Below are 93,499 nucleotides of genomic sequence, written 5' to 3'. Positions count from 1 at the left end.
GCGCCGCCCCGGGGCGGCGCAAGTCTTAAGCTTGAGTGCGTCAGTTCCGTGGCCCAAAGGGACTTGGCCGCCCGCCAGACAATTCTGCTGGCGGTTCGCTGCCCGCGCTGTTATCCGCAGGCTTGGCGCTGGCATCAGCGGGTTTGGCACTGCTGCTGGCAGGCTTGGCACTGCTGTCAGCAGGCTTGTCGGCGTCTTCACCGTCCTTGGGACCGAAGGGGCTGGGGCGGCCACCGGGCAAGGTAGCGGCATCCTCATCAGGCGCTATGCCAAGGCCGGTAGGCGGCGTTTCCTTCTTTGCCTTGGCAGGACGCGGCGTACGGTCAACAGAAGCATTTTCACCTTCCAGCTGACGTTCCTGCACCTTGCGGCGTTCGGCCTTCTTTTGGCGCAGCAGCATACTGTCGTGGCTGCCGGGCTGAATGTCCGCGCCACCAGCAGGCTTGCCGGAGGCCTGAGCGGGTGCGCCAGCGGCCTGTTCGGGCGTTACGTCCACATTCTGGCTTTCTTCAAAGCGGTTCTTGTTCTTGCGCTCAACATGCGGCGGAGGAGTGAGTTTGGGGCGTTCCTTGGGGAAGAAGGACAGGCCCTGATCAACGCTGCCATTGCCCTGCGGGAAGTTGCCCGACTCTGCCACGGCAAAGATAAGAGGCACATTACCGAGGTAGCGCACGTTAAAGTAAAACTTGCCATTTACGTTAGAGCAGGACCCCGAGGAGGTCTTGGTGACAACTTCGTCCCAGTTCACACCAGCAAGAGGTGTGGAGGCAAAGTCGTACTTGCCGGGCCAGAGCAGAGCCTGAGGCGAAAGAATGACCACATCCTGCGGGGTGTGCGAATACTGCATGAGCGAACGCATATCAAAGTTGGCCACAACCACACCCAGGAAGTCCACGCCGTCATAGAGCGGCGAGGCAAGCAGCACTTCGGGCCCGTAGGGCGAATTCTGCACATCAGCACGCAGGGCGCGGGTGCTCTGCTTTTTGTCTTCATAAAGCAGGGGGATGAAGTCAAGCGGCTTCACAGGATTGGCGGGTTCCTGCCCAAGGATGGTGCCGTCGTATTTCACACCGGCAAAACCACTGATCCAGGGGAAGGATGTAAGGAACGAATTCAGCCATTCACGCGTCGGCGGCTTGTCGGCATTAAGCATAACCCGCTCCAGGCGCGTGAGCTCAACGTCAATGCCCATCATGCTGTGCGTGAGGGAAAGCGCCTGGGGCGAAAGGTTGCCTTTTTCATCAAAATCCACGCTAGCCGGAGGACTCACGTAGGTGTTCCAAAACGACTTTGTGGATTTCCAGACGTTCTTGGTAGGCTGATATGAACTGCAACCCGTTACAAGCGAGGCAGCAAACATCAGCAAAAAGATGTAACGCACATATGATTTCAACACAGTGATCTCCCTCATTAACTGTGCGCCCTGGCTTCAACTCGTTCAGCCAAGGCTTCAAGCATGCTTATGAGCTTGTCCTTACCGCTGGCTGGTTCTGCCGAAGCTGCGGGCTGGACGGTATCCAACGTCTGGACATTGCCCAGGCGGGCGGTCAACGTAGCAATGCGCTGGCGCAGGTCGGCGCTTTCTTCAGGGTGCACCGCCGCGGCTGCAAGTTCATGATAAATATCAAGCGCGCCCTTGATATCGCCCTGTTCGGCCAACACTTCGGCCATGGAACGCGTGCGCAGTGAAAAACGCTCTTCGGCTTCGTCCGCATCTTCCACAACCACAGCCTCGGTTTGCGTAACCGGAGCGGCATAGGCAGCATAGGCATCTGCCCCATGGGCCACCATGGGGGAAACACCTTCTTCGACCTCGGACGGCAGCGCGTCGTCTTCGGCCATGGCGAGATCAGGATCAAAATCAATGGAATCGTGGGAAAGCTCTTGGTCAACAGAACCCTGGTTACCGCCTGCACTGTACGCAGCATCGGATTCCCTGGTGATATCATCTGCAACCGGTTCGGCCACAGGTGCGGCGGCATGGCTGGCAGCCATCTGCCCCGCGAGGGCTGCGGCTGCAGCCACAGAAGCCGCAGGCGCAGTTTCTGCAAAGCCGGGTACTACATCATGTGATGCCTGAACGGCACGAACGGCTAGTTCCGCGGGCTGGGCAACGCCAGCAGGTTGCGTGTATGCCTGCCCGGCAGTTTCTGCCCCGCCGCCAGCCATGGAGGCAAGCCCCTGATTGATCACATCATGCAGCGAAACTGGCCCCTTCGAAAAATTGAGGGCCAGAAAACGCAGCACAGCCGCAGTATCCGGGGCATTGCCAGCGGCATTGATGCACGCGGCCCACGCCTGCCAGAACCCGGCATAGGTAGAAAACATCTTGGTCAGCCGACCCACCTGCTTTTCGCAGGCTTCCAGCTTGTTGGCAGAGTGCAGCAGCTCTATGAGGTAGAGACGGGCTTCCAGAAATTCTTCGTGCCGGGCAAGGCCCTGCTCCAGAATTTCAACTGCCTCGTCAATACGATTGGCCTCGGCCAGCAGACGGGCCAAAGGAAAAAAGACCTTGGAATTGGGCTCAAGCTCCAGGACTTCTTTATACCATTCAATTTTTTCCGTCATGGTTTCTGCTCCCGCCCCGGTTTCGCCACGTCGCCGAAAAGATAGAGCACCTCGTTGTCGCGAACATAATGGAGGCGCTGACGAATGACTTTTTCCATATACTGGCTGTCTGACTGCAAAAGGCGAATTTCACGGCTCAGAGAGAGGTTTTCCGCATCAAGGCTTGCAATCTGCTTTTCAAGCTCGGCATACTGGTGCTTGAGTTCGCGGTACTCGATAAGCCCTGTGGGGCCCCACACCATGCGTGCAAAGAGCACCACGTTAACAAGGCCCAGAACAACCAGAATGAACGTACGCCAGAACATTACTGCAGCAGCCGTTGTGGTTGTGAACCGTTGCCAGTCGAAAGCCGCAGCTCGGCCAAAAACGTGGCCGTAGCTTTTTCCAGCCGCGTAACATCTTCCTCCGCAAGGTTCATCTGATCGACCTGATGCAGATAATCCTTGAGAGTACTCAGCTCCTCATCAAAGTGACGGCCCCAGACCCCGGCACGCATGTCGGGCTCCAGTTCCAGAATGGTCTGGATGCAGTTTTTCAGGCGGATCTGCAACGTACTCATGCGTTGTACCCGTTAACCTGCCTGTTTACGCGTATTGCGGTAAAAATCATAGCAATAGTTCGAGCCTGAAACAATGGCCAGCACCAGAGCCGTATAAAGCAGCCCCAGACCGAGGGGCTGCAAATCCATGCCCCACAGAGGGTAATGCAGGGTAAGCGGCACAATGGCAAAAATCTGAAGCACAGTTTTTGCCTTACCGAACTTGTCGGCAGCCAGAACAATACCCTCGTCAATGGCAATGGCGCGCAGGCCTGTAACCACAAGCTCGCGGCATACTATAATAATGACCACCCAGGCAGGGGCCCAGCCAAGCTTCACAAACATGATCAGCACCGAACAGATCAGCACCTTGTCGGCCAGCGGGTCAAGAAACTTGCCCATGCTGGTAACCATGTTGGAGCGGCGGGCGATATATCCGTCTGCCCAGTCGGTGAGAGAGGCAAAAATAAAGGCCAGTGTAGCCAAAATACAGGCGACAGGCCCTTCAAAATAGAGCAGCAAAACAACCAGAGGGGTCATTAAAATGCGTAACAGTGTAATTTTATTAGCAAGATTAAGCATTCTTCCTCTCAGGCGCTCCGTGCGAATTTTTCAATGCGTTACCATAAAAGAATACGGGAGAAAAGGAGAAAAAAAGCTCCCCCGGCGACCGGTCCCGACCGCCAGGGAAGCCTGCATTTCTACCGAGCCACGCTCGCGATGCCTTTAGCGGTGGGAGCTGGCAAGGGCTTCCAGGCTGCCGTCGGCAGCGTTGGCAATGGAATCTGCCAGGTTAAGGAAGGCCTCCTTGGCCGCGCTCTCCGCTTCAAGGTACACCACAGGAATACCTTTGTCAGCCGCAACCACAGTGGTGGGATCGAGCGGCACAGCACCAAGAAACTTGAGGCCGTAGCGCTTGGCAAGCTCTTCGCCGCCGCCCTTCTTGAACAGGTCGATTTCCTGGTGGCAGTGGGGGCACACAAGACCGCTCATGTTTTCCACCACGCCAAGCACGTTGGAGTTGGTGTACTGCAAGAAGTTGATGGCCTTGCGCACGTCTGCCAGAGAAATTTCCTGAGGGGTGGTCACAACCACGCACAGGGCATCAGGAATGGACTGCATGACAGTCATGTGTTCGTCGCCGGTTCCTGGAGGGGAGTCGATGAGCAGAAAATCCAGTTCGCCCCACTTCACGTCTGCAATAAACTGGCGAATGGCCGAGGTTTTTTTGGGCCCACGCCACAGAATGGCCTGGTCCTTGTCCTGCAGAAACGTATCCATGGAGATGACCGACAGGTTTTCGTTGTACGCCGCCGGAATCATCAGCTGGGTGGGTTCGTCGATTTCAACCGTGCTGGTAAGACCAAGCAGATTGGGCACGCTGGGGCCGTGAATGTCGACATCAAGAATGCCGACCTTGAACCCGCGCCGTGCCAGCGCCGCAGCAGTATTGACGGTTACAGAGCTTTTGCCCACGCCGCCCTTGCCGCTCATAACAAATATCTTGTGGCGAATATGGCCCAAGCAGTCGGCTATCGCGCGGTCCTGCTTGGCCATAGGGTCATTACATTCTCCGCTGCCGCCATTGCCCTTTGCACTCGAGCAAGTAGACGCAGAAGAACAGGATGAACAGGATCCCATGACAACTCCTTCAATTACGGCGGGCTTGGCGACGGTGTATCTACCAGCCGTGGTCGCCCACCAGATCCACAAAAACTACCGGCCCCAGGTCTTCGCTGCTAACGCGCCCCTGTTCCTTGCACACGCGCACAAGGCGCTGAGTACGAGGCTTTGACCCTACGGGAATAAGCATTATGCCGCCCTCGTCAAGCTGTTCAACAAGGGGGCGCGGCACTTCCGGCCCGCCGGCTGTGACAATGATACGGTCAAATGGCGCGGCCTCGGGCATGCCAAGCGTGCCGTCACGCCGCTGCATGTGGATACCCCTAAGTCCCAGTTGTCGCAAGAGGCACGAGGTATTTTGATACAACTCGCGCATACGCTCAACGGTAAATACCGTGCAGCCCATGGTGGCAAGCACTGCGGCCTGATAGCCAGAGCCCGTGCCTATTTCAAGCACCCGCATGCCCCGCTGCACTTCAAGCAGCTGGGTCATCAGGGCAACGATATATGGCTGTGAAATGGTCTGCCCGTAGCCGATGGGCAGGGGGGTGTCTTCGTAGGCCTGAGAGCGCAGGGCTTCCTGCACAAAAAGGTGACGCGGCACGGCCATCATGGCCCCAAGCACCCCGGGGTCGTTTATGCCGCGCGCTTCGAGCTGATCGCGCACCATACGACGCCGTAGACGTTTGGGATCCACGGATGGAGAAGGCTCGCGGGGCGGGCCCCCAGCCGTGGTATATTTACCGTACTGCATACTGCGGAAGTGAAAACAGATTTTTTACGCCAAGTCAATGTGCACAGCGGGGCTTTGGGGCAGATCAAGAGAAGTTCCAGACTTTTCCTTGAAACTTGCCTTTCTTTATGCAACGCTTCGGGAAGCGAGATTGAGGAGTCGGAAATGCGTAAAAGAAGTTTGTTTTCATCGGTACTAGGTATTTTAGTGGTCGCCCTGCTGGTAGTTGGTGGCTACGTTTTTTTTAAGGATCTGGACGGCCCGGTTGTGGATGTGACGCCCAACACCGGCAAGGTTTCTCCTGCCAGCGTGCTCAAGGTGCGCATGAAGGACCCTTCCGGCATTCGCTCCATCTCGGTGGGCGTGCGCAAAAACAATATTCTTAATGTCATCTACAGCAAGCATTTTGACAAATACATTCCCGAGCGCGAGGTAGAAGTCCCCATGAAGGACGCCAACCTGCGCGAAGGGGCGTTTGAACTTGAAATACGCGCCACAGACGGCTCGCTTGCCGGTTTTGGTCAGGGTAACACCCGCACGGTTCAGCTGCCCATGCGCCTCGACACGCAGCCGCCGCGCATTTCTGTAAAAACCCTGCCCCCCAACGTTCGCCGTGGCGGTACCGCCGTGGTGCGCTACACCATTGACGAAGAAGTGAGCAACAGCGGTGTGCTGGTTGCAGGCTATTTTGTGCCCGGCTACCTGCAAAAAGACGGCAGCTATATCTGCTTTTTCCCCTTCCCCTACACCATGACGGCCCGCGATTATAAAAACAGCGTGGAAATCACCGCTACCGACCTTGCGGGCAACGTGACCAAAAGCCACCTGACTGTCATGACCTTTGAACGGGTATTTAAAAGTGACAGCATTGAAGTGACGGACAACTTCCTGCTGGCTGTTGAAAGCAAGCTGCGCGATCTGGCCCCTGACGCGGCCAACCCGCTGGAGTGCTACCTGTACATCAACAATCAGGTGCGCAACGCCAACGTGCAGGCCCTGCGCGAAATCGGACACGACTCTGCTTCGGCCATGCTGTGGAGCGGCGCGTTTGAACGCCTGCCCCGCTCTGCCCCGCGCGCCGGTTTTGGCGATCACCGTTTCTTCAGCTATCAAGGCAAGCCCGTGGGCGAATCATACCACTTGGGCTTTGACCTTGCCTCGGTGCGCAATGCAGAAGTGCCCGCCGCCAACAGCGGACGCGTGGTTTTCTGCGGCAACCTTGGCATTTATGGCAACCTGATTGTTATCGACCACGGCCTTGGGCTCATGTCGCTGTACTCGCACCTCAACGACCAGCTCGTCAAAGTTGGCGATGTTGTGCAGAAGGGGCAGATTATTGCCCACACCGGCAGCACGGGGCTTGCCTTTGGCGACCACCTGCATTTTGGCATACTTGTAGGCGGCGTGGAAGTTACCCCGCTTGAATGGCTTGACCCCAAGTGGATCCGCGACAATGTCACCGGCCGCATTGAGGCCTCAATGGCCCAACAGTAGCCGTTTGACAGAATAATGACAGTGCGCTGAATACGCACACACAGGCCAGTAAAGTCGGCCCGGGCAACGCCAAGCTCCCTGCGGGGAGTGAAGAGTTGCCCGGGCCGACTTTTTTTTGCAAACAAGTCTTGTGTTCTGGTCGCGTTCAAGTGTAGCCTGAATTTATGAAAGAATGCCAATGATCTCTGACATGGCTTTCACGAAGACATCAGGCCCAAATCACATAAACCTGTTTCATGTGAGGACTTGTACGTGTCTCCACCACTACTATACCTTGGTCTGGATATCGGCTCCACCACCGTCAAACTGGCGCTGCTGCACGCAGACGGCGCCATAGCCGAAACACGCTATTGCCGCCACGGCACGGCCGTTCGCGCCACACTGGCAAGCCTGCTTGCCGAAGTCTCCCAGCTCTATCCCTCCGCCACCGTGCGCTGTGCCATGACAGGCTCGGGCGCTCTTGATCTCAGTAATCAGCTCTCCATCCTGTTTGTGCAGGAACTGCTGGCAACCGCACGCGCCATTGCACACGGTGCACCCGACACTACTGTGGCCGTTGAGCTGGGTGGTGAAGACGCCAAGCTGCTCTACCTGGGGCAGGATGTGGAGCTGCGCATGAATGAATCGTGCGCAGGTGGCACTGGGGCCTTTATCGACCAGATGGCCCGCCTGCTCAGTACAGACGCGGGCGGTCTGAACGATCTGGCCTCGCGCCACACGACCCTGTACCCCATTGCCTCGCGCTGCGGCGTTTTTGCCAAGACCGATATCGTGCCCCTGCTCAACGGCGGGGTTTCGCGTGAAGATATCGCGGCTTCCATATTTCAGGCTGTGGTAGAACAGACCATAGGCGGTCTTGCCTGCGGCAGGCCCATTACGGGCAAGGTGGCCTTTCTGGGCGGGCCGCTGCACTTTTTGCCAGAGCTGAAAACGCTGTTCATCAAAAACCTCGACCTTTCACCCCAGCACATAGCCCATCTGCCTCATGCGCAGTGCACGGCGGCCATTGGCGCGGCCCACTGCGCCATTTCTGCCGAAGACTCGGCTCAGCCCCACAATCTGGCAGACCTGGCCGTGCTGGCGGGCAGCCTTTCACACACGGCCAAGGTGAGCACAGACAAGATACTGCCCGGCATGTTTGCCGACAGCGACGAATACGCACGCTTTTGCCAAAGGCACGCCACCACAAGCATGCTGCCCGGTGCCGACATCAGCCAGGCGCGCGGCCCGCTGTACCTTGGGCTGGATCTCGGTTCAACCACGGTCAAGGCAGTGCTGGTCGACAGCGAACAGCGCGTTCTTGATTCGTGCTATGCCTCCAACGGCGGCAACCCGTTGCAAACCCTGCTGCCGCCCCTGTCCGACATGCTCGACCGCATACCCGAAGGAGCGTGGCTTTCCGCATCCGGCGCTACCGGTTACGGAGCACATCTGGCAGAATCTGCCCTTGGTGTGGACAGCGTGCTGGTGGAAACTTTGGCGCACTTCAAGGCGGCCACACGGCTGGTTCCCGAGGTCAGCTACGTTATCGACATTGGCGGCCAGGACATGAAGTGCCTCAAGATCGATAACGGCGTCATCAGCGACGTGAGCCTCAACGAAGCCTGCTCTGCCGGTTGCGGCGCGTTTCTGGAAAGTTTTGCCCGTGGCCTTGGGTTGAGCATGCAGGAATTTGTTGATATTTCGCTGTATGCGGCGCACCCGGCCGACCTTGGCTCACGCTGCACGGTGTTCATGAATTCCCGGGTAACGCAGGCACAAAAAGACGGCCTGCCCATCGCCGACATTGCCGCCGGCCTGTGCTACTCTGTTGTGCGCAACGCTCTGGACAAGGTGCTGCGCATCAAGAACACGGCAGAGCTTGGCGAACATGTGGTGGTTCAGGGCGGGGCCTTTCTTAACGACGCCCTGCTCTGCGCCATGGAGCGTACCCTTGGCCGCCATGTGCACCGTCCGGCATCATCCGGCCTCATGGGGGCATACGGAGCGGCGCTTGAAGCGCTTGAGAAATCAGAATGTACAAGCCTTCGCTCGTCCATCACGGCCTCGCTCATACGCGGTCTGGCCATGCGCACGCGCAGCTTTCGCTGCCGCGACTGCGGCAACAACTGCCTGCTTACTGAAACGCGTTTTTCACACGGCTCGCGCCATATAGCGGGCAACAGGTGCGACAGGTTCAGCGAATCGCGACGCGGAGCAACCGTTACCGCACCCAACCTCATCGCCTGGAAAAACCAGCGGCTTTTCCGTTATGAACCGCTGTCGCTCGAGTCTGCCCCGCGCGGCAGGCTGGGTATCCCCAGAGTGCTCAATGTCTACGCGCACTATCCATTCTGGTTCACCCTGTTTACCTCGCTGGGCTTCAGGGTGGAGGTTTCGCCCCCCACCAGCCGGGCACTGTTTGCGGCGGGGCTGTCGTCCGTTCCATCGCAAAGTGTCTGTTACCCTGCCAAACTGGCGCACGGGCATGTGCTGTCGCTGCTTGAAAGCGGCATAAAGAGCATATTCTTTCCCTGCATACCTCGCGAGGCGCAGGAATTTACCGAAATGTGCGATTCCTTCTCCTGCCCGGTGGCCTGCGGCTACCCGCAGGTGGTGCGCGAAAACCTGCCCGAGATCAAGGATGCCGGGGCCGTGCTGCATGCGCCCTTTGTGAACCTGACCCACACGGCATCGCTGGTGCGCAACCTGTGCCGCGAATTCAACCTGCCCAGAGGCGAAGTGCGCGCCGCCATGCGTGCCGCCCGGCACGAGCAGGCACACTATCTGCGCGAGCTGCGTGCAGAGGCAGAGCACATCTATAGCGAAACCCTGCGCAACAAGGGCACCATGGTGGTGCTGGCGGGCCGTCCCTATCACACCGATCCGCAGGTGCACCACGGCCTGCCCGACTTTATCGCCTCGCTGGGCGCTGCCGTGGTGAGCGAGGACGCCCTGCCCCGCAGCTGGATAAGCCACCGCATGAACTTTACCCTGCGGGCGCGCAACCAGTGGACATACGCAGCGCGCCTTTATCGCGCTGGCCTGTGGGCCTGCGAGGCCGACCACGGTAATGCTCGGGTAGAGCTTGTGCAACTTACCTCGTTTGGCTGCGGCATTGATGCCATCACCGCCGACCAGATGCGCGAGCTCATGCGTGCCCACGGCAAGCTGTATACCCTTATCAAGATGGACGAGGGCAATGCGCTGGCCTCGGCGCGTATCCGCATACGTTCCCTGCTGGCGGTCAGCAACGGCAGCAAGACAAAAGGGCAACCCTCAGCCACAACTGCCATGCCTGTGTTCAGCAAGCGCGATGCGGGCACACACACCATTCTTGTGCCGCAAATGGCCCCCCTGCACCTGCCCTTCATAACCGAGGCCATTGCGGGCAACAGCCACACGGTGCGCCTGCTGCCCACCGTAAGCGCCGAAGCCGTTAGCCTTGGGCAGGCCTACGTGAACAATGACGCCTGCTACCCTGCCATCGTGGCCATAGGCCAGCTGCTGCACACTCTGCGCAGTGACGACCTTGATCCCCGCCGCACGGCCCTGCTGCTTTCGCAAACCTGCGGGCCGTGCCGGGCGAGCAATTATCCGGCTCTGCTGCGCAAGGCTCTGCAGGAATGCGGCTACGACCCCATTCCCGTGCTCACCATCAATTCATCCGGCACAGAGAGCCAGCCGGGCCTGCGGCCAGACAAGGCCATGCTCTGGCGCATGCTGCTTGGCATGCTTGCAGGAGACATGTTGCAGAGGCTATCGCTGTTTACCGGCACATATGAATGCACCGCTGGTCAGACAGAAGACCGCGTACAGCACTGGCTGCAGACCATGTCGCCAGTAATCCGCAAGGGGGATGAAACCGCCCTGCGGCAGCTGCTGCCGCGCCTTGTTCGCGACTTTGCCAGCATTCATACCCATCTGACGCCACGCCCCCGGGTCGCGGTGGTGGGTGAAATTCTGCTCACCTACCACTCGGATGCCAACAATCATATTGTTGAACAGATCAGGCAGGAGGGCGGCGAGCCCCTGCTGCCCGATTTTACCAACTTTATGCTCTACTGCCTGCGCGATGCAGTGTACGACTGGCGGCATCAGGGCGGCAGCGCATGGTCGGCCCTTGGCAACAGCCTGGTGATGCGGCGCATAGAAGGCGTGCGGCGTTACATGCGCGGTGCGCTCAACACCTCGCCTCTCAGCGCAAACGTCATGCCCGTGGCCCACATCGACGACCTTGCCCGACTTGGCGAAAGCGTTATGTCGCTTGGCAACAGCGCGGGTGAAGGCTGGCTGCTGCCCGCAGAAATGCTGGAATTTCTGGAACACGGAACCAGCAACATTCTGTGTCTGCAGCCCTTTGGCTGCCTGCCAAACCATGTGGTGGGACGCGGTGCGTTCAAGGCCGTGCGGCGTCAGCGTTCAGAGGCCAACATCATGGCGCTGGATTATGACCCCGGCAGCAGCGAGGCCAACCAGCTCAACCGCATACGCCTGTTTATGGCCATAGCCAGAGAAAAGGAAAAAGAAAGGGAAGAAGCCGCCCGCCATGCCCGGCATACCTACACTGGCGCGGGCGGATACTGCCCCGGAGATTACTGGCAATAAAAAAATGCGGCAAATCAAAACCACCTGCTCTCGGGTGGTTTTGATTTGCCGCAGAACATACGCACACCATGCCCCTGCCAGTCTGCCCCGGCTCAGAAGCCAAAAGCAGCAAGGAAGCACAAACGATGTTCGTTAAGCCAAAAAACTATTCTTCGCGCGGGGGCAGTTCCCTGCCGCCTTCCTGCAGGCGCTGCAAAAATTTGTCCCGGCATTCGTAGCTGCAAAAACGGTGCACGGTGTCTCCGTCGCGCACAGAGACAGAACCGTCAACGGCAACATACGCGCCGCATTCCGGGTCTTTCACCAGCTCGCCAGCAGCAACCTTGCGCTCGGTTTCAGCGGCACTTTCCTGCTTGCTTTCCTTTCTCTTCTTGTTCAAATCATTGGCAAAAAGGCGATATAGGGCGTAGCCCGCCAAAATCAGAATAAGCCACTTTACCATCTGTTATGCTCCTTAATCCCGTGGCACGGGTCACATGCGGCTAGGGTGCAGCCCTTTCAGGCATCTGTAAAAGCCGTGGAAGACAGTATCATAGAGGGCAGCACCCGTCACTGAAAAATTCTGTCCCCATCCACGCGGCAGTCAAGCCGCTCTAACCATTGACTGACTGGCACTCCATCAACCTCAAGCCGGGGGGCCACATCAAGCAGTGGACGCAGGGCAAAAGCCCTGCCTGTAAGGCGTGGATGCGGCACAAGACAGTGTGGGTCGGTGCTGCGCAGCTGTCCAAAAACCAGCAGATCAGCATCAATCACGCGAGGCCCGTAGCGCAGGGCGGGGTCTGCGCTGCGTACCCGCCCAAGCATTGCCTCAATGTCCAGCAGCGCATCCACAAGGCTGCACGGCTGCCAGCTCTCGCCGGGCAAAAGTTCAACCACCTGATTATGAAACCATGGCTGATCGGCGTATTCCTGCGGTTCTGTTCGATAAACGGGCGATACCGCGCCCATGCGCATATCCGGCAGAGCCGCAAGAGCGGACCGGGCCGCATCAAGCATGGCCGTCGCTGATTCACAGTTGGAGCCAAGGCTTACATAGGCCCTCAATACTGGCTGGTCTGCCATCGGAACTTCCCGCGCTTTTGAAACATTGTGAACTCTTATCAGCACAGTATATCTTTTTTGCCTGCAAGTATAAAGCCTCATCACACAGTACGCCTGATTGCGATATATCTTGGCCGGTTCCGCCCGGTGAAACAAAGCAAAGCACTTGCTCCCTTGTGCCAAGGCGGCTAGCATGCAGGCATGGCACAACCACGCACCAAAGCCCCCGCCCTGGCATCCATGCTGCCCCTGTGGCAGGATTTTCTGCTGGCCCAGCGCGGGCTTTCTTCCAACACTGTTGAAGCCTACGGGCAGGATCTGGAAAGTTTTTTTCTGTACCGGCAGGAACTTGCGCAGGGGGCAGACCCGCAGACCCTGCGCGACCCCGACGAACAGGAAATTTTTTTGTACCTCGCGTGGTTGCGGGCGCGGCAGAACACAGGGCGCACCCTGGCCCGGAGGCTTTCGGCCCTGCGGGCGTTTTTTGCCTTTGCCGTTGATGAAGGCAGGCTGAAAAAAAATCCGGCAGAGCTGCTTGAAAACCCCAAGCTGCCCCAGCACCTGCCCGAGGTGCTCACCCGGGAAGAAATGGACGCCCTGCTGGCCCAGCCAGATCTGCGCGACAAAAGCGGCAAACGCGACCGCTGCATGCTCGAGCTCTTGTACGCCGCGGGCTTGCGCGTGTCTGAGCTGTGCGCCATGTGCGTACCCGATCTTGATTTGCAGCGCGGCCTGGTGCGCGTTTTCGGCAAGGGCTCAAAAGAAAGGCTTGTACCCCTGCACGACCAGATGCAGCAGATGCTGGCCCAGTACCTTGCCTCATGCAGGCCAGACTTCACACCCTCGGGCAGCCAGCTGTTTGTGAACCGCTCAGGCCGCAGCCTTACGCGGCAGTACGTGTGGAAGATGGTAAAAAAATACGCGCTCGAGGCGGGCATTCGCCGGGCCATTTCGCCGCACACGTTCAGGCATTCGTTTGCCACGCATCTGCTTGAAGGTGGCGCAGACCTGCGCGCCGTGCAGATGTTGCTTGGCCATGCCGACATAAGCGCCACCGAGATTTACACCCATGTGCAGGCTGACCGCCTGCGGGGCATACACCACCAATTCCATCCCCGGAGCCGCCAGTGATTCCTGCGCCGGAAACTCCGCCACAGGCGGCATCTACCTCCACGGCCCCAGCCGCCCCAGCTGTTCATAAGGGCGCCGCAGGCCTGACTCTTGTCACCTGCCACGCCAATGCCGATTTTGACGCATTCGCGGGCATGCTGGCCGCGCGCTTTCTGTATACCCCTCACGTGCTGCTTTTTCCCGGTTCACAGGAACGCGGCCTGCAAAAGCTGGTTGCCGGGCTGGATCTGGCGGCGCTGGGTATTGTGGAAACTGCGTCTATCCCGTGGAACGACATCACCCGGCTTGTGGTTGTAGATACCCGGCAGCGTGGACGCATAAGCCATGTGGCCCAGCTGCTTGACCGGGCAGACGTAACCATAGAGCTGTGGGACCACCACCCGGACTCTACAGACGACATTTCATGCCCACACACCCACATGGCCCACATTGGCTCGGTCACCAGCCTTATCGTGCAGGCCATTGCCGAGCGCGGCCTCACCATGAGCGCCGACGACGCAACCCTGCTGGGCCTTGGTATTTACGGCGATACGGGTTCGTTTACCTACTCCTCCACCACACAGGCCGATTTTCAGGCTGCCGCGTGGCTGCTGGGCATGGGCATGGATGTGAACCGTATCGACGCCCTTGCCGCCCACGAGCTCACAAGCCTGCACATTCAGGCGCTCAACAGCCTTCTTGAGTCTACCCAGACCTATACCATCAACAATGTGCAGGTGACACTTTCTGAAGCGGCCATGGAGCATTATCTGGGGGATTTTGCCTATCTGGCGCACCGGCTCATGGAAATGGAAAAATTCCCCGTGCTGTTTGCCATCGGCCTCATGGACGACCGCATTCAGGTGGTGGCCCGCAGCCGAAACGAATCCATCAACGTGGGCGACATTTGCGCGGCCCTTGGTGGCGGCGGGCACGCCTACGCGGCTTCGGCCTCTGTGCGCACCATGACCGTGCACGAAGTACGCGATGTCATACTGCGGCATCTGTACGCCCAGGCCTACCCGGACAAAACAGCTCGCGAATACATGTCTTCGCCTGCCGTGGGGGTGGAATCAACCGCCACCATCCACGAGGCTGACGAACTCATGCTGCATTTTGGCCTCAAGGCCGTTCCGGTGTTTGAACCCGGCACGCGGCAGTGCACTGGCCTGCTCGACGCGCTCACGGCCTCGCGGGCCAGCGCACACGGCCTGGGTGCGGCCACGGTAGAAGACTACATGACCCGCCGCATAACCACCCTGCCACCTGATGCGACGCTCAAAGACCTCACGAGCACCATTGTGGGCGGCCGCCAGCGTCTTGTGCCTATTGTGGACGGCAGCAAGGTCATCGGCGTTGTCACGCGCACCGACCTTATCAACGTGTTTGCTCAGGAACCGGGGCACATGCCCGAACCGCGCATTACGGGCAGCAAGGAACGCAACCTCGGAAAGCTCATTCAGGACAGGCTGCCCCGTGCCAGCCGCGATATGCTGCACCTTGCGGGCAGGCTGGGCAGGGAGCTTGGCCTGCCGGTGTACACGGTAGGCGGCTTTGTGCGCGACCTGTTGCTGCAACGCCCCAATCAGGACATAGACCTTGTGGTCGAGGGCAACGGCATTACGCTGGCCCGGGCGCTTGCCAAGGAACTCAACGGTCGCATACGCGAACACCAGAAATTTTTGACCTCGGTAGTCATTTACAATGACGAAAATGGCGCTGAAGCGCGCATAGACGTAGCCACCGCACGGCTGGAATATTACGAATACCCGGCGGCACTGCCCACAGTTGAACTTTCGTCCATCAAGATGGATCTTTTCCGCCGCGATTTTTCCATCAACGCGCTGGCAGTGCGCCTTGACTGCGAGCCATTTGGGCAGCTTGTAGACTTTTTTGGCGGTCAGCGCGACATCAAGGAGCGCGTCATACGGGTTCTGCACACCTTGAGCTTTGTGGAAGACCCCACCCGCTGCCTGCGGGCCGTACGCTTTGAGCAGCGCTATAACTTCCACATTGGGGCAGGTACGGAAAAGCTCATCAAAAACGCCCTCAAGCTCAAGCTTATGGACAAGCTCTCGGGTTTCCGGCTGTTCCATGAATTTCAGCACATCTGCGACGAGGAAGACCCCACGGCCTGCATTGCACGGCTCGACCAGCTTGGTGTGCTTGAAGCCATATCGCCCCTCCTGTCGCTTACGCCAACAAAAAAGAATCTCCTGCTGCGGCTTCAGGAAACCCTCACGTGGTACAGGCTGCTCTATTTTGAGCAGGCACCACAGCCGTGGCTGGTCTATTTTCTGGCCCTCAACCACAACATGAGCTATGCCGACACCGCCGACCACTACCAGCGCATGGGCCTGCCCGAACCCCAGCGCGCAGAGGTTTTCAGGCAGCGCGAACACATGCGCAACCTGCGGGGCAAGATTGAATCGTGGCAGAAGGACCACGAGGCCAGTCAGGGTAAGGTAAGCGCACTGTGCGCCATGTTACGGCCCCTGTCGCTCGAATTTCTGCTCTACATGATGGCGGACGTAAGCGATGCCGCGCTGCAAAAAAACATATCGCGCTACATTACGCTGTGGCGCAGGGAAAAGGCCAATGTGGGCGGTGAAGACCTGCGCGCCATGGGGCTGCACCCCGGCCCTGCCTTTGGACGCATACTTGAGGCAGTGCTTGCGGCCAAACTGGATGGTCTTGCCACAAGCCAGGAACAGCAGCTGGAACTTGCCCACAGCCTTGTGCAGCAGGAGCTGAAATCCGCCGCTGCCGCATCTGAAGCCCCAATTTCAGCTTCTGATAAAGAAGTACAAGCTGATAGGAATTCTTCACTTGCCCAGCGTTTATAAGAGGTGTATAGAAAACAACTATGAAACAACTTTGGGCTCCATGGCGCATTGAGTATATTCTTGGTCCCAAGCCAGATTCCTGCGTGTTCTGTCTGCCGGACCATACGGATGAGGACGAGCAAAGGCTTGTTCTGTACCGGGGGCAAAGGGCCTTTGTAATCATGAACAAGTACCCGTATAACAACGGGCACATCATGGTTTGCCCTTACCGACACGTGATGATGCTGGCAGACCTGAAGCAGGAGGAAACCCATGAAATCATGGATCTTCTCCAACTTTGCGCCACAATCTTAAAGAAACACTTTAACTGTGAAGGCATCAACATCGGCCTCAACCAGGGGCAGGCAGCGGGCGCGGGTATACGCGAGCACCTGCATTTTCACCTGGTTCCGCGCTGGAACGGCGATTCATCATTTATGGCAGTATTTGATGAAGTGCGTACCATGCCCGAACATTTGAGCCGCACCTATGCGGCACTGAAACCGTATTTCACGAATGGCGCGGCTATCGGCAACCGCGTCGCTTCCACGCCAGGGCAGGAAGGTAGCAGCGTATAACGTGCTGTGTGACCCGATGGCGGGGATTGTCTTTTTCGCTGGGGGCGACAAAGACCGGCTGGAGAGCGCGATGCTGTGCCCTCTTGGGCGATGCGGCATTCTCAAAAAGCCCGTGAAGTTTTTTTGAGATAGCTTTATTTAGCCTGAGGAGTATGTCTATGCGGTATATCAAGGTATTATTGCTCGCGGTCGTGTTTTTTCTGGCGCTCGTGTTCTTTTTCCAGAACCAGGGTGCCCTTTCCCAGAGCATGGTGCTCACGCTCAATCTGTTCTTTATTCCCGCCATGTCTTCCATCGCACTGCCCTTCTACTTTCTCGTCATTGCGGCCTTTGCCTGTGGCGCGCTGATGACGCTGGGCTTTCTGGTGTGGGACAAGGTTAACCTCACTGCCCGCCTGATGAAGCAGAAATGGCAGATTAGCAGCCTTGAGCGCGAACTGGAAAAAACCAAGAAAAAGCTTGGTGCAGACACCGCCCGCGCGCAGTTTCTGAGCAAGAACGGCAAGACCGAAGCTTCGGCCCCTGCTGCCGCTCCTGTTGCCGCTGCAGAAGAAACTCTGGTTCCCGACCCGGACAAGAACTAGTTTTTCCGCAATCCGTTTTGTGGCGCTGTTCGGCTGATGTCTGGGCAGCGCCACCATTTTTTTGTGGCCGCGCACACGCGGCCTTCACCGTCACCCCCACGAATCCATATGTCTGAAGCTCCCGTAAAGTTGACCCCCATGTTTGAGCAGTACATGCGCATCAAGGCAGAGCACCCCGATGCCCTGCTTTTTTACCGCATGGGCGACTTTTATGAACTGTTTCTCGACGACGCCAAGGTGGCGGCGCGCGAGCTTCAGATTGCCCTTACCAGCCGCAGCAAAGATACGGAAAACCCCATTCCCATGTGCGGCGTGCCGTGGCATGCGGTTGAGGGCTACGTGGCCCAGCTCATCGACAAGGGTTACCACGTTGCCATCTGCGACCAGACAGAAGACCCCAAGGCCGCCAAGGGGCTCGTCAAACGCGCCGTTACCCGCGTGATCACCCCCGGCACGGTGCTTGAAGACGCCAACCTTGCCAGCAAGAGCCACAACTTTCTGGCAGCCTTGTGCTCTTCAGCCACGGGCGGTGCGGGTGGGCTGGCCTGGGCCGATATTTCTACCGGGCAGTGGTCGGGCGTTGAATTCAAACGCGAGGCCGAGCTGTGGCAATGGGCGCAAAAACTTGCCCCCCGCGAGCTGCTGGTTCCAGAAGGTACAGAACTGCCACAGCGCTGCATTCTGGAAGGCATAAGGCTTGTGCGTATGCCAGCACACCAGTTTGAGCTCAAACGCGCCACAGAGCGCGTTGTGGCGGCTCAGGGTGTGCGTGAGGCTGGAGCGCTGGGACTTGAGGGCAAACCAGAGCTCATGCGGGCCTGCGGCGCGCTGCTGGCCTACCTGAGTCAGACCCAGATGCGCAACCCCGATCACCTCATGCCTTTTGCTCCGCTTGATCTGGGCCGCCGCCTGATCATTGACGACGTGACCGAGCGCAACCTTGAAATTTTTGCCCGTCTCAATGGCCGCAAGGGCAAGGGAACCCTGCGCCACGCGCTGGACGACACCATGACCCCCATGGGCGGCAGGCTGCTCGAAGACATGCTGCGCCACCCCTGGCGCGAGCTTGGCCCCATCACGCGCATACAGGATGCAGTGGCGTATTTTTACGCCGATGACGCCCGCCGCACCGCCCTGCGCGAAGCTCTCAAAAACGTCTATGACCTTGAGCGCCTCTCTACCCGCATCAGCCTGAACCAGGGCGCACCGCGAGATTTTATCGCCCTGCGCAACAGTCTGGCAGCTCTGCCCGATGTTTTTAACGCCCTGAGTGCGCCCGATGCCGTGCCCGACGCTTCGGCTTCCGCTCCTGCCATGCCCAGGAGCATCACCGATGTGCTCAAATCCTGGGACAACATGGACGACTGCGCGGCCCTTTTGCAAAGCGCCCTTGTGGACAGCCCACCCGCGGTCATCACCGATGGCGGCCTGTTCAAAAACGGCTTCAATGCCGAGCTTGACCGCCTGCTCGACCTTGCCGAACACGGCGAGCAAAAACTGCAGGCCATGCTGGCAGACGAACAGGCAAAAACGGGCATCAGCAAGCTCAAACTGGGCTTTAACCGGGTATTTGGCTATTATTATGAGGTGACACGCGCGGCCCACAGCGGGCCCATTCCTTTCCATTTTATCCGCAGGCAGAGCCTTGCCAATGCAGAGCGCTTTACCACTGTGGAGCTCAAGGAACTGGAAGAAGAGCTGCTGTCGGCCTCTGACAAACGCAAAAGCCTTGAATACACGCTGTTTCAGGAGCTGCGCAGTCACATGGCCAGCCAGCGTGAGCGTATCGTGCACGCAGCTGACATGGTGGCCCAGCTTGATTATTGGCAAAGCCTGGCTCAGGTAGGCCGCACCAACAACTGGTGCAGGCCCGAACTTGATCAGGAGGCCAACCTCGACATCCGCGAGGGACGCCACCCGGTGGTGGAGGCCATGCTGGGACGGGCCAACTTTGTACCCAACGATTTCAGGCTTGATGCCGGGCGTCGCCTGTGCCTGCTCACCGGCCCCAACATGGCCGGTAAATCAACCGTGCTGCGACAGGTGGCCATAATCTGCCTGCTGGCGCAGATGGGTTCCATGGTTCCGGCCAGCGCCGCCCGCCTTGGGCTTGTAGACCGTCTTTTTTCGCGCGTGGGGGCCTCTGACAACCTTGCACAGGGTCAGAGTACCTTTATGGTCGAAATGATGGAAACGGCCCGCATTCTGCGTCAGGCAACCCGCAGAAGCCTTGTGATTCTCGACGAGATTGGCCGCGGCACCAGCACCTACGACGGTGTGGCCCTTGCCTGGGCCGTGGTGGAAGACCTTGCGAAAAGGGCGGGCGGTGAGCTGCGTACCCTCTTTGCTACCCACTATCACGAACTCACCGCGCTTGAAGCCCGCATCGCTGGCGTGTTTACCATGAACATCGCCATACGCGAGTACAACAACGACATCCTCTTTTTGCACAAGCTGGTTCCCGGCCCCTCTGACCGCAGCTACGGTGTGGAGGTAGCCCGCCTTGCCGGGGTTCCCGGCCCTGTGGTGCAGCGGGCACGGGCCATTTTGCAGGGGCTGGAACGTGGGCGTGAGAACGCGCGCAAAACTGTGGTTTCTGCGGTTTCGCTGCCTGGGCTGAACCTGCCGGAACCAGTCAAAAAAGAGCCAGAGCTGCCAGAAATCGCCGCTGTGCCGCCGCGTACCGAGCATCCGCTTATTCTGCTGCTGCGCGATCTCAATCCCGACGAACTCAGCCCGCTGGACGCGCTACGTCTGCTCATGGAATGGAAAAAACTGTGGAGCGACAACCCCGAAGCCGAGCCGCAGCAGCCAGCCGATGAACTTCAGGATAAGAACAGCCATGAGTGAAGCTAATCCCTGGTCTGTGATCCAGCTGGTGGCAGAACGCCGCATTGAGGAAGCCCAGTCGAAGGGACTATTTGACAATCTGCCTGGTGCTGGCAAACCGATGGAACTTGAAGATCTGAGCCACGTGCCGGAAGACATGCGCATGGCCTACAAAATTTTGCGCAATGCGGGCTGCCTGCCCCCAGAGCTTGAAGAACGCAAGGAGATCAACCGGCTGGTTGACCTGCTTGAGCACTGCGAGGACGAGCAGGAGCGCGTGCGCCAGATGCAAAGGGTGCGCTTTATGGTTACGCAGGCCAAGATGCGCTTTCAACGCCCCTTACATCTGGAGCAGGACGATCCCTACTACGACCGCCTGCTGGACAGACTTTCATTCATTACGCGCAAGGCGGGCTGAGAGCGACAAAAACCTTCGCCACCCATAAAAGCAAAATGGCCGGGAAACCCCGGCCATTCTCATTTTCAGATGCTAATACAGGTCAGAATCCGCTGGCATTCTTTCCCAGTAAATGCGGCCTTTCTTGCGGTATTTGCGCAGCAGCACATACACGCTGCCGGGGCCGCCGTCGTGCGGCTGGGCAGTGCAAAAAGCCAGCACCACCCGCTTGAAGGGGTCCTGCGTCAGCCAGCTTTGCAGCTTTTCGCGCAGAATGCCAAAACCGTCTGGCGAATTGCGGCCACGCCCCGGCACCACCAGTACCGTACGCAGGCCCTTGTACCAGCTGCCCTTGAAAAAGCCGCGCAGCGCCTCAAAGGCCTGCATGGCGTTGAGGCCGTGCAGGTCAAGGTGTGCCTCCGGGCTCAGCCCACCTGCGCGCAGCTTGTTGAGAATCATCTGGTCAAGGCCCACAACATGGCCTTCAAGGTATTCGTCCGTAAAGCTCAGGGCAAACTCAAGCTTGCCGTCCAAAAAGTCCTGCAGGCTCGTATCGGCGTGAGGCGGCGGTGTGGCTGTCGCTGGTTCGGGGGCCACATCGCGTCCACTGCCCGTAAGCGGGCTAACAGAACCCATGGCGGTCAAAAAGGCGGCAGTTTCATCGTCCAGATCGCTCTGGGCGGCAAAATACTCCTCCGGTGTGGAGGCTGCGGACTGGGCTTTTTTGACATCCCTGACCTGCTTGGCCTGTGGCGCGCTGGGGGATGCATTTGATGGGGCAGCGCCGGATGCAGCAGAGCCAGCCTTGCCCTTACCGGCCGCGCCCGTTTTGCCCTTGCCGCGTTCTTCTCCCAGGGCGTCAGCCATGCTGGTCAACGCCCCGTGCTCTTCGATCGAAAACCCCTTGGAAGCGCCAGATTTCTTGGAACCTGCCCCCTTGGTGGGCTTAACACTGCTGACAGCGTTCAAGAACAGCTCGCTGTCTTCATCCGAAACCTCAACATTCTGCACAGCGGCAGACGCGGCAATCACGCGCTTGCCATGGCCCTGGTGCACTGGCTTGCGCTGTGTGCCGCCCTGTTTCTGCTTTTCAGGAAACTGCTTGGTATTGAGTGTGCGGAACGGATTTGCACCAAAAGCGTCTGCATCAGACATCACAGCCCCACCCTTCGGTTAAGCTAATAAAAAAAGCCGCAGCACAGGCCGCGGCTTTGACAGTAAACGAGTGCTGCGGTTATTGGGCCGCAGGCGCCGTGGCTTTCTGCTCGGCAGGGGCGGCAGGAGCCGCCACAGGGGCCTGGGTTGCATCCGCGCCGGGCTTAACGGCGGGGGCTGCGGGCCGGGGAGCAGCAGGCTCTTCAATCTTGACGTCAAGAATCGTAGACTGACTGGAAGGACGCGAGCTGGTCACCATGGTGTAGCTGATGGAAGTGATGACAAAGATCACGGCCAGCAAAGCGGTAAGCTTGGCAAGAATGCCGCCCGCGCCGCCGCTACCGAAAACAGAGCTGTTGCCACCGCCAAAAATCACGCCCATGCCTTCCTTGCCCGCCTGAAGCAGCACAAGAATAACCAGCAACACGCACACAATGATATGCAGCGTAAGAATGAGAGTCTGCACGAATTCCTCCTCGCCGTCCGGCCACTGCCCGATGGCGCGCCCGAAGTGGGGTTAGGCCCCGATAATTTGTAAGAAGCTTTTTGCTTCTAAAGACGCTCCACCTACCAGAAGGCCATCCACATTGTCAAGGGCCATAAGCCCTGCGGCATTGTTTGGCTTCACGCTGCCGCCATACAGAATGGGCAGCCGGTTTGCGGTTTCACCCACAAGTTTTTGCAGCAGTGCCCGCGTTACGGCGTGGGCATCAAGCACTTCTTCCGGCCCGGCAACCTTGCCCGTGCCGATGGCCCACACGGGTTCGTAGCCCACGGCCAGCCTGCCCACCAGGGCATCGCCGCGCAGGTTCCCGGGCATGGCCGAAAAAACGGCAGAAAGCTGCTTCTCAAGCACGGCATTGAGTTTTCCGGCCTCACGCTCATCAAGGGTTTCGCCAATGCACAGCAGCACATTCAGGCCGTGTTCAAGGGCAAAAATGGTTTTGCGGGCCACCAGGGCATCGTCCTCGCCCATGATGTGGCGGCGTTCGGAATGCCCGGTGAGCACCCAGCTGGCGCCAGCATCGCGCAGCATGGCGGGCGAGGTCTCGCCCGTAAACGCGCCTTCTTCCGCCGGGTAGCAGTTTTGTCCGCCGGCAGAAAGGACGGGCTTGCCGTTAAAGGCGTCTGCCACGCAGCTGATGCTGGTGAAAGGCGCAAAAACAACAACTTCGTGCCCAGCTGGCAGCTGACCAAGGCCGCTGGCCAGTTCACCTGCGCCCTGGCTGGCCTGGGCGCGGGTTTTATACATCTTCCAGTTGGCGGCAAATATCTTTTGCATGGCTTCCCCAAATATCAGATGGAACAAAGATAGATAAGAGCGTCTTCGCCAGTATCGGTATAATACTTTTTGCGAACGCCCTCCCGCTTGAAGCCGCAACTTTCATACAGACAAATGGCGGGCTTGTTGCCCACCCTTACTTCAAGCAAGATTTTACTAATAGCCATTTTACGCGCAAGGCGCAAGACCACGCCCAAAATACGCCGTCCATAGCCGCGCCGCCGCTCGTTCGGCAACACTGCCAGATTGAGTATTTCCAGTTCATCGAGCGTGTGATATACTGATATATAGCCAATCAGCGCCTCATCGCGGAACAGCCCAAGGGCTGAAAACGCCTTTTGCCCAAAGGCAGCCGCGCACTGCTCTTCTGACCAGGGCAGGGGAAAACACTGGCGCTCAATATCGTACATGGCGGCGGCATGCTGCGGCCCCAGCATCTGGAGGCGTTCGTCGCGCTCTGTGGAAGCTCTCATGGAAATCAGCCTCTATCCTTCATTGAACAACACTCCCGATCTGCTGGAGGTTGTGGACAAAAACAACACGCCCCTGTGCGTCATGCGCAAGGAAGATGTACTGCGGCAGGGCCTGCACCACAGGGCGGTAGGTCTGCTTGTGCGCGACCGTCTGGGCCGCGCCCTGCTCACCCACAGGCCGGGGCTTGGCTGGGGCATTTCATCCTTTGGCCGCCTGCTGGCCGGTCAGTCGAGCGAACGCAGGGCACAACAGCTTTTTTTTGAAGACTGGGGCCATGATGGCCGCATCCTGCCGCTGGGTGTCTCCGCCCCGGGGCCAGAAAGCTTTAATGCCTTTGTTGAACTTTATGAGGGGCGCATGCCAGTATCGCTGGCATCGGCTGTGGTGCGCGATCCCGACCGCCACATGCTGGTCGACTACGACGAGCTGCGTGGCATCGGCACGCACTTTGGCGAGCTGCTGTCGCCCTTTTTGCGCACGGTTGTGCAGGCAGGGCTCGTGCGCCCGCGCTGACCGCGAGCCATTTGCCCCCTATGATACGTCTGTGGGGCCAAGCAGCTCAACGGCTTCAGCGTGCACCAGCCCGTTGGAGGCAAGCAGTACGTCGCCAAAACGCAGGGGCTCGCCGCGCATGTTGGTTACCCTGCCGCCCGCTTCTTCCACCAGCAGCAGGCCAGCGGCAAAATCCCACGGCTTAAGCCCTTCTTCATAAAACATGTCTACCCTGCCGCAGGCCACATAAGCCATATCCACGGCAGCAGCACCCATGCGCCGCATGCCCTGGCTCTTGGGCAGCATGATGGCAAGGCGCTCAAGTATCCTTTCAAGCCGCCCCGTAAAATCGTAGGGAAAACCCGTGGCCACAAGGGCATTGCCCATGGGTTCGGCCTTGCTCACCTCTATGGGCTTGCCGTTCAGAAAGGCCCCCTGCCCGCGCTGGGCGCTGAAGCACTCGTTCATCATGGGAATGTTGACCACGCCAAATTCCACATGATCCTTGTTCCACAGCGCCACCGAGGTTGCCACCTGCGGAATGCGGTGCACAAAGTTGGTCGTGCCGTCCACCGGATCGATAATCCAGCACAGGCCATCGGGCTCGCGCTCGCTCTGGCTGCTTTCCTCGGCCATAAAAACCGCGCCGGGCACGAGGTCGGCAAGCTTTTCCTTCAAAAAGGCTTCCACAGCCAGATCGGTCTGGGTGACCAGATCAATGCGACCCTTGTGGCGCACATTGCTGGGCTTGGCCCAGTGCTCGCGTATGATGTCGCCGCTCTGGCGAACAATTTCCATGCAGTCTTGCAAGATGCTCTGTGATGAAAACATGGCTATTCCTTTGCGCGCAACGGCATGCCCGCAACGCGCAGATGCCGCAGGGCTGTTACCCCGCAGCGGGCAGTGGTCTGAAAGATGGATTGACACGCCCTGCTGGCAGACGCCCGTGGGGTGACCGAAGAGTTACCATTTCATCTGGCTAAACATGTTGTAGTTTTGTTCTCTGGCAAGGCAGACAAGCCTTTTTTCGAAGGAAACGCAGGCTTACGGTACCCGACCACAGCAAAAAAGACTTTTAACGCAGCCAGACGGCAAAAGAACAATACGGGCAAAGGGCTAGTTGATAAAAACGGAGTGGTACAGCTGCCTGTCCAGCATGGCCCGCGCAGTGCCGCGCAGCACGGTCGTGAGCGGGTCTTTGTCCACAAAGACCTTGAGGCGCGTCTCGCGGGCAATAAACTGGTCCAGCCCCTTGAGCAGCGAGCCGCCGCCCGCCATGAGCATGCCGTTGCGGTAAATATCGGCCGCCAGCTCGGGCGGCGTTTTTTCCAGCGCGCGCATTACCGCGCCCAGTATGGCAAGCACGGGCTCACGCAGGGCCTCGCGCACGTGCCCCTCTGTAACCTTTACCACGCGGGGCGCTCCGCGCACCAGATCCTTGCCCGAAACCTCAAGCACTGGCGCATTGGGCATGGGCATGGCCGAACCAAGAATTTTTTTGACATTTTCCGCCGTGTTGTCGCCAACTTCCATGCGAAAAACATCGCGCATGTAACGCTGCACCGCCATGTTCATGGCATCACCCGCCACACGCACAGACTGCGCATTGGCTATGCCTGCCATGGTAATAATGGCCACCTCGCTTGTGCCGCCGCCAATATCGAGCACCAGGTTGCCCAAGGGCTCATGAATTGGCAAATCTGCGCCAATGGCCGCCGCCATGGGTTCCTCGACCATGGCAACATCTGCCGCGCCCGCCATGATGGCCGAGTCGATGACCGCGCGTTTTTCCACCTGGGTAATGCCCGTAGGAATGCAGATGACCATGGAGGGCTTGACCAGACGCATGCCGGTGATGGCCTTGCGCACAAAGTACGAGATCATTTCGCGGGTGATGTCAAAGTCGGCGATAACGCCGTCTTTCATGGGGCGCACGGCTTTGATGCGCTGGGGCGTACGACCAAGGTATTCCTTGGCGGACGCCCCGACGGCGAGAACAGAATTCTTGTGCGTATCAATGGCCACCACCGAGGGTTCGTTGATCACAATACCATGCGCCCTGGTGTAAAGCAGGGTGTTGGCAGTGCCAAGATCCATGGCAATGTCTTTTGACAAGAATCTGAAAAAACGCCGTAACATCATACTCAGTATTCTTTTGAAGAAGGCGGCACGGGCGCAGTGTCGGGGTCATATGCCTGAGGACCTTCACTGTGTACCCGCGCTCTGGGCAACATGGTCCTAAGCCGCATCTTGAGATACAGATTTTCCAGAAACAGGGCCAGATGGTCAACAGACTGGCGCACAAAGCTACGCAGCGATTCGTCTATCTGGCGGGGATTGGTATGCGCAAGGCAGAGCACGCCGCGCGTGCTCTTGTTGACCATAACCGGCATGCAGATGGCCGCCTGAAAATCGGGCATGTCGGGCAGCTTGCCAAACAGCACGGCTGCGGGCGCGCCTTCTATGCCTTCTGCAATAACAGGCTGGTCGTTGCGGAAAACCCAACCAGTAATGCCGCTGCCCATGGGCAGAATAAGCGGCTCATCCCCAGTCAGCAGCAGGCGGGCAGACTCGCTCTCCACGCAGTAGGTTTCGCCGGGTTCGTCCACCGAGGCAAAGGCGCAGTAGTCAAAGCCGGTGGCCTCAACCATGATGCGCAGGTAGTTTTGCAAAAATTGCGGCCAGCGCTTGTAGCGAAAACGCAGGTCCTGAATGACTGACAGCTCTGCAAAATAACGCGGAATATCGCCCGCAAGCTCCTGGCGGCCAGCAGAACCCTGCTGGCGCGAGATAAGCTCGGCAAACATCTGCAGAATCTTGTGGTCTTTGTCCGAAAAAGAGTACTGGCGCTTGCTGTCAACGCACAGCGCACCGCCCGTGGGTACGGGGCAGCCCATAAAGGCCTTGATATTGGCTTCTTCACCGCCGGTGTAATAGCCAAGGTTGCTCTGGCGCTGATCAAAATTGGGTACAAGCAGTGGCTGTCGGTTACGGATGATCCAGCCTACAAGGCCCTTGCCAGGCAGCACCGAAGCGTTGGTGGCAATTTTTTCGCCCAGGCTGAAGGCCGCCGAAAGGTGGTGGGCCTCGCCTTCTTCATCCGGCAAAAAAAGAACCACAGAATAGGCGTCAAAAACGCTGCAAACGATGCTCAGAATATGCTTTTCAACAGAGTTGGCGGTCATGGGCACATGGGGTTGATGGTGAGGCCGCCCACCAGCGTGACGGCTCTTGGGTAACGCATTTCTTGTAGCAAAGCGCATGCGCCGCCGCAACTTCTTTTGCACCGCCTGTTGCCCGATGCATGCCCAGCGCATGGGCAAAAACAAGGACAGGCGCTGCTTTCAAACCCGCAACAGCCGCTGTTGATGCCGCTTTCGCGGATACCTGCCGCATTGGCACTGGAAAATTTTCTAAAAAGCAGGTAGTAAATAACAAATTACCGTAAGGAAAAAACCGATGATCAAATGGCAAGAGGTATTCAGCAAGGACGGCCTGCCCTGGCAGGACGCTACGCAGCTGTCCTCTTCCATCGCCGTCAGCGACCTGAACGCGCTCAAAAACCTGCTCGATGCCGTGCATATTCGCCTGTGCCTCGTAAAGCCGTATCAGGAAAACAAAAACTATCCCCTGGTCGAAGCCCGCGAGCTGCTGCCCTCTTTTGACAACGACATGTTTGAGTACAAAGAGCTGCCCGGCTTTGCCATGGTGGCCTTTGCGCGCCAGCTCGACTATTTTTCGGAAATTTTCCAGTTCGACCACCTGCACCCTGTCATCACCGAGGGCGACGGAGCCTGCTGCCCGCTCGAAAACCAGGTGATGGTGCAGAATCTGCAAACCCTGGCATCGCGGCTGCCGCGCGTGCACCAGGATATTTTTCGCCAGCAGTTCCGCTCTACCGACACGGTGCTGCTCGAAACCTACCCGTCGCTCATGCCCTACCTGCTCAGCATGGACAGAGCCCACGTGCTGGCCTGGGGCGCAGACAGGCAGTTTCATCTGGCAGGCATTTTTGCCTCGTTTCCTTCTGATATCGACAGCGAGCTCAAGCGTTTTGGCATTCGCATAGGCAAGTTTGTCTACGGCGACAGCGATATTTATGAACGCAACCGCATGTTTGTGTATCAGTACCTTATGGAGCTGTACGGCTTTCCCATTGTTTCGGAACGCCGCACCTCAAGCGCCCTGTTTGCCCGCAAGCTGCACAAGATGGGCGAGCGCTTTTTGCTGCGCGTGCTTGGGCAGACAGACAGAACCATAACCACCTACATGGCCAATGGCGAAAACACGCGCTACCCCCTGCTTGAAAAGGTTGCGCTGGTGGCTGTGGATGCCGATCAGGACGAAGTGCTGAGCATCATTGACCGCGACGGTTTCTTTCTGGACAAACCGCGGCGGGTGGTCATTCTGCGCATCAAGTACCGGCAGCACACCTTTGACCCCAGCAACGTGCGACAGGACCGCGCCCTCTCGGTGGTGGCACAGGAGGTTTTGCACCCCATTACGGGCAAGGCGCTCACCGGGCTCAATATCATCAAGGATACCTCCAACATGTTCCTGCGCCTCAACGACATTGTGCGCGGCGAATACACGGGGCGTATCATCTACAAGCGTACCGAGGTGGTGGAAAACACCGGCACCCACGAAAAGCGCCTCAAGTTCCTGTACAGCTGGCTGACCAAGCACCAGCGACGCATGATCAGCTACAGCGACGAATTTTTCTCAAACGTCAGCAAGGTGCTGAGCAACTACCTGTTCTCGCCCGACAACGACGAAGCCTTTGAAAACCTGCGCGAGCTGTATCAGGAGGTCTGCACGCGGTTCAGCTACATTCAGCAGGCCAGACGCGTGCGCATTCTCGAAGACCTGTGCCAGCGTACCTTTAAGGGCGCGCGCATCACCTACCAGCAGATGTTTCGCGAGGCGCTTAACCTGCTGAACGAACTGAAATTTGAAATCGTCAGCTTTTTCCCCGGTCTGGTTGACGCGGTCATCGACTGTGTGGAAAGAATCCTGCGCGACAGCTACCTGCAACGCAAATATGTGGAACCGCCGGAAGACAGTCTTACCCCGGCCGGGCAGGAAATTCGCAAAAACTACAGGCGTCTTGTTTCATTGCAGGACGGGTTCAAGGCTGTGCGCAAGGCGCGCAGCAGCAGCAAGGAAAATGTGGGATCATGAGCGTACCGTTTTTTTATCTGCCCCCTGAATTCTGGGGAGAGACGGCCCGTCTTGAAGGGCAGGAAGCCCGCCACCTCGGTCAGGTTCTGCGGGCTGAGCCCGGCACAGAGGTAGGCCTGCTGGACGGCAGGGGTCGGTCGGGAATTTTTGTGGTGCGCAAGGTCGGCAAAAAAAACGTGCAGCTCGAGCGCGTTTCTGAAACCCTCACCCCTGCCCCGCACTCGCGGGCCGTGGTGGCGCTGGCCTACAGCAAGGCCGTGCGGCGCGGTTTTTTTATGGAAAAGGCCGTTGAACTTGGCGCGCACGGCGTGTGGCTGTGGCAGGGCGACCATAGCCAGGGCAAACTTTCTGCCGCTGCGGAAGAAGCCTGCCTTGGTCAGATGATTGCTGGCGCAAAACAGAGCGGCAACCCATGGCTGCCAGAGGTGCGCGCCCTTTCCGGCGGAGTTGACCAGCTTATCCATCTTTCGCACGCTGCCGACCACCGCATTCTGCCGTGGGAACTGCAGGATGGCGTGCACATGCTTACCCCCGAGCTGGCGGGGCAGCCCGGCCTTAGCGTTTATGTGGTGGGGCCAGAGGGAGGCTTTTCACAGCGCGAGCTGACAGCTCTGAACAATGCCAGGTTTACCCCTGTCAGCCTCGGCGCACGCGTGCTGCGTTGCGAAACCGCCGCCACGCTCTGCCTTGGCATCCACTGGTGGGCGTCGCAGCTCTCGGGCAAGGCAGATGCCACCGCAGGGGCAGGAAAGTGACTGTAAGCAAACCGCTACCGGAGCGCATGCGCCCGGATGATCTTGCGCTCTTTCTGGGGCAGAGCCACCTGGGCGACCGCCTTCGCTCAATAATGAAATCCGGGCGGTTGCCCAGTCTGCTCCTATTTGGCCCACCCGGTTGCGGCAAATCAACCCTTGCCCTGCTGCTTGCCAAATCCAGCGGCAGGCCCTATCTGCGACTCAGCGCGCCAGAGGCCGGTTTGCAGCATTTGCGGCGATCGCTTACCGGAGTGGAAATTCTGGTGCTGGACGAACTGCACCGCTTTTCAAAGGCCCAGCAGGACTTTTTTTTGCCTCTGGTGGAATCGGGCGAGCTCACCCTGCTTGCCACAACCACCGAAAATCCTTCGTTCAGTGTAACGCGCCAGTTGCTCTCGCGCCTGCATGTGCTGCGGTTGCGGCCCCTTGGCCGCCCCGAGCTGATGGAGCTGGCCCGACGTGGCGCAGGCGACCTGCAATTGCAGATGCCCGACGACGTGGCCGACCTGCTGGCAGGCGTATCGCACGGTGACGCCCGCACACTGCTCAATCTTGTGGAGTATGTGGGCGCCCTGCCAGAAGACAGACGCGACCTTGAACACATCAAGGCTGCCTTGCCCGAAATACTTATCAGGCACGACAAGGACGGCGACAACCATTACGAGCTTGCCTCGGCCCTCATCAAATCCATACGCGGCAGCGATGTGGATGCGGCGCTGTACTATCTTGCCTGCCTGCTTGAAGGGGGCGAAGACCCGCGCTTTGTATGCCGCAGGCTGATACTCTCTGCCTCTGAAGATGTGGGCCTGGCCGACCCCAACGCATTGGGACTGGCAGTGGCCTGCCAGCAGGCGGTAGAATTTGTGGGCATGCCGGAAGGTTTTATTCCGCTGGCAGAAACCGTTACCTATCTGGCCATGGCCAAAAAGAGCAACACGGCCTACGCAGCCTACCTTAATGCAGCGCGTGAAGTTAAGCTCAACGGCGCACGGCCCGTGCCCCTGCATCTGCGCAACCCCTCTACCCAGCTGCAAAAAGAGTGGGGTTACGGCAAGGAATACAAGTATCCGCACAATTACCCCGAATCGTGGATTGAGCAATCGTATCTGCCGCAGGAACTGGAAGGCAGAAGGTTCTATCAGCCGCGTGACAACGGTGATGAACCGCGGCTCAGCCAGTGGTGGCGCAAACTGCACAAAATCAAAAAAACGGAAGAATAGGCATGAACCCCTTTGTTGACGGCGCATTTGAAGCCAAGTTTCTTACGGGCGACACATACAGCAGCCAACATGCCAGTGCGGGCTTTTTCAGCCGCATGATGCCCTCGCTCAGCTTTTACAGCCGGTTGTTTCTTGGTCCGGTGCGCTGGCTTTGCGCCAGGGCTTCCAAGGGGCTGTGCGACGATGCCGCATGGGTTTATGCCAGCGCATGGGTTGCTGACCTCATTGAACGCATGGGCTGCCCCATCGAGATTGAAGGCATGAACGCCATAGAATCGGTAGACGGCCCCTGCCTGTTTGTTGCCAACCACATGAGCACTCTTGAAACATTCATGCTGCCAGCCATGATTCGCCCCCGCCGCCCCGTGACCTTTGTGGTCAAAAAGAGCCTTACCACCATGCCGCTCTTTGGACCGGTAATGTGCTCGCGCAACCCCATTGTGGTTGGTCGCACTAACCCGCGCGAAGACCTCACCGCCGTGCTTGAAGGCGGGCTGGAACGGCTGAAAAAGGGCATTTCCATCATCGTGTTTCCGCAGCATACCCGCTCGCGCGAGTTTAACCCACAGATGTTCAACTCCATCGGGGTCAAGCTGGCCAAAAAGGCCGGTGTTCCCATAGTGCCGCTGGCGCTCAAGACAGACGCCTGGGGTCAGGGCAACAAAATCAAGGAACTTGGGCCGGTCAGAGTGGGCATGACTGTACGCTATAATTTTGCCAACCCCATCAGTATTACCGGTCAAGGCAAGGAAGAACAGGCGGCAATCTGCCAACATATCTTGAGCTACCTTGGCAAATGGCAGCAGCTCGATGGCAGCAACATCTAGCGCGCAGGCTGATAAATGATGAAGGGCGGGTTTACCCCGCCCTTTTTTGTGGCCTGTCATCTGTTGCCCTATCTAGTCCTGTGTTTCGGCATTGGCAGTATTTGTCATATTTGCCGCATACCCCTCAAAATCCTGTACCGGAAGCGGCATGCTGAACAGATACCCCTGAAACAGGGTGCAGCCCATATTTATCAGAGCTCTTTTCTGTTCGCTGGTTTCCACGCCTTCTGCCACTGCGCTAAGACCAAGGCTTTGCGAAAGTGCAATGATAATGCTGGCAATAGCGGCATCGTTGGGATCAGCGAGCAGATCGCGAATAAATGACTTGTCGATCTTCAGCTGATCCAGCGGCAAAAGCTTGAGGTAGGCCATGGACGAATACCCTGTACCAAAATCGTCCAGCGAAAAACGCAGCCCCAGATTACTCAGTTCCACCATGGAAGAAATGATTTCCTGCATACTTACAGCAAGCTGGCTTTCGGTCAGCTCAAGCTTGAGCAGGCCAGGGTCAATGCCCGCCTGCCGCACCGCCGAGGTAACCTCGCGCACAAAGCCGCCCTCGCGGAACTGCCTGGCACTCACGTTAATGGAAACAGTCAGCCCGGCCAATTCGGGAATCTCCGCCCATTTTGCCAACTGGCTGCATGCCTCACGCAACACCCACAGGCCAATGCGCGTGATCATGCCGTTTTCTTCAGCAACCGGAATGAATTCGCCAGGCGGCAGCAGACCCCGCTTGGGGTGTTGCCAGCGGATCAGCGCCTCGGCGCCTGTGATTTTATCGTCTATGTCTATCAGCGGCTGATAATACAGCACAAACTGCTCAAGCCCGATGGCCTCTTCAAGCTCGCGCTCAAGGATAATGCGCTCCAGCACAGCCTGCTGCATCTGCGGGTCAAAAAAACGCACGGTATTTCTGCCCGCATCCTTGGCCTGGTACATGGCAAGGTCGGCCTGTTTGAGCAGTTCCTCGGGCGTAATGCCGCGCGAACCAAACAGCGCAACACCCACACTGGCAGTACAATGGCAGGTGACACCATTTATGACGATTGGTGAGCGTATTGTGCTCAGCACCTTGCGACTGATAAGGGCAACCTTCTTGATCGCTTCATCGCGGCTGTCAGAAATGCCCTGCAGCAAAAGCACAAATTCATCGCCGCCAAAACGGGCCACGGTGTCTTCTGGCTGCACAAGGGCTTGCAGACGATGGCCGACCTGTTGCAACAGAAAGTCGCCCTGGTCGTGCCCCAACGTGTCGTTGATGGTCTTGAAACTGTCCAGGTCAATGAACAGCAGGGCATTATACTGATTGCTGTGCTGTGCCGCTGCAACTGCCAGCCTTATGCGTTCTGTGAGCAGGGGACGGTTGGCAAGACCGGTCAGCTGATCATAAAAGGCAAGTTCGTTTATTCTGGCCTCGTTACAGCGTCGCTCTTCGTCCCAGGCCAGATTGTCGAGCGCGAAACTCACGTTGGAGGCCATTTCTCCCAACAGATCACGCACGTCATCATCAAAGGCTCCCACTTCCATGGAATAGAGGGTAAGGTTGCCCACCACCTCTCCCCGCTGCCGCAGCGGCAACGCACCCACAGAAAGAAAGCCAGTCTTCTGCACCAGCTGCCACCAGGGCACAAGGCGAGGGTCAGAGGTGGAATTGTTTGACCAGATGGGCTCGTTGTTTCTGATGGCGCAACCGGTGGGACCAGAGCCAAAGGGGTCAAATTCCTTGACAGAAACCTTTAGCGTACGCAGATCATTGTCATTGAGCCCAAACGAACTTACCGGATTCACATTGCTTGTCTGCTTGTCTACAAGGCCTATCCAGGCACCCTTCATGCCCCCAGCTTCCACTGCGGCGCGGCAGATGTCGGCAAACAGCTCTTCGCGCGTGGTGCAGCGCACAATGGCCTGATTGCACCTGCTCAGCGCCGCGTACATTTGCGAAACGCGGGTGGCGCGGGCCTGTGCAAACTTGCTTTCGCTCACGTCTATGCACAGGATGGCAATTTTGCCAGCTTCTGACCGATAGGCCACCACATCTATCCAGAGATTGCTGCCTTCAAGAAAAAAATCAAAGTGGGCAGGCTCGCCGGTCTCAATCGTAGTTATGAGATGGTTGAGCCATTTTGAGGGGTTGTTGGTTTTGCCTGCTATTCTGTGCAGCAGGGTTTTTCCAACAATGTCTTCCTGATTTGACCTGAAGATGGTGCAGTAGGCCTTGTTGACTTCGACGTACCTGAAGTCGCAGATGGCCCCCGTATGCAGAAACACCGGCTCAAACAGGGCCAGACCAGCCTGCATATGGTTGAAAAGCCCCTTATAGCGCTTTTCGCCCACTGCAAGGGCACGGACATTCCGCGTGTAGGCAATGCCACCCCAAAAGGAAATAAATGCGAACACCAGCCCCAAAACACCCAGAGACACCACTTCCTGACGCCACTTTACCAGTACGTCCTGCTCAAATACGCCTACAGAAAGATACAGGGGCCACTGGCTGAGTTTGCGAAAAAATGCAATTCTGTTTTTATTATTAAAATCAGTTCTGTTATGGTGATAGATAGTGGGCGGGGCATCCTGCATGATGAGTTTGCGTAATTGCGGGGAAGGCTTTACGTCGAGATAAAACTGCCCCGCCGGGTACTGCGTTATCAGGCCGAGCCTCTTGTCCCACAGCGTGGCTACGGCAGAAGGGCTGGCGATTTCTACAGCTCCCAGTACGGCAGAAAACATGTTTATGGATACCGCACAGGCAATTATGCCGCCAAATTCACCGCTGGGCTGCGTATAACGCATGGAGAGAACAATAATTGGGTGAGGCCAGGCATGCCCGTAGAATGGTTTGGAGATGGAGAGCCCAAGCGAAGGATTATTACGCAGCTGAACAAAATGGTCGTCGTTGGCAACAGAGATGTCGCCAGAAAGCGCACGCGGCGAGGCGTAGATAACCCGCCCCAGACTGTCTGTGACCAAAAAACCGAGGCTGTCGGGCAACCTGTCGTCCAGTGTACGGCCAAATTTCTCCATGCCGTCCCAGCTTATGTTGTCTTGGCGAGACTGTTTCTCGACCTCATCAACAGTGCTGAGCAGGGCAAGATGTATTTTTTCGAATCTCCACGAGAGGATGTCGTCCATGGAGCGAGAAACACTTTCAAGAGTGTTGATGGCTGTTTCAAAATCTCGGTGGCGGCTTTCCGCCAGGGCGAAAAAAATGATTCCAAGCACAAACAGGTCAATGAGGGCAATGACCCACAAGGGCTTGTAAGACTGAACCCATGAAGGGAAATTGATGGGGGGTTGCAAGCGAATGTGTGGTTGGGCCTCTGGCATATAAACCCCGCAGCATCAGAATGCTTGAAACACAAGGGATGCAACAAAAGCTAAAACACATTGATGCGGCAAACCATGGAGCTGCCAAACAGGATAAAAAACCTATGGGTAATTTAAGTAAATCTTATATACCCTGATTTCATTATATAAAATTAGCTCAAAACATGAATAGAGGCAAGCGTTGGCGTAAACAGTATGAGTACGCAAACAGTTTATCGACAATATGATAAGAGCCAACTGTAGGTTCTACCCCAGCACAACCCTGTTTTTCCCCTCTTTTTTTGCACGGTACAATGCAGTATCTGCCCGATGAATCAGGGTATCAGGCGTATCATCAGAGCGCATTTGTGCCACGCCAATACTGATCGTACAGTGCAGGCCATCGGAAAATTCATACTCGCCCACACCTTTGCGCAGGATTTCGGCCAGCGTTGTCGCCTCGCCAGCAGCTGTTTCAGGCAAAAGAACAAGGAATTCCTCGCCGCCCCAGCGGCCCGGCGTATCCTGCGGACGCAGTGCATTTGACGCAATGGAATTCAAAGCCTGCAGCACGGCATCGCCAGCAAGGTGCCCGAATGTGTCATTGACCCTTTTAAAATTGTCCAGATCAAACAGCATCACAGAAAACGGCAGATCATGCTGGTACGAACGTATCATGGTCTCAGCCATGCAGGCAGACAGTTTTTGCCTGTTGGCAAGGCCAGTGAGGCTATCGGTATTGGAAAGGTGCAGGAGGGCGGCATTGAGCTTGCGGAGACGGTATGTCCAGTAGCCCCAGAGAGCTGCAATCGTTACCGCCAGGCCACCCCCCATAAACAGCCAACGGGGGTCCACCATGGTCTGCACATTGATGGTCACATGCTGGTTGACCACCCGCCCCTTTTCCTGAGGCGTTATGGACTGCACGCCCTTATCAAGTATGTTGCGCAGCACCCCATCACCTTTTTTCACGCCAATACGCAGGTGGTTAATGTACATGGGCAGCTGACCTGCAATCTTCAGATTGAACAGACCGTTTTTGCGAATGGTGTAGGCAGCCACAATCAGCGAACGCATGGTCATGGAACTGCGCCTGGCAGAAACCATATCCAGAGCTTCATCTTCTGAATTGACAAGCTTGATTTCAAGGTTGGGGTAGCGTTCCCTTATCATACCCTCCATGGCCGTACCCTCAGGAAACACAATGGATTCGTTTTCGAGCGTGGCTGGGTCGGAAATAAAGGGATGCTCTTCACGCGTGATAAATACGTTGGGATCGCTGAACAGGGGCGTGGTGAAAATAAGCCATTCGCTGCGTTCGGAGGTTTGGTTCAAAAAGCTCAGAACCTTGCACCGGCCTGACCTGGAGAACTCGAGGCTTTCATTCCAGTCGCGGGTTGGCACAAGCTCGAATTCAATGCCTGTTCTGGCAGAAACCAGCGCCAAAAGGTCGGCGGCAATGCCCACATGCTTGCCACTTGCATCGATGCGCTCATAGGGAACCCAGTCGGGATCAACGCAGAGTGTTACTGATTTGTGTTCATTTATGTAGGCACGCTCTGCTGCGGTGAGCGTCACTGTATCGTGTGGCATGGCAACAGTGTCAAAAGCAGATGCAGGGCCTGACTGTGCCAGCAAAAACAGACAGACCAGCACGCCGGTCAGGCAAGAGAAGCGCTTGTTTACTGCCAGACACTGAATAAACATTATTTCTCCGCTGGTCGCACCCAATTTACGGCACTTTTGTCCAGTAGCAGCGCTCGCCCTCAGCAGCGCAAAAAAAAGCAAAGACATACTGCTAAGGCTTGCAAAACGGATCGTTTGGTTCAGTCAGTGGTTAATATGAATACTTTTTTTGTATTCTGCAATGAAATATGCAATGCCAGCCCCATTGTAAACAAAGGCCCGTCACACCGGTCAGCGTTGTCAGACACTTACGGTGCAACGGGCATTAATCGGATGTGCCCGGCGTGACGCTGTCAGCGCACTTTGCCCTGAGACATGACGGAGACCTTGGTGCTTTTTTTGACATAGGGCACGTACTGGGCATCCATGCCCATGATGTGCTTTACCAGCCAGTCTTTAAGAAACGACAGTAAATCCATGCTCAAGGTAACTGTGCCTTCCTTTATGCCCCGCTCTACTTCATCCACCTTGGCCTCAAATTCTCTGTGAATCTGCAGGTGGTCCTTGACCGAGGGGTAATCTGAATGCACAAAATGCTTTTCTTCGTCCCTGAAGTGCGTACTGGTATAGTCGCGCAGCTTGTGCAGAATCTCGAGCAGCTCACGCGCACTGCGGTGGTTGGACATGGCACTGTGCAGGTCGTTGATGTAGTCCACAAGCATGCGGTGCTGGCGATCAATTTCGCCTATTCCCAGATCCATGCTCGACGTCCACTGCACAAACTTGTTTGAAGCTGCCCGCTCGTAATCGCCACTGACCATGGCGTTAACAATCATATCCAGTTCTTCCATACCACCCTGGAAGGTCAGCAACGCGGCGGTAAACACCTGCATGTTGCCGGATGTCTGCTCTGCCACAACGCGTATTTCATCCAGCGCCTTGTTGGCGTCTTCAATATTGTCTGACTGCAGGCCAGCCGTTGTGGCCACGGCATTCAGGTGCTGCGCCGTGCCGGACATGGCCTCGAGTATTTCTCCAAGGCGGCTGCCCGCCAGCGAGGCAGAACTGGCCCCCTCAACGCTCAACCGGGCCGCGACCTCAACGGTTTCGGCATTGCGCCGGATTTCCTGCTGTATGGCTTTAACGGCATCTTCAACTTCACGGGTGGCACCCATGGTTTTTTCTGCCAGTTTACGCACCTCGTCGGCCACCACTGCAAAACCGCGACCGGCCTCGCCCGCGCGGGCGGCCTCAATGGCGGCATTGAGGGCCAACAGGTTGGTCTGATCGGCCACCTCGTTGATAACAGCCATCACCTTGCCGATATTGCTGGCTTTTTCACCAAGACCAGCCATGGCTTCCTTAAGAAGCACAATGGTGTTTTTAAGTTTCTCAATGGATTCAACAGCCCCGTCCACTTCCTGCTTGCTGGCCGAGGCGCTGGCGCTGGCGGTTTGCGCGTTTTCAGAAAGCTCGCGCACACGCATGGAGGATTCCTGCGCACCCTGCGACACGGTATCCATGGCCCCACCGGTTTCGTTCAACCGGTCGCGTTGCACGGCAACACCCTGGTTTACTTCTGAAACGAGCGTAGCAAGATTTTGGGCCTCGCCAGAAAGTTTGGCGCATACGGTATGTGCCTTGTGCAAAACAGCATCGCCGCGCTCGAATTTTTCCAGCAAGGCGGTATTTTCTGCCTGCGCTGCCTGCAGGCTGCTTTGCAGCTGCGCGCCGCCAGCTTCCAGATCGGCGCTGTGTCGCTTTTCGGCCTCAAGAAGCTTCTCTGCCCTGCCCATGCGGTCAAGGCACTGGGCAAACATTTCAGCGTTGCCAGAAGCACTGTCAGTACCGGCAGCGCCGGTGGCCTGCAGCAACTGCCGGCGCATGAGCCTTGCAGCCGTGAAGGTGCGCAGCCACACCACAGCATCAACAGCCAGGCAAACAGCCACGCCCGCCCAAACCAACCACCAGAATCCGTCAATTTTTCCTGCAACAGCCAAAGAAATCAGCAAAATCGCAGCAATAACGTGGGAGACAAAGACCATAAACCCATCCTTAAAAAAACTGGCCCAGTGAGTCGAGAAACTGGTGGAAAAACGACATTACCAACTTTTTTAATCATATTATTGTTTATCGGACAAAACAAGCTGAACCAATGGCACAATTTTGGAAAAAAATAACATTGTCACGTCCCTGTCACCTGGCAGCCAATTGCTCACAGCCCATGCACAACCAGCAGCTTATTGACACCACGCCCAAGATTTATAATTATGACGAGGTATTTTAGCGAAAATTCTGCTGCATGTATTTCGCCGCCACATAACTGCTTGTGGTTCCTGCACTCTCGCACTGTGCAGAGGCGCCTTCCCCCCGAGGCACCAATCAGCGACAGGCCATGGGCTGCCTGACAGCTCGAATGGCTTTACAGTATTTTTCTTTGCTGATTGATGTCTTATCGTTTACAGTGGCGTGATTCGGCGTGCGCTTGTCGCTTGCGCACACGGCGTGTTTGGCTGCCTGACTGGCTAGACCATCTGAGCAGCCATTATACTCTGGCAGGAGAACCGGGAAAAGCTGGTTGCCTGAATGCCCGCCAGGTGTGTGGCATTCACCCATCAGAATGGTATGTGTTGATGCATACAATCTATGGTTATGGCCAATGTTTTTGCTGAACCTTTCCTTGAGCGGCGCGCTTGTTTGGCAACAATGGCGTCGCCTTCCGTAAATGCCATTCCAGGAGGAAACCATGGCGCTGAAGAAATCCATTTTGTCCGCTTTGGCGGCGCTGCTTCTTCTGACCTCTGCCCAGGGCGGTCAGGTTCAGGCAGAAGAACTCACCGGAACCTTGCAGAAAATCAAGCAAACCGGCGTGATTGTAGTGGGTCACCGTGAATCTTCCGTGCCTTTTTCCTACTATGACCTTCAGCAGAACGTCATTGGCTATGCTCAGGACTACTCCAACAAGATTGTTGATGCCGTCAAAAAGCAGCTGAACATGCCCAACCTTCAGGTTCGCTACGTGCCCATCACCTCGCAGAACCGCATTCCCCTGCTCCAGAATGGCACGTTTGACTTTGAATGTGGTTCGACCACCAACAACCTCGAACGTCAGCAGCAGGTTGACTTCTCCAACACCTTTTTCATCATCGGCACCCGCCTGCTGGTCAACAAAGACTCCGGCATCAAGGACTTTGACGACCTGAAGGGCAAGAACGTGGCCGTTACCGCCGGTACGACCTCTGAAAAGCTGCTGAACAAGATGAACGACGAGAAGGGTCTTGCCGTTAACATCATCAGCGTGAAAGACCACGGCGACGCTTTCCGCACCGTGGAATCTGGTCGCGCTGTTGCCTTCTTTATGGATGACGCACTGCTCGCCGGCGAACGCGCCAAGGCCAAAAAGCCTGCCGACTGGGTCATTGTTGGCACGCCCCAGAGCTTTGAAGCTTACGGCTGCATGGTGCGCAAGGGTGATGCCCAGTTCAAGAAGCTTGTTGACGCCACCATTGCCGAGGAGCAGGGTAACGGCAACGCTGAAAAGTCTTTCAACCGCTGGTTCATGCAGCCCATTCCGCCCAAGAACATGAACATGAGCTTTGAGATGTCCAACGAAATGAAGGCTCTCTTCAAGGCCCCCAACGACAAGGCCCTGAACTGATGTTGGTGTGTTCTGGCGCGCTGTACGCAGCGCGCCAGAACATGCGGTTAAGCCCGCTACACATGATATACGTTTATTACACAGGGATGGAACCAACGAATGCAGGCTAACTGGAACTGGGGCATATTTTTTGAACAGGCGCCGTTTGGAAACGTCACCTACTTCAGCTGGCTGGTGGATGGCTTTTTGACAACAGTGGCCCTGTCTGTCTGCGCCTGGATTCTGGCTTTTGTTCTGGGCTCACTATTTGGCATTTTGCGCACGCTGCCCAACAAGATTCTCAGTACCATCGGCGCAACCTATGTGACCATTTTTCGTAACATACCGCTTATTGTTCAGTTTTTTATCTGGTATCTCGCCGCGCCCGACCTTTTGCCCTACAAGGCCAGCGTGTGGTTTAAAGCAGAGCTGAACCCCAACATCCAGTTTTTTATCATATCTGTATGCGCGCTGGGTTTCTTTACAGGTGCGCGCGTCTGTGAACAGGTCAGATCCGGCATTCAGGCGCTTTCGCACGGTCAGCGCTATGCGGCCCTGGCCCTTGGCCTTACCCTTCCGCAGACTTACCGACACGTGCTTTTGCCCAATGCCTACCGCATCATTATTCCGCCGCTGACCTCTGAAATGCTCAACATGGTCAAGAACTCGGCAGTTGCGTCTACCGTAGGCCTCATAGAACTGACAGCCCAGGCCAACCGCCTGCTCGAATTTTCGGGCTACGCCTACGAATCATTTATCGCAGTTACCCTTGCCTACGCGCTGCTGAACTTTGTGGTGATGCGTTCCATGAAACTGCTGGAGAACAAGATGCGTTTGCCCTCCACGAGCACGGGAGGCAAAAATGTTTAGCTTTGACTGGAGCATGATTCAGCAGAGCCTGCCCCTGCTTGGTCAGGGGGCCTTGGTTACGTTCAAGATCACCATCACGGCCATTGCGCTGGGCATGGTGCTGGGCACGCTACTGGCTGTGGCGCGCATCTCTGTGTATGCCCCCATGCGCTGGCTTTCAGCCGCGTATGTCAACTGCTTCCGCTCCATCCCCCTTGTGATGGTGCTGCTGTGGTTCTACCTTATCGTGCCGCAGTTTCTGAGCTCGTTTTTCAACCTTTCGCCGCAAACAGACATACGCCTTGTTTCTGCCATTGTGGCCTTTACCGCCTTTGAGGCGGCCTACTATGCAGAAATTGTACGTGCGGGCATGCGCAGCGTTTCCAGTGGGCAGTATTCCGCTGCTCTTGCGCTTGGTATGACCAAGTCGCAAACGCTCACCTACGTCATTCTGCCCCAGGCGTTCCGCGTTATGACTCCCCTGCTGATGACCCAGGGCATGATTCTTTTTCAGGATACTGCTCTGGTCTATATCATCGGCCTGGCGGATTTCTTCCGCACCGCTTCAAACATTGGCAAAACGACTGGCTACGAAATTGATATGGTGCTGCTTGCAGGATCGGGCTATTTTATAGTTTGCTTCTGTGTGTCAGCCACCGTAACCATGGTAAAAAAGAGACTCAAGCTATGATCAATCCCACCGATGAAGCCATGATTATTCTGGAAAACGTATCCAAGTGGTACGGTGACTTCAACGTGCTGAGCCACTGCAGCACGCGCATACACAAGGGCGAGGTTGTGGTGGTGTGCGGCCCTTCCGGTTCGGGAAAGTCCACACTTATCAAAACTGTGAACGGCCTTGAGCCTGTACAGTCTGGTCAGATTTTTGTGAACGGCATTGAAGTAACCAGCAAAAAAACCAATCTCGCCCGCCTGCGCAGCCATGTGGGCATGGTTTTTCAGCATTTTGAGCTTTTTCCGCACCTGAGCATCATTCACAACCTTGTGCTTGCTCAGGAAAAGGTACTCAAGCGCAGCCGTGACGAAGCCATGGATAAGGGCCTTATGCTGCTCAAGCGCGTTGGCCTTGAACCGCAGACGGACAAATACCCCTCACAGCTTTCGGGCGGCCAGCAACAACGCGTGGCCATTGCCCGCGCCCTGTGCATGGACCCTGTTGCCATGCTGTTTGACGAACCCACTTCTGCCCTTGACCCCGAAATGATCAACGAAGTGCTGGACGTCATGGTTGAGCTGGCCTACGAGGGCATGACCATGATGGTTGTTACCCACGAAATGGGCTTTGCCCGCAAGGTGGCCAACAGGGTTCTGTTTATGGAGAGCGGCTCCATTCTTGAAGACTCTCCCAAGGACAAGTTCTTCGACAATCCCGCCACCCAGCGCGCCAAGGACTTTCTGGCCAATATCATTCCGCACTAGCCAGTTCCCCACATATTATCAAGCCCCGGTCTGGTTTCTTCCTGGTGGAGAGTCAGACCGGGGCTTTGCTTTATCTTCTGCCTGCTTCATGGCTGTGGGTATTGTGACAAGGTGGCATGAAACACGGGGCATCCATCCAGAATATGGCCTATCTGCCCATTGTGATCATTATAATGGTTGACATTCTGCCCAGCAAACATGCCTCCATTGAGCCAATCCGTGGATTGCTGCCATACAGACCACCTTCGCCCTGCCCCACCGAAAACCCCGCCTTCCTGAACCAAACCGGAATTGCGAATCAGCAGGCGTTACAGCTTGCCAAAACACACACTTTGTTGAGGTGACGAACACCCCGATATACTGTCAAAAATTCCTCTTTCCCGCAGGCAAAATTTTCCCTCTCTCCAGCCATATTTTCAACTACATGATTTATTTAATCTTTTTTTATTGGCACATGGATTGCATCTTGGCGAGTACAGCTTAGTAACCACCAGGAGGTGTCCCATGTCTTTGGTCATTAACCATAATATGATGGCCGCCAACACGGCCAGAAATTTAAATGCACACTATTCGGCTCTGGGTAAATCAACGCAGCGCCTGTCGTCGGGCCTTCGCGTAAACAGCGCCGCCGACGATGCAGCTGGCTTGGCAATTCGTGAACTGCAGCGCGCCGACATTACCACCCTGCATCAGGGTGCACGTAATGCAAACGACGCCATCTCAATGATCCAGACCGCCGACGGCGCGTTGGGCATCATTGACGAAAAGCTCACCCGTATGAAGGAACTGGCGGAACAGGCGGCCACCGGCACGTATGATTCCACCCAGCGCCTGATGATCGAATCCGAATATCAGGCCATGGCCTCGGAAATTACCCGAATCGCAACCGCCACCGACTTTAACGGCATTCACCTGCTGAACGGCACACTTTCGTCCAGCACCCACGACGGTAGCGGCATGACCTCTACCGGCAAGCTGAAGGTGCACTTTGGTACGGGCAACGACTCTGCCGAAGACTACTATTACATCACCATCGGCAGCACCACGGCATCGTCTCTGGGCGTAGGCAACCAGGCCCTCGACTCCACAGGTGCCATGCGCGAAGGCGGCACGGTTTCCACTCAGGATGCAGCGCAGAAGTCCCTTGAGGCCATCACCCAGGCCATTGTTTCCAAGGACAAAATCCGCGCTCACCTTGGTGCCATGCAAAACCGCCTGGAAAACACCATCACCAACCTGAACACTCAGGCTGAAAATCTCCAGGCTGCTGAATCCCGTATTTCGGACGTGGACGTGGCCGCAGAAATGACGCAGTTCGTGCGTGAACAGATTTTGACACAGTCGGCGGTGGCCATGCTTTCGCAGGCCAACTCTCTGCCGCAGATGGCCATGAAGCTTATCGGCGGTTAGGCCATCATAAACTAGGCTGTGGTGGACCAAAGATGGGAGGTGGGGGGGGGGGGGGGGGGGGCCCCGGCACCGGGACATTCCCGAACATGCCCGCTTGGCGCTGGCATGTTGGGGAATGTGTCAGCTATTTTTGGTGAGTCTGGTTTCGTCAAGTATGGCAAGCGCCTGCTGGGCGGCATTTTGTTCCGCCTTTTTGCAGCTGCTGCCGGTAGCCACAAATTCTGTTCCGTCGGGCAGTTTCAGCCCTATCTCAAAAACCTTTGCGTGCTCTGGTCCGCGGCTGCCCAGCCGGGTATAGAGCGGGGCTTCGCCAAACCGTTGCTGCGAGGCTTCCTGAAGTCTGGTTTTGTAATCCTTGGGCATGGTTTTTGTTGCCGCAGTGGGCCACCGGTCGGCAAAAAGCCGGGCCACAACTGCCTGCGCCGCTGCAAAACCGCCGTCTTCGTATACAGCCGCCAGCATTGCCTCAAAGGCGTCGCTCAGCACACCGTCACGTGTGCGCCCTCCCTGACTTTCCTCGCCCCTGCCAAGCTTCAGCATGGTATCAAGCCCGATCTTTCTGGCCCGTTCTGCCAGACTCACCGTGCTCACCAGGTGCGCCCGCATCTTGGTCAGCTCGCCCTCGCGCGCGTCGGGAAAACGGCTGTAAAGCTGGGCAGAAACACAAAGTTCAAGTACCGCATCACCGAGAAATTCAAGCCGTTCGTTATGGTTCTGCCCTGTACCGCATTCATTGGCCCACGAACTGTGCGTCAGGGCAAGATCTAGAAGCTCTGGTCTTGCAAAGGTATGACCCAACACAGGTTCCAGCAACTTAGCCACAACTCTGGGTGGCATGTTTTGTATAGCGTCAAAATTTTGCATAGCTGTACTGTAGTCATTTCATGACCGATGGCAACATAAAATACCTTGACATGCGCTCCACCAGTGCCTAGGTAAAACCAACGACTACCGAGGAGTTGAGCATGGCTTATGATATCCGTTTGATGAAGCTGGTGACGGGCGAACTGATCATTGGCAAGTATGACGCCGAAAAGGATTGCCTGAACGAGGTTGCCACCCTTCAGACCGTCCCCACCCAGCAGGGTGTGCAGATGATGATGCTGCCCTACGGCTATCCTTTTGAACCTGACTTTACCGGCAGCATTGAGGGCAAAAATTTCCTCTATCGCTATGCCAACACCCCCCAGGAACTGCAGGACAAGTACATCGAAGCTTGCACCAATCTGACAGTGGCCGGCGGCCTTGGCAGAATGCAGTTCAGCTCCGAACCTTTCAGCGGTTCCGGCAGCGGCCTTATCAAGTAACATCTGAAAAACCATTGCAGATAGCCCGTTTGTAATGCTGGCCTGCCATTGGCGGCGGCATGCGCGGGATAACAGTATGATGTTTCGGTTTTTCTGCTACTTTCGGGGGCGGCGTTTTGCGCCGCCCTTTTTGCACCCATCGCCTTTTCTCCAACCCACACAAGGATAGACATGCGCTCACTGCTGCCCCTATTGCCCAAACCAAGCCGTTATGCGGGCATCGAGGACAACGCCTGCCGTAAAAACCCCGAAGATGTGCGTTTGCGCGTGGCCCTGGCCTTTCCTGATACTTATGATGTGGGCATGTCCTACCTTGGGCAAAAAATTCTTTACAATATCGTCAACAGTGAGCCGGGCTGGTGGGCAGAACGCGTTATGGCGCCCGAAAAAGAGGCTGCCGAGATTCTGCGCGCCCACAATACCCCCCTTGCCACGCTGGAATCAGATACCCCGCTCGCCAGCATGCACTGCCTGAGCTTTTCCATCACGCACGAGCTTTGCTACACCAATGTACTCTACATGCTTGATCTGGCGGGCATACCGCTGCGTATGGAAGACAGGCCGCAGAGCCTCACAGAATGCCCGCTGGTCATAGCTGGCGGCGGTGCGCTGCTCAGCGCCGAACCGCTCACCCCTTTTGTGGACATGATGGTGCTTGGCGATGGCGAGGAAAGCCTGCCAGACGTACTGCGCATGCTTGAAAAAGCGCACGAGCAGGGCTGGACGCGCAGCGAAATGCTGCTGCAATCGCGCACCATTCCCGGTGTGTATGTGCCCTCGCTGTTCAAGCAGGAATTTGATGCTCAGGGCGAACCGGTTTTCCCTCTCAAGCCCCTTCTGGACGATTACCAGCGCCCAGCACGCCGCATTGTGGCCGACCTCAACAACGCCGCCTACCCCACACGGCAGGTGGTTCCCGTGGGAGCGGTGCACAACCGACTTTCGCTTGAAATTGCACGTGGCTGCACACGCGGGTGCCGTTTTTGCCACGCGGGTATGGTTTACCGCCCCGTGCGCGAGCGTTCGCTTGATAACATCAACGAGTTGCTCACCAAGTGCCTTAACGAAACCGGCTTTGACGAAATTTCTTTTCTCTCGCTGAGTACGGGCGACTTCTCCGCGCTCAAAACCCTGAGTTTTGGTGTGCTTGACCGCTGTGCCCGCGAGCAGATCGGCCTTTCGCTGCCTTCGCTGCGCGTGGGCTCCATTGACGACGAGATCATCGAGCGGATGGCAGACCTGCGCCGCACGGGCGTTACCCTTGCCCCAGAGGCTGGCAGCCAGCGCCTGCGCGATGTCATCAACAAGGGCGTTACAGAAGAAGACCTGCTGCTGCACGCCCAAAAGCTGCTTGAACACGGCTGGCGGCTGGTAAAGCTCTATTTCATGATTGGCCTGCCCACCGAAACGGATGCAGATCTTGAAGCCATTGCCGACATCTGCCGCAAGGTGCGCGACGCTGCAGGCAGGGGCGGCCCACGCCTTCAGGTCACGGCGGCCCTGTCGCCCTTTGTGCCCAAGCCCTTCACGCCTTTCCAGTGGGTTCCGCAGATCAGTCAGGAAGAAATGCAGCGCCGCGTCAATCTGGTGCGCACCCAGTTCAAGGGACAAAAGTTCCTCAAGCTTCGCTGGCACGAACCCGCCATGAGCCACCTTGAAGGCATTCTGTCACGCTCGGACCGCCGCATGGCAGACGTGGTGGAAAAAGCGTATCGCAAGGGCTCTGTATTCACGAGCTGGATGGAGCATTTTACGCTGCCGCCGTGGATTGAAGCGTTGAACGAATGCGGCATCAGCATCGAACAGTGCACTGGCCCGCGTGAACCCGGCTCATCCCTGCCCTGGAGCCATCTGGAAGCCGGTATTTCGGAAGAGTTTTTGCTGCGTGAGCGCGAGCGTGCCCTCTCGGAAAAAATTACCGACGACTGCCGATACGGCGCTTGTCGCCAGTGCGGCGCATGCGATACCAAGGTTGGGCCCTCGCGCATGCAGCACGCCTCTGCCCCCACGACAGACGACGAACCGGGCCAGCCCCTGCACCGCAACAGGCTTATTTTGCCCCAGCGCGACCAGCAGGCCCACGCCCCCACGCTTGACGAAGAAGGCCGCCTTGTGTGCCGCCCGCAAACAAGCCGTCCGCCCAAAATCACGCCCGAGCTGACCGTCAAGGCGGCACAATACCGCATATGGCACAGCAAGGCCGGAGGCAGCGCCTACCTGAGCCAGCTTGAACTGCAGGCAGTGCTCGACCGCGCCCTGCGCCGTGCCGCCATGCCGCTGGCCTTCTCTCAGGGCTTTCATCCCATGCCGCTGCTCTCCTTTGGCCGTGCCCTGCCAGTTGGGGTAGAAAGCCAGGCCGAATGGTTTGCCCTCACCCTGCATCAGGACCTGCCCCCGCAGGAAGTGGCGGCACGCCTTACCCCGCTGCTGCCCCCGGGCATGGATGTGCTGCGAATCGAGCCTGTTGAAAAAAGCCGCCGCACGGAGCAGGCAGTTGCCGAGGCCTTTACCCTGCGCATGCCCACGGTGGAGGAAACCGAGGCCGCTGCCCGCTGCTTTGCCGAATTTGACGCACTGACAGAGCGCATGTTTACCCGCGAAACCAAAAAGGGGCCCCGCACTGCCGACATACGGCTCATGCTTCGTAGCTGGTCTGTGCAGAACAGCGCTACCGGAGCCGTGGAAGCCGTGACTTTTGTGGCGGACTGGGGTAACGGTTATCTCTCTCCCATGCTGTTGTGTATGGCGATTCTTGAGTCCATGGGAGAGCAGGAAGTTCTGCGTCAACGAATAGGCCTGCTCAAGACTGCGCAGATATTCACTGACGGGCAGTCCTACCCCGAGTAGCCAATGCTGCACACCACACCTGCCTGGTTCTTTTTTGGAGACTCGCTGACGCAGGGCGTCAACGATGCAGTCATGCCGGGCGGGTGGGTAAGCCGCCTGGCAGTACTGGCACACGAGGCAGGTTTAAGCCCCATACCGCGCGCCACATTTTACAATCTTGGCGCACGGCGGCACAGCACGGCAGACCTAGCCACCCGATGGCGTTCAGAGCTTGAATGCAGGCTTATACCCGGCATGGTTCCCCGCCTGGTGTTTTGCACTGGGGTGGTGGATATGGCGGCTCCTGGCGGCGGCCAGCCTGCACAACCACAACTGGCGGCTGCCTTGCTGGACCAGCTGCTTGCCGAAGCGGCATCTGTTGCACCAACACTGGTCATAAGTCCGCCGCCGGTAAGTGATGCCGCTGCCAACGCCCGTATTGGACAGCTTGGCAAGTTGCAGCAGCAAATCTGCGCAGGCCGTAGCGTGGCCTTTGCCCAGGTGTATAAAATCTTGGCTGACACAGCTGATTATATGGATGATTTGAGCGATGGGCTGCACCCTGGCGCACAGGGCTGCACCCGCATGGCGCAAACGCTGCTGGCGCAGGAATGTGTACGCGCCTTCATGTGTGCAGCGCAGTAGGAGAACACAATGGGTTCATGTATTCCCTTTATTGATGAACAGCCCTTTGCAGAACGCGTCAAAACATTGGCAGACGACGAACTGCTCGAAATCTGGGAAGAAACCCAGCAGCTTGAAAGCATGCTCTGCAGCGCCCTTCACACCGATCTGGCTTTGGCGCCCGATTATGAAAAGGTAATTGTTGAAGAGCTGTTTTTACGCTCGAGCCGCCGGGGAAACCAGTCCATTATGGGCAAATAACAAGATAAGTCACCCCTGCTGGTTAGACGCGCAAAATGCAGCCAGCAGCAACAGCTGTTAACAAGACAGCGGCCGTAAGCATGTGCGCCTTGATATGCAGGGTGTGCTGATGTTCGGTCGCTGTTTTTGTATTTTACGCCACACCCACCACACCCGCCATTTTTCTTAAAAACCACACGGGCCTTGGCTGATGCCTTGACTGGGACCTTCAGCTGGTAACCGCAAGCCGTTTTGTGCTGCGCAGCATGTGCTGCCCAAATGCAGACAGGCCGAGCAAAAGCCCGGCCTGTCCCAAATACCCTTTGGCATATCTTGCATCAATCACGCGCAGCTGTGTCAATCCGCATCTGGTCAGCCCTGGCCAGTTAAAACCCGGCTTCAGGCTGCCCCTGTCAAACGTGTGAGGCCATTTTGCGCGCAACACCAGAGATTCCTGGCATCAGCATGCGATGTATCACATGCAATCGCAGGTTTGCCAAAGCAATGCGAACCATGGACTATATGGTAGTCAAAAGCTCCATATCGTCGCCAGAAAGCAGCTTATCAAGGTCAAGCATGATAAGCAGGCGATCCTGCAACTTGCCCACACCGCTGATGTAGTCCGAGTCCACCCCGGCAACAACCGGTGGCGGCGGTTCCACCGTGCTCGCGGGTATGCGCAATACCTCGGAAACGGCATCGACAACAAAACCCACGATGATATTGTTAATTTCAATGACAATAATCCGCGTGTTTTTGTCATGCCCCTTGGGGGCAAGACCAAAGCGCCGACGCAGATCAATGATCGGGATAACCTTGCCGCGCAGATTGATGACGCCTTCCACAAATTCCGGAGCGCGGGGCACCTTGGTAATTTCCATGGTGCGGATGATTTCCTGAACCTTCAGGATGTTCACCCCGAACTCTTCTTCACCGATGCTGAACGTCACCAGTTGCAGAAGTTCGTCTTCCTGTTTTTTCTGACTCAGATCCATGTCTGCTCCCTTGTCGCAAGTAGGCCGCAGTCGTGTGCCCAAAAATCAAACGAGGTGATGCCACAAGGCCACTGGTCTCTTTTGCATCTTAAGCACTGCTGTATGCTCACACATTAGACAATATCGGCAGTACAGTAAAGAACCATAGGGCAGGCTGCAAAAAAGAGCATTATTTTTCATACGCTTCATTCAGGGCCTGCTCCAGTGTGTGGGCACTGTACACGTCGCGCAGAACAAGTGGCTGGTTGGCATCATCGCCAGCAGGAAAAAGCGCAGTAAGAGGAATACTCTTGCTGCCTAGCGCGTCCAGCAAACGCACTGCGTATGCATTGGCATTGGTAAGATCCACCCGCACCAGTTCCATGCCGTAGCGTGCCTGCAATTTGCGCATGCGCTCGTCTGTCAGCACAGTGGCTTCCATGAATTTGCAGTTGGGGCACCAGTTGGCGGTAAATTCAAGCAACATGGGTTTTTTGCCGAGAGTTGCCTCAAACGCTTCCGGCGTGAACTGACGCCACTGCGGCAGGGGCGCCACGGGCCGCAGCACCCAGAAAACAGAGGCCACCAGCAGCCCAACGCCAATGACGCTCATGACCTTGCGGCGCAACGGGGGAGCGGTAATGCCGCAATACTGCCCCCACAGCCAGGCGCAGAGCGAAAGCACCAGCAGCACTGTAAGCACCTGCATATGCCGCTCAACAGGCAGCACAGAGAGCAGATACAGCGCCGTGCCCATGAGCATAAAGCCCACGATACGCTCAAACACGTGCATCCACGCGCCTGGTTTGGGCAGCACACGGGCAAGGTCGGGCCAGATGCAAAACATAATGTAGGGCAGGGCCATGCCAAGCCCCACAGCCCAGAACACCACCATTACGATGATGAGCGGCTGGGTAAAGGCCCAGCCCAGCACACCACCGAGCAGCGGCCCGCTGCAGGGCGTGGCAAGAAAGGTTGAAACAAGACCGGTAAAATATGCCTGCAGGCAGGGATTTTTGCTGCTCGCCCCGGTTTTGAGATCAATAACCGGCAGACTGAACACGCCAAGGGTGGAAAGCCCCATAAGATAAACAACCAGCAACATTACCATAAGCACGGCCTGATTCTGGTACAGCTGCCCCCACATGAGGTCCGCAAGCCCCAGCACCAGAGCCAGGGCGCTGAAAAGCGTCATCACCCCGGCAGCAAAACACAGGTTGTGCATCCTGAAGCGCTTGAGGCCTGCGGCGTCGCGCCCGCCCACCATGAGCAGTCCGCTTACCTTGAAGGTAAGCACCGGCAGCACGCAGGGCATGGCATTGAGCAGCAGACCCGCAATGATGCCAAACAGCAGTGCCTTGCCAAGGCCGGAGATTTCAAGCGCATCATCAAGAAAACGCGGCGAAAGGCGCACGTCAAAACCGTCTGGCGGAGGCAGCTTGTCCACAATTTCGTCTGCCCATACGCCGCTGGACTGGGCACTTTCGTTGGCCCACATCTCGCCCGAGATGTCGTCGTTGCCGCCCTCTTCTGGGGCATCCGCCTGGGCCGTGGCTGGCACAACAGGCGGGCGCTGTCGCATTTCCTGCCACTGGGCATTCCAGGGCATGACATTTACGGCGGGAGCTTCGCGGGGAACAATGCCCGTAAACTGCTCATTAACAGGCATGCACTTACGGTTTGAGCACAGGAGCATGCTGATATCGGCCACAAAGGGCTTGCCCGCCGCATCAGGCGGCAGCGAGGCATAAAAGACAACATTGCCCTCGTAAACGTTTACAGTGGCCGTGGGGTCGTAAAAATCGCGCTGCACAGCGCCCTCGGGATAATGCACGGGCAGAGGGCGGCCTCCGTCCACAGAAATGGCCACCGTGGTGGGTCTGCCCGCCTCTCCAGGTTCGTGCCCGTAGGCATGAAACTCGGCAGGAATCACAATGTGCAGCGCTGCAATCAGGTTCTGCCCGTCTCGCGCGGTTTCCAGCCGGGGATGCAGGTCTTCTGCCTGGGCCGACACGCAAAAGAAAAATGTGGCTACCAGCGCGACAATGCCAGCGCAAAACACGCGCCAGCACTGCCCGCCAGCCAGTTTTGCGGGCACTGATGCAGATGCAGCCAACTTGGCATATTTCAAAGTGGTATCTCTTTTTAGCTGATTTTTTTCAAATTACTTGACAGGCAGGGCCGCTTAAGCGTAAACACCTCTTCACGCAATGCGGGTCATTAGCTCAATTGGTAGAGCAGCTGACTCTTAATCAGTTGGTTCGGGGTTCGAGTCCCTGATGGCCCACCAGAAAATTCAGGTTCGTGGTTCAACCACGAACCTTTTTTTGTTGTCGTTTTGCAATTTTTCATGGCGTTCACCTGTTCCGAAAACAATATCCGCTAGTCTAGAACAAGTCCAGACTCTGCCCAGTTTCTTCCGAACTTGTGAAATCAGCGACGTTCCTCTTTTTTCCCGTTTCACAACAATGCTGGCCTTCTGTTCCCCTGCTTCCTCAGGCGCAGGTGGTTCGTCAAGGGCTGCTTTTCCCCGTTATCTGCCCCTTTATCTCCTCGTACCACATTTTATCGTGCTGCTGGCAACGCCCCATCCCTGCCCATCTTATCCACAGCCAACGACCTGTCGCAAAAAAATATTTGCAAAACCAGCCCGCAAAAAATTATGCCACAACCAGCGCATACTCCCCGCCATTGGCGCGCCCAGCTGCCCCCCCGCGCATAATAAAAAAGCCCGCGTCACCCGCACAGCATACACTGTGCAGGCCACGCGGGCCCAAGCGTCAAACTGAACCAGCTCTGCGCGGCTAGGCGCGGGGCTGCAGATGCTTGGTCTGCTTCTTGAGCCTGTAACCCACCCACACAAAGGCGATCCAGACGGGCGCGAGCATCACGGCGAGGCTTTCACCAATGACCACAAGCACAACCAGCACCAATACCATGACAAGCAGGCAAAGATAGTTGGTAAAAGGATGCCAGAACGACTTGAAGTGGATCAGTTCGCCAGCACGCTCCATGGCGGCGCGGAACTTCAGGTGGGTCAGGCTGATCATGGCCCAGTTGATGACCAGAGCGGCCACCACCAGCGACATGAGCATGCCCAGAGCCTTGCCGGGCATGGCGTAGTTGATGATTACGCAGATCAGCGTGGCAAGGGACGAAATCAGCAGGGCGTACACCGGCACGCCACGGGCGCTGACAGTGCCAAGAGCCTTGGGGGCGTTGCCCTGAAGGGCGAGGCCGTAAAGCATGCGGCTGTTGCAATACACGCAGCCGTTGTACACAGAAAGGGCCGCCGTAAGCACAACAAAGTTGAGCACGTGGGCAGCGGAAGGAATGCCTATAAGATCAAAAATCTGCACAAAGGGGCTGCCCACCATGGCTTCGGCCCAGTGGCTCTTGTCCACGGGCGCGCCAAGCTGGCTCCAGGGGTGCAGGGTCAGCAGCACAAGCAGCGCGCCGATGTAGAAAATAAGAATGCGGTAGATAATCTGGTTCACAGCCTTGGGAATGGTTACGCGGGGGTTGTCGGTTTCCGCCGCGGCAATGCCCACAAGTTCAAGGCCGCCAAACGAGAATGCCACAACCGCCAGCGCGGTAAACACGCCTTCCCAGCCGTGGGGCAAAAAGCCGCCGTGGGCCCACAGGTTGCTCACCGACGCATCAGGGCCAGCATGGCCGCTGAACAACAAAAACGTGCCCAGCAGAATCATGGAAACAATGGCCACGATCTTGATGGAGGCAAACCAGAATTCCATTTCGCCAAACAGGCTCACGTGGCACAGGTTGATGCCCGTGATCAGCAAAAAGAAAAATGCCGTGGTCTGCCACGGTTGAATGCTGGGAAACCAGTACTGCACGTACACGGCCACTGCAGAGAGCTCGGACATGCCCACCAGAACATAGAGAATCCAGTAGTTCCAGCCAGAGAGAAGACCGGGAAAATCACCCCAGTACTTGTGGGCAAGATTGCTGAACGAACCTGCAACGGGTTCCTGCGCCATCATTTCGCCAAGCTGGCGCATGATCATAAAGGCAATGAAGCCGCCAAGGGCATAGCTCAGCAAAACAGCGGGGCCAGCCATCTGGATGGTTCCTGCCGAACCCAGGAATAGACCGGTTCCGATGGCACCGCCCAGGGCGATGAGCTGTACGTGCCTGTTTTTCAAGGCTCTTTTCAATTCAGGTGTGTTGTTTTTCATTTGCAGCAAATTGGCTACGGCTACCCCCGCCAGAGTCGCCCAGTTGCATCAAACCCGGTATGCGGCCGGTTTTTCCCCTTGCCCTCGCCGCACGGCCTAGCACGCATGCAACTAAAGGCAGCCAGAACCACCATCTCTGCCAGCAGCATGGCCGCCAGCCCCCTCAAAAACACAAAACCTCACCCCGCAACTGGCGTTGTGTGCCATCGCTGGCGCAACCGCCCATGTGTGGAAGGAGGCACAAGGCAAACCCCGGCTGCCGGACGCATACGCGCCAGCATCCGGGGTTTGCATAACCTACTTAGGCTGTTCGGAACTTCCAGCTGTTGGTGCAGTAGTTGGGGCAGCAGGAGCCGCTGCTGGTGCAGAAGCTGGCGCATGGGCAGCCTGATCGGCCACATCCCTGGCATCAACAATTCTTACGCCAAATTCTGCCACACCGTCTGGCGGGGAATAAAAAAGCACCATAAAGGGTACTTCGCCCCCACGCGGCACATTGGTGTTGTTGGTGAGAATTTCCACCTTGTTGTTGAGGAAGGATTCCATCTCCTTCTCACTCAACACCTGAAGCTGAAAAAGTGAAAGCTGCACGCCACCCAGCTGTTTTTTGACTGCCAGGGCTTTTTTGTCCTTGTCGTAAATGGCCGCCTCAATGGTGATCAGTTCCTTTGGCTGCGGAAACTCGTTCACCACCCGGCCTTCAACCACAAAGACCTTGCCTACTTTTTCGTTATCCACATAGTACTGCCGCACATTACGCATGGTCAGCAGCTCAACCTGCTTGGCAATGTCCTGCTCGTTCTGCTGTTTTGCCGCGCCCTTTGATGTGTAATACCACCAGCCGCCGCCAGCGCATGCCACCACCAGCACAAGCGCCAGCGCAATCTTGAGCAGCGGCAGCTTCTTTTTGATGGGCATTTCGGGCAGGGGCCCCTGCTCTGCAAGAGGCACCTCGGGCTCATAGGTAAACACCGTTTTGCACACCGAGCACCGCAGCTTGACGCCCGGCTTGGCAAGCTGATCCGGCAAATTGAAGCGGCTAGCGCAATTGGGACATTTTATTTCCATGCCTTTACTCCAAAACCTACCGGCTGCCGGAGCCGGGAAAAGCCTATTCGGGAATAACTTCAAACACACCGGGCAGCATACGGTAATGCTCGGCGTAGTCCAGTCCAAAACCCACAATAAAGCCCTGGTTCAGCTTGAAGCCCGCAAAATCAACCTTAACGTCAACTTCACGGCGCTCGTCCTTGTCTACCAGAGCGGCCAGGCGCAGGCTGCGGGCCTTGCGAGCCGCAAACTGGCCAAGCAGAAAGCGCATGCTGTGACCGCTGTCCACAATATCTTCAACAATCAGCACATGCTTGCCGCATATGTCAATCTCAACATCCTTGCTGAAGATCACATGCTTTGAGCTGGTGGAACTTTTGCCGTAGCTGGAAAGACGGACAAAATCCAGTTCCAGGTTTTTGTTATGCAAGAACCTGACCAGATCGCTGAAAAACATAAAGCCGCCCTTAAGCACGCAAACGGCCACCAGAGGTTCGTCACCGTATACTGCATTGATCTCGGCGGCCAGCTCCTGAATCCGGGCTGCAATCTGTTCCGACGTAAAAACCGGTTTCAGTTCCTTGACAACAATATCTTTAGCCTTGGACATGTGTTTCTCCTGCTTCCTGTGCAGCGGAATCCAGTTCAAAATAAACGGCAGTTTCATCGCAGTTGGGGTACTTGGCGCAGTGCACGCAGTCAGCCCATATTTTTTGCGGCAAAACGCTCTTGTCCACAACCTTGAAACCCAGGCGGTCAAAAAAGGCCTCCTGATATGTGAGCGCAAAAACCTTTTTTATATGCAGGCTCTGGCATTCTGCCAGGCAGGCATGCACAAGTTCCCTGCCCGCTCCAAGACGGCGCACGTCTTCGCGCACCACAAGCGAGCATATCTCGGCCAGATCTTCCCACACCGGTGCCAGAGCGCAGCAGCCCACTATTTCGCCTTCTGCATTCTCGGTAACCATAAAATTGCGCACATGCCCGTAAAGATGGATAAGGGCACGAGGCAGCAAAAGCCCTTTCTGGGCGCATTGCAGCAAAAGCCCATGCATGGACTTTACATCGTCCATGTGGGCTTTGCGCACCACAAGGGTATTTTCCATTATTTCTGTTCCAGCAACTTTTTGAAGACCATTTCGACCATTTCGGCGTCAGCCATGCCAGGTTCGGAGAGAATCAGCTGGCCGTCCTTGCTGTAAAAGGCATTGTGCGGAATCTGCGTGATCTTGAATGCCTTGGCGATTTCGCGGTCAGCCATATAGACCGGGTAGGTCATCTTCATCTTTTCCACAAAGGCCGGCACTACCTTGGCGTCTTCATCAAGGGAAAGGCTGACGATAAGAACGTCTTTTTCCGCATATTTCTTGCGCACGTTCACAAGCTCGGGAATTTCAACGCGGCACGGAGGGCACCATGTGGCGAAGAAATTGAGCATGATAACCTTGCCCTTGTTCTTGGCCAGCATATCGGTAAGTCCGGCCAGATTCAGGGTAGGAACCGACGGGGCCGCCAGCGCCGAGCACGGCAAGGCCAGACACAGCAATAAGGCCAGGATGACTTTCTTCATAATATACCCGAAGTTTTAAGGGTAGAAGCAAGACCACGCAGGGCGCGGCTACACAAACTGCTTGGCGGCCTTTACCGCACCTACGGCATCAGCGCAATACGCGTCTGCGCCAATGGCATCGGCAAAAGCCTGGGTAACAGCCGCCCCACCCACCAAAACCTTGATGGGCAAAGCGCGCTCCCTGACAATTTTAATGGTGTCTTCCATGCGCACCATGGTGGTGGTCATCAAGGCCGACAGGCCGATGATACGCGCGTTGTGCTTGAGTGCGCAAGCAACAATGGCCTCGGCAGGCACGTCCTTGCCAGCGTCCACAACGTCAAAGCCGTGGTTGCCCAGCAGCAGGGAAACAATATTTTTGCCGATGTCGTGAATATCGCCCTCAACCGTGGCCATCACCACCACGGGGCGCTCTTCTGCCCCGCGCGAAGCTTCAAGCAGCGGCTTAAGGTGGACAAAGGCGGTCTGCATGGTTTCGGCGGCGCGGATAAGCTGTGGCAAAAAGTATTCGCGCCGCTCGTAGCGCGCGCCCACCTCTGTAATGGCGGGAATCAGCTTTTCCTGCACCAGGCTGAAAGGGTCGGCCCCTTTTTCAAGTTCTGCATCAAGCAGGGGCAGCACGTTTTCCTTGTCGCCGTTAAGTACGGCCTCGGCAAGGGTTTTGGCGGCAGCACCGCCGCCCTGCCGCACCTGCACAGAGCCTTCACCGGGCTTCCAGCCCGAATACGAGGCAATAAAAGACGAAGCGTGGGCGTCGTGGTTGCACAAAACCTTGAGCGCGTCGGCCGCTTCGCGCAGCCGTTGGGCAGAGGGATTGGCGATACACGAGGTAAGGCCCGCGCCAGCGGCCAGCGAAAGGAAGGTAGCGTTGAGCAGCTCGCGGGCGGGCAAGCCAAACGAAAGGTTTGAAAGCCCAAGGGTGGTGGGCAGGCCGTTGGCCGCGCACCAGCGTGTCATTTCGAGGCACTGCAGGGCGCTGTCGGCACTGGAGGAAACCGCCAGAGCCAGAATGTCCACCATCATCAAGCGGCGCGAAATACCCATTGCTTCAGCCTTTTCAATGAGGCTTTCAACCGTGCGGATGCGCTCTGCGGCTTTTTCCGGCAGATGCGCCCCCTGCAGGGGCAGCAGAATGAAGGGCGCGCCAAAATCGCGGCACAGGGGGCCGAGCTGCTCCATACGCCCGGCCTCGCCGCTGATGGAATTGACCAGAAACGAACCCGGGCAATACGGCAGGGCGTTGGCAATGGCCGCAGCGTTGGAAGAATCTATGGAAAGCGGCATGGGCAGCCGCCCCACAAGGCGCTGCACCAGTTCGGGCAAGAGCTGGGTTTCGTCCACAAGGGGCGCGCCCACGTTAACGTCAAGCACAGTTGCGCCAGCGTCCACCTGCGCGTCGGCCAGCTGCATGGCCACGTCAAACACCCCGGCCTGAAGCTCCTGCGTAAGGGCCTTCTTGCCAGTGGGGTTGATGCGCTCGCCAATGATGGTCAGGGGCTCGCCCACGGCGATGCGAACCATTTGTGAACGGTTTGTCAGGCAGATACCCCTGCGGATCACCGAAGGCGGCGTAATGTTTTCCACACCGCGCAGGGCTTGCGCAAGTGCCGCCAGATGCGCCGGAGTTGTGCCGCAGCAGCCGCCCAGCACGCGTGCGCCCATGTGGGCAAAAGGAGCGGTTTTTTGCGCAAAATCCTCCGGCCCCAGCGGAAACACCGTCACGTTGTCGCGCAGTTCGGGCAGGCCAGCATTGGGCTCGGCCATAACCGGGCATTCGCACGCGTTGAGCAGTTCCTGCACCACGGGCAGCATCTGGTCCGGCCCGAGGCTGCAGTTGGTGCCCACTACGTCCACACCCATGTTCTGCATGGTTTCGGCAAAAATGGTGGGGGTTGAGCCGGTGAGGCTCACGCCCTGCTCAAAAGTCATGGATACCATGACGGGCAGGTCGCATTCCTGCCGGGCGGCGGCCACTGCGGCCCGCGCCTCGGCCAGGTCAAACTGCGTTTCAATAAATATAAGGTCGGCCCCGCCCGCCACCAGTCCGCGAATCTGCAAGGCAAAGGCGGCGATGAGATCGCGGGGCTCCACCGGCCCCAGCGGCTTGGCAAAATGCCCGGTGGGGCCAACATTGCCCGCCACAAATACGGGTCTGCCAGCCTGCGCGGCGGCTTCTTTGGCAATTTCAACCATGCGGCGGTTGAAAGAAAAAACATCCAGACTCTTGGGCAGCTTGTAAATATTGCCGCCAAAGGTGCACGAGGTGAGCAGGTCAACACCAGCGTCGAGATAGGCCTTGTGAATGCCGCGCAGGGTATCGGGGTTTTCCATGCAGAATTCTTCAGGGGTCGCGCCAGCGGGCATACCCGAAGCCTGAAGCATGGTTCCCATGGCCCCATCAAGCAAAAGCGGCCTGCCAAGGCCGAGGGCTTGTCTGAATGTCATCGTCGTCTCGCTCTGTTCCCAGCACACCTGCCGCAGGCAAAAGAGCACCTTTGCCTTCCGCCTGCATTACCTGTATGGTGGGGCTTCGGTTGTTTGCGGCCGCCAGCCCTGCATTTTTAGCGAGCCTGGACACGCAAGCCGGAACCGGGGCTGTGTGCCGCCGGAGCCAACAAAATAAGCCATACCGTAGAACCCGGCAGGCCTTTTACTACTGAAAAACATTGAAAAGAACAAACCAAAACTATAGCATCAAACATTGCGGCCAGTTACGGGCCGCGATTATCAAGTATAAATATCATGAAAAAAGATAGTCCGATAGTTCCCCCAAGCCCACGCCGCGCCAAAAAAGCGGAGGAATCTGAAATTTCCACCCCCGAGGTGGAAATTCTCGATGCTCCCAAGGCGCGCAAACGGGCCACTTCCACCGCTGGTGGCACACGCGCTGCGGCCCCTGCCACGCGTGCGCGCTCTGGTGGAAAAAAAGCGGCGGAAAAAAATATTCTCGATATTGACGGCGCTGAAGTAAGGGAAGTTGCCGCTGATTCCGTGGCCGACGCGCAGGAAGACGACGATTCGCTGGTGGATGGTGCCACGGATGTAGACATTGACCTTGATGAAGCCGACGACCACGACCTCGACCCCCTTGTGCTGGACGCCGACGATAGGGATGGCCTGCCTGCGCCGTCCACTACCCGTCTGCCCGCTGTTGGCACGCGCGACAGCCTGCACATGTACCTGCGTGAAGTGAGCCGCTTCCCTCTGCTCAAGCCCGATGAAGAACACGAACTGGCCCTGCGCGTACGCGACCACAACGACGCGGACGCCGCCTTTCGGCTTGTTTCATCGCATTTGCGCCTTGTGGTGCGCATTGCCATGGATTTTCAGCGCCGCTGGATGCAGAACGTGCTTGATCTGGTGCAGGAGGGCAACGTTGGGCTCATGCGCGCGGTCAACAAGTTTGACCCCGACAAGGGCATCAAGTTTTCGTACTACGCCTCCTTCTGGATCAAGGCCTACATTCTCAAGTTCATCATGGACAACTGGCGCATGGTCAAGATCGGCACAACCCAGGTGCAGCGCAAGCTGTTCTACAACCTGAACCGCGAGCGGCAAAAGCTCATCGTGCAGGGTTTTGACCCCGACGCCGCCATGCTCTCCGAGCGTCTCGGCGTGACGGAAGACCAGATCAACGAGATGGACCAGCGCCTGGCATCTACCGACATGTCGCTCAACGTGCCGGTGGGTGAAGACGCTGGCGGCGCGACGCGCATGGACTTTTTGCCCGCGCTGGGCCCCGGTATTGAAGACAGCCTTGCCAGCGACGAAATCGCCGGGCTTGTGCGCAGCAAACTCAAAACCATACTGCCCAAGCTGAACGAAAAAGAGCTGTATATTCTGCATAATCGCCTGCTCACGGACGAGCCGGTAACCTTGCGCGAGATAGGCGAACGGTATAACGTCACGCGGGAACGCGTTCGCCAGCTGGAGGCGCGGCTGCTGGAAAAAATCCGGCAGCATCTTGCTGTGGATATCAAGGACTTTTCAGACACATGGATACAATCCTGATATGAAACGTAACCACGTTGCGCTGCTGTGCGCCCTGGCCCTTACCGCCGCCACCTCGTTTTCACTGCTTGGCTGCGGCGGCTGCTCTGGCTCGCGCCACCAGGCTGCCGACAAATCGGATGCGCCCGCAGCGGAATCTTCCGCTCCTGCGGACACAGCAAAAGCCCAAAAGCTCGATCTAAAGGGCGTTTCGCTGCGCCCGGTCGAAGCCGAGCTTTCGCCCAACGCGCTCAATACCTACGCTTTTCTTGTATTTGCGCAGGCCATGAACAACGAGGATGACAACGCCCTTGCGGCGGCGTCTCCCCTGCTTGCCAAGGCGCACATGCCAGTCAATATCTGGCTTGAGGGCGGCGTATGGCTGCTGAGCCGCAAGTCGCCCCACGCGGCCATGGTTATGGAACAGGCCCTCAGCGTCTGGCCCGACGATATCTCGCTCAACCTGCTCTATGCAGAAGCCCTTATGGAAAAAGGTTCGCCCGAGCTTGGCGTCAAGCTCATGCGCGAATATCTCAAGAAGCATCCCGAATCTGTGGATGCCCGCATGGAGCTGGCCCTGCTGCTGGTCAAAAGCAAGCAGTACCCAGAGGCGGAAAAGCTGCTCAACAGCGTTACCGGCAAGCAGCGCACCCCCCTTGTGGACTATTACCACGCCCGCGCGCTCATAGGTATGGACAGGCCCAACGAGGCCGTGACCTACCTGCAGCGCGCCATCAAGGACATGCCCGATTTTGTGGAGGCTATGGCCGAGCTTGCCTTCATTTATGAGCAAAAGCCCGATCTCAAGGCTGCGCGCGGCATGTACGAAAAGCTGCTCAAGCTCAATTTTTCCACGCAGGATGTGCTGCTGCGTCTGGTGAACATTTCGCTGCGCATGGGCCAGCCCGAAAAGGCGCTCAAGTACATGCAGCAGGGGCCGGAAAGCACTCCCTTCCGCCTTACTGTCGCCAGCATGTTTATGGATTCCCGCCACTTTTTGCAGGCAGAAAGTCTGCTCAAGCAGATTGTGGCCCAGGGCGATGCGCCCATGGACGTGTATCTGCTGCTGGCAGAACTGGCCTACGACCAGCGCCGCGACCTTGATCTGGCTTTTTCGTGGCTCGACAAGATTCCCGCCACAAGCAAGGCGGCTGTACGCGGCGAAATGCTGCGCGTGCAGCTGCTGACCGAGGCCGGACGTGACGCCGAAGCGCTGGGCACCGTGCGCAAGGCCGCGCAGGCCAACCCCGATTCTTCCGAACTGGTGGAAGTTGAAGTGCGCCTGCTTGCCCGCCAGAAGCAGATGAAGCAGGCGCTTGAAACCGCCCAAAAGGCCGCCAAACGCTGGCCCAACAATGCGGAAATGTGCTTTTTGCTCGGTTCGCTGCAGGATGAGACTGGCGATAAAAAGGCCGCTTTCAAAACCATGGAACAGCTTCTCGCGCTGCACCCCGACAATTATCAGGCCCTCAACTATGTAGGCTACACCCTTGCCGAGGAAAACCGCGATCTTGACCGCGCCATGACCCTGCTTGTGCGGGCCAACGAAATCGCACCCAACCAGTCCTACATTGTGGACTCTCTGGCCTGGGCCTACTACAAGGCCGGTAAAATTGATGACGCCCTGAAGGAAATCCGCCGCGCCGTTACGCTGGACGAGCATACGGATGCCTCCATATGGGAGCACTATGGCGATATCGCCGCGCGGGCCGGTCTTAAGGACGAGGCTCGTACTGCCTATCAAAAGGCCATGGAACTCAAACCCGACAATGCGGAAGCATTGCGGCAGCGGCTTTCAAACCTATGAAAAAAATCATCATCTTCTGTTGTCTGGCGCTGCTCTGCGCGTGCGCCCGTCAGCCTGTGCTGCAAACCTCGCCTGAAAATCGCGCAGTTCTTGAGCAGCGCTGGCAAAAATTTGCCGCCCTTGGCGCTGTTGACAAGTCCGAGCCCTACCGCCTGCAGCTGAGTCTGCGTTTTGGTACAGAGGGTGACACCAGGCGCGTAACAGCCCTGTTCTGGGGCAACAGCCAGCGCCAGCTGCGTCTGGATGTGATGGCTGGCGTGGGCACGACCGTTGCCAAGATTCTTGAAGACGGCCAGCATTTCCTTGTTTACAGCCCCAGCGAAAACAAGGCCTACTTCTATCAGGGCGCAACCAAGCCCCTGTTGCAGGTGGGCGTGCCGGTGCCCTTTAACCTTGTGCATCTGGCCGACCTGCTCAACGGCAGGTACGCTGCCGTGTTTGGCAAGCAGTTTGAAAGCACCGCCTTCACTGCAGACGGCAAGGCCATTTACGACCTTCAGGGTCAACCCGGTGGCCGCGTGACCCTCAACGAGCAGGGTCTGCCCGTTGAATGGCAGGAACAGGCCAACGGCAAGGGCTGGAGCATGGAAATTCTGTACTCCGACGACCCCACGCCGCTGCCCCGCCGCCTGAATCTTGCGCACAGTAACGGCAAGCGCGCCATTGTGCTTATCAAGGAAAGGGAAAAGGTTTCTCAGCCCTTTACAAAAGAGCAAATGGCCTTACCCCTTCCTGAAGACGCACCCCTGCTGCCCCTTGCCAAGTTCAAGCAGCAGCCATAGCCTCTGCCCTTTGCCTCAAAGCCCTTTTCAGGTGCAGACAGCATCAGGGCAGTATGCCTACAGACACCAAGCGGTGCGTTCGGCCAGTCCGGACGCACCGCCCGCAACTTTGCAGGAGCACGTATGCAAACCATTCATATTGCCTCAGACCACGCGGGCTACGCGCTGAAAACACACCTTGTGCAGTTTCTTGCCCAAAAGGGCATCAATGTGGTGGATGAGGGAACCAATTCCACCGACAGCTGCGACTACCCCGTGCTGGCCCACAAGCTGTGCACCGCTGTTGAAAAGGAACAGGGTACGGGCATTCTTATCTGCGGTACGGGCATAGGCATTTCCATTGCCGCCAACCGTCACGCTGGCATCCGTGCGGCTCTGTGCGCCACCGAACTGCAGGCCCGTCTTTCACGCCAGCACAACAATGCCAACGTGCTTTGCCTTGGTGCGCGCATCATTGGCGTGGAACTGGCGCAAGCCATTGTTGAGGCTTTTCTCGAAGGTTCGTTTGAGGGCGGCAGGCATCAGCGCCGCATCGACATGATCAATCTTCCCGGCCAGGCCGGGTAAGGGACATACATGCTGATCTACAATACCCTGGGCCGTAAAAAAGAAGAGTTCGTTCCCGCGCAGGCGGGCAAGGCAAACATGTATGTTTGCGGCATCACGGCCTATGACCTTTGCCACATAGGCCACGCCCGTTCGGCCCTTGTTTTTGATGTGCTTTCGCGGCAGCTGCGCCATATGGGCCTTGAAGTGCGCTTTGTGCGCAACTTTACCGACGTGGATGATAAAATCATCAACCGCGCCAACAAGGAAGGCCGCGACTGGCGCGAGGTGGCCCAGACCTACATCACCGCTTTCCATGAAGACATGGACCGCCTTGGCGTGCTGCGCGCGGATGAAGAACCCCGCGCCACCGATTATATTCCGCAGATTCAGGCCATCTGCTCTACCCTGATCGAATCGGGCAAGGCCTACTCCACGCCCTCGGGCGACGTGTATTTCAGGGTGCGTGCCTACGAACCCTACGGCAAGCTCTCTGGCCGCAGTCTCGACGACCTGCTTTCTGGCGCACGCGTGGCTCCCGGCGAAGAAAAGGAAGATCCGCTCGATTTCGCCCTGTGGAAGGCCGCCAAACCCGGCGAACCCTTCTGGGAAAGCCCCTGGGGCAAGGGCCGCCCAGGCTGGCACATTGAATGTTCGGCCATGAGCCAGCCCTATCTGCCGCTGGATATCCACGGCGGCGGGCAGGATCTCATCTTTCCGCACCACGAAAACGAAATAGCCCAGTCAGAGGCAGCCTGCGCATGCTCGCTGGCCCGCTACTGGGTGCACAACGGTTTTGTGCAGGTAAATGCCGAAAAGATGTCCAAGTCGCTCGGCAACTTCAAGACCATACGCGATATTCTTGAAAACTATCTGCCAGAAACCCTGCGCTTTTTCCTGCTGGGCAAGCACTACCGCAGCCCCATCGACTTTACCGCCGATAGCATGGACGAAGCGGAAAAAGCCCAGCACCGCGTGTACACGGCCCTGCACGAAGCCCGCAAGGCCCTTGCCCGCGACAAGTGGAAAAAGACCCCTCTGCCGCCCGAAATGGCCGAGGAATGGGCCGCGCTGCCCAAGGCTTTTGACGCCGCTCTTGAGGACGACATCAACACTGCCCAGGCTCTGGGGCAGGTTTTTGCCCAGGTGCGCCTTGTAAACCGCCTGCTTGAAGACAAGGGTCTGCGCGCCGGCGAAGCCGGGCGCGATCTGCTGCAGGACTTTCTTGCCCGTGCGCAGGAATGGGACAAGCGCCTTGGCCTTTTTGGTCAGGATCCGCAGGTCTTTCTGGCCGAGCTGCGCAGCCAGCGCGCCCGCCGCGCGAATATTGACGTTGCCCGCGTGGAAGAACTCATGCTTGCCCGGCAGGAAGCCCGCGCCAGCAAGGATTTTGCCCGCTCGGACTCGCTACGTCAGGAAATTGCAGACCTCGGCGTGAGCGTACGCGATACCCCCGAAGGTCAGGTTTGGGATCTGGAGTAAGCCGTAGCCCGCGTCGGTTTTCGGCGCGGGCCTTTTTACTGCGGCCCAGTGAGGATGACATGCTGCACCGTGTTGCCGTGCGCCGCGTTATGGCGCTGTTGGTTCTGCTGTCGTTTCTGGCAGCCCAGCTTGTGGCCGTGCCTGCCCAGGCCTTCTTTTTCGGCGGTGTCACCATCAAGGACGAAAAGGAGATGGGCCACAAGTTTGACGTAATGATCCGCTCAAATATGGGTATTGTTGAAGACCCGGAAGTGAGCCTCTATGTCAATCACATCGTGGAACGTCTGGCCAAAAGCCTTCCGCCGCAGCCTTTCAATTTCAAAGCGGCTGTAATCCTGCACAATTCGCTCAACGCCTTTGCCATACCCGGCGGCTATGTGTACGTGTTCACCGGCCTGATCATGAACCTTGAAAAAGAGGAAGATCTGGCTGGCGTGCTTGCCCACGAACTGGCGCACGTAACCCAGCACCATGTGGCCTCGCGCCTTGAACGCGCCCAGTTCGTGACCCTTGGGTCGCTGCTGCTGGCCATTGCTGGCGTTGCCGTGGGCGGCTCGAGCGGCGGCGCCATTGCCGTGGGCGCACTGGGCGCAGGGCAGTCGGCCATGCTCAACTATAGCCGCATAGACGAAACAGAAGCTGATCAGATCGGCCTGCAATACCTTGTGGCTGCGGGCTACCCGCCTCAAGGCATGGTGGACGGCTTCAAGGTGCTGCGCCAGAAAAGCTGGATGAGCGGTACCAACGTGCCCACCTACCTTTCTACCCACCCCGCCATCGGCGACCGCATCAACGGGCTTCAGGCCCGCATACAGGGCATGGGCAAGTCTGTGCAGGGACGCACGCAGGACAACAGCCGCTTTATCCGTGTAAAAACACTTTTGTGGGCCCGCTATGGCGATGAGCAGGCGGCCCAGCAGCGCTTTTCTGGCAAGGACGGTCTTTCGTGCATGGGGCGCGGCATTGTGCTGGCCCGCATCAACCGGGTCAACGAGGCCAACAAGGCCTTTGACGAGGCCCTTGCCGCTTCGCCCAACGACCCCCTCGTGCTGCGCGAGGCCGGGGCCTTCCACTACCGCAAGGGTGACATGAGCCGCGCCGACGGTTTGCTGCGGCAGGCCATGCGCCTCGACCCCCGCGACTACATGGCCGCGTTTTTCTACGCACGCATGCTTGATGAAACCGGCAAACAGGCGCAGGCCTCGCAGTACTATAAGGATGTGCTGCGCTACGTGCCCGAAGACGCCGAGGTTCACGAGGCCTACGCCCGTTCTCTGGGCAAGGTTGGCGACACTGCCGGGGCGTACATACACATGGCGTACAGCGCGCTGTATTCCAACAACAAAAAACAGGCCGAACGCTACTTTAACCAGGCAAAGGCTTTGTCTGGCAAGTCTGCCAACCCGCGCGATTTCCAGAAGCTGGAGGCAGCCTACAAAGAGCGCAAGGAAATATGGGATAAAAACTGATGATGGAAACACATGCCACAACCATACTGGCGGTCAGAAAAAACGGCCGGGTGACCATTGCCGGAGACGGTCAGGTGACCATGGGCCAGAGCATGATCATGAAGCACGGCGCGCAAAAGGTGCGGCGTCTGCATGATGGCAAGATTCTGGCGGGCTTTGCCGGTGCCACCGCCGACGCCTTTACCCTGTTTGAGCTCTTTGAGGCCAAACTCAAGGAGCTGCGCGGCAACATGGTTCGCGCCGCCGTTGAAATGACCAAGGAATGGCGCAAGGACAAATACCTGCGCAAGCTTGAGGCCATGCTGCTGCTGGCCGACAACGAGCATATCCTTGTTCTTTCGGGTACGGGCGACGTCATCGAACCCGACGACGATGTTGCGGCCATTGGCAGCGGCGGGCCTTATGCCCTTGCTGCTGCCCGTGCGCTGGTGCGGCATAGCGATATGGATGCGGAAGCCATCGCCCGCGAGGCCATGAGCATCGCTTCTGAAATCTGCGTGTTCACCAACGGCAACCTGACGGTTGAATCCCTGTAATCATCAATCAGGACCAGAGCCCATGAGTGTTGTAGTTGCCGGATGCAAGGTCAACCTTGGTCTGCGAATCACAGGCGTGCGTGAAAACGGCTATCATGAGCTGGATTCGCTTTTCTGGCCTCTGCCCCGCCCCTGCGACAGGCTGCACATAAGCGAAACAGGCGCAAGTGGCATTGTGGTGCACTGCGACACGCCGGGCATCGACCTTGCGAATAACACGCTCACAAAGGCCTATGCCGCGCTGGCCGAGCGGGTACCCAGCCTGCCCGGGCTTGAGGTCAGGCTCATCAAGGGCATTCCCACCGGGGCCGGGCTTGGTGGCGGCAGCAGCGATGCTGCGGCCCTGCTGCAATGGCTCAACAAAAGGCTGCCCGCTCCCCTGACTGACGAAGAGCTGGCCGCAGTGGCACTGAAAGTTGGCGCAGACACGCCGTTTTTTCTCAGGAACACGCCGTGCCGCGTAAGGGGTATTGGCGAAATAATCGAGCCATGTGCGGCGGATGAGCTTGCGGGGATACGCCTTGTTCTGGTATGTCCTGATATTCATGCTTCAACCCCACAGGCATATGCTGATTATGACGCCAGCACGCGGGCTTCAAACACTATTCCTGGGCAAAATTGCTTGACAAAGCCTGAAAGCAAGGCTAATGGAACTTTTCTCTCCGGGGTGCGGATTGCTTTGGACCTTCACAATGACCTTGAGGCCGTTGTGTTTTCACGCCATCCACAGCTTGCAGAAATCAAGGCGAACTTGCTGCGCCTTGGAGCTTGTGCCGTTGCCATGAGCGGTAGCGGTTCGAGCATTGTGGCGCTTTTCGCGCGCGAATCTCACGTGGAATCGCAGGCGGCAGCCGCCATGCTGCAAGGAGAGAACAGGCGCGTTTACGCGCATGTGTTGTGAAATACTGGGATGTAGCCAAGTGGTAAGGCAACGGGTTTTGGCTCCGTCACTCGAAGGTTCGAACCCTTCCATCCCAGCCACGCACTGTTGCCCCGCGCCTGGGGCGTATTACCGCGCCTTCCGTCGGCTTTCGGCGGCCTGGCAATAAAGCGCCGCCTTTCTTCCGGCGACGGCAGCAAGGATGTATAACCGTAAGTGCTCTTTGGCGCGCAAGGCAGGGCGGTTCATGTACAGCGATCTCAAGATCGTCACCGGGTCATCCAATCCGGAATTGGCCAAGGCCATCTGCAACCATCTGGGGTGTCAACTCACGCCCACGCTGGCTACCACGTTCAGCGACGGCGAGTTGCGGATAGAAATAGGCGACAATGTTCGCGGTGATGATGTTTTTGTGGTGCAGCCCACCTGCCCGCCAACCATCAACCGCAACCTGGTGCAGCTCTGCCTTATGCTTGATGCCCTCAAAAGGGCCAGTGCCGGCAGAATTACAGCCGTTATTCCGTACTACGGCTATGCGCGTCAGGACCGCAAGGTCAGCCCCCGTGCGCCCATCAGCGCAAAAATGGTGGCAGACTTTATCAGCGTTGCCGGTGCAGAGCGCGTGGTTACCATTGACCTGCATGCGGGACAGATTCAGGGTTATTTTGACTGCCCGGTGGACAACCTGTTTGCCGTGCCTGTCATGCTTGAGTCGCTGCGCAAGCTGCACGACGACAACATCGTCATTGTTTCGCCCGATGCGGGCGGCGTTGAAAGAGCGCGCGCATATGCCAAGCGCCTCAACGCGCCCCTGGCCATCGTGGACAAGCGCCGCGACAAGCCCAATCAGGCGCAGGCCATGCACGTCATCGGTGATGTGAAGGGCCGCCTTGCCATTGTGGTGGACGACATGATCGACACCGCTGGCACGCTGTGCGCGGGCGCAGATGTGCTGCTGAAAAACGGCGCGACCAAGATCGTGGCCTGTGCCACGCACGCTGTGCTCTCTGGCCCCGCCATTGACCGCATCAACAGCACAGAGGCTCTTTCGCAGGTATTTGTCACGGACACCATTCCCCTTGGTGACAAGCTTGAACGCTGTTCCAAGCTGGAGGTTGTTTCTGTGGCTGCCCTTCTGGGCAAAACCATTCACAACATTCATACCGGTTCTTCGGTAAGCGTGTTGTTTGTTTAGTCCCACTGGGGCGGCAGGTGTATAGACCCAAACCAGCCACACAAGGCCGGTTCCATAATAACAGAACTTTTTCCGCACGTTTCGGCGGCGGTAAGCCAAGGAGCAGGACATGAAGATTGAAAAAACGTTGAGCGTGCAGAAGCGCGAAGGTTGCGGCAAAGGCGCGAGTGGCCGCCTGCGTTCCGAAGATCTGATCCCCGGCGTGTTCTACACCGCCAAGGGTGACAACATCTCTGTGCAGGCCCCTGCCCTGCCGCTGGAAAAGATTTTTGCCGAAGCTGGCCGTACCTCTGTTTTCGACCTTGAAATCGACGACAATGGCCAGAAGACCGTGTACCCCGTCATCATCTGGGACGTGCAGTACCATCCTTACAAGAAGGAATTCAGCCACATCGACTACTACGGTGTGGATCTTGAAAAGCCCATCACCGTTGACGTGCCTGTGGAATTCACCGGCGTGGCCCGCGGCGTGAAGCTTGGCGGCCAGCTTGAAACCTACCGCGAAATCGTGCGCCTGAGCAGCAAGCCCCTCGAAATCCCCAAGAAGATTGTTGTTGATGTGACCGCTATGGACATCAACACCACCATCTGCGTGGCCGATCTTCAGCTGCCCGAAAACGTCAAGGCCGTTTACGACCACAACTTTGCCATCATCAGCGTTATTTCCAAAGCCAAGGAAACCGCTGAAGCTGCCAGCTAATACTGTTTGCCACAGGGCCGGTTTTACCGGCCTTTGTGCGACTGTTCTGGCCGGTTCCGCGAGGAACCGGCCTCATTTTTATGCGCGCGGTTCTATGCACGATTTTGCCATCGTTACCCGCAAGTTGCCCGCCCGTCGGGAGCTACAGCTCGAAATCTGGCCCAACCACGGGGCTGGAGTCATGCTGTTTTATCCTGGCACCATGCTTTCGCCCTTTCAGTACCGGCCCATGCTCATGGCACTGCGTCAGGCCGGCTTTGCTGTGGCTGCCCTGCACCTGACTGGCCATGGGCTGAATAGCCACAACACGGGTTTCACCTTTGATGATCTGCTGCAAAACGGCCTTGATGCAGAAAACTGGCTGCGCCAGTCTGGCTACAGCAAAATTGCCGTGTGCGGGCACAGCCAGGGGGGCATACTGTCGCTGGCGCATGCGGCGGCATCATCTGACATTGTGGCAAGCTTTCCCATTACCGGAGTGCTGCCGCAGATGCGCGAAGCCGTTTACCTTACGCGTTTTGCGGCCCTGGCCGACCGCAGGCAAAAAATCGAGGCGGCCTTTGCTGCTCTGGCCCGCTGGCTGCCCCGGCTGCCCTTGCCTTTGCAGGCATACCTTGCGCCAGGCAGAATACTGGCCGGAGCGCGCCGCACGGTCACAAGCCGCCGCAAGGCTCGGTTTTCGTACCCGCTACAGTTTCTGGCCAGCCTGTTCAACACACACCTGCCGACCAATCTGCGTTGCCCGGTATGCATGCTCAGCGCCCGTAATGATGCCCTGTTTACCCCGGCCATCATTCAGACCACCTTTGACAGTCTGGAAGCCCCGGCCAAAAAGCTTGTTTGGCTTTCTGGCGGTGGGCATCTGGCGGCCATGAATCCGCCACTTTGCCGGTTTACGGCCCGCACTGCGGCAGCCTTTTGTGCTGGCCTTGGCCTGCAGCTGCGCCTTGAAAGCAGCGAAATCACGTCGGGAGACGCACCTCATGGACTATAATGGCGTTATCGTTGGCCTGGGCAACCCCGGAGCCAAGTATGACCACACCCGCCATAATTGCGGCTTTGACTTTGTTTCATACCTCGTTGACCTTGCGGGCAGAGAGGGTGAAGTCAGCCAGCAGAACGGCGCCAAGTTTTCGTGCGAGCTGTGGCGACTGCGCCTGCCCAAACTGGGTGGCTGCTGGCTGGCCGCCAAGCCGCAAACATTCATGAATCTGAGCGGTCAGTGCGTACAACCCCTGCTTGCCTGGCACAAGCTCAAGCCACAGGATCTTGTGGTTGCGCACGACGAGCTTGATATTCCCGCTGGCGAGCTGCGCTTCAAACTTGGTGGCGGCAATGCCGGTCACAACGGGCTCAAGTCCATTACCGAGCTTTTGGGCACACCCGATTTTTACCGCCTGCGTATGGGCATAGGCCGCCCCCCCCACAAGGGCGACGTAACCAACTGGGTATTGGGGCGACCCGATGGCGACGATGCCAAAAACATTGAAAATGCGATGTCCCACGCCGCAGAAACACTTTTTGCCTTTGCGGATAAAGGACTGGACAGCGCCGTGAGGGCTGCCAGAAAGGCCAGCTAGCCCCCCAGGCCTGTAACATGTGCAGCCGGGGGGTTATGTGGATTGCCCTTAAAAAGCATGCACATTGGTATATCAGAGCATGCGCAAACTACACTTCGCACTGCCCCGCGTTACACTTGTTTGTGCCAATTACCTGAATATGAGCAAAATACTTTTTCAACTGGACTCTTGCTCATTCTTGGACTAAGCTGTTTGAAGAGTTGGTTTCAGGCTCTTCTTTTTATTCAGTTAATTCGCGACTTCCAGCTAAATCGCTTCTGGTCTCGTTTAGTTGCGCCCTTTCGGGCGTGTTGGTGGCATCATGTTCACTTCGGACGATCTCGTTGTTTACCCAGCCCAAGGTGTGGGCAAAATAGAACGCATAGACAGCAAAACTGTTGGGGGGCTGGTCTGTGAGCTCTATATTGTACGCATTCGGGCAAACAACGTCACACTTATGGTTCCTGTGAACAATGCCGCTCATGTGGGTTTGCGTACGCTTACCCCCAAGGACGAAGCCCTCACTATTCTGGAATCGCTGCGCAACGAATCCGGCAAGGCCGTGTACACCGGCCAGAACTGGAACCGCCGTTTTCGCGAATACTCCGAACGCCTCAAAAGTCCCAGTCTGGCCATAGTTGCCGAGGTTCTGCGCGAGCTGCTGCTTATTGGCCGCAGCAAGGAACTTTCGTTTGGCGAGCGGCGGCTGCTGGAACAGGCCATGGGTCTTGTTACTGGCGAGCTTTCGGAAGTGCTGGAAGTCGAAGAAGACAAAGTACGCGACGAACTGCTTGAAATCTATGCGCCGCCACCAGTCGACCAGGAATCTGCCGGGTAGAGCACCTGCCACTTTTTTGGATCTTTTTGTGGAATGTGACGCATTTTTTCCTTGCCATTACAGAAAAGATGGGCTAATCGCAATTTCACACATCTTTTTTGTTCCCAATATCATCCGCCCACCACACTACAGTATATCTATACTGTAAGTGATACCCTGTGTCTTATCAAAATATCGGACTGTTATGCGCAAAAAGAAAGCTACTTCCACACTGTTGACCGACAGCGCCTTGAGCCTCACGGATCTGAAGACGCGTAGCATGCAAGAACTTATGGAACTGGCCGAGCAGTATGAAATCGAAAATGCCAGTTCGATGCGTAAGCAGGAACTCATCTTTGCACTGCTTTCCACCTGTGCCTCGCAAAACGGGGCCATCTACGGTGACGGTGTGCTTGAAATTTTGCCCGACGGCTTTGGCTTTTTGCGCTCTCCCCTGTGCAGCTACATGCCCGGCCCAGACGATATTTACGTTTCGCCCTCGCAGATCAGACGTTTTTCGCTCCGCAAGGGTGATATAGTTTCCGGGCAGATCCGCCCGCCCAAGGAGGGCGAACGCTATTTCGCCCTGCTCAAGGTTACCGAAATCGGCTTTGAACCCCCGGAACACGCCAAGAACCTCGTTCTTTTCGACAACCTTACCCCCATCTATCCCGATCGCCAGCTCGTCATGGAGAATGGCGAAAAGAATCTTTCCAACCGAGTTATCGACATCATGGCGCCCATTGGCTGTGGTCAGCGTGGCCTTATCGTGGCCCCGCCCCGCACCGGTAAAACCATACTGCTGCAATCGCTGGCCAATGCCATCAACGCCAACAATCCCGATGTCTACCTTATCGTGCTGCTGATCGACGAACGCCCGGAAGAAGTTACCGACATGGAGCGCACGGTCAAAAAGGCCGAAGTTATCAGCTCTACCTTTGACGAACCGCCGCAGCGCCATGTGCAGGTTTGCGAAATGGTTCTTGAGAAGGCCAAGCGCCTTGTGGAACGCAAGCGTGACGTGGTTATTCTGCTCGACTCCATCACCCGCCTGGGCCGCGCTTACAACGCTGTTACGCCTTCTTCCGGCCGTGTGCTTTCCGGTGGTCTTGACGCCAACGCCCTGCAGCGTCCCAAACGCTTTTTTGGTGCAGCGCGCAACATTGAAGAGGGCGGCAGTCTTACCATCATTGCCACGGCGCTTATCGACACCGGCTCGCGCATGGACGAAGTTATCTTTGAAGAATTCAAGGGTACCGGCAACATGGAAATCTACCTTGACCGCCACCTGTCGGAAAAGCGTGTTTTCCCCGCCATCGACATCAACCGCACCGGCACGCGCAAGGAAGACCTGCTGCTGGCCGACGATGTGCTCAACCGTGTCTGGATTCTGCGCAAGATTCTTGCGCCCATGTCGTCCATCGACAGCATGGAATTTTTGCTCGACAAAATGCGGGCTACCAAGTCCAACAAGGATTTCATGAACGCCATGGGCAAATAACTGCCCTGGCAACCGGCGTGATTTGACAGCCTCAGCTTATACGGGGATATGCCTGAAACCCGACCGGCTTCAGGATTCATCTTGACCTCGTGTTTTCCAGGGCTTATCTTTAAGAGTGTATTGCACTATTTGCCCAACTCTCAACGGAGGCTCCCCGCATGTTCGGCGTTAGCATGCCTGAATTGCTGCTTTTACTGGTTGTTGTTCTGCTTCTTTTCGGCTCTAACAAATTGCCGGAAATCGGTGGTGGGCTTGGCCGGGCAATCCGTAACTTTCGCCGTGCTTCATCCGAGCCGGATGAAATCGACATAACCCCCAAAGACAAAAAACAACCTACGTCCACTGACGATCCCAATCACAAGGCATAAACTGGCCTGATGTACTCAAAGGATTTGTCATGAAAACAGAACAGCTCTCTGTATTTCTGGAAAACCGGGCCGGTCGTCTGGCCGAGGTTACGCATACCCTCGCCGAGGCGGGTATAAACATACGCGCCCTTTCGCTGGCCGACACATCTGACTTTGGTATTTTGCGCATGATTGTGTGCGACCACGAAAAAGCCAAGGTCGTGCTGAAGGAAAAGGGCTTTACCCTTGGCCGTACCAGCGTTGTGGCCGTTGAAGTGCCCGACACGCCCGGCGGCCTTGATTCTGTGCTGCAGACTGTCTCCAAGAACGGCATCAACGTGGAATACATGTATGCCTTTGTTCAGCGCGAGGCCGAAAGCGCCGTCATGATCTTCCGTTTCGACAAGGTTGATCAGGCCATTGAAGTACTCAAAGCCAACAATTTTGTGATCATTCCCGCGGAACGCCTCTGCGCCCGCTAGATATTGAATTACACAGATTCAGAAAAGCCACGGGTAACCGTGGCTTTTCTGTTTGCTCTGCCCTGCCCTTTTGCTTTCCTGACCATAAAAATGTGCGCCCGCCCTGTAATGGGGCAGGCGCACAAAATGGTGCTTGCGTTTGACAAGCTCTTTACGCGGCAAAATGCCAGGATAGGCTGGCTAGAACGACCAGGCGACCCCCAGCGAAACCAGTGACTGATCGTACCTGTAAAGAGGGCTCTCAGAGCTGTTGTGCGTATACTGGTAGGATGTTTCCACAGACCAGGCATCGGTCACGTGCCACGTAAGGGTTGCGCCAGTGCGCCACTTCTGGTCGAGCCTGTTTGAAGTTTCCAGTGCGGTGGCAGGGCCGTTGTACCAGTCCTTTTCAAACGAAACAAAGGGCGACAGCTCAAAGCGCTTGGGCAGCTTGAGCACAACGCGGGCGCTGGCTTCAAGGCCAGTATAGCAGTAATCGGCCTTTTCAGGTGTATTGCCGCCCAGATAGCTCACGCCCAGCATGATTTCATGATTGCTCTCGCCAAAATAGCGACGTACGTACTGCCCCAGGGTCCAGTACGCGCCGTTGCGGTCGCCATCGCGTGAATATGCACGCGCATCCAGCGTTCCACGAGTGATCAGGTGCCATGAGGGGGTTACCGCCCACAGCCAGGTGGCCTCTGTACCCGATGCCGACACATTCTGGTACCACTGCGAATCAAACACTTCACTTTTAAAGCGCAGGTCAAACATAGTTGTGGGTGTAAGGTGGCGAACACCTACGGCAGCCCGGCCCCATTCAGATGTGCGGCTGTGCACGTCATCCAGCGAGGGATTGCTGTTGCCGCGCGCAAGCCCCTGCACATCGCCCACAATCCACCAGGGGGTGTCGCGCTCTGCCTTCCAGCCCATATCAAGGTTGGCCCCCAGATACGCGCCAAACGAATTCTTGGCCTCAGAATCAGGCACTGTTACCTGCCACGTACCAAGATTCATTGTTGTGCTTGAGGGACCAAATGTGGCGTTTGAGTCATACAGCAGCCCGCTGCGCAACTTGCCGTGCACCTGCCAGTGTTCATAGCGTTTTTCAAGCGAATCAAGCAGCCTGTCGTTATCTGCCTTGCTGATATTTGGATTCAGTTCGCGCGCGGTGGCCATGGCGCGTTCAGCACTCTGGCGGTCTTCGAGCGCCATATAGGCCTGCGCCAGTTCCGTATACAGTACAGGCTCGGCAGGATACTTTTCTGTAAGTCGCTCATAAGCCATTACCGACTGGTTGTAGCGGCCACTGTGCATGGAGCTGCGGGCGAGATTAAGGTTTATCTCGTCGTCATCGGGCGCTTGACGCAGCAGGCGCATATACATCTCGTAGGCAGAGGCATACTTGCCTTGCTGCATGAGCGTTGCGGCATCTGCCTTGGCAGACCCCACCGCCGTGCGCAGACCTGGTGAATCATCTGCAGCCAGAGAGGGGGCACCGCAAGCAAGCATAAAAACGGCCATCAGAGCGCAAAGCATGGCAGCATGTGCAGATACGTGTCGTTTCATATGTCATTCCACCTACTTGCTGCTTCCAGAAAAAGTACCGGTCTTTACATCAGACAGGCTGACATCCTTGATCGCAAACGAGCCCGACACAGATAAACCGCTACCCGTGTTTGACGCGGTGCCAGCCATGCTACCGGTGTAACCTCCACCCGAAAAGTTGTTCACGTTCAGCGAAGAGCCGGAAATACTTCCGCTACCACCTGACAACGTCGCGGGATAGGCGCTGACATTGGTAGTCATCACGCCGTTACTTACAGCGCCGCTACCAAGGTTGACATTAAAGCTGAAAGAACCGTCAGCACTAAAGTCAGAGTTGAACAGCGAGCCGCTCACATAGGCATTGGTCAGCTGCCTCAAGCCTTCCCCAAGCCCTTGCGAGTTGAGTGGTGCCTGCGCGAGAGTTGTGGGTGTGATCACTCCCCCACCGTTCACGTTCGGCGGCGGGGCAAGTGCCACACCTCCACCCGGAGTGGGGTTATTGGCCACAACACTGCCAGAAATAAAATTATGGTCTGCCGGTGTCAGGGGGCTAATCGTACCCTGCGGCAGGGTAATCTTGAAGCCAGAAGGAACCAGCACACCGTTTACAAACACCTGCTTGGTTGTGTTGGTTACAAAAACAGTGGTTGTACCGTTGCCCACCCGAACGGCAAAGATGGTACCACGTATGCCCACCGTGGCATCGGGCGTTACTACCGAAAAACCGTCAGGATTCTTTTCAACAATCTTGCCCGTGATGAACCGGGCAACGCCCTGCCCCATCCGAGCCTTGAACGCGGGGTTGGAGCCTTCGGCCACAACGGTTTCAAGGCTCAGGCTGGTGTTGGAACCGAGAGCGACCGTCGTGTCGTCGTCAAACAGAATCTGGGCGCGCCCTGTAGCATCTGTTGTCAGCACATCCCTGTCGCCCACCGGGCTTTTCATTTCCAGGTCAACGGGTTGCCCGCCACGCTGCGCGGTAACACCTGCCTTGAAGGAAATAACCTGCCCCACATCCCTGGCCGCGCATGCGCTTGCGACCAGCAAAATCAGACACAGGGCCATAGCCCCGCGACCCAGCGCATAACGAATCATGGTTCTCCCCCCACAGAGCTGTATGTTCGTATCTATTTACCTTCCATAGTCCATATGCCCTCCCAGTCTTTGGGGGGCGACTGCACCAGCCTGAGCGACCTTTCACGGTACAACCCAAACAGGCGCACTGCGGGATATGCAGCCACAAGTGCGGCAAACCCTTCAGCAGCCTCGACAAAATCACCATGCTCATACTGAGAGCGCGCGGCTATCCACTGCGGCATGGCCTCCTTGAAAACCTCATCGGTACCGTGTCTCATTGGCCAGTAAATGCTCACGGGTCTGGTCTTGCCCTTGACCCGCAGCACATCAAGGTGAACAAAGGCAAAGGCATCCCCACAGCCCTGCATTGTATGTTCACTTATCACAACAGGCACGCCGTAACGTTTGCACAGGCCCTCAAGGCGCGAGGCAAGGTTCACGTTGTCGCCAATAAGCGTGTAATTAATCAGGTCATCAGAGCCCATGTTCCCCACATAGGCCTGCCCGGTGTGGATACCGGCCCCCATGTCCAGACGGATGCCAAAACTGGCCTCAATCTCCACATTCAGTTCTTCAAGCTGCTCTTGCATGCACAGAGCGGCATCCACTGCCAGCGCAGGGTGCCCGGGCACATCAAGAGGCGCGTTCCAGAAGGCCATGAGCGCGTCGCCAATAAACTTGTCCAGCGTGCCCTTTCGGTTGCGCACAATGGCTGTCATGGGCGTAAAATAGCGGTTCAGCAGTTGCACCACATCCTGGGGCGAAAGCGATTCCGAAAGGCTGGTAAAGCCGCGAATATCCGTAAACAGGATGGACAGCTCACGGTTTTCACCGGCCAGCAGGTCGCCCTGTCGCTTGCTGATCTGCCTGACAACCTCAGGTGACACGTAGCGCGAAAAAGCGCGCCGCAAAACGATTTTCTGCTTTTCCTCGTTCCAGAAACGCACGCTCAGCAACAAACCGCCGCACAGCAGTGACGTAAGCAGGCCATACAAGGGCGAAAGAAAAAGGCCGCTCATGAAGAGCTGTCGTGAGGCCAGCACCGTAGAGCCCATCAAGACCAGTGAAGACGGCACGTACACCCGTGGCCCGGCAAAGCCAAAAGCCAGAGTGGCGGCTATGGTCACAAAGGTTATGATCAGAGCCTGCGCGCCGGGTGCCCACGATGGCGACTGCACAAAATTGCCGTTGATAATGGCATCAATGGCCGCCGCATGCACCTCTACACCAGGCATTACCCGGTCAAATGGCGTAGCGCGTATATCGGCCAGTCCAGGGGCCGACGTGCCCACAAAGGCGATGCATCCCTCCAGATCTTCCTGCCTGACCTTGCCGTCCAGCACCTTGGCCGCGCTTATGTACCGGTATGTACGCCGCGCGCCCTGAAAGGGCACCAGCATATAGCCTTCGCGCGACACCGGGATCTTGAATTCACCTGCCGAAACACTGAACAGGCCATCAGGCCCGGTGTACAGCCGCAACGCGTCTGTTCCCAGCGCACGCATGAGCGCCTGCAAGGCCAGCGATGGGTACACCGCGTCGCCAAACTTCAGCAGAAGCGGAATCTGCCGCACCAGGCCATCGGCATCGGGCGACACATTCACAAATCCCACCGGGGCTTCCTCAAAAAACTGCGGCAACGGCAAAACCGCACTGGGAGCAATGGGCAGATACCTGTCGTAGGGGGGCGCATCCTTGCCACCCCGCGCGATCATGGCCGGAGCATGAGGCATGGGCCCGCTATAGGGTTCTCCCCCGTACCGGGCAAACGCGCCCAGCACGGCTGGCGCCTCACGTACAGATATGGCAAAGAGCCTGTCAAAATCAGCCATAAACGATGGCAGGCCCGCAATTTCAATCGAGACACCCTTGTCACGGTACAGATCCTCGCGCATACGGGCAGGCGAGGTTCTGTCGGGCTCTGCAAACATGATATCAAGACCGATGGAGGCGACGCCCTTGGCGGTCAGCTTGCCCACCATATCTGCCACAAGGTAACGCGGCCAGGGCCACTGGCCGTGACGGGCCAGCGATTCTTCGTCAATATCAATAATAACCGGCACGGCCGAGGGCTGGTTTAACCGCCGCAGAGGCAACAGAGCATCGTAAATTCTGAGGTCAAGACGCTGCAGGGCAATGGGTTGCACCACATACAGCGCCAGCATGGCAATGCCGCCGCACAGGCCAACTACAGCCGTAAAAAGCCAGGGCTGACGCAGCAGATGCCTTAATGCGGCTGCAAGCCTCATGAGGCCGCGTCGCAGCGAGATTGTTCGGGCTCCGCATCGGGAAAACGTTCGTAAATCTTGGCCACGACATCCATAATTTCTTCAAGACAGGCCACAAGATTGGGATCAAAATGGCCCCCAGATTCTTCACGCAACAGGGCCATTGCTTTTGAGTGCGGCCACGCCGCCTTGTACGAACGGGGCGAAACAAGCGCGTCAAACACGTCGGCAATGGCCGTGATGCGGGCGGCAATGGGAATCTCCTCGCCTGCCAGCCTGCCTGCGCTGGTGGGGCCCGCATAGCCCTGCCCGTTCCACTTTTGATGGTGGTGATGCGCGATATCGCGGGCAAAAGACATAAAACCGCCCGCCTGTGCTTCTGCCTCCAGAATTCCCGCGCCAATCACGGTATGCGAGCGCATAACCGCCATTTCTTCGTCAGAAAGCTTGCCCGGCTTTTTCAGTAGCAGATCGCTCACGCCCACCTTGCCGATATCGTGCAGCATGGCTGCAAGGCGTATCTGGCTTTTAATGTGCAGGGTTACGTCGGGATCGAGATTCAGCTGATTGGCGCGAACCTGATACATTTCTGCGGCAATGGCTCCCACGCGTTCGGCATGGGGCCCGGTTTCAAGAGGATCATGCACTGAAGCCAGCCTTATGAGCCTGTTGATGCTCGCCCGCACCAGATGGCTGCGCTCCAGTATGTTGGCAATTTCGCGTGCCAGTATACGTATGTGCCTTTCCATGTCGTTGGTAAACTTGCGGGGCTTGTGCGTACGCGGATCAAGGCTGTTGATGAGCTGCATCACGCCCAGAATACGGCCAGCATGATCGTGGAACGGCACAACCAGCATGGATTCCGTGCGGTAGCCTGTCGCTTTGTCAAAGTCCTCGCGGAATGCAAAAGGCAGCCCCGGTGGCAGTGCACGCACATCGGCAAGATTGAGCATTTCACCGGTAAATGCGGCATAACCGGCAATGGAATGGGGATTGATGGGCAGGCGTGCCGAGGAGTAGGCAAACTTGGAAGCTGTATTTACAGAAAACAGGCTGTCATTGTGGGTATAGGCAAACAGCAGGTCTTCTCCATCTACCAGAAAGATGGTGCCCGCGTCTGCCCGCGTAATTTCTCGTGCTTTTAAAAGTATGCGGTCAAGCAGCGTGTTTTCGTCCTGATACTGCATAAGATCGTCAAGAAAACTGTCGAGCCAGTCACTGTACTGCACAAGCCCGCAATCCGAACACGAGCGGCTTTTGGACAGGGGCAGGCCAAAGCGCATGCCCTCGCGCGCAAAACACAGGTGCAGACCTTTTATATGGCAGCTTTGCAGAGCTTCGTGTTGCAGCACGTCAATCTGTCTGTCGGTCATTTCGGGCGAGTGGTGCGAAAGCACAATGCAGCCCGGCACCGCACCAAGCGCCAAGTCTCGCCAGTCTTCCCAGCGCGAATGCCCCCATCCCTCAATATAGCTTGATTGGCTGTACATGCTGTCCACAACAGCCAGATCCACGTCTTCAAGCATTTCGCGCGCTGCCCGGCGCACTTCGGGGGACTGGGTTATTTCGTAATCGCCTGTGTACAGAAACACGGCATTGTCGGCGCGCACCTTGTACGACAATGCTCCGCCGGGATGGTTAGCGGCAATGGCCGACACAGCAACACCCTGCGAAGGGCTGACCTCATCACCCGCCTCAAGGCAGTGGCGCACCACGTTACCGGCAAAATCGCTGAATGGAATGGGAAACATGCCGTGGGCAAAATGGTCGTCCAGCACGTTCTCTAGCCAGGCGGGAATATAGATATGGGTTGTCCAGCGGGACGAATGCAGGGGACGAAAGAAGCCCAGCCCCTGAATATGGTCAGTATGGCCGTGCGAAATGAAAAGGTGGCAGGTTCCGCTCTCGGGCAGGTTTTCGCCCGCCTCGCGCAGGCCGGTTCCCGCATCAAAAAAAACAAGCGCGCCGTTATCGGTGCGCAGTTCGACACATGAGGTGTTGCCACCATAAAAAGACATGGCCGGAGCCGGCACAGCTATACTGCCTCGCACGCCTCTGAGCACAACTTCCATGGGGCCTCCCAATGGCTATTTTTGTAATAATATACTTATAAACACTATTATATTTGGCAGTTATTTCAAGTCAGCTAATTAGATGTATCTGATACCCAGTAAAAACATTGCCTATGAATAAAGTAGATTAGCTGAAATTTTTCCAGCTAAAAAAAATTTAATCGTGAAAAGCAATAATGGCGTTATCCCCCTGAAATCAGCGGGATAACGCCATTATGCAGCACATGGCCTAGAACAGGCCGGTAACGCGCCCTGTTGTTACATCCACATCAATGTTGCGGAATGAAGGCTTGGAACCCGTACCCGGCATAAGGCTGATATCACCAGCCACGGGCGCAACAAGCCCTGCACCGCCAAACAGCAGCACATCGCGCACGTGCAGACGCCACGAGGCAGGCACACCGCGACGCTTGGGATCGTCGGAAAGCGAGTACTGGGTTTTGACCATGCAAACGCCCAGCTCGTCCGCATCGGGTCTTTCCTGCAACATTTTGAGCCGTTGGGCGGCCATGGGTTCAAAATCCACACCGTCAGCGCCATAAACCTCGCGGGCAATGCACACAATGCGTTCCGCAATGGGCAGCTTCCAGTCGTAGAGCGGGCGGAAATTGCGCTTGCCGGAATTGCAGGCGTCCATAACGGCGTCTGCCAGTTCCAGCGCACCCTCGCCGCCCTTTTCCCAGTGTTCCGAGACTGCCACGCTGGCCCCCGCTTTTTCACAAATACGGCGAATAGCGGCAATTTCTGCGGGCTTGTCGGTATAAAACTTGTTGATGCACACTACAGAGGGCACACCAGAACGGCGCACAATGCCAATGTGGTGCAGCAGGTTGATGCAGCCGGCTTCCACCAGGCCCACATCTTCGCGCAGGTATTCTTCGGGCAGGGGCTGGCCGGGGCGGGGCTGCGGCGCGCCGCCGTGGTGCTTGAGAGCCCGCACGGTGGCCACAATCACCGCCGCGTCGGGGGCAAGACCACTGTAGCGGCACTTGAGGTTCCAGAATTTTTCGTAGCCCATTTCTGAGGCAAAGCCCGATTCCGTCACGTGGATGTCGCCCAGCTTCAGACCCACCCTGTCGGCAATAACAGAGCTCTGGCCAAGGGCTATGTTGCCGAAGGGGCCGGTGTGCACCAGCACGGGCTGCCCCTCAATGGTCTGGATAAGATTGGGCTTGATGGCCTCCACAAGCCATGCGGTCATGGCACCGTCCACTTCAAGGTCGGCGGTGGTCACGGGCCTGCCGTTACGGTCGAGAGCCAGCACCATGCGGCCCATGCGCTGGCGCAGGTCGGCCAGATCGCGCGCCACAGAAAGGATGGACATGACTTCAGAGGCCACGGTGATATCAAAATGCGAGCGCATCATGAAACCATCGTTGCGTCTACCATCGCCTTCCATACCGATGATGACGTTACGCAGCGCCTGAGCGCAAAAATCCATCACCCAGCCGGTGCTGACGCGCGTGGGGTCAATATCCAGGCGACGCATGCCAGAGAGCCTCTCAAGGGTAGCGTCATCATAGTTGCGCTCGTGCTGCATGCGGGCGGTGAGAGCTGTCATGGCAAGGTTGTGCGCAGCACCCACGGCGTGAATATCGCCCGTGAAGTTGAGCGAATACGGCGTAAGCGGAATGCACTGGGAAAGGCCGCCACCAGCGGCGGAACCCTTCATACCCATGGTGGGGCCGCCCGAAGGCTGGCGAATGGCCGCAGAAGAACGCAGCCCGCGCCGCGCAAGGCCCTGCACCAGACCAATGGTGGTGGTGGATTTGCCTTCGCCAAGGGGCGTGGGCGTAATGGCGGTAACGTCCACATATTTGCCGTTGGGGCGGTCTGCAAGACGGCTCAGCACGTCCTGCTGCTCAATTTTGCCCATGTAGCGGCCATAAGGCAGCACTTCTGAAGGCTCAAGGCCCATTTCAGCGGTCAGGGCCTCGAAAGTTTTCATATTCTTTTCGGCATCCAGCGCAATCTGCCAGTCTGGGTGCTTGGTGGGATCAAGAGTCATGCTTTCTCCATACAACGTAGAATTGGCAAAATGGTACGGGCCGCCAGAAGAGGCGTCAAGCCTGAAACAAAGGGCAAATCTGCGGCCTTGCGGCGTTAGACCGCATTATATATATCACTACAGTTCCGCCATGTTCATGGGCGGGTTTGCCCGCTGCCAGAAGCAGGCAAAAATTTTTGCAACAGATTGAAACAACAGCGCGCTGCCAGCCGTATGCAAGGAGCCAGCATGCAGTTTACCGCCAGCCTGGGCCGCCTGAGCATATCCCTGCGCGTATTTCGCCTTGGGCGCGATCTGCAGGTGCTCTGCTGCGGCGGGGCCAGCCACATAGGGGCCGTTGCGCTTGCCACTCCCACACAGGGGCATGCCCGGCAACAAGACCTCGCAACCCGGCCTACGCAGGTGGAGGCCCACCTGCTGGCCCTGCCCGGCCATAAAGAAGACGCGCTTGCCTTACGCATGGCACAAAGCATGGCCGAGGCGCTGCACTGTGCCGTGTGCGTCAGTGCGGGCATCCATTACGACAACATCACCCGTGCGGAAATTCAGCAGGTCGAGCAAATGGCGCAAGACCTCACCCACCGCTGCATTGCCGCACTTACAAAGGATTCATGATGCTTACGGTAAAAGATCTCACTGAGCTGGAAAACTACATCCGCAGTGGCGAACTTGAAGCAGACTTTAAGGACGGCTGCGAAAACGACCGTTTCTACCTGCTCGAGCTGCTCGAAAAACTCATGGATGTTTCCGAACTTGCCGATGCAGCCGCTACAAGGCTTATCTTCAAGGGACTGCCTGTTCCTCCGCCGCCGACCGAAAAGTAGCCCGGCAGTACGCACACAGCGTGGGGCAAAGCCCTATTGCTCCATCAGGTGCGCCCCGGCCCGCAGGGCCCCGGCCACCACTGCGCAAAGCTGCGCCACATCCTCTGCTGGTGTGATATAGGGCGGCATAAGATACACAAGCCTGTTGAAAGGTCTGATCCACACCCCATGCTGCACAAAATAGCGCTGTAGGGACAGGGTGTTTACGGGTTCGCATGTTTCCACCACGCCAATGCCGCCCAGTACACGCACATCGGCCACGCCCTCAAGTCCGGCGCAGGGGGCAAGCCCCTCGCGCAGATAGGTTTCAAGCTGCTCCACCTGTTGCTGCCAGTTTTCTTCTTCCAGCAGGTCAAGACTGGCGTAGGCAACCGCGCAGGCCAAGGCATTGGCCATAAAGGTGGGGCCGTGCATAAAAACATTGCCCCCGGCGCAGATGCTCTGCGCCACATGCCCCGTGCAGGCAGTGGCAGCAAGCGTCATCACGCCACCGGTCAGTGCCTTGCCGCAGCACAATATATCTGGTGTTACGCCAGCCCACTCCGCCGCAAACATCTTGCCCGTGCGGCCAAAACCGGTAGCGATTTCATCAAATATCAGCAGGGCCCCGGCCTCACGGCACAACTCGGCAAGCCCTCGCAGGTATTCGGGGTGGTAAAACCACATGCCGCCCGCCCCCTGCACCACTGGCTCCAGAATAACCGCTGCGACCTCAGACCCGCGCTCTGCAAAAATACGGCGGGCATCGTTGAGACTGGTCGGGTCAAAAGGCTGGTCAAAACGGCAGGAGGGACGCTCCATAAATATCTGCTGGGGCAGCATTGCGCTAAACAGGCTGTGCATACCCGTAACAGGATCACACACCGACATGGCACCAAACGTATCGCCGTGGTAGCCGCCGCGAGGGGTCAAAAACCTGGTGCGCCCGGTTGCGCCTCTGCCCTGCTGATATTGCAGAGCCATTTTCAGCGCCACCTCCACCGCCACAGAGCCGGAATCAGCAAAAAATACGCGTTCCAGCCCCACGGGCATGAGGCGCAACAGCCTTTCGGCCAGCGCCACGGCAGGTTCGTGAGTCAAACCGCCAAACATCACATGGGGCATGCGCCCGGCCTGACTGCGCAGGGCTTCCATGAGCCGTGGGTGGTTGTAGCCGTGCACCGCCGCCCACCACGAGGACATGCCGTCCACAAGCTCCCTGCCTTCAGCCAGCACAATGCGGTTGGCGCGCGTGCGGCTTGCCGCACTGAGCAGCGGCGGCTGTGCGGCAGAGGCATAGGGATGCCATACGGTCTTGTGGTCGCGGACCACAAGGGCCTGATCAGGCGCAATACTGCGTTCTGCATCATGGAGCTCTGAAACCAGACGTCTTGTCAACGGTTCCAGATGATCGGCCAGCGTCTGCCATCCTGCAGTGTCCAGACGGACAAGGCGGGGCAGCTCCACAAGTGGGGCATCCACACCCTGCTGTTGCATACGCTGACGCAGCATGGCGGCATTGTCGGCAAGCATGGCCTGCACATCCACCCCCGGGCACCCAGCTGCAGGGTCTGCGGCAGGCACAAGCACTACACCAGCCACTTGCAGGCCGCTGTGGCGCAGGGCATCAAGCGACAACAAAACATGGTTGAGGCCGCCCAGATAATTACCGCCCACAAGCAGCACCGGCGTACCAACTGAAGCCATGAGGTCAAGCATGTCCTCGCGTTCGTTGAGTGGCACGCGCAGCCCGCCAGCGCCTTCAAGCAGCAGCATTGCTGCGCTGCCAGACTGCCAGTGGCGCATAATATCCTTGTGCAGCTCTGCCACGCTCAACCGTACGCCTTCGCGCGCAGCCGCAAGATGCGGCGATGCTGGCAAGGCAAAACAGTGCAGGGCTTCGGCGGGCAGTATTTCTTCACCTTGGGTCAAGCCAGCCACGGCGTTGGCGTAAACCCGCGCGTCAGCCAGAGGAGCCGTGTGGGCCTCTTGCGGCGCAACACCAGTCTGCACGGGCTTTACAGCCTGTACCCTCACCCCGGCCAGCAGCAGCGCACGCAACAGGGCAGCCGTAACCACCGTCTTGCCCACATCGGTGCCAGACCCGGCCACAAACAACCCGCTGAGCGGGCGCGACAACTGCATGGTCTTACCTTCAGCAGCTGGCATCGCACTTCACCTCAAGCCCCAGGGCGGCGATCATTTCAAGATCGTGCGCAATGCTTTGCCCATGGGTTGTAAGGTAATCGCCGGTCATGAGGGCGTTGGCCCCGGCAGCAAAAATTTCGCTCTGCCGGTCGCCCAGCACCAGTGGCCTGCCACCGCAGATGCGCAGGGTTGCCCTGGGCAGAATATGCCTGAAAATGGCAATGAGCGTGAGCGCTTCACCAGCGGTGAGGGGCTTTTGCCCTGCGAGGGGGGTTTCCGGGTGGGGATGCAAAAAATTCATGGGCACATGCCCTACCCCAAGTCCCTTGAGGTTGAAGGCAAAGTTCACGCGGTCTTCCCAGCTTTCGCCGAGACCAAACAGCCCACCAGAACATACGCTCATACTGGCATCGCAGGCGCGCAGCACGGTTTCGCGGCGCTGATCCCACGTTTGCGTGGTGCACACGCTGGCATAATAGTCACGCGCAGTTTCGAGATTATGATGAAAACGCGTCAGGCCCGATTGCGACAAGTCGGCAAAGTCCTTTGCGGCAAGCTTGCCCAGCGATGCGCACACGCGTGGACGCACATGATCTGGCAGGGCGGCAATGACCTTGCACAAACGTTGCAGTTCGCTGCCGCTCAGGGCAGAGCCGCTGGTAACAACGCCAATGCGGGCCACAGGCAAGGCTGCCAGTTGCAGAATGCGCTCACGCAGTTCTTCATCGGGCAGCAGAGGGAAAACCTCAATGGGCGTGTGGTTGTGCCTGCTCTGGGAACAGAAGCGGCAGTCCATAGTGCAGTTGCCGCTTTTGGCATTGATGATGGCGCACAAAACGATGTTGCGACCAAAGGCCGCCTCGCGCAGCGCTGTGGCACTGGCAAAAAGCTCTTCCTGTGGTAGGGAAAGCAGGGCCAGGGCCTGGGCGGGCGTTGCAACCGCCAGTGATTCAGTCATTTCGCAACCCTGAAAAAACGATGGTGCAGAGCAAAAAAGCTCTTTGCTGGCCGGAGCCGCTCTGAGAGACAGCCTTGCTGCCGTTCAGGGGTGCAACATGCCACTTTTCTGCCTAAAAAAAAAGCCCGCCTCTAGGGCGGGCTTTGGGAATGATGCACGAAACCGATTGCCTTACGGTGCGTCAAAAACCGCTATCAGCAACCGTTTTCCGTGAGAGATTACTGAACCTTGCGGCGCTTTTCCCACAATTTCATGTCTTTCATCTTTTTGCGGCGCTCGCGCTGCAGGGCTTTGCACACAAGAGGTGCGTCTTTCTTGAAGCCCCACTTTTCGCGGTATTCGCCAGAGGTCATGCCGTGACTGGCCAGATGACGCTTAGTAAGAATCTTAAAGCTCTTGCCGCATTCAAGGCAGGTAACAGACTTTTCTTTGACCGACTTACGGGCTTCGACAGCCATTTCGCTGCTGTCGAGTTCCACGGGCGTTTCGCCTTCGGCAACCGCCCTGATCCCTTGCGCCACTTTCTGTATAAAGGCGGCTATTTCTTCTTCACTCATTACGCGAACGCCAGCTTGCGCTCTGGTAATTTCCAGCGCTTCTTTCAGATAATCATCCATAACAACCCCTTTTGTGTCTTCAATATACTCAATCTGACGCGCTGCGAACCCGCCTGATTGGTTCACTGGCAGAACGGTCGGTCGCCCTCCTATCCTGTTGGGGAGAACATACACAGCAGCTATTGTTTCGTCAATGTACTATACCCTAGAATATAAAATTCCATTGCAAATTGTACATAACTATTAATCCGGAATGTAATAACTTGTTCTGGATTTCAGGAGTCGCTGCACGCGCAACAAATATAAAATTGAAGGTGGCCATTTGATAAAAACTTCTCAAAAGGCCACCTTTGCGGCAAACCTGCAACATGACAGATTGCCATTAACACAAGCTACTTTGCGTCAAATATCTCATACTTTGATACTGTACCCCAAAAGCGTTGATCAAAGTATTGCCAGCGAATATCCTTCGCATAACTCTTTGTAATTCCATTGATATTTTTCGGAGCAGAAGTCACTGCAAATGCTTTGTTGGCACGTTGCTCAAAGGCCTTGAGCTGATCGGTCATGCTCTCGGTGAGGGTTTCCTGCCCTGTCAGATTTTCCGGCAGCGGTTCCCTGTACTCCATGACAGCCTTGGTGTCATTAAAATTGTATCTGGCGGCAAAACCACGCACCAGCCAACGCATGGGCTTTGAGTCGTCACTCAATCCTGCAACAGCAGAAAACGGGTCCCTTTTGCTATCTACAATATAGGTGCTGGCGGCATATCCAACATTGTCATAAACCTCAACGCCCTTGTCCACGCTGAACGGACGCTGCCCATCACTATCCCAGTACCAGCCGTAGGGCACCTCGGCCATGGCTACAATAGCAATGGGGCTTTGAGGATCACCCTTGCCGTACACGGCAAGCCATGTGTTGAGCGGCAGGCCGCCCATAACACCAGCACCGTCAAGTGCGACCTTGCCCTCGCCGCCGGTGATAAGGGGCATGTTTACCGCCTGCATACTTATGACGGGGCGGGCGGTGGAGACATAGGCGTTGCCTTGCATGCCCCTTTGCTGCGCGCCAGTGCAGCCCGCCATCAGAGCAATCAGGCAGAGAGTAAGGCAAAAAAGCACTCTGTTCATATGTAACCTCCAGGGCTGTCGGCGCAAAGCCTGATCAAAAGCGTTAGTGCCATTGTGCCGGAAAAACATGAGAGGGATTAAGCATGAGCGGGATAAACCAGGAATAGCAGGTCTGCTGCCAGAAGCTGTTGCCAGATTCCCCTGCCAGCCCGTGCCTTTCACATTTAGCTACTATATTCCAAGGCGAATCTGCATGCAATGCAACATGGCGTCGCATACCTGCAAAAAACAGAACAAAAAGAGGCGCAGCACTATATTAAGGAAGGGATCAGAGGCAAATATGGCGACAATGTAGCCATATTGGATGACAAGCTAGGGTGTGCCGGCAGGTCGGCCCGCAGGCGCGGCCTGACCGCCTGCCCCGCCGGGCAGGTAGTTTTGGAGGTCGCGTGATACTTCAAAGGTGTGCAGCTCTGCCGTGGCGGCCTTGGCAAAGGGTGAATCGGCGTAGTTGCGCACAATATCCTCAAGCAGGGCCTGCGCGCGCGTGGCGTCGCCCAGCTTGCGGTACAGCCTGGCCTCGCGGAAACGCAGACCGGGGTATTCCGGCGAATTCTGGGGCACAAAGGCATTGTAACGCGCCAGCCACTCCAGAGCTTCAGGTACGCGGTTTGCCACCTCGCAGATGTCCATGAGCGAGAGCATGGCGTCCTTGATGCGCTGCGGGTCGGCTTTGTCAGAACGCTCGTCCTGCAACTGTGTAAAGAGCTCTATGACCTTGCGATTAAGAGTGTAAGAATTACGGATATCCTTGCGCTGCTCTGCATCGCGGGCCAGAAAGTAGGTCGCGTAGGCGCGCTGGTACAGCGGAAAATCCTCCCGCTCCGCAATATTTTTCCACATGGCAAGGGCGGGCCCGGCCAGGTTGAGATTCTGGGCCGAAAGCGCCATGGCGTAATCAAGCTGGTTGCGCAGCTGGGGCTTGAGAGGCCAGCCGGACACAAGCTTGCCAAGATCAAGAATTTTGGTCCATGCCCCCGCCTTGAGGTAGCGGTTAAAGAATTCCGTAAAGGCGGCCTCGCCGTATTCCGGATTCATGGGCGACTTGAGAAATTCGGCCAGCATGCCGAGGGCTGCGTCGTCGTCGCCGCGTTCAAGCATGCCCTGGGCAAGGGCATAGCGCATGCGTGGATCAATGGCGCCGTAGCGCTCACGCACCAGCGGAAACCCGTTCCACAAAATAAGAATGCGGCCAAAGTTCTTTTCGGCCATGGAATTGGCCAGCTCTTTCTGGAACGACAGCCAGATGATGTCGCGCGCCTGCGCCACATTGACGTTTTCAGGGTAACCGTCAATAAATTCTGCAGCCTTGCCCATGGCCTCTGTATAGCGCTTGCTCCAGTACAGCCACATGGCCTCCTTGAGGCGCGCTGTTACGGACTCGGGCGCGGTGCGCGAGGAGGCGGCAAGCTCTGAATAGACCTTTTGCAGGTTAGTGCCCGCAGACCGTGCAAAAACCTGGGTCATGGCCTCATAGTTGATGGGGGCATCATAAATGCCGCCCTCAACAAGCCGCAGGCTGGCCATCTTTGCCGACTGGGAACCCCCATAATGGCTGGTAATATAGTTATACAGAAAATCGGCAGCAAGCTTGTTGCCAAGACGGGTGTACATGTCGCCCATCTTGAAAAGCATCTCGTCGTTGCCCTTTTGCCCCGGCAGCAGGTTGAAATATAGCCAGTACAGGGTCAGGGCTTCCATGGGCTTGTTCAGGGCCTCGTCGTTGGCAGCCTGCAGGAAGAGGAACGTGGGATCGTCAATATAGTAACGGGGCCAACGCTTACTGATAAAGTCCAGTATTACCTGGGCATTTGTGTACTTGCGCTGGTTGTTGAGCGCCTTGGCAAGACCAACCGAGGCCTCCTGCAAAAAGGAAGATTCAGGATACTTGTCGAGCACCATGGAAAAAGACTGCTCTGCCTGAGCATCCATATGCCGCTTGAGCTGTTCCTTGCCCAGCGCGGTAAATCCCTGCGCCACGCCAGGATAATCCGGATACCGCCTGTACAGGGCCACAATATAGCCCCCGGCATCCACAAGATTGCCCACGTTGACGTTCACAAGGCCCAGACGCAGCAGCGCCTCTGGCACGCGCGGTGAACGCAGGTCAAAATTCATGGCTTCGCTGGTAGCAGAAACAATGGGCTCAAACCCGGCCAGCGGGTTGTCGGAATATCTGGCCCAGACGCAGTCGCTGATATAATACAGCGTTTTTTCACGCAGTTCGGCGCTGAGTGTAGGCATTTCCTTCAGCTTTTCCAGCTGGGGCAATGCTTCCACAAATTTGCGTTCCTTGATGAGCCGCTCCGCTTCATCCATCATTTTTTGAGGCTCAGCGGGCTTTTCCACCGGGTTGCCCTGCTCGTCCACATAGACGATGGGCCGGGCAGGCTCTTCTTTTGCGCTACCACCACCGCCACCGTGGCCGCCACCGTGGCCGCCACCCTCTGCCTGCTTTGGCAGCCCCACCAGATCTCCCGTGACCTTGCCAGACACATTGCCGATGATATCTGCCGGCTTTGCGGGCGTAGCTGCAGGAGCCTGTGCCGGAGCTGATGCAGGGGCGGAAGCTTGCGCCGGAGTTGGCGCAGGGGTTTGAACCGGAGCTGGCGCAGGCGCTTGAGCGGGAGTTTGCGCAGGTGCAGGCGCAGGCCGTGCGGCCTGATTGACAGGCTGGGTGGCTGGCTGAGCAACAGGTTGCTTAACGGGTTGCGGCGTTGCCGGAGCTGCGGGCTGTGCGGCAGGTTGCGCCGTCGCCGGGGCCGCCGGAGCGGCGGGCTGGCCAGCAGGTGCCACGGGCTGCGTGGCGACCGGTGCAGTACGGACAGGAACCGCTGTAGAAAGCCCCTTGTCTTCGGGCCAGTTTTCCGGCCCACCGGGGTTTACCTTGCTCATGAGGCTTGGCCCCTGCGGTTCTTGTGGGCGGTTTGGCGCTCCACCTGCGGCCTGAGGCGCCACTTCGGCCGCTACGGCAGAATCCGTGGCAGAAAATATGGGCAGGGGCAGGCCCAGATCGGCCAGCCTGTTTTTAGCGGAATCAAGCAGATCAGAAGGCGAAAGGTTCTGAATGTTCTGCTGGGCGTTATCCAGCATTTTCAGCGCGCTGTGCAAAAAGTCCTTGCCCGCGTCAATGGGCAGACTATCGCCAAACGAGGTTCCCTGCTCTGTCGTGCCAGCAAGGGTGCTTTCACTCTGTGCCTGGGTATCCTGCCGGGCGGCATTGTCGCCCGGCAAGCCAGCGGCAAAAATTTCTATATCGATGGAAGAAGCAGAAGGTCGCCGCATGACATGGCTCATGGCACGGGCAGAAAGTGTTATACGCACCTGACCGTTGGACACGCCAACGCTTTCCAGCAGCGCACCAGGCACTGGTGCGGCACCCTGCCGCTGCAAAGTGGGGCTGTCGCCTTCAAGAAGCAGCAGCAAGGTATTGCTGCCGCTGCGCGCAAGCCTGCGCACCTGGGCGGGATTGTCGAGCGTAATGCTCAGACGTTCGCCCGCTCCACTGGCTGTAGATGCGGCAGAACCCGCCCAGGTGCGC

At 57.2% G+C, this 93,499-nt stretch carries 79 protein-coding genes and 2 tRNA genes; 43 read left to right on the top strand and 38 right to left on the bottom strand.

Annotated elements, in window-relative coordinates; all coding sequences use genetic code 11:
- Positions 1-40 precede the first annotated feature (40 nt).
- The 7 genes from F8N36_RS06935 to F8N36_RS06905 all read right to left on the bottom strand — a co-directional run bounded on the left by F8N36_RS06935 (position 41) and on the right by F8N36_RS06905 (position 5,399).
- Positions 41-1,396 carry a hypothetical protein gene (locus F8N36_RS06935; RefSeq protein ID WP_291332069.1) on the bottom strand — a complete coding sequence of 452 codons (1,356 nt, stop codon included), beginning with the start codon at positions 1,394-1,396 and terminating at the stop codon, positions 41-43.
- 14 nt (positions 1,397-1,410) lie between these two features.
- Positions 1,411-2,568, bottom strand: coding sequence for a tetratricopeptide repeat protein (locus F8N36_RS06930; protein WP_291332068.1), 1,158 nt, complete (start codon positions 2,566-2,568; stop codon positions 1,411-1,413).
- Complete coding sequence (locus tag F8N36_RS06925) at positions 2,565-2,873, bottom strand: septum formation initiator family protein (RefSeq protein WP_291332067.1); 309 nt, start codon at positions 2,871-2,873, stop codon at positions 2,565-2,567. The genes F8N36_RS06930 and F8N36_RS06925 overlap by 4 nt, the downstream gene beginning before the upstream one ends.
- The gene (locus F8N36_RS06920; RefSeq protein WP_291332066.1) at positions 2,873-3,127 is read right to left on the bottom strand and encodes a hypothetical protein; all 255 of its coding nucleotides are present in this window, start codon (positions 3,125-3,127) and stop codon (positions 2,873-2,875) included. The genes F8N36_RS06925 and F8N36_RS06920 overlap by 1 nt, the downstream gene beginning before the upstream one ends.
- 12 nt (positions 3,128-3,139) lie before the next feature.
- On the bottom strand, positions 3,140-3,688 hold the full coding sequence (gene pgsA, locus F8N36_RS06915; protein WP_291332065.1) for a CDP-diacylglycerol--glycerol-3-phosphate 3-phosphatidyltransferase: 549 nt from the start codon (positions 3,686-3,688) through the stop codon (positions 3,140-3,142).
- A 144-nt stretch (positions 3,689-3,832) separates the two neighbouring features.
- Positions 3,833-4,747: an Mrp/NBP35 family ATP-binding protein gene (locus F8N36_RS06910; protein WP_291332064.1), complete on the bottom strand. Its 915-nt coding sequence runs from the start codon at positions 4,745-4,747 to the stop codon at positions 3,833-3,835.
- Positions 4,748-4,787: 40 nt separating this feature from the next.
- Complete coding sequence (locus F8N36_RS06905) at positions 4,788-5,399, bottom strand: protein-L-isoaspartate(D-aspartate) O-methyltransferase (RefSeq protein WP_291332063.1); 612 nt, start codon at positions 5,397-5,399, stop codon at positions 4,788-4,790.
- Between the two features lie 228 nt (positions 5,400-5,627).
- Between F8N36_RS06905 and F8N36_RS06900 the strand changes: the two genes are divergently transcribed.
- Positions 5,628-6,956: a M23 family metallopeptidase gene (locus tag F8N36_RS06900; protein ID WP_291332062.1), complete on the top strand. Its 1,329-nt coding sequence runs from the start codon at positions 5,628-5,630 to the stop codon at positions 6,954-6,956.
- A 252-nt stretch (positions 6,957-7,208) separates the two neighbouring features.
- Positions 7,209-11,543 (top strand): acyl-CoA dehydratase activase, encoded by a 4,335-nt coding sequence (locus F8N36_RS06895; protein ID WP_291332061.1) that lies wholly within the window; start codon positions 7,209-7,211, stop codon positions 11,541-11,543.
- 145 nt (positions 11,544-11,688) lie between these two features.
- On the opposite strand, the gene F8N36_RS06890 is transcribed toward F8N36_RS06895, so the two are convergent.
- Both F8N36_RS06890 and folK read right to left on the bottom strand, forming a co-directional pair.
- Positions 11,689-11,985, bottom strand: a complete 297-nt coding sequence (locus F8N36_RS06890) for a transcriptional regulator (protein WP_291332060.1) — start codon at positions 11,983-11,985, stop codon at positions 11,689-11,691.
- Positions 11,986-12,092: 107 nt separating this feature from the next.
- Positions 12,093-12,608 carry a 2-amino-4-hydroxy-6-hydroxymethyldihydropteridine diphosphokinase gene (folK, locus tag F8N36_RS06885; RefSeq protein ID WP_291332059.1) on the bottom strand — a complete coding sequence of 172 codons (516 nt, stop codon included), beginning with the start codon at positions 12,606-12,608 and terminating at the stop codon, positions 12,093-12,095.
- 180 nt (positions 12,609-12,788) lie between these two features.
- Here folK and xerD point away from each other — a divergent pair, with 180 nt between their 5' ends.
- The 6 genes from xerD (at position 12,789) to F8N36_RS06855 (ending at position 20,931) form a co-directional block, all read left to right on the top strand.
- Positions 12,789-13,718, top strand: a complete 930-nt coding sequence (gene xerD, locus F8N36_RS06880; RefSeq protein WP_291332058.1) for a site-specific tyrosine recombinase XerD — start codon at positions 12,789-12,791, stop codon at positions 13,716-13,718.
- Between the two features lie 83 nt (positions 13,719-13,801).
- A complete protein-coding gene (locus tag F8N36_RS06875; protein WP_291332598.1) occupies positions 13,802-16,543 on the top strand; it encodes a CBS domain-containing protein in 2,742 nt (913 codons plus the stop codon).
- A 20-nt stretch (positions 16,544-16,563) separates the two neighbouring features.
- Positions 16,564-17,100 carry an HIT domain-containing protein gene (locus F8N36_RS06870; RefSeq protein ID WP_291332057.1) on the top strand — a complete coding sequence of 179 codons (537 nt, stop codon included), beginning with the start codon at positions 16,564-16,566 and terminating at the stop codon, positions 17,098-17,100.
- Between the two features lie 158 nt (positions 17,101-17,258).
- A complete protein-coding gene (locus tag F8N36_RS06865) occupies positions 17,259-17,684 on the top strand; it encodes a LapA family protein (protein ID WP_291332056.1) in 426 nt (141 codons plus the stop codon).
- A 108-nt stretch (positions 17,685-17,792) separates the two neighbouring features.
- Positions 17,793-20,534 (top strand): DNA mismatch repair protein MutS, encoded by a 2,742-nt coding sequence (mutS, locus tag F8N36_RS06860; RefSeq protein WP_291332055.1) that lies wholly within the window; start codon positions 17,793-17,795, stop codon positions 20,532-20,534.
- Positions 20,527-20,931: a DnaJ family domain-containing protein gene (locus F8N36_RS06855; RefSeq protein WP_291332054.1), complete on the top strand. Its 405-nt coding sequence runs from the start codon at positions 20,527-20,529 to the stop codon at positions 20,929-20,931. The genes mutS and F8N36_RS06855 overlap by 8 nt, the downstream gene beginning before the upstream one ends.
- 72 nt (positions 20,932-21,003) lie before the next feature.
- Here F8N36_RS06855 and F8N36_RS06850 read toward each other — a convergent pair whose 3' ends face one another.
- The 4 genes from F8N36_RS06850 to rimI all read right to left on the bottom strand — a co-directional run bounded on the left by F8N36_RS06850 (position 21,004) and on the right by rimI (position 23,820).
- Entirely contained in the window at positions 21,004-22,065 is a 1,062-nt protein-coding gene (locus F8N36_RS06850; protein ID WP_291332053.1) for a Smr/MutS family protein, read from the bottom strand.
- Positions 22,066-22,144: 79 nt separating this feature from the next.
- Positions 22,145-22,531, bottom strand: a complete 387-nt coding sequence (gene secG, locus F8N36_RS06845; protein WP_291332052.1) for a preprotein translocase subunit SecG — start codon at positions 22,529-22,531, stop codon at positions 22,145-22,147.
- A gap of 51 nt (positions 22,532-22,582) precedes the next feature.
- The gene (gene tpiA / locus F8N36_RS06840) at positions 22,583-23,347 is read right to left on the bottom strand and encodes a triose-phosphate isomerase (protein WP_291332051.1); all 765 of its coding nucleotides are present in this window, start codon (positions 23,345-23,347) and stop codon (positions 22,583-22,585) included.
- A gap of 14 nt (positions 23,348-23,361) precedes the next feature.
- A complete protein-coding gene (rimI, locus tag F8N36_RS06835) occupies positions 23,362-23,820 on the bottom strand; it encodes a ribosomal protein S18-alanine N-acetyltransferase (protein WP_291332050.1) in 459 nt (152 codons plus the stop codon).
- Between rimI and F8N36_RS06830 the strand changes: the two genes are divergently transcribed.
- Complete coding sequence (locus F8N36_RS06830; RefSeq protein ID WP_291332049.1) at positions 23,819-24,334, top strand: NUDIX hydrolase; 516 nt, start codon at positions 23,819-23,821, stop codon at positions 24,332-24,334. The two genes, rimI and F8N36_RS06830, sit on opposite strands and share 2 nt — an antisense overlap.
- 18 nt (positions 24,335-24,352) lie before the next feature.
- Here the strand turns inward: F8N36_RS06830 and F8N36_RS06825 are convergent, their stop codons facing one another.
- The 3 genes from F8N36_RS06825 to F8N36_RS06815 form a co-directional block, all read right to left on the bottom strand.
- Positions 24,353-25,144 carry an inositol monophosphatase family protein gene (locus F8N36_RS06825; protein ID WP_291332048.1) on the bottom strand — a complete coding sequence of 264 codons (792 nt, stop codon included), beginning with the start codon at positions 25,142-25,144 and terminating at the stop codon, positions 24,353-24,355.
- Between the two features lie 285 nt (positions 25,145-25,429).
- Positions 25,430-26,455, bottom strand: coding sequence for a rod shape-determining protein (locus F8N36_RS06820; RefSeq protein ID WP_291332047.1), 1,026 nt, complete (start codon positions 26,453-26,455; stop codon positions 25,430-25,432).
- A gap of 2 nt (positions 26,456-26,457) precedes the next feature.
- Positions 26,458-27,498 carry a GAF domain-containing protein gene (locus tag F8N36_RS06815; protein WP_291332046.1) on the bottom strand — a complete coding sequence of 347 codons (1,041 nt, stop codon included), beginning with the start codon at positions 27,496-27,498 and terminating at the stop codon, positions 26,458-26,460.
- A 119-nt stretch (positions 27,499-27,617) separates the two neighbouring features.
- Between F8N36_RS06815 and F8N36_RS06810 the strand changes: the two genes are divergently transcribed.
- From F8N36_RS06810 to F8N36_RS06790, 5 genes are read left to right on the top strand one after another with little or no spacing between them, the layout of a single operon-like run.
- Positions 27,618-27,761: a hypothetical protein gene (locus tag F8N36_RS06810; RefSeq protein ID WP_291332045.1), complete on the top strand. Its 144-nt coding sequence runs from the start codon at positions 27,618-27,620 to the stop codon at positions 27,759-27,761.
- A gap of 11 nt (positions 27,762-27,772) precedes the next feature.
- Positions 27,773-29,494, top strand: a complete 1,722-nt coding sequence (locus tag F8N36_RS06805) for a hypothetical protein (protein WP_291332044.1) — start codon at positions 27,773-27,775, stop codon at positions 29,492-29,494.
- On the top strand, positions 29,491-30,249 hold the full coding sequence (locus tag F8N36_RS06800; protein ID WP_291332043.1) for a 16S rRNA (uracil(1498)-N(3))-methyltransferase: 759 nt from the start codon (positions 29,491-29,493) through the stop codon (positions 30,247-30,249). The genes F8N36_RS06805 and F8N36_RS06800 overlap by 4 nt, the downstream gene beginning before the upstream one ends.
- A complete protein-coding gene (locus F8N36_RS06795) occupies positions 30,246-31,469 on the top strand; it encodes a replication-associated recombination protein A (protein WP_291332042.1) in 1,224 nt (407 codons plus the stop codon). Before F8N36_RS06800 ends, F8N36_RS06795 begins: the two co-directional genes overlap by 4 nt.
- A gap of 2 nt (positions 31,470-31,471) precedes the next feature.
- A complete protein-coding gene (locus F8N36_RS06790; protein WP_291332041.1) occupies positions 31,472-32,296 on the top strand; it encodes a lysophospholipid acyltransferase family protein in 825 nt (274 codons plus the stop codon).
- A gap of 72 nt (positions 32,297-32,368) precedes the next feature.
- Here the strand turns inward: F8N36_RS06790 and F8N36_RS06785 are convergent, their stop codons facing one another.
- From F8N36_RS06785 to F8N36_RS06775, 3 genes are all read right to left on the bottom strand, one after another.
- On the bottom strand, positions 32,369-35,623 hold the full coding sequence (locus tag F8N36_RS06785; RefSeq protein WP_291332040.1) for an EAL domain-containing protein: 3,255 nt from the start codon (positions 35,621-35,623) through the stop codon (positions 32,369-32,371).
- A gap of 246 nt (positions 35,624-35,869) precedes the next feature.
- Positions 35,870-37,309, bottom strand: a complete 1,440-nt coding sequence (locus F8N36_RS06780; protein ID WP_291332039.1) for a diguanylate cyclase — start codon at positions 37,307-37,309, stop codon at positions 35,870-35,872.
- 272 nt (positions 37,310-37,581) lie between these two features.
- A complete protein-coding gene (locus F8N36_RS06775) occupies positions 37,582-39,273 on the bottom strand; it encodes a bacteriohemerythrin (RefSeq protein ID WP_291332038.1) in 1,692 nt (563 codons plus the stop codon).
- Between the two features lie 701 nt (positions 39,274-39,974).
- Between F8N36_RS06775 and F8N36_RS06770 the strand changes: the two genes are divergently transcribed.
- From F8N36_RS06770 to F8N36_RS06750, 5 genes are all read left to right on the top strand, one after another.
- A complete protein-coding gene (locus F8N36_RS06770; protein WP_291332037.1) occupies positions 39,975-40,886 on the top strand; it encodes a glutamate/aspartate ABC transporter substrate-binding protein in 912 nt (303 codons plus the stop codon).
- Positions 40,887-40,985: 99 nt separating this feature from the next.
- Positions 40,986-41,735 carry an amino acid ABC transporter permease gene (locus tag F8N36_RS06765; protein WP_291332036.1) on the top strand — a complete coding sequence of 250 codons (750 nt, stop codon included), beginning with the start codon at positions 40,986-40,988 and terminating at the stop codon, positions 41,733-41,735.
- Positions 41,728-42,405, top strand: a complete 678-nt coding sequence (locus F8N36_RS06760; protein WP_291332035.1) for an ABC transporter permease subunit — start codon at positions 41,728-41,730, stop codon at positions 42,403-42,405. The genes F8N36_RS06765 and F8N36_RS06760 overlap by 8 nt, the downstream gene beginning before the upstream one ends.
- A 20-nt stretch (positions 42,406-42,425) precedes the next feature.
- Complete coding sequence (locus tag F8N36_RS06755) at positions 42,426-43,154, top strand: amino acid ABC transporter ATP-binding protein (protein ID WP_291332597.1); 729 nt, start codon at positions 42,426-42,428, stop codon at positions 43,152-43,154.
- A gap of 504 nt (positions 43,155-43,658) precedes the next feature.
- Positions 43,659-44,564: a flagellin gene (locus F8N36_RS06750; protein WP_291332034.1), complete on the top strand. Its 906-nt coding sequence runs from the start codon at positions 43,659-43,661 to the stop codon at positions 44,562-44,564.
- Positions 44,565-44,684: 120 nt separating this feature from the next.
- Here F8N36_RS06750 and rnc read toward each other — a convergent pair whose 3' ends face one another.
- On the bottom strand, positions 44,685-45,401 hold the full coding sequence (gene rnc / locus F8N36_RS06745; RefSeq protein WP_291332033.1) for a ribonuclease III: 717 nt from the start codon (positions 45,399-45,401) through the stop codon (positions 44,685-44,687).
- A 128-nt stretch (positions 45,402-45,529) separates the two neighbouring features.
- Here rnc and F8N36_RS06740 point away from each other — a divergent pair, with 128 nt between their 5' ends.
- The 4 genes from F8N36_RS06740 (at position 45,530) to F8N36_RS06725 (ending at position 49,582) form a co-directional block, all read left to right on the top strand.
- A complete protein-coding gene (locus F8N36_RS06740; RefSeq protein ID WP_291332032.1) occupies positions 45,530-45,871 on the top strand; it encodes a hypothetical protein in 342 nt (113 codons plus the stop codon).
- Positions 45,872-46,042: 171 nt separating this feature from the next.
- Positions 46,043-48,718: a TIGR03960 family B12-binding radical SAM protein gene (locus F8N36_RS06735; RefSeq protein ID WP_291332031.1), complete on the top strand. Its 2,676-nt coding sequence runs from the start codon at positions 46,043-46,045 to the stop codon at positions 48,716-48,718.
- 3 nt (positions 48,719-48,721) lie between these two features.
- Complete coding sequence (locus tag F8N36_RS06730; RefSeq protein ID WP_291332030.1) at positions 48,722-49,342, top strand: GDSL-type esterase/lipase family protein; 621 nt, start codon at positions 48,722-48,724, stop codon at positions 49,340-49,342.
- Between the two features lie 9 nt (positions 49,343-49,351).
- Positions 49,352-49,582: a hypothetical protein gene (locus tag F8N36_RS06725; protein WP_291332029.1), complete on the top strand. Its 231-nt coding sequence runs from the start codon at positions 49,352-49,354 to the stop codon at positions 49,580-49,582.
- 497 nt (positions 49,583-50,079) lie between these two features.
- Here F8N36_RS06725 and F8N36_RS06720 read toward each other — a convergent pair whose 3' ends face one another.
- Together F8N36_RS06720 and F8N36_RS06715 are read right to left on the bottom strand one after the other, a co-directional pair.
- Positions 50,080-50,556: a chemotaxis protein CheW gene (locus tag F8N36_RS06720; RefSeq protein WP_291332028.1), complete on the bottom strand. Its 477-nt coding sequence runs from the start codon at positions 50,554-50,556 to the stop codon at positions 50,080-50,082.
- A gap of 169 nt (positions 50,557-50,725) precedes the next feature.
- Entirely contained in the window at positions 50,726-52,633 is a 1,908-nt protein-coding gene (locus tag F8N36_RS06715; RefSeq protein WP_291332027.1) for a cytochrome c biogenesis protein CcdA, read from the bottom strand.
- A 116-nt stretch (positions 52,634-52,749) separates the two neighbouring features.
- Here F8N36_RS06715 and F8N36_RS06710 point away from each other — a divergent pair.
- Positions 52,750-52,825: transfer RNA gene (locus F8N36_RS06710), tRNA-Lys, on the top strand.
- Between the two features lie 514 nt (positions 52,826-53,339).
- Here F8N36_RS06710 and F8N36_RS06705 read toward each other — a convergent pair.
- From F8N36_RS06705 to F8N36_RS06680, 6 genes are all read right to left on the bottom strand, one after another.
- On the bottom strand, positions 53,340-54,701 hold the full coding sequence (locus tag F8N36_RS06705) for an amino acid permease (RefSeq protein ID WP_291332026.1): 1,362 nt from the start codon (positions 54,699-54,701) through the stop codon (positions 53,340-53,342).
- A 330-nt stretch (positions 54,702-55,031) separates the two neighbouring features.
- Complete coding sequence (locus tag F8N36_RS06700; RefSeq protein WP_291332025.1) at positions 55,032-55,802, bottom strand: zinc-ribbon and DUF3426 domain-containing protein; 771 nt, start codon at positions 55,800-55,802, stop codon at positions 55,032-55,034.
- A 43-nt stretch (positions 55,803-55,845) separates the two neighbouring features.
- Complete coding sequence (gene hpt / locus F8N36_RS06695; protein WP_291332024.1) at positions 55,846-56,394, bottom strand: hypoxanthine phosphoribosyltransferase; 549 nt, start codon at positions 56,392-56,394, stop codon at positions 55,846-55,848.
- On the bottom strand, positions 56,381-56,890 hold the full coding sequence (locus tag F8N36_RS06690) for an N-acetyltransferase (RefSeq protein ID WP_291332023.1): 510 nt from the start codon (positions 56,888-56,890) through the stop codon (positions 56,381-56,383). The genes hpt and F8N36_RS06690 overlap by 14 nt, the downstream gene beginning before the upstream one ends.
- Complete coding sequence (locus F8N36_RS06685; protein ID WP_291332022.1) at positions 56,890-57,354, bottom strand: TlpA disulfide reductase family protein; 465 nt, start codon at positions 57,352-57,354, stop codon at positions 56,890-56,892. Before F8N36_RS06685 ends, F8N36_RS06690 begins: the two co-directional genes overlap by 1 nt.
- Before the next feature lie 48 nt (positions 57,355-57,402).
- Positions 57,403-59,799 (bottom strand): homocysteine S-methyltransferase family protein, encoded by a 2,397-nt coding sequence (locus F8N36_RS06680; protein WP_291332021.1) that lies wholly within the window; start codon positions 59,797-59,799, stop codon positions 57,403-57,405.
- A 297-nt stretch (positions 59,800-60,096) separates the two neighbouring features.
- Between F8N36_RS06680 and F8N36_RS06675 the strand changes: the two genes are divergently transcribed.
- The 17 genes from F8N36_RS06675 to F8N36_RS06595 all read left to right on the top strand — a co-directional run bounded on the left by F8N36_RS06675 (position 60,097) and on the right by F8N36_RS06595 (position 75,447).
- Positions 60,097-61,365 (top strand): RNA polymerase factor sigma-32, encoded by a 1,269-nt coding sequence (locus tag F8N36_RS06675; RefSeq protein ID WP_291332020.1) that lies wholly within the window; start codon positions 60,097-60,099, stop codon positions 61,363-61,365.
- A 1-nt stretch (position 61,366) separates the two neighbouring features.
- The gene (locus F8N36_RS06670; RefSeq protein WP_291332019.1) at positions 61,367-63,151 is read left to right on the top strand and encodes a tetratricopeptide repeat protein; all 1,785 of its coding nucleotides are present in this window, start codon (positions 61,367-61,369) and stop codon (positions 63,149-63,151) included.
- On the top strand, positions 63,148-63,933 hold the full coding sequence (locus F8N36_RS06665) for a lipoprotein insertase outer membrane protein LolB (RefSeq protein ID WP_291332018.1): 786 nt from the start codon (positions 63,148-63,150) through the stop codon (positions 63,931-63,933). Before F8N36_RS06670 ends, F8N36_RS06665 begins: the two co-directional genes overlap by 4 nt.
- 123 nt (positions 63,934-64,056) lie before the next feature.
- Positions 64,057-64,500: a ribose 5-phosphate isomerase B gene (rpiB, locus tag F8N36_RS06660; RefSeq protein ID WP_291332017.1), complete on the top strand. Its 444-nt coding sequence runs from the start codon at positions 64,057-64,059 to the stop codon at positions 64,498-64,500.
- Positions 64,501-64,509: 9 nt separating this feature from the next.
- Positions 64,510-65,961: a cysteine--tRNA ligase gene (gene cysS / locus F8N36_RS06655; RefSeq protein ID WP_291332016.1), complete on the top strand. Its 1,452-nt coding sequence runs from the start codon at positions 64,510-64,512 to the stop codon at positions 65,959-65,961.
- A gap of 59 nt (positions 65,962-66,020) precedes the next feature.
- Positions 66,021-67,430, top strand: coding sequence for a M48 family metallopeptidase (locus F8N36_RS06650; RefSeq protein ID WP_291332015.1), 1,410 nt, complete (start codon positions 66,021-66,023; stop codon positions 67,428-67,430).
- A 2-nt stretch (positions 67,431-67,432) separates the two neighbouring features.
- The gene (gene hslV, locus F8N36_RS06645; RefSeq protein ID WP_291332596.1) at positions 67,433-67,966 is read left to right on the top strand and encodes an ATP-dependent protease subunit HslV; all 534 of its coding nucleotides are present in this window, start codon (positions 67,433-67,435) and stop codon (positions 67,964-67,966) included.
- 22 nt (positions 67,967-67,988) lie between these two features.
- A complete protein-coding gene (gene ispE, locus F8N36_RS06640; protein ID WP_291332014.1) occupies positions 67,989-68,867 on the top strand; it encodes a 4-(cytidine 5'-diphospho)-2-C-methyl-D-erythritol kinase in 879 nt (292 codons plus the stop codon).
- Between the two features lie 5 nt (positions 68,868-68,872).
- Positions 68,873-68,947, top strand: a tRNA-Gln gene (locus F8N36_RS06635).
- Positions 68,948-69,093: 146 nt separating this feature from the next.
- Positions 69,094-70,041 carry a ribose-phosphate pyrophosphokinase gene (locus tag F8N36_RS06630; protein WP_291332013.1) on the top strand — a complete coding sequence of 316 codons (948 nt, stop codon included), beginning with the start codon at positions 69,094-69,096 and terminating at the stop codon, positions 70,039-70,041.
- A gap of 109 nt (positions 70,042-70,150) precedes the next feature.
- Positions 70,151-70,741 carry a 50S ribosomal protein L25/general stress protein Ctc gene (locus tag F8N36_RS06625; protein ID WP_291332012.1) on the top strand — a complete coding sequence of 197 codons (591 nt, stop codon included), beginning with the start codon at positions 70,151-70,153 and terminating at the stop codon, positions 70,739-70,741.
- A gap of 94 nt (positions 70,742-70,835) precedes the next feature.
- Positions 70,836-71,735, top strand: a complete 900-nt coding sequence (locus tag F8N36_RS06620) for an alpha/beta fold hydrolase (protein WP_291332011.1) — start codon at positions 70,836-70,838, stop codon at positions 71,733-71,735.
- The gene (pth, locus tag F8N36_RS06615) at positions 71,725-72,321 is read left to right on the top strand and encodes an aminoacyl-tRNA hydrolase (RefSeq protein WP_291332010.1); all 597 of its coding nucleotides are present in this window, start codon (positions 71,725-71,727) and stop codon (positions 72,319-72,321) included. The genes F8N36_RS06620 and pth overlap by 11 nt, the downstream gene beginning before the upstream one ends.
- A gap of 301 nt (positions 72,322-72,622) precedes the next feature.
- Positions 72,623-73,138, top strand: a complete 516-nt coding sequence (locus F8N36_RS06610; RefSeq protein ID WP_291332009.1) for a CarD family transcriptional regulator — start codon at positions 72,623-72,625, stop codon at positions 73,136-73,138.
- A 184-nt stretch (positions 73,139-73,322) separates the two neighbouring features.
- Positions 73,323-74,618, top strand: coding sequence for a transcription termination factor Rho (gene rho / locus F8N36_RS06605; protein WP_192111909.1), 1,296 nt, complete (start codon positions 73,323-73,325; stop codon positions 74,616-74,618).
- A 158-nt stretch (positions 74,619-74,776) separates the two neighbouring features.
- Complete coding sequence (locus F8N36_RS06600; protein ID WP_291332008.1) at positions 74,777-74,986, top strand: twin-arginine translocase TatA/TatE family subunit; 210 nt, start codon at positions 74,777-74,779, stop codon at positions 74,984-74,986.
- Between the two features lie 29 nt (positions 74,987-75,015).
- Positions 75,016-75,447: an ACT domain-containing protein gene (locus F8N36_RS06595; protein WP_291332007.1), complete on the top strand. Its 432-nt coding sequence runs from the start codon at positions 75,016-75,018 to the stop codon at positions 75,445-75,447.
- Between the two features lie 180 nt (positions 75,448-75,627).
- Here F8N36_RS06595 and F8N36_RS06590 read toward each other — a convergent pair whose 3' ends face one another.
- The 5 genes from F8N36_RS06590 to F8N36_RS06570 form a co-directional block, all read right to left on the bottom strand.
- Positions 75,628-76,995 carry a tetratricopeptide repeat protein gene (locus tag F8N36_RS06590; RefSeq protein WP_291332006.1) on the bottom strand — a complete coding sequence of 456 codons (1,368 nt, stop codon included), beginning with the start codon at positions 76,993-76,995 and terminating at the stop codon, positions 75,628-75,630.
- A gap of 12 nt (positions 76,996-77,007) precedes the next feature.
- Positions 77,008-78,069, bottom strand: a complete 1,062-nt coding sequence (locus tag F8N36_RS06585; RefSeq protein ID WP_291332005.1) for a FecR family protein — start codon at positions 78,067-78,069, stop codon at positions 77,008-77,010.
- A 32-nt stretch (positions 78,070-78,101) separates the two neighbouring features.
- Positions 78,102-80,300, bottom strand: a complete 2,199-nt coding sequence (locus F8N36_RS06580; RefSeq protein ID WP_291332004.1) for an adenylate/guanylate cyclase domain-containing protein — start codon at positions 80,298-80,300, stop codon at positions 78,102-78,104.
- Positions 80,297-82,351 (bottom strand): HD domain-containing phosphohydrolase, encoded by a 2,055-nt coding sequence (locus F8N36_RS06575; protein ID WP_291332003.1) that lies wholly within the window; start codon positions 82,349-82,351, stop codon positions 80,297-80,299. The genes F8N36_RS06580 and F8N36_RS06575 overlap by 4 nt, the downstream gene beginning before the upstream one ends.
- A 229-nt stretch (positions 82,352-82,580) precedes the next feature.
- Positions 82,581-84,359 (bottom strand): formate--tetrahydrofolate ligase, encoded by a 1,779-nt coding sequence (locus tag F8N36_RS06570; RefSeq protein ID WP_291332002.1) that lies wholly within the window; start codon positions 84,357-84,359, stop codon positions 82,581-82,583.
- A gap of 228 nt (positions 84,360-84,587) precedes the next feature.
- Here F8N36_RS06570 and F8N36_RS06565 point away from each other — a divergent pair, with 228 nt between their 5' ends.
- Positions 84,588-84,974: a hypothetical protein gene (locus tag F8N36_RS06565; protein ID WP_291332001.1), complete on the top strand. Its 387-nt coding sequence runs from the start codon at positions 84,588-84,590 to the stop codon at positions 84,972-84,974.
- Entirely contained in the window at positions 84,974-85,183 is a 210-nt protein-coding gene (locus F8N36_RS06560) for a hypothetical protein (RefSeq protein WP_022659350.1), read from the top strand. Before F8N36_RS06565 ends, F8N36_RS06560 begins: the two co-directional genes overlap by 1 nt.
- Before the next feature lie 33 nt (positions 85,184-85,216).
- On the opposite strand, the gene bioA is transcribed toward F8N36_RS06560, so the two are convergent.
- The 5 genes from bioA to F8N36_RS06535 form a co-directional block, all read right to left on the bottom strand.
- On the bottom strand, positions 85,217-87,331 hold the full coding sequence (gene bioA, locus F8N36_RS06555) for an adenosylmethionine--8-amino-7-oxononanoate transaminase (RefSeq protein ID WP_291332000.1): 2,115 nt from the start codon (positions 87,329-87,331) through the stop codon (positions 85,217-85,219).
- Positions 87,318-88,268 carry a biotin synthase BioB gene (bioB, locus tag F8N36_RS06550; protein ID WP_291331999.1) on the bottom strand — a complete coding sequence of 317 codons (951 nt, stop codon included), beginning with the start codon at positions 88,266-88,268 and terminating at the stop codon, positions 87,318-87,320. The genes bioA and bioB overlap by 14 nt, the downstream gene beginning before the upstream one ends.
- A gap of 218 nt (positions 88,269-88,486) precedes the next feature.
- A complete protein-coding gene (locus tag F8N36_RS06545; RefSeq protein ID WP_291331998.1) occupies positions 88,487-88,885 on the bottom strand; it encodes a MucR family transcriptional regulator in 399 nt (132 codons plus the stop codon).
- A gap of 332 nt (positions 88,886-89,217) precedes the next feature.
- Positions 89,218-90,120, bottom strand: coding sequence for a DUF4851 domain-containing protein (locus F8N36_RS06540; RefSeq protein ID WP_291331997.1), 903 nt, complete (start codon positions 90,118-90,120; stop codon positions 89,218-89,220).
- Between the two features lie 150 nt (positions 90,121-90,270).
- The coding region (locus F8N36_RS06535) for a tetratricopeptide repeat protein (protein ID WP_366247038.1) at positions 90,271-93,499 on the bottom strand (3,229 nt) is incomplete at its 5' end.

This window comes from Desulfovibrio sp., from assembly GCF_009712225.1.
GTDB lineage: Bacteria > Desulfobacterota > Desulfovibrionia > Desulfovibrionales > Desulfovibrionaceae > Desulfovibrio.
The sequence above is the reverse complement of the archived record's forward strand: the minus strand, read 5'-3'. Positions and strand labels throughout refer to the sequence as shown.

What these genes read in the sequence shown, in the direction of transcription:
- F8N36_RS06620 (WP_291332011.1), top strand. Translation starts at nt 70,836, where the DNA reads ATGCACGATTTTGCCATCGTTACCCGCAAGTTGCCCGCCCGTCGGGAG.
- pth (WP_291332010.1), top strand. Translation starts at nt 71,725, where the DNA reads ATGGACTATAATGGCGTTATCGTTGGCCTGGGCAACCCCGGAGCCAAG.
- rimI (WP_291332050.1), bottom strand. Translation starts at nt 23,820, where the DNA reads ATGAGAGCTTCCACAGAGCGCGACGAACGCCTCCAGATGCTGGGGCCG.
- tpiA (WP_291332051.1), bottom strand. Translation starts at nt 23,347, where the DNA reads ATGCAAAAGATATTTGCCGCCAACTGGAAGATGTATAAAACCCGCGCC.
- F8N36_RS06760 (WP_291332035.1), top strand. Translation starts at nt 41,728, where the DNA reads ATGTTTAGCTTTGACTGGAGCATGATTCAGCAGAGCCTGCCCCTGCTT.
- bioA (WP_291332000.1), bottom strand. Translation starts at nt 87,331, where the DNA reads ATGCCAGCTGCTGAAGGTAAGACCATGCAGTTGTCGCGCCCGCTCAGC.
- F8N36_RS06890 (WP_291332060.1), bottom strand. Translation starts at nt 11,985, where the DNA reads ATGGTAAAGTGGCTTATTCTGATTTTGGCGGGCTACGCCCTATATCGC.
- F8N36_RS06930 (WP_291332068.1), bottom strand. Translation starts at nt 2,568, where the DNA reads ATGACGGAAAAAATTGAATGGTATAAAGAAGTCCTGGAGCTTGAGCCC.
- F8N36_RS06595 (WP_291332007.1), top strand. Translation starts at nt 75,016, where the DNA reads ATGAAAACAGAACAGCTCTCTGTATTTCTGGAAAACCGGGCCGGTCGT.
- F8N36_RS06570 (WP_291332002.1), bottom strand. Translation starts at nt 84,359, where the DNA reads ATGACTCTTGATCCCACCAAGCACCCAGACTGGCAGATTGCGCTGGAT.
- pgsA (WP_291332065.1), bottom strand. Translation starts at nt 3,688, where the DNA reads ATGCTTAATCTTGCTAATAAAATTACACTGTTACGCATTTTAATGACC.
- F8N36_RS06805 (WP_291332044.1), top strand. Translation starts at nt 27,773, where the DNA reads ATGATCAAATGGCAAGAGGTATTCAGCAAGGACGGCCTGCCCTGGCAG.
- rnc (WP_291332033.1), bottom strand. Translation starts at nt 45,401, where the DNA reads ATGCCACCCAGAGTTGTGGCTAAGTTGCTGGAACCTGTGTTGGGTCAT.
- folK (WP_291332059.1), bottom strand. Translation starts at nt 12,608, where the DNA reads ATGGCAGACCAGCCAGTATTGAGGGCCTATGTAAGCCTTGGCTCCAAC.
- F8N36_RS06850 (WP_291332053.1), bottom strand. Translation starts at nt 22,065, where the DNA reads ATGTCTGATGCAGACGCTTTTGGTGCAAATCCGTTCCGCACACTCAAT.
- F8N36_RS06910 (WP_291332064.1), bottom strand. Translation starts at nt 4,747, where the DNA reads ATGGGATCCTGTTCATCCTGTTCTTCTGCGTCTACTTGCTCGAGTGCA.
- F8N36_RS06700 (WP_291332025.1), bottom strand. Translation starts at nt 55,802, where the DNA reads ATGGAAATAAAATGTCCCAATTGCGCTAGCCGCTTCAATTTGCCGGAT.
- F8N36_RS06665 (WP_291332018.1), top strand. Translation starts at nt 63,148, where the DNA reads ATGAAAAAAATCATCATCTTCTGTTGTCTGGCGCTGCTCTGCGCGTGC.
- F8N36_RS06925 (WP_291332067.1), bottom strand. Translation starts at nt 2,873, where the DNA reads ATGTTCTGGCGTACGTTCATTCTGGTTGTTCTGGGCCTTGTTAACGTG.
- F8N36_RS06610 (WP_291332009.1), top strand. Translation starts at nt 72,623, where the DNA reads ATGTTCACTTCGGACGATCTCGTTGTTTACCCAGCCCAAGGTGTGGGC.
- F8N36_RS06900 (WP_291332062.1), top strand. Translation starts at nt 5,628, where the DNA reads ATGCGTAAAAGAAGTTTGTTTTCATCGGTACTAGGTATTTTAGTGGTC.
- F8N36_RS06765 (WP_291332036.1), top strand. Translation starts at nt 40,986, where the DNA reads ATGCAGGCTAACTGGAACTGGGGCATATTTTTTGAACAGGCGCCGTTT.
- F8N36_RS06590 (WP_291332006.1), bottom strand. Translation starts at nt 76,995, where the DNA reads ATGAAACGACACGTATCTGCACATGCTGCCATGCTTTGCGCTCTGATG.
- F8N36_RS06685 (WP_291332022.1), bottom strand. Translation starts at nt 57,354, where the DNA reads ATGAAGAAAGTCATCCTGGCCTTATTGCTGTGTCTGGCCTTGCCGTGC.
- F8N36_RS06670 (WP_291332019.1), top strand. Translation starts at nt 61,367, where the DNA reads ATGAAACGTAACCACGTTGCGCTGCTGTGCGCCCTGGCCCTTACCGCC.
- F8N36_RS06565 (WP_291332001.1), top strand. Translation starts at nt 84,588, where the DNA reads ATGCAGTTTACCGCCAGCCTGGGCCGCCTGAGCATATCCCTGCGCGTA.
- F8N36_RS06750 (WP_291332034.1), top strand. Translation starts at nt 43,659, where the DNA reads ATGTCTTTGGTCATTAACCATAATATGATGGCCGCCAACACGGCCAGA.
- F8N36_RS06740 (WP_291332032.1), top strand. Translation starts at nt 45,530, where the DNA reads ATGGCTTATGATATCCGTTTGATGAAGCTGGTGACGGGCGAACTGATC.
- F8N36_RS06625 (WP_291332012.1), top strand. Translation starts at nt 70,151, where the DNA reads ATGAAGATTGAAAAAACGTTGAGCGTGCAGAAGCGCGAAGGTTGCGGC.
- mutS (WP_291332055.1), top strand. Translation starts at nt 17,793, where the DNA reads ATGTCTGAAGCTCCCGTAAAGTTGACCCCCATGTTTGAGCAGTACATG.
- F8N36_RS06690 (WP_291332023.1), bottom strand. Translation starts at nt 56,890, where the DNA reads ATGGAAAATACCCTTGTGGTGCGCAAAGCCCACATGGACGATGTAAAG.
- F8N36_RS06865 (WP_291332056.1), top strand. Translation starts at nt 17,259, where the DNA reads ATGCGGTATATCAAGGTATTATTGCTCGCGGTCGTGTTTTTTCTGGCG.
- rho (WP_192111909.1), top strand. Translation starts at nt 73,323, where the DNA reads ATGCGCAAAAAGAAAGCTACTTCCACACTGTTGACCGACAGCGCCTTG.
- F8N36_RS06825 (WP_291332048.1), bottom strand. Translation starts at nt 25,144, where the DNA reads ATGTTTTCATCACAGAGCATCTTGCAAGACTGCATGGAAATTGTTCGC.
- F8N36_RS06830 (WP_291332049.1), top strand. Translation starts at nt 23,819, where the DNA reads ATGGAAATCAGCCTCTATCCTTCATTGAACAACACTCCCGATCTGCTG.
- F8N36_RS06810 (WP_291332045.1), top strand. Translation starts at nt 27,618, where the DNA reads ATGCCCAGCGCATGGGCAAAAACAAGGACAGGCGCTGCTTTCAAACCC.
- F8N36_RS06560 (WP_022659350.1), top strand. Translation starts at nt 84,974, where the DNA reads ATGCTTACGGTAAAAGATCTCACTGAGCTGGAAAACTACATCCGCAGT.
- xerD (WP_291332058.1), top strand. Translation starts at nt 12,789, where the DNA reads ATGGCACAACCACGCACCAAAGCCCCCGCCCTGGCATCCATGCTGCCC.
- F8N36_RS06680 (WP_291332021.1), bottom strand. Translation starts at nt 59,799, where the DNA reads ATGACATTCAGACAAGCCCTCGGCCTTGGCAGGCCGCTTTTGCTTGAT.
- F8N36_RS06675 (WP_291332020.1), top strand. Translation starts at nt 60,097, where the DNA reads ATGAAAAAAGATAGTCCGATAGTTCCCCCAAGCCCACGCCGCGCCAAA.
- F8N36_RS06780 (WP_291332039.1), bottom strand. Translation starts at nt 37,309, where the DNA reads ATGTTTATTCAGTGTCTGGCAGTAAACAAGCGCTTCTCTTGCCTGACC.
- F8N36_RS06720 (WP_291332028.1), bottom strand. Translation starts at nt 50,556, where the DNA reads ATGGATCTGAGTCAGAAAAAACAGGAAGACGAACTTCTGCAACTGGTG.
- F8N36_RS06815 (WP_291332046.1), bottom strand. Translation starts at nt 27,498, where the DNA reads ATGACCGCCAACTCTGTTGAAAAGCATATTCTGAGCATCGTTTGCAGC.
- F8N36_RS06545 (WP_291331998.1), bottom strand. Translation starts at nt 88,885, where the DNA reads ATGGATGATTATCTGAAAGAAGCGCTGGAAATTACCAGAGCGCAAGCT.
- F8N36_RS06790 (WP_291332041.1), top strand. Translation starts at nt 31,472, where the DNA reads ATGAACCCCTTTGTTGACGGCGCATTTGAAGCCAAGTTTCTTACGGGC.
- F8N36_RS06920 (WP_291332066.1), bottom strand. Translation starts at nt 3,127, where the DNA reads ATGAGTACGTTGCAGATCCGCCTGAAAAACTGCATCCAGACCATTCTG.
- F8N36_RS06785 (WP_291332040.1), bottom strand. Translation starts at nt 35,623, where the DNA reads ATGCCAGAGGCCCAACCACACATTCGCTTGCAACCCCCCATCAATTTC.
- F8N36_RS06600 (WP_291332008.1), top strand. Translation starts at nt 74,777, where the DNA reads ATGTTCGGCGTTAGCATGCCTGAATTGCTGCTTTTACTGGTTGTTGTT.
- F8N36_RS06855 (WP_291332054.1), top strand. Translation starts at nt 20,527, where the DNA reads ATGAGTGAAGCTAATCCCTGGTCTGTGATCCAGCTGGTGGCAGAACGC.
- F8N36_RS06770 (WP_291332037.1), top strand. Translation starts at nt 39,975, where the DNA reads ATGGCGCTGAAGAAATCCATTTTGTCCGCTTTGGCGGCGCTGCTTCTT.
- F8N36_RS06775 (WP_291332038.1), bottom strand. Translation starts at nt 39,273, where the DNA reads ATGGTCTTTGTCTCCCACGTTATTGCTGCGATTTTGCTGATTTCTTTG.
- F8N36_RS06630 (WP_291332013.1), top strand. Translation starts at nt 69,094, where the DNA reads ATGTACAGCGATCTCAAGATCGTCACCGGGTCATCCAATCCGGAATTG.
- ispE (WP_291332014.1), top strand. Translation starts at nt 67,989, where the DNA reads ATGAGTGTTGTAGTTGCCGGATGCAAGGTCAACCTTGGTCTGCGAATC.
- F8N36_RS06800 (WP_291332043.1), top strand. Translation starts at nt 29,491, where the DNA reads ATGAGCGTACCGTTTTTTTATCTGCCCCCTGAATTCTGGGGAGAGACG.
- F8N36_RS06755 (WP_291332597.1), top strand. Translation starts at nt 42,426, where the DNA reads ATGATTATTCTGGAAAACGTATCCAAGTGGTACGGTGACTTCAACGTG.
- hslV (WP_291332596.1), top strand. Translation starts at nt 67,433, where the DNA reads ATGGAAACACATGCCACAACCATACTGGCGGTCAGAAAAAACGGCCGG.
- F8N36_RS06580 (WP_291332004.1), bottom strand. Translation starts at nt 80,300, where the DNA reads ATGAGGCTTGCAGCCGCATTAAGGCATCTGCTGCGTCAGCCCTGGCTT.
- F8N36_RS06820 (WP_291332047.1), bottom strand. Translation starts at nt 26,455, where the DNA reads ATGATGTTACGGCGTTTTTTCAGATTCTTGTCAAAAGACATTGCCATG.
- cysS (WP_291332016.1), top strand. Translation starts at nt 64,510, where the DNA reads ATGCTGATCTACAATACCCTGGGCCGTAAAAAAGAAGAGTTCGTTCCC.
- F8N36_RS06870 (WP_291332057.1), top strand. Translation starts at nt 16,564, where the DNA reads ATGAAACAACTTTGGGCTCCATGGCGCATTGAGTATATTCTTGGTCCC.
- F8N36_RS06650 (WP_291332015.1), top strand. Translation starts at nt 66,021, where the DNA reads ATGCTGCACCGTGTTGCCGTGCGCCGCGTTATGGCGCTGTTGGTTCTG.
- F8N36_RS06575 (WP_291332003.1), bottom strand. Translation starts at nt 82,351, where the DNA reads ATGGAAGTTGTGCTCAGAGGCGTGCGAGGCAGTATAGCTGTGCCGGCT.
- F8N36_RS06730 (WP_291332030.1), top strand. Translation starts at nt 48,722, where the DNA reads ATGCTGCACACCACACCTGCCTGGTTCTTTTTTGGAGACTCGCTGACG.
- hpt (WP_291332024.1), bottom strand. Translation starts at nt 56,394, where the DNA reads ATGTCCAAGGCTAAAGATATTGTTGTCAAGGAACTGAAACCGGTTTTT.
- bioB (WP_291331999.1), bottom strand. Translation starts at nt 88,268, where the DNA reads ATGACTGAATCACTGGCGGTTGCAACGCCCGCCCAGGCCCTGGCCCTG.
- F8N36_RS06735 (WP_291332031.1), top strand. Translation starts at nt 46,043, where the DNA reads ATGCGCTCACTGCTGCCCCTATTGCCCAAACCAAGCCGTTATGCGGGC.
- F8N36_RS06585 (WP_291332005.1), bottom strand. Translation starts at nt 78,069, where the DNA reads ATGATTCGTTATGCGCTGGGTCGCGGGGCTATGGCCCTGTGTCTGATT.
- F8N36_RS06725 (WP_291332029.1), top strand. Translation starts at nt 49,352, where the DNA reads ATGGGTTCATGTATTCCCTTTATTGATGAACAGCCCTTTGCAGAACGC.
- F8N36_RS06905 (WP_291332063.1), bottom strand. Translation starts at nt 5,399, where the DNA reads ATGGTGCGCGATCAGCTCGAAGCGCGCGGCATAAACGACCCCGGGGTG.
- rpiB (WP_291332017.1), top strand. Translation starts at nt 64,057, where the DNA reads ATGCAAACCATTCATATTGCCTCAGACCACGCGGGCTACGCGCTGAAA.